The sequence below is a fragment of the Plasticicumulans acidivorans genome (genome assembly GCF_003182095.1).
Classification (GTDB): Bacteria; Pseudomonadota; Gammaproteobacteria; order Competibacterales; family Competibacteraceae; genus Plasticicumulans; species Plasticicumulans acidivorans.
In genome coordinates this window covers 170,942-284,443 of record NZ_QGTJ01000004.1, presented here as the reverse complement: position 1 = coordinate 284,443, position 113,502 = coordinate 170,942, and the positions used below count along the sequence as shown (strand labels likewise).

General features: G+C 66.5%; 109 protein-coding genes, 1 tRNA gene and 1 CRISPR repeat array (2 of these 111 only partly in view). Of the genes, 48 read left to right on the top strand and 62 right to left on the bottom strand.

Annotated elements, in window-relative coordinates; genetic code table 11:
- The 5 genes from C7443_RS09120 to icd all read right to left on the bottom strand — a co-directional run.
- Window positions 1-476 carry the start of an MFS transporter gene (locus tag C7443_RS09120; RefSeq protein ID WP_246004604.1) on the bottom strand. Its footprint begins 760 nt before the window's first position, so the window shows 476 of its 1,236 coding nt (coding positions 1-476); it begins with the start codon at window positions 474-476; its stop codon lies off the left edge, out of view.
- Between the two features lie 129 nt (window positions 477-605).
- Window positions 606-1,280: a LutC/YkgG family protein gene (locus C7443_RS09115; RefSeq protein ID WP_110018282.1), complete on the bottom strand. Its 675-nt coding sequence runs from the start codon at window positions 1,278-1,280 to the stop codon at window positions 606-608.
- Entirely contained in the window at window positions 1,277-2,716 is a 1,440-nt protein-coding gene (locus C7443_RS09110; protein WP_110018281.1) for a LutB/LldF family L-lactate oxidation iron-sulfur protein, read from the bottom strand. Before C7443_RS09110 ends, C7443_RS09115 begins: the two co-directional genes overlap by 4 nt.
- Window positions 2,717-2,725: 9 nt before the next feature.
- Window positions 2,726-3,505, bottom strand: coding sequence for a (Fe-S)-binding protein (locus tag C7443_RS09105; RefSeq protein ID WP_110018280.1), 780 nt, complete (start codon window positions 3,503-3,505; stop codon window positions 2,726-2,728).
- Window positions 3,506-3,792: 287 nt separating this feature from the next.
- Window positions 3,793-5,556, bottom strand: coding sequence for an isocitrate dehydrogenase (NADP(+)) (gene icd / locus C7443_RS09100; protein ID WP_110018279.1), 1,764 nt, complete (start codon window positions 5,554-5,556; stop codon window positions 3,793-3,795).
- 525 nt (window positions 5,557-6,081) lie between these two features.
- On the opposite strand from icd, the gene C7443_RS09095 reads away from it, so the two are divergent.
- Window positions 6,082-6,411: a hypothetical protein gene (locus tag C7443_RS09095; RefSeq protein ID WP_146213275.1), complete on the top strand. Its 330-nt coding sequence runs from the start codon at window positions 6,082-6,084 to the stop codon at window positions 6,409-6,411.
- A gap of 3 nt (window positions 6,412-6,414) precedes the next feature.
- A complete protein-coding gene (locus C7443_RS09090) occupies window positions 6,415-7,365 on the top strand; it encodes a hydrogen peroxide-inducible genes activator (RefSeq protein ID WP_110018277.1) in 951 nt (316 codons plus the stop codon).
- A gap of 4 nt (window positions 7,366-7,369) precedes the next feature.
- On the opposite strand, the gene C7443_RS09085 is transcribed toward C7443_RS09090, so the two are convergent.
- The 4 genes from C7443_RS09085 to C7443_RS09070 form a co-directional block, all read right to left on the bottom strand.
- Window positions 7,370-8,461: a 5-(carboxyamino)imidazole ribonucleotide synthase gene (locus C7443_RS09085; protein WP_110018276.1), complete on the bottom strand. Its 1,092-nt coding sequence runs from the start codon at window positions 8,459-8,461 to the stop codon at window positions 7,370-7,372.
- Window positions 8,458-8,958, bottom strand: a complete 501-nt coding sequence (gene purE / locus C7443_RS09080; protein ID WP_110018275.1) for a 5-(carboxyamino)imidazole ribonucleotide mutase — start codon at window positions 8,956-8,958, stop codon at window positions 8,458-8,460. Before purE ends, C7443_RS09085 begins: the two co-directional genes overlap by 4 nt.
- Before the next feature lie 197 nt (window positions 8,959-9,155).
- The gene (gene exaC, locus C7443_RS09075) at window positions 9,156-10,676 is read right to left on the bottom strand and encodes an acetaldehyde dehydrogenase ExaC (RefSeq protein WP_110018274.1); all 1,521 of its coding nucleotides are present in this window, start codon (window positions 10,674-10,676) and stop codon (window positions 9,156-9,158) included.
- A gap of 541 nt (window positions 10,677-11,217) precedes the next feature.
- Window positions 11,218-12,174 carry a complex I NDUFA9 subunit family protein gene (locus C7443_RS09070; protein ID WP_110018273.1) on the bottom strand — a complete coding sequence of 319 codons (957 nt, stop codon included), beginning with the start codon at window positions 12,172-12,174 and terminating at the stop codon, window positions 11,218-11,220.
- Between the two features lie 225 nt (window positions 12,175-12,399).
- Here C7443_RS09070 and C7443_RS09065 point away from each other — a divergent pair, with 225 nt between their 5' ends.
- From C7443_RS09065 to C7443_RS09055, 3 genes are all read left to right on the top strand, one after another.
- Window positions 12,400-13,200, top strand: coding sequence for a sulfite exporter TauE/SafE family protein (locus C7443_RS09065; RefSeq protein ID WP_342774223.1), 801 nt, complete (start codon window positions 12,400-12,402; stop codon window positions 13,198-13,200).
- Window positions 13,201-13,222: 22 nt separating this feature from the next.
- The gene (locus C7443_RS09060) at window positions 13,223-13,672 is read left to right on the top strand and encodes a hypothetical protein (protein WP_110018272.1); all 450 of its coding nucleotides are present in this window, start codon (window positions 13,223-13,225) and stop codon (window positions 13,670-13,672) included.
- Between the two features lie 98 nt (window positions 13,673-13,770).
- The gene (locus C7443_RS09055) at window positions 13,771-14,469 is read left to right on the top strand and encodes a YoaK family protein (RefSeq protein ID WP_110018271.1); all 699 of its coding nucleotides are present in this window, start codon (window positions 13,771-13,773) and stop codon (window positions 14,467-14,469) included.
- Window positions 14,470-14,481: 12 nt separating this feature from the next.
- Here the strand turns inward: C7443_RS09055 and C7443_RS09050 are convergent, their stop codons facing one another.
- The 7 genes from C7443_RS09050 to C7443_RS09020 form a co-directional block, all read right to left on the bottom strand.
- Window positions 14,482-15,351 (bottom strand): HpcH/HpaI aldolase/citrate lyase family protein, encoded by an 870-nt coding sequence (locus C7443_RS09050; protein WP_110018270.1) that lies wholly within the window; start codon window positions 15,349-15,351, stop codon window positions 14,482-14,484.
- A complete protein-coding gene (locus tag C7443_RS09045) occupies window positions 15,348-16,238 on the bottom strand; it encodes a DMT family transporter (protein WP_110018269.1) in 891 nt (296 codons plus the stop codon). Before C7443_RS09045 ends, C7443_RS09050 begins: the two co-directional genes overlap by 4 nt.
- Window positions 16,239-16,337: 99 nt before the next feature.
- A complete protein-coding gene (locus C7443_RS09040; RefSeq protein WP_110018268.1) occupies window positions 16,338-17,312 on the bottom strand; it encodes an HpcH/HpaI aldolase/citrate lyase family protein in 975 nt (324 codons plus the stop codon).
- Window positions 17,313-17,652: 340 nt separating this feature from the next.
- On the bottom strand, window positions 17,653-18,414 hold the full coding sequence (locus tag C7443_RS09035; RefSeq protein ID WP_110018267.1) for an META domain-containing protein: 762 nt from the start codon (window positions 18,412-18,414) through the stop codon (window positions 17,653-17,655).
- A 50-nt stretch (window positions 18,415-18,464) separates the two neighbouring features.
- Window positions 18,465-19,679 (bottom strand): glycolate oxidase subunit GlcF, encoded by a 1,215-nt coding sequence (glcF, locus tag C7443_RS09030; RefSeq protein WP_110018266.1) that lies wholly within the window; start codon window positions 19,677-19,679, stop codon window positions 18,465-18,467.
- A 15-nt stretch (window positions 19,680-19,694) separates the two neighbouring features.
- Window positions 19,695-20,783, bottom strand: a complete 1,089-nt coding sequence (glcE, locus tag C7443_RS09025) for a glycolate oxidase subunit GlcE (protein WP_110018265.1) — start codon at window positions 20,781-20,783, stop codon at window positions 19,695-19,697.
- On the bottom strand, window positions 20,783-22,243 hold the full coding sequence (locus C7443_RS09020; protein ID WP_246004603.1) for an FAD-linked oxidase C-terminal domain-containing protein: 1,461 nt from the start codon (window positions 22,241-22,243) through the stop codon (window positions 20,783-20,785). The genes glcE and C7443_RS09020 overlap by 1 nt, the downstream gene beginning before the upstream one ends.
- A 309-nt stretch (window positions 22,244-22,552) precedes the next feature.
- Between C7443_RS09020 and C7443_RS09015 the strand changes: the two genes are divergently transcribed.
- On the top strand, window positions 22,553-23,332 hold the full coding sequence (locus tag C7443_RS09015) for an IclR family transcriptional regulator (RefSeq protein ID WP_110018263.1): 780 nt from the start codon (window positions 22,553-22,555) through the stop codon (window positions 23,330-23,332).
- A gap of 116 nt (window positions 23,333-23,448) precedes the next feature.
- Here C7443_RS09015 and C7443_RS09010 read toward each other — a convergent pair whose 3' ends face one another.
- Window positions 23,449-24,189: a TerC family protein gene (locus C7443_RS09010; protein ID WP_110018262.1), complete on the bottom strand. Its 741-nt coding sequence runs from the start codon at window positions 24,187-24,189 to the stop codon at window positions 23,449-23,451.
- Window positions 24,190-24,402: 213 nt separating this feature from the next.
- Here C7443_RS09010 and C7443_RS09005 point away from each other — a divergent pair, with 213 nt between their 5' ends.
- Both C7443_RS09005 and trxB read left to right on the top strand, forming a co-directional pair.
- Window positions 24,403-25,005: a peroxiredoxin gene (locus tag C7443_RS09005; protein WP_110018261.1), complete on the top strand. Its 603-nt coding sequence runs from the start codon at window positions 24,403-24,405 to the stop codon at window positions 25,003-25,005.
- A gap of 115 nt (window positions 25,006-25,120) precedes the next feature.
- Window positions 25,121-26,077: a thioredoxin-disulfide reductase gene (gene trxB, locus C7443_RS09000; protein WP_110018260.1), complete on the top strand. Its 957-nt coding sequence runs from the start codon at window positions 25,121-25,123 to the stop codon at window positions 26,075-26,077.
- 154 nt (window positions 26,078-26,231) lie between these two features.
- Here trxB and purU read toward each other — a convergent pair whose 3' ends face one another.
- On the bottom strand, window positions 26,232-27,092 hold the full coding sequence (purU, locus tag C7443_RS08995) for a formyltetrahydrofolate deformylase (protein WP_110018363.1): 861 nt from the start codon (window positions 27,090-27,092) through the stop codon (window positions 26,232-26,234).
- A gap of 147 nt (window positions 27,093-27,239) precedes the next feature.
- On the opposite strand from purU, the gene folD reads away from it, so the two are divergent.
- Entirely contained in the window at window positions 27,240-28,118 is an 879-nt protein-coding gene (gene folD / locus C7443_RS08990; RefSeq protein WP_110018259.1) for a bifunctional methylenetetrahydrofolate dehydrogenase/methenyltetrahydrofolate cyclohydrolase FolD, read from the top strand.
- Window positions 28,119-28,124: 6 nt separating this feature from the next.
- Here the strand turns inward: folD and C7443_RS08985 are convergent, their stop codons facing one another.
- The 7 genes from C7443_RS08985 to C7443_RS08955 form a co-directional block, all read right to left on the bottom strand.
- Complete coding sequence (locus tag C7443_RS08985; RefSeq protein ID WP_110018258.1) at window positions 28,125-28,808, bottom strand: hypothetical protein; 684 nt, start codon at window positions 28,806-28,808, stop codon at window positions 28,125-28,127.
- 2 nt (window positions 28,809-28,810) lie between these two features.
- Entirely contained in the window at window positions 28,811-29,323 is a 513-nt protein-coding gene (locus tag C7443_RS08980) for a hypothetical protein (RefSeq protein WP_110018257.1), read from the bottom strand.
- A 27-nt stretch (window positions 29,324-29,350) separates the two neighbouring features.
- A complete protein-coding gene (locus C7443_RS08975) occupies window positions 29,351-29,965 on the bottom strand; it encodes a hypothetical protein (protein ID WP_110018256.1) in 615 nt (204 codons plus the stop codon).
- A 4-nt stretch (window positions 29,966-29,969) separates the two neighbouring features.
- Window positions 29,970-30,701: a MotA/TolQ/ExbB proton channel family protein gene (locus tag C7443_RS08970; protein WP_110018255.1), complete on the bottom strand. Its 732-nt coding sequence runs from the start codon at window positions 30,699-30,701 to the stop codon at window positions 29,970-29,972.
- A 7-nt stretch (window positions 30,702-30,708) separates the two neighbouring features.
- Complete coding sequence (locus C7443_RS08965; RefSeq protein ID WP_110018362.1) at window positions 30,709-31,467, bottom strand: SIR2 family NAD-dependent protein deacylase; 759 nt, start codon at window positions 31,465-31,467, stop codon at window positions 30,709-30,711.
- Window positions 31,468-31,597: 130 nt separating this feature from the next.
- Window positions 31,598-32,599 (bottom strand): aminopeptidase, encoded by a 1,002-nt coding sequence (locus tag C7443_RS08960; RefSeq protein WP_170123556.1) that lies wholly within the window; start codon window positions 32,597-32,599, stop codon window positions 31,598-31,600.
- Window positions 32,596-34,146, bottom strand: a complete 1,551-nt coding sequence (locus C7443_RS08955; protein ID WP_170123555.1) for a GGDEF domain-containing protein — start codon at window positions 34,144-34,146, stop codon at window positions 32,596-32,598. Before C7443_RS08955 ends, C7443_RS08960 begins: the two co-directional genes overlap by 4 nt.
- Before the next feature lie 129 nt (window positions 34,147-34,275).
- Between C7443_RS08955 and C7443_RS20110 the strand changes: the two genes are divergently transcribed.
- The 3 genes from C7443_RS20110 to C7443_RS08945 are packed head-to-tail and all read left to right on the top strand — an operon-like array spanning window position 34,276 to window position 36,786.
- Complete coding sequence (locus tag C7443_RS20110) at window positions 34,276-35,244, top strand: glycosyltransferase family 2 protein (RefSeq protein WP_170123554.1); 969 nt, start codon at window positions 34,276-34,278, stop codon at window positions 35,242-35,244.
- A gap of 27 nt (window positions 35,245-35,271) precedes the next feature.
- A complete protein-coding gene (locus tag C7443_RS08950) occupies window positions 35,272-36,510 on the top strand; it encodes a multifunctional CCA addition/repair protein (protein ID WP_110018252.1) in 1,239 nt (412 codons plus the stop codon).
- A 60-nt stretch (window positions 36,511-36,570) separates the two neighbouring features.
- Window positions 36,571-36,786, top strand: coding sequence for a YjfB family protein (locus C7443_RS08945; protein WP_110018251.1), 216 nt, complete (start codon window positions 36,571-36,573; stop codon window positions 36,784-36,786).
- A 51-nt stretch (window positions 36,787-36,837) separates the two neighbouring features.
- Here C7443_RS08945 and C7443_RS08940 read toward each other — a convergent pair whose 3' ends face one another.
- On the bottom strand, window positions 36,838-38,028 hold the full coding sequence (locus tag C7443_RS08940) for a class I SAM-dependent methyltransferase (protein WP_110018250.1): 1,191 nt from the start codon (window positions 38,026-38,028) through the stop codon (window positions 36,838-36,840).
- 61 nt (window positions 38,029-38,089) lie between these two features.
- Between C7443_RS08940 and C7443_RS08935 the strand changes: the two genes are divergently transcribed.
- Both C7443_RS08935 and C7443_RS08930 read left to right on the top strand, forming a co-directional pair.
- Complete coding sequence (locus C7443_RS08935) at window positions 38,090-38,839, top strand: pteridine reductase (protein WP_211346186.1); 750 nt, start codon at window positions 38,090-38,092, stop codon at window positions 38,837-38,839.
- Window positions 38,840-38,905: 66 nt separating this feature from the next.
- Window positions 38,906-39,580, top strand: a complete 675-nt coding sequence (locus tag C7443_RS08930; protein ID WP_170123553.1) for a TIGR04211 family SH3 domain-containing protein — start codon at window positions 38,906-38,908, stop codon at window positions 39,578-39,580.
- Between the two features lie 3 nt (window positions 39,581-39,583).
- Here C7443_RS08930 and folB read toward each other — a convergent pair whose 3' ends face one another.
- Window positions 39,584-39,940: a dihydroneopterin aldolase gene (gene folB, locus C7443_RS08925; RefSeq protein ID WP_110018360.1), complete on the bottom strand. Its 357-nt coding sequence runs from the start codon at window positions 39,938-39,940 to the stop codon at window positions 39,584-39,586.
- Window positions 39,941-40,052: 112 nt separating this feature from the next.
- Between folB and plsY the strand changes: the two genes are divergently transcribed.
- A complete protein-coding gene (plsY, locus tag C7443_RS08920) occupies window positions 40,053-40,655 on the top strand; it encodes a glycerol-3-phosphate 1-O-acyltransferase PlsY (RefSeq protein ID WP_110018248.1) in 603 nt (200 codons plus the stop codon).
- 7 nt (window positions 40,656-40,662) lie between these two features.
- Here plsY and tsaD read toward each other — a convergent pair whose 3' ends face one another.
- Complete coding sequence (gene tsaD, locus C7443_RS08915; protein ID WP_110018247.1) at window positions 40,663-41,682, bottom strand: tRNA (adenosine(37)-N6)-threonylcarbamoyltransferase complex transferase subunit TsaD; 1,020 nt, start codon at window positions 41,680-41,682, stop codon at window positions 40,663-40,665.
- Between the two features lie 122 nt (window positions 41,683-41,804).
- Between tsaD and rpsU the strand changes: the two genes are divergently transcribed.
- The 15 genes from rpsU to C7443_RS08845 all read left to right on the top strand — a co-directional run bounded on the left by rpsU (window position 41,805) and on the right by C7443_RS08845 (window position 57,925).
- Entirely contained in the window at window positions 41,805-42,020 is a 216-nt protein-coding gene (gene rpsU, locus C7443_RS08910) for a 30S ribosomal protein S21 (protein ID WP_110018246.1), read from the top strand.
- Window positions 42,021-42,037: 17 nt separating this feature from the next.
- A complete protein-coding gene (locus C7443_RS08905; protein ID WP_110018245.1) occupies window positions 42,038-42,484 on the top strand; it encodes a GatB/YqeY domain-containing protein in 447 nt (148 codons plus the stop codon).
- 83 nt (window positions 42,485-42,567) lie between these two features.
- The gene (gene dnaG, locus C7443_RS08900) at window positions 42,568-44,340 is read left to right on the top strand and encodes a DNA primase (RefSeq protein ID WP_110018244.1); all 1,773 of its coding nucleotides are present in this window, start codon (window positions 42,568-42,570) and stop codon (window positions 44,338-44,340) included.
- Between the two features lie 64 nt (window positions 44,341-44,404).
- On the top strand, window positions 44,405-46,264 hold the full coding sequence (rpoD, locus tag C7443_RS08895) for an RNA polymerase sigma factor RpoD (protein WP_281279394.1): 1,860 nt from the start codon (window positions 44,405-44,407) through the stop codon (window positions 46,262-46,264).
- A gap of 47 nt (window positions 46,265-46,311) precedes the next feature.
- Window positions 46,312-46,388: transfer RNA gene (locus C7443_RS08890), tRNA-Ile, on the top strand.
- Window positions 46,389-46,610: 222 nt separating this feature from the next.
- The gene (locus C7443_RS08885) at window positions 46,611-48,875 is read left to right on the top strand and encodes a CRISPR-associated endonuclease Cas3'' (RefSeq protein WP_110018242.1); all 2,265 of its coding nucleotides are present in this window, start codon (window positions 46,611-46,613) and stop codon (window positions 48,873-48,875) included.
- Window positions 48,876-48,936: 61 nt separating this feature from the next.
- Window positions 48,937-49,590: a type I-C CRISPR-associated protein Cas5c gene (gene cas5c / locus C7443_RS08880; protein WP_110018241.1), complete on the top strand. Its 654-nt coding sequence runs from the start codon at window positions 48,937-48,939 to the stop codon at window positions 49,588-49,590.
- Window positions 49,587-51,338, top strand: coding sequence for a type I-C CRISPR-associated protein Cas8c/Csd1 (gene cas8c, locus C7443_RS08875; protein WP_110018240.1), 1,752 nt, complete (start codon window positions 49,587-49,589; stop codon window positions 51,336-51,338). The genes cas5c and cas8c overlap by 4 nt, the downstream gene beginning before the upstream one ends.
- Window positions 51,335-52,219 (top strand): type I-C CRISPR-associated protein Cas7/Csd2, encoded by an 885-nt coding sequence (cas7c, locus tag C7443_RS08870; protein ID WP_110018239.1) that lies wholly within the window; start codon window positions 51,335-51,337, stop codon window positions 52,217-52,219. Before cas8c ends, cas7c begins: the two co-directional genes overlap by 4 nt.
- A gap of 2 nt (window positions 52,220-52,221) precedes the next feature.
- A complete protein-coding gene (gene cas4 / locus C7443_RS08865; protein ID WP_110018238.1) occupies window positions 52,222-52,863 on the top strand; it encodes a CRISPR-associated protein Cas4 in 642 nt (213 codons plus the stop codon).
- Between the two features lie 184 nt (window positions 52,864-53,047).
- A complete protein-coding gene (gene cas1c / locus C7443_RS08860) occupies window positions 53,048-54,082 on the top strand; it encodes a type I-C CRISPR-associated endonuclease Cas1c (protein ID WP_110018237.1) in 1,035 nt (344 codons plus the stop codon).
- A gap of 14 nt (window positions 54,083-54,096) precedes the next feature.
- A complete protein-coding gene (gene cas2 / locus C7443_RS08855; protein ID WP_110018236.1) occupies window positions 54,097-54,387 on the top strand; it encodes a CRISPR-associated endonuclease Cas2 in 291 nt (96 codons plus the stop codon).
- 187 nt (window positions 54,388-54,574) lie between these two features.
- Window positions 54,575-55,626: a CRISPR direct-repeat array (repeat unit 37 nt; unit sequence ATTACTCCCGCCTGAAATGGCGGGAGCGGATTGAAAC).
- Window positions 55,627-55,881: 255 nt separating this feature from the next.
- Window positions 55,882-56,292, top strand: coding sequence for a hypothetical protein (locus tag C7443_RS19870; RefSeq protein ID WP_146213273.1), 411 nt, complete (start codon window positions 55,882-55,884; stop codon window positions 56,290-56,292).
- 125 nt (window positions 56,293-56,417) lie between these two features.
- A complete protein-coding gene (locus C7443_RS08850) occupies window positions 56,418-56,735 on the top strand; it encodes a hypothetical protein (protein ID WP_110018235.1) in 318 nt (105 codons plus the stop codon).
- A 230-nt stretch (window positions 56,736-56,965) separates the two neighbouring features.
- Entirely contained in the window at window positions 56,966-57,925 is a 960-nt protein-coding gene (locus tag C7443_RS08845; protein ID WP_246004602.1) for a LysR family transcriptional regulator, read from the top strand.
- A gap of 12 nt (window positions 57,926-57,937) precedes the next feature.
- Here C7443_RS08845 and uraD read toward each other — a convergent pair whose 3' ends face one another.
- Window positions 57,938-58,450 carry a 2-oxo-4-hydroxy-4-carboxy-5-ureidoimidazoline decarboxylase gene (gene uraD / locus C7443_RS08840; protein WP_110018233.1) on the bottom strand — a complete coding sequence of 171 codons (513 nt, stop codon included), beginning with the start codon at window positions 58,448-58,450 and terminating at the stop codon, window positions 57,938-57,940.
- 287 nt (window positions 58,451-58,737) lie between these two features.
- On the opposite strand from uraD, the gene C7443_RS08835 reads away from it, so the two are divergent.
- From C7443_RS08835 to C7443_RS08825, 3 genes are all read left to right on the top strand, one after another.
- Window positions 58,738-60,096 (top strand): nucleobase:cation symporter-2 family protein, encoded by a 1,359-nt coding sequence (locus tag C7443_RS08835; RefSeq protein WP_246004601.1) that lies wholly within the window; start codon window positions 58,738-58,740, stop codon window positions 60,094-60,096.
- A 204-nt stretch (window positions 60,097-60,300) separates the two neighbouring features.
- Entirely contained in the window at window positions 60,301-61,146 is an 846-nt protein-coding gene (locus C7443_RS08830; protein WP_110018231.1) for a hypothetical protein, read from the top strand.
- A 185-nt stretch (window positions 61,147-61,331) separates the two neighbouring features.
- On the top strand, window positions 61,332-61,868 hold the full coding sequence (locus C7443_RS08825; RefSeq protein WP_110018230.1) for a hypothetical protein: 537 nt from the start codon (window positions 61,332-61,334) through the stop codon (window positions 61,866-61,868).
- 8 nt (window positions 61,869-61,876) lie between these two features.
- On the opposite strand, the gene C7443_RS08820 is transcribed toward C7443_RS08825, so the two are convergent.
- Window positions 61,877-62,323, bottom strand: coding sequence for a DUF411 domain-containing protein (locus C7443_RS08820; protein WP_110018229.1), 447 nt, complete (start codon window positions 62,321-62,323; stop codon window positions 61,877-61,879).
- A 270-nt stretch (window positions 62,324-62,593) separates the two neighbouring features.
- Between C7443_RS08820 and C7443_RS08815 the strand changes: the two genes are divergently transcribed.
- Window positions 62,594-63,214: a glutathione S-transferase family protein gene (locus tag C7443_RS08815; protein ID WP_110018228.1), complete on the top strand. Its 621-nt coding sequence runs from the start codon at window positions 62,594-62,596 to the stop codon at window positions 63,212-63,214.
- A gap of 63 nt (window positions 63,215-63,277) precedes the next feature.
- Here the strand turns inward: C7443_RS08815 and C7443_RS08810 are convergent, their stop codons facing one another.
- Window positions 63,278-63,844 (bottom strand): tetratricopeptide repeat protein, encoded by a 567-nt coding sequence (locus tag C7443_RS08810; protein ID WP_170123552.1) that lies wholly within the window; start codon window positions 63,842-63,844, stop codon window positions 63,278-63,280.
- A 152-nt stretch (window positions 63,845-63,996) separates the two neighbouring features.
- On the opposite strand from C7443_RS08810, the gene C7443_RS08805 reads away from it, so the two are divergent.
- The 6 genes from C7443_RS08805 to tagQ are packed head-to-tail and all read left to right on the top strand — an operon-like array spanning window position 63,997 to window position 72,249.
- Complete coding sequence (locus C7443_RS08805; RefSeq protein WP_110018226.1) at window positions 63,997-67,257, top strand: serine/threonine-protein kinase; 3,261 nt, start codon at window positions 63,997-63,999, stop codon at window positions 67,255-67,257.
- Window positions 67,257-67,982 (top strand): ABC transporter ATP-binding protein, encoded by a 726-nt coding sequence (locus tag C7443_RS08800; RefSeq protein ID WP_110018225.1) that lies wholly within the window; start codon window positions 67,257-67,259, stop codon window positions 67,980-67,982. The genes C7443_RS08805 and C7443_RS08800 overlap by 1 nt, the downstream gene beginning before the upstream one ends.
- Window positions 67,979-69,172: an ABC transporter permease family protein gene (locus C7443_RS08795; protein WP_110018224.1), complete on the top strand. Its 1,194-nt coding sequence runs from the start codon at window positions 67,979-67,981 to the stop codon at window positions 69,170-69,172. Before C7443_RS08800 ends, C7443_RS08795 begins: the two co-directional genes overlap by 4 nt.
- Complete coding sequence (locus C7443_RS08790; protein WP_110018223.1) at window positions 69,165-70,889, top strand: formylglycine-generating enzyme family protein; 1,725 nt, start codon at window positions 69,165-69,167, stop codon at window positions 70,887-70,889. The genes C7443_RS08795 and C7443_RS08790 overlap by 8 nt, the downstream gene beginning before the upstream one ends.
- Window positions 70,890-70,893: 4 nt before the next feature.
- A complete protein-coding gene (locus C7443_RS08785) occupies window positions 70,894-71,313 on the top strand; it encodes a hypothetical protein (RefSeq protein ID WP_110018222.1) in 420 nt (139 codons plus the stop codon).
- A gap of 51 nt (window positions 71,314-71,364) precedes the next feature.
- Entirely contained in the window at window positions 71,365-72,249 is an 885-nt protein-coding gene (tagQ, locus tag C7443_RS08780) for a type VI secretion system-associated lipoprotein TagQ (RefSeq protein ID WP_110018221.1), read from the top strand.
- A gap of 202 nt (window positions 72,250-72,451) precedes the next feature.
- Here the strand turns inward: tagQ and C7443_RS08775 are convergent, their stop codons facing one another.
- Together C7443_RS08775 and C7443_RS19865 are read right to left on the bottom strand one after the other, a co-directional pair.
- A complete protein-coding gene (locus tag C7443_RS08775) occupies window positions 72,452-73,573 on the bottom strand; it encodes a hypothetical protein (RefSeq protein ID WP_146213272.1) in 1,122 nt (373 codons plus the stop codon).
- 168 nt (window positions 73,574-73,741) lie between these two features.
- Complete coding sequence (locus C7443_RS19865; RefSeq protein WP_146213271.1) at window positions 73,742-73,972, bottom strand: hypothetical protein; 231 nt, start codon at window positions 73,970-73,972, stop codon at window positions 73,742-73,744.
- A gap of 278 nt (window positions 73,973-74,250) precedes the next feature.
- Between C7443_RS19865 and C7443_RS08770 the strand changes: the two genes are divergently transcribed.
- From C7443_RS08770 to C7443_RS08750, 5 genes are all read left to right on the top strand, one after another.
- Window positions 74,251-75,207, top strand: coding sequence for a TAXI family TRAP transporter solute-binding subunit (locus C7443_RS08770; protein ID WP_110018219.1), 957 nt, complete (start codon window positions 74,251-74,253; stop codon window positions 75,205-75,207).
- Window positions 75,208-75,276: 69 nt separating this feature from the next.
- Window positions 75,277-77,301, top strand: a complete 2,025-nt coding sequence (locus tag C7443_RS08765) for a TRAP transporter permease (RefSeq protein WP_110018218.1) — start codon at window positions 75,277-75,279, stop codon at window positions 77,299-77,301.
- A gap of 3 nt (window positions 77,302-77,304) precedes the next feature.
- Window positions 77,305-77,670: a DUF1850 domain-containing protein gene (locus C7443_RS08760; protein ID WP_110018217.1), complete on the top strand. Its 366-nt coding sequence runs from the start codon at window positions 77,305-77,307 to the stop codon at window positions 77,668-77,670.
- 202 nt (window positions 77,671-77,872) lie between these two features.
- Window positions 77,873-78,790, top strand: coding sequence for an ABC transporter ATP-binding protein (locus tag C7443_RS08755; protein ID WP_110018216.1), 918 nt, complete (start codon window positions 77,873-77,875; stop codon window positions 78,788-78,790).
- A gap of 47 nt (window positions 78,791-78,837) precedes the next feature.
- A complete protein-coding gene (locus tag C7443_RS08750) occupies window positions 78,838-79,611 on the top strand; it encodes an ABC transporter permease (protein WP_110018359.1) in 774 nt (257 codons plus the stop codon).
- 110 nt (window positions 79,612-79,721) lie between these two features.
- Here the strand turns inward: C7443_RS08750 and glnK (C7443_RS08745) are convergent, their stop codons facing one another.
- From glnK (C7443_RS08745) to glnK (C7443_RS08735), 3 genes are all read right to left on the bottom strand, one after another.
- A complete protein-coding gene (gene glnK, locus C7443_RS08745; protein ID WP_110018215.1) occupies window positions 79,722-80,060 on the bottom strand; it encodes a P-II family nitrogen regulator in 339 nt (112 codons plus the stop codon).
- 156 nt (window positions 80,061-80,216) lie between these two features.
- Complete coding sequence (locus C7443_RS08740) at window positions 80,217-81,554, bottom strand: ammonium transporter (protein WP_211346185.1); 1,338 nt, start codon at window positions 81,552-81,554, stop codon at window positions 80,217-80,219.
- 33 nt (window positions 81,555-81,587) lie between these two features.
- Window positions 81,588-81,926: a P-II family nitrogen regulator gene (glnK, locus tag C7443_RS08735; RefSeq protein ID WP_110018214.1), complete on the bottom strand. Its 339-nt coding sequence runs from the start codon at window positions 81,924-81,926 to the stop codon at window positions 81,588-81,590.
- A gap of 308 nt (window positions 81,927-82,234) precedes the next feature.
- Between glnK (C7443_RS08735) and ubiK the strand changes: the two genes are divergently transcribed.
- Entirely contained in the window at window positions 82,235-82,525 is a 291-nt protein-coding gene (gene ubiK / locus C7443_RS08730) for a ubiquinone biosynthesis accessory factor UbiK (RefSeq protein WP_110018213.1), read from the top strand.
- An 86-nt stretch (window positions 82,526-82,611) separates the two neighbouring features.
- Here the strand turns inward: ubiK and C7443_RS08725 are convergent, their stop codons facing one another.
- The 21 genes from C7443_RS08725 to rsmG form a co-directional block, all read right to left on the bottom strand.
- Window positions 82,612-83,031 (bottom strand): HIT family protein, encoded by a 420-nt coding sequence (locus C7443_RS08725; protein ID WP_110018212.1) that lies wholly within the window; start codon window positions 83,029-83,031, stop codon window positions 82,612-82,614.
- A gap of 43 nt (window positions 83,032-83,074) precedes the next feature.
- Window positions 83,075-84,583 (bottom strand): YifB family Mg chelatase-like AAA ATPase, encoded by a 1,509-nt coding sequence (locus tag C7443_RS08720; RefSeq protein ID WP_110018211.1) that lies wholly within the window; start codon window positions 84,581-84,583, stop codon window positions 83,075-83,077.
- 166 nt (window positions 84,584-84,749) lie between these two features.
- Complete coding sequence (locus C7443_RS08715; RefSeq protein WP_110018210.1) at window positions 84,750-86,084, bottom strand: serine/threonine-protein kinase; 1,335 nt, start codon at window positions 86,082-86,084, stop codon at window positions 84,750-84,752.
- A 19-nt stretch (window positions 86,085-86,103) separates the two neighbouring features.
- On the bottom strand, window positions 86,104-86,976 hold the full coding sequence (locus C7443_RS08710; RefSeq protein ID WP_110018209.1) for a c-type heme family protein: 873 nt from the start codon (window positions 86,974-86,976) through the stop codon (window positions 86,104-86,106).
- Between the two features lie 12 nt (window positions 86,977-86,988).
- Window positions 86,989-87,504: a hypothetical protein gene (locus C7443_RS08705; protein ID WP_146213270.1), complete on the bottom strand. Its 516-nt coding sequence runs from the start codon at window positions 87,502-87,504 to the stop codon at window positions 86,989-86,991.
- Window positions 87,505-87,551: 47 nt separating this feature from the next.
- Complete coding sequence (yddG, locus tag C7443_RS08700; protein WP_110018207.1) at window positions 87,552-88,433, bottom strand: aromatic amino acid exporter YddG; 882 nt, start codon at window positions 88,431-88,433, stop codon at window positions 87,552-87,554.
- 95 nt (window positions 88,434-88,528) lie between these two features.
- Complete coding sequence (locus C7443_RS08695) at window positions 88,529-89,245, bottom strand: helix-turn-helix domain-containing protein (protein WP_170123551.1); 717 nt, start codon at window positions 89,243-89,245, stop codon at window positions 88,529-88,531.
- 11 nt (window positions 89,246-89,256) lie between these two features.
- Window positions 89,257-91,422: a DNA helicase II gene (gene uvrD / locus C7443_RS08690; RefSeq protein WP_110018205.1), complete on the bottom strand. Its 2,166-nt coding sequence runs from the start codon at window positions 91,420-91,422 to the stop codon at window positions 89,257-89,259.
- Between the two features lie 72 nt (window positions 91,423-91,494).
- On the bottom strand, window positions 91,495-92,862 hold the full coding sequence (glmU, locus tag C7443_RS08685; protein ID WP_110018204.1) for a bifunctional UDP-N-acetylglucosamine diphosphorylase/glucosamine-1-phosphate N-acetyltransferase GlmU: 1,368 nt from the start codon (window positions 92,860-92,862) through the stop codon (window positions 91,495-91,497).
- 157 nt (window positions 92,863-93,019) lie between these two features.
- Window positions 93,020-93,445, bottom strand: a complete 426-nt coding sequence (locus C7443_RS08680) for a F0F1 ATP synthase subunit epsilon (RefSeq protein WP_110018203.1) — start codon at window positions 93,443-93,445, stop codon at window positions 93,020-93,022.
- 70 nt (window positions 93,446-93,515) lie between these two features.
- Window positions 93,516-94,892 carry a F0F1 ATP synthase subunit beta gene (atpD, locus tag C7443_RS08675; protein ID WP_110018202.1) on the bottom strand — a complete coding sequence of 459 codons (1,377 nt, stop codon included), beginning with the start codon at window positions 94,890-94,892 and terminating at the stop codon, window positions 93,516-93,518.
- A 34-nt stretch (window positions 94,893-94,926) separates the two neighbouring features.
- Window positions 94,927-95,793, bottom strand: a complete 867-nt coding sequence (gene atpG / locus C7443_RS08670; RefSeq protein WP_110018201.1) for a F0F1 ATP synthase subunit gamma — start codon at window positions 95,791-95,793, stop codon at window positions 94,927-94,929.
- A 12-nt stretch (window positions 95,794-95,805) separates the two neighbouring features.
- Window positions 95,806-97,347, bottom strand: a complete 1,542-nt coding sequence (atpA, locus tag C7443_RS08665) for a F0F1 ATP synthase subunit alpha (protein WP_110018200.1) — start codon at window positions 97,345-97,347, stop codon at window positions 95,806-95,808.
- A 16-nt stretch (window positions 97,348-97,363) separates the two neighbouring features.
- Window positions 97,364-97,918, bottom strand: a complete 555-nt coding sequence (locus C7443_RS08660; RefSeq protein WP_110018199.1) for a F0F1 ATP synthase subunit delta — start codon at window positions 97,916-97,918, stop codon at window positions 97,364-97,366.
- Window positions 97,919-97,936: 18 nt separating this feature from the next.
- Window positions 97,937-98,407, bottom strand: coding sequence for a F0F1 ATP synthase subunit B (locus tag C7443_RS08655; protein ID WP_110018198.1), 471 nt, complete (start codon window positions 98,405-98,407; stop codon window positions 97,937-97,939).
- 50 nt (window positions 98,408-98,457) lie between these two features.
- A complete protein-coding gene (gene atpE / locus C7443_RS08650; RefSeq protein WP_110018197.1) occupies window positions 98,458-98,742 on the bottom strand; it encodes a F0F1 ATP synthase subunit C in 285 nt (94 codons plus the stop codon).
- 82 nt (window positions 98,743-98,824) lie between these two features.
- On the bottom strand, window positions 98,825-99,598 hold the full coding sequence (atpB, locus tag C7443_RS08645; RefSeq protein WP_110018196.1) for a F0F1 ATP synthase subunit A: 774 nt from the start codon (window positions 99,596-99,598) through the stop codon (window positions 98,825-98,827).
- 26 nt (window positions 99,599-99,624) lie between these two features.
- The gene (locus tag C7443_RS08640; protein WP_246004599.1) at window positions 99,625-100,002 is read right to left on the bottom strand and encodes an ATP synthase subunit I; all 378 of its coding nucleotides are present in this window, start codon (window positions 100,000-100,002) and stop codon (window positions 99,625-99,627) included.
- Between the two features lie 155 nt (window positions 100,003-100,157).
- Window positions 100,158-101,042, bottom strand: a complete 885-nt coding sequence (locus C7443_RS08635; protein WP_110018356.1) for a ParB/RepB/Spo0J family partition protein — start codon at window positions 101,040-101,042, stop codon at window positions 100,158-100,160.
- 10 nt (window positions 101,043-101,052) lie between these two features.
- Window positions 101,053-101,841 (bottom strand): ParA family protein, encoded by a 789-nt coding sequence (locus C7443_RS08630; RefSeq protein WP_110018195.1) that lies wholly within the window; start codon window positions 101,839-101,841, stop codon window positions 101,053-101,055.
- A gap of 19 nt (window positions 101,842-101,860) precedes the next feature.
- Window positions 101,861-102,502 carry a 16S rRNA (guanine(527)-N(7))-methyltransferase RsmG gene (rsmG, locus tag C7443_RS08625; RefSeq protein WP_110018194.1) on the bottom strand — a complete coding sequence of 214 codons (642 nt, stop codon included), beginning with the start codon at window positions 102,500-102,502 and terminating at the stop codon, window positions 101,861-101,863.
- A 170-nt stretch (window positions 102,503-102,672) separates the two neighbouring features.
- Here rsmG and C7443_RS08620 point away from each other — a divergent pair, with 170 nt between their 5' ends.
- Together C7443_RS08620 and C7443_RS08615 are read left to right on the top strand one after the other, a co-directional pair.
- Window positions 102,673-103,677 carry an ABC transporter substrate-binding protein gene (locus C7443_RS08620; RefSeq protein WP_170123550.1) on the top strand — a complete coding sequence of 335 codons (1,005 nt, stop codon included), beginning with the start codon at window positions 102,673-102,675 and terminating at the stop codon, window positions 103,675-103,677.
- Entirely contained in the window at window positions 103,674-106,673 is a 3,000-nt protein-coding gene (locus tag C7443_RS08615) for a putative bifunctional diguanylate cyclase/phosphodiesterase (protein WP_110018192.1), read from the top strand. The genes C7443_RS08620 and C7443_RS08615 overlap by 4 nt, the downstream gene beginning before the upstream one ends.
- Before the next feature lie 69 nt (window positions 106,674-106,742).
- Here the strand turns inward: C7443_RS08615 and prpF are convergent, their stop codons facing one another.
- The 5 genes from prpF to C7443_RS08590 all read right to left on the bottom strand — a co-directional run.
- Window positions 106,743-107,936: a 2-methylaconitate cis-trans isomerase PrpF gene (gene prpF, locus C7443_RS08610; protein WP_110018191.1), complete on the bottom strand. Its 1,194-nt coding sequence runs from the start codon at window positions 107,934-107,936 to the stop codon at window positions 106,743-106,745.
- 81 nt (window positions 107,937-108,017) lie between these two features.
- Window positions 108,018-110,630, bottom strand: coding sequence for a Fe/S-dependent 2-methylisocitrate dehydratase AcnD (gene acnD / locus C7443_RS08605; RefSeq protein ID WP_110018190.1), 2,613 nt, complete (start codon window positions 110,628-110,630; stop codon window positions 108,018-108,020).
- Window positions 110,631-110,641: 11 nt separating this feature from the next.
- Window positions 110,642-111,793: a bifunctional 2-methylcitrate synthase/citrate synthase gene (gene prpC / locus C7443_RS08600; RefSeq protein WP_110018189.1), complete on the bottom strand. Its 1,152-nt coding sequence runs from the start codon at window positions 111,791-111,793 to the stop codon at window positions 110,642-110,644.
- A gap of 2 nt (window positions 111,794-111,795) precedes the next feature.
- Entirely contained in the window at window positions 111,796-112,683 is an 888-nt protein-coding gene (gene prpB / locus C7443_RS08595) for a methylisocitrate lyase (protein ID WP_110018188.1), read from the bottom strand.
- Between the two features lie 289 nt (window positions 112,684-112,972).
- On the bottom strand, window positions 112,973-113,502 hold the 3' portion of the coding sequence (locus C7443_RS08590; RefSeq protein WP_110018187.1) for a propionate--CoA ligase. Its footprint extends 1,363 nt past the window's final position; the window shows 530 of its 1,893 coding nt (coding positions 1,364-1,893); its start codon lies beyond the right edge, outside the window; the stop codon is at window positions 112,973-112,975.

Sequence of the window (113,502 nt, the reverse complement as noted above, 5' to 3'; positions counted from 1 at the left end):
AGGATGATCGCGGTCTGCATCGCCGCCGCCGAGGCAGCGATCGCCTGACCGAGCCAGGCCGCAGGCACCAGCGCCGGCAGCAGCGACGCCATCGCCGGGTATTCGAAGGCGCGCGCGGCGCCGATGACGACGATCAGCGCATAGATCCCGGCGACCGGCAGCCAGCCGCCGAGACTGCCCAGCGCCAGCAGCACGGCGGCGATGCCCTCGATCCACTGGCAGTTGCGCGCCACACGACGGCGATCGAAGCGATCGGCGACCTGACCGGTCACCAGCACCAGCAGCAGCGCCGGCAGGAACTGCACCAGGCCGATCAAGCCGAGCGCCAGCGCGCTGCCGGTGCGCGCATAGACCTGCCAGCCGACAGCGACGCCGCACATCTGGTAGGCCATCGCCGTCGCCACGCGAGCCAGCCAGAAACGGCGGAAGACAGGGTGCGTACGCAGCACGGCATGGGTCGCGGCGGGAACGGTCATCGGGCAGCGCATCCATCGGCGGACGAGAAAGCGTGCCAGTCTAGCCAGCGTGCGGCGATGACAGTGCAGCGATCAGGCGATGCCTGCCATGCGCTAAGCGCTGCACCGCCCGGGCAGCGCCCCGCCGCCTCACGCCCCGAGCAGGACGATATGCAGCTGAATCGGCCCGTGTGCGCCCATCTGCAGCTTCTGTTCGATGTCGGCCGAGCGTGACGGGCCGGTGATCAGATTGATGGTACGCGGCACTTCCCCGGCGGACTCACGCCGCCACAGCGCGAAGGCCTCCTCGTAACTGGCGAGGACACGCGTCGCGCTGAGCACGACGATGTGCAGGTCAGGCAGGAAATTCAGCGAGGTCGGGCTGTGCGCGCCGGACAGCAGCATCAGCGTGCCGGTCTCGGCGATGCCGGCGAACGCCGGCGTGACGCTGACCCGGTCGCCCTGCCGTGCGGCCCGTGCCTGCGCCTGCAGACCGGCGCCCTGCCAGTCGAGCCCGGCGATCGCAGCGGCCGGAGCACAGACCAGCTGGCGCGGCAGCGCTGCCGCATCGACGATGCCGGCAACCAGCGCCGGCACCTCCGCGGCGGCCTCGACGCGGTGCACGAGCGCGGCGGCTTCGCTCGCCATCTGCACGAACAGCGCGAGCTGCCCTGCATGATCGAGCGCCGCCGCCCGCGCCGGGATCAGATTCGGCCGCGGTGCCGCCAGGCGCTCGGCGCAGTCCGCCAGCGCATCACCGCTGAGCGCGCCGCGGCGCAAGCCCTTGCGGATATTGCCGAGGATCAGCTCGCGACTGCCGCTCATCGCTTGCCCTCCATGCCCGCCGCGCGCTGGCGCTCGGCCCACAGCGCCTGGAACGTCCGCCCCTGCGGCGCCGGCATGTCGCGCCAGGCGCTCCAGCCGCCAGCCAGCGGCAGCGAGCGGATGCGCCGGCTGCGCCCGCCCAGCCAGCGCAACAGGCGTGCGCCGAGACGGGTCAGACCGCAATACAGCGCCGGCCGCCGCGTCAGCCAGGCCCAGGCCCTGAGGCCGAAGCGATACCCCTGCGGCGTCAGGTGGCGCTCAAATTCACGCGCACGCCAGTTGCGCAGCAGCCGCGGCAGCGGAATCCGCACCGGACAGACGCTCTCGCAGCGACCGCAGAAGGTCGAGGCGTTCGGCAAATGGGCGGCGTGCTCGATGCCGACCAGTTGCGGCGTCAGCACCGACCCCATCGGCCCCGGGTAGACCCAGCCATAGGCGTGGCCACCGATCGCGCCGTAGACCGGGCAATGGTTCATGCAGGCCGAGCAGCGGATGCAGCGCAGCATGTCCTGCTGCTCACCGCCGACCATCTGCGAGCGGCCGTTGTCGAGCAGCACGACATGAAATTCCTCTGGCCCGTCGAGGTCCTCGGCGCGCCGGCCGCCCGCCGAGAAGGTCGTATAGACGCTGATCTCCTGCCCGGTCGCCGAGCGTGCCAGCAGGCGGATGAAGGTCGCCGCGTCTTCGAGCGTCGGCACGACTTTTTCGATGCTGGTGATGGCGATGTGCACGCGCGGCAGCAACTGCGTCAGATCGCCGTTGCCCTCGTTGGTGACGATCACTGTCTGCCCGGTCTCGGCGATGCAGAAATTGGCGCCGGTGATGCCGACGTCGGCGCGCAGGAACTTGTCGCGCAGGATCTCGCGGGCCTCGTTCATCAGAGCGCGCGGCTCGGTCTGCCGTTCGTGCTTGCCGTATTGCTGATGGTGCTGGTGGAAAGCGTCGGACACCTGATCGAGGTTGACGTGGATCGCCGGCGCGATGATGTGACTCGGATGCTCGCCGCGCAGCTGAATGATGTACTCACCGAGATCGGTCTCGATCGGCTCGATGCCGTGCGCAGCCAGATGCTCATTGAGGCCGATCTCCTCGGAGACCATCGACTTGCCCTTGGTGACGGTCTTCGCCCCGGCCCGCTGACAGATGCCGAGGATGATCGCCCGCGCCTCCTCGGCATCCCGCGCCCAGTGCACCTGCCCACCCTGGCGCTGCACGCTGGCTTCGAACTGCTCCAGGTAGTAGTCGAGGTGCTCGATGATGTGGTTTTTCAGGTCGCGGCCGAGGTCACGCAACGCTTCGAACTCGGGCAGGCGCGCCACCGCGGCAGCGCGCTTGCCGGGAAAGCCGGCCTTGAGGTTGCCGAGGGCACGCTGTAGCGCAGCATCGTGCAGCGCATGTGCAGCATTACGCGGAAAATCGGGGCTGGTCAGTTGCATCGCGATCCCCTACTCGCCATCGCCGATCGCCGGTTCGTCAGCAACGCCGGCCAGCACCTCGGCGACGTGGCGCACACGGATGGTCGAGCCCTCACGCTTGAGCTTGCCGGCGATGTTGAGCAGACAACCGAGGTCGCCGGCGAGCAGCGTGTCGGCACCGCTCGCCACAATGCTGGCGCACTTGTCGCTGACCATGCGGTTGGAGATTTCCGGGTACTTGATGCAGAAGGTGCCGCCGAAGCCGCAGCAGATCTCGGCTTCCTCCATTTCCTTGAGCTGCAGGCCGCTGACACTCGCCAGCAGCTTGCGCGGCTGAGCCTTGACTCCCAGCTCGCGCAGCCCCGAACAGGAATCGTGATAGGTCACACAACCGGCGTAGTGCGCGTCGACCTGTTCGACACCGCAGACATCGACGAGAAAGGCCAGCAGCTCGTAGCTCTTATCGGCCAGCGCCGCCGCCCGCACCTGCCAGGCCGAGCCGGCCTCGAACAGCTCGGGGTAATGACGCAGCATGCCGATGCACGAACCGCTCGGCCCGACGACGTAGTCACAGCCCTCGAAGGCCGCGATCAGCTGTTCCGCCAGCGCCCGCGCATCCGCGCGATCCCCAGAATTGAAGGCGGGCTGACCGCAGCAGGTCTGTACCGGCACTTCGACATGGCAACCAGCATCTTCCAGCAATTTGACCGCCGCAAAAGCCACCGTTGGCCGGAACAGATCGACGAGGCAGGTCGCCAACAACGCAACCCGGCGGCCAGCGGCTGGCGCACGCTTCGTGGATTCCGTCATGCGGGCTCCTTTTGGTTTGACCAATTTACCAATCTTCAAATCAGTCTAACACGAGCCTGAGAAAATTCCGTTCGTTATGCACCTGAGCCGTCCAACTCGTGGTCAAGCCGTCGCACCCGAGACAGCCAGCCCATGCTGGTACTGCGGCAACGTATAGCCCGGAACGCCGCGAAAAGCTGCGAAGCCCGCAACGATGTTTCGACAACGGCAAAAAAACAGCGCCGGCACCACCCCTGCGGGTGATGCCGGCGCTGTATCGACTACAGGCCGATCAGGAGCCGGTCAGCTCACTCGGTGCCCCAGCCAAACTCTTCGACGGTGCGGAACAGGTCCATGTCGGAGACCACGCCCACCGGCGTGCCGGTGGCACCGACGACGACGCGACGGATATTCGCTTCGACCATCGTCGTCGAGGCCTCGGCCAGCGAGGTATCGCGCGCGACCATGATCAGCGGACGGTTGGCGATCTCATTGACCGCGACGCGCGCCGGCGAGCGGTTGGCATTGATGATTTTCCGCATGACGTCGCGCTGCGTCATGATGCCCCACTGGCCGCTGCTGTCGGGCTCGACGACGACCGAGCTGATGCGCGCTTCGCGCATCATGTGCATGACTTCGGCAACGCTCTCGTCACCCTTGACGGTGACCACCTTGTGCATGATGTCGGAGACCGCGTGCGGCTGGCGGCCGGCGTCCTTCATCGCTTCGGCCGGATTGGCCGCGCGCTGCTCTTCGAGCTTGGACTTCTCCGCCTCGACCTGGGCGCGATGCGCTTCGGCGACGGCAACCAGCTCGTCGGTCTTGCCGCGGATCTTGGCGATCAGCAGGTCGCCGAATTCGCTGGTCTTGACCTCACGGGCACCCGGCATCTGGCGAGCAAAGTCGTAGGTCACGGTCTTGTCGGCGATGACCTTGGTCAGCGCGGCGTTGATCAGATCAGCCGCTTCCTGCCAGCCCATGTACTCCAGCATCATCACGCCGGAGAGCAGCAGCGAGCCCGGATTGACCTTGTCGAGGTTGGCGTACTTCGGCGCGGTGCCGTGGGTGGCCTCGAACACGGCGACGAAGTCGGCGATGTTCGCACCGGGGGCGATGCCGACGCCGCCGACGTGCGCCGCGGCGGCGTCGGAGAGGTAGTCACCGTTGAGGTTCAGCGTGGCGAGCACGGAGAACTCGGCCGGACGCAGCTGCAGCAGCTGGAAGATGATGTCGGCGATGCGGTCCTTGATGACGATCTTGCCTTCCGGCTGCACGCCACCGTAGACGCTGTAGAGCTCGTCTTCGGTGATGGTGACATCGCCGAACTCGTCACGGGCGACTTCGTAGCCCCAGTTGCGGAACGCACCTTCGGTGAACTTCATGATGTTGCCCTTGTGGACAAGCGTCACGGAGTCTTTCTTGTGGTCGATCGCGTAGCGGATGGCCTTGCGCACCAGGCGCTTGGAGCCGAAGGCGGACACCGGCTTGATGCCGATACCGGCGCCCTCGAAGAACTCGGCGCCCATTTCCTCACGCAGGAACTTGGCGACCTTCTCGTTCTCCGGCGTGCCGGACTTGTATTCGATACCCGAGTAAACGTCCTCGGTGTTCTCGCGGAAGATGACGATGTCGACCATCTCCGGATGCACCATCGGCGACGGCACGCCGGCGTAGTAGCGCACCGGGCGCACGCAGGCGTAGAGGTCGAGCTCCTGGCGCAGCGCCACGTTCAGCGAGCGGAAACCGCCGCCGACCGGCGTGGTCAGCGGGCCCTTGATCGAAACGATCAGGTCTTTCAGCGCTTCGAGGGTCTCTTCCGGGAAGTAGTTGCCGTCATAGATCTCGGCGGCCTTCTCGCCCATGAACAGCTCGCACCACTGAATCTTGCGCTTGCCGCCATAGGCCTGCTCCACCGCGGCATCCCATACGCGCAGGCACGCGCGGGTGATGTCCGGGCCGATGCCATCACCTTCGACGTAGCCGACGATCGGCTCATCCGGTACGTGCAGCTTGCCGTCGACGACGGTGATCTTTTCACCGGTGGTGGGCATCTTGATGTGCTGGTAAGCCATGAGACCTCCTTCCTCGTCCGCTCGTTGGGCGGACTGCATGAACACGCGGCGCGCCAGGCTGGAGTCATTGATGATTCGTGTCGCGACCCCCATAAAGTGGCCGGAAGCGATAGGCGCTGCATGTGTCTGCGGTCTGCACTCAGGCGCGGGGTTGCATGTAGCCAACCTCGACCGTGCGACGCGCGCGGAAGACAGGGCGACCGGATGACGATGTGCCCCATGCAAACAAGTACGCCGAAACGCTCCCAACCTGTCGCCCGGCTTGATGATCTTTGCTTGTACGCCGGGTGCTCCAGCCGCCGGCAAAACTACACGCAAACACCGGGGGTGTCCATGCTGCAACATGCACTGCGCAAGCGTGCGGGAACCACCATGCGAACGCGTTTCGGCAGGCATCGGCGGTGCTTGCACGCGCTGCCGCAACACTTCGCCATTCGCAACACGGCGGCCGCGCGCGCGCCTTTCGGCCGCAACCTTGTTGGTGCCACAAGCCACCGCTAACATCCTTTGCAGCCGCCACGCATCGTGGTCTACGCCAACGCATGGGCACGTGACGACTCCATCATGAAAAGGCTTGCGATCATCATCTGTCTGACGAGCCTGCTCGGTGCGGGCAGCGCGGCGGCGGCGGACGGCGAATGGGTACGCCGCGGCAAACCGCTGCGCCAGTTCCCATCCTGCTACCAGATGTGGGTCTGCACCGCCGCCGACAAACCGGCAGGACAGTTCAAGGGCATGCCACGTGGCACCTGGGGCACTTGCGACACTGCTTATGTCGCCGGAGGCGCGCAGAATACCGCGGAGAATTGCGAGCGCTGCCTGGCGCCGCCGCCCGATGAACCCTGCCGGCCCTGATCGATGACCCTGACTGAACTCCGCTATATCGCCGCCGTCGCCCGCGAACGCCATTTCGGGCGTGCCGCAGAGGCCTGCTTCGTCAGCCAGCCGACCCTGTCGGTCGCCGTGCGCAAGCTGGAGGACGAACTCGGCATCGTGCTGTTCGAGCGCGGAGCCGGCGAAGTCTCAGTGACGCCGGTCGGGCGGCGCATCGTCAATCAGGCGCAGCGCGTGCTGGAGGAAGCCGACGCCCTCAAGGCCATCGCCGTGCAGGGACAGGACGAGCTCGCCGGCATGCTGCGCCTCGGCGTCATCTACACCATCGGTCCCTATCTGCTGCCGCAGCTGATCCCGCGGATCAAGACCACCGCGCCGCACATGCCGTTGCAGATCGAGGAGAACTACACCGCCGTGCTCGCCGAGCGGCTCAAGCAGGGCAAGGTCGATGCGCTGATCCTGTCACTGCCGTTCGAGGAATCCGGCGTGCTGACGCTGCCGCTCTATGAAGAGCCCTTCGTCGTCGTCATGCCCTGCGGCCACCCGCTGGAACAGGAAGAGGAAATCACTCCGCACCAGCTCGCCGCCGAGGATCTGCTGCTGCTCGGCCCCGGTCACTGCTTTCGCGATCAGGTGCTGCAGGCCTGCCCCGAATGCAACCGCGATTCCGTCTCCGCCGAGGCCGATTCCATGCAGCGCACGCTGGAGGGCAGTTCGCTCGAAACCATCCGTCTGATGGTTGCCACCGGCATGGGCGTCACGGTGCTGCCGCAGACCTCGGTCAACGCCTACGCCCAGCCGCATGAGCTGCTCAGCGTGCGCCCCTTCGCCGATCCTGCGCCGCAGCGCATCGTCGCGCTGGCCTGGCGCAAGAGCTATCCGCGACCGGCAGCGATCCGCGCACTCGCCGATGCGGTGCGCGCCTGCCCGCTCGGCGCCGGCGTGACCCTGTTGACCCAGGCGGCGGCTGCCTGAAGGCTCAGTCCGCCACCACCAGCGGCTGCAGACGGCTCAGTGCCGCCGCCAGCGTCTGCGGCTCATCGGCACGCAAAGTGGCGTGTCCGACCTTGCGCCCGCCACGGGCCTCCTTGCCGTAGTCATGCCAGTGCAGGCCGGGTTCGGCGAGGAATGCCGCCGGCGCCGGCAGGCGGCCGATGAAGTTGAGCATCGCGCTGCAGCCGCGCGCCTGCGTCGCGCCGAGCGACATGCCGCAGACCGCACGCAGATGGTTTTCGAACTGCGAGGTCTCGGCACCTTCGATGGTCCAGTGACCGGAGTTGTGCACGCGCGGCGCCATCTCGTTGGCGATCAGCGTGCCGCCGACATCGAAGAATTCGATCGCCAGCACACCAACGTAGTCCAGATGTTCGAGCAAGGCGCGGGCGTGGCGCTGGGCTTGTGCGTCGAGCGCCGCCGCATCGGTACAGGGGGCTCGCGACAGGCGCAGGATGCCGCCTTCGTGGCGGTTCTCGGTCAGCGGATAGAAAGCGATCGCGCCATCGCGACCACGCACGGCGATGATCGACACCTCGCGCGTGAAGTCGACGAAGCCTTCCAGAATCAGCGGATATTTGCCGAGTTCATCCCACGCGGCCGCCAGTTCGGCGCGCTCGCGCAGCACGCGCTGGCCCTTGCCGTCGTAGCCGAAGCGGCGGGTCTTGAGCACTGCCGGCAGCCCGATCGCCTCCACCGCGGCTTCGAGCTGCTGCAGTGAATCGACCGCGGCAAAAGCCGGTGTGCCGATGCCCAGCTCGCGGAACAGCGTTTTTTCGCTGAGCCGGTCCTGCGCGCTGGCCAGCGCCTGCGGATTCGGCGCCACGGGGACTTCCGCGGACAAACGCTCCAGCGCCACGGCGGGGACGTTTTCGAAATCGAAAGTGATGACGTCACAGCGGCGGGCCAGTTCGGCGAGCGCCTCGACATCGTCGTATTCACCGAGGATCTGTGCCGCCACCTGACCAGCGCAGGCATCGCGCGCCGGATCGAGCACGACGAAGCGCAGCCCCAGCGGATAGCCGGCCAGGGCCATCATGCGCGCGAGCTGACCTCCCCCAACAATGCCGACGATCATGGCGTCACCCGCGGGTCGGGATCAGCCAGCACCGAATCGGTCTGCCGTTCGCGGAAGGCCCGCAGCGCGGCACGAATTTCCGGGTATTTGCCGCCGAGGATCGCCGCTGCCAGCAGGGCGGCGTTGATCGCCCCGGCCTTGCCGATCGCCAGCGTGCCGACCGGAATGCCACCCGGCATCTGCACGATCGACAGCAGCGAGTCCATGCCGTTGAGTGCCGCCGACTGCACCGGCACGCCGAGCACCGGCAGCACCGTCTTGCTGGAAACCATGCCCGGCAGATGCGCCGCGCCGCCGGCACCGGCGATGATCACTTCGAGCCCGCGCGCCTCGGCGCTGCCGGCATATTCGAAGAGCAGATCGGGCGTGCGATGGGCCGAGACGACGCGCACCTCGTGAGCGATACCGAGGGCGTCGAGCGTCGTGGCGGCGTGTTCGAGCGTGCTCCAGTCCGACCTGGAGCCCATGATGAGACCGACGAGAGGCTGTGCGTTCATCGCCGCATTCTATCGTCGACGCCGGCGCCGGCCAACGCACGGGCCTGCTGCACGGGCACGCCGTGGCAACACCCGCGTGCAGAAAATCCCCGCACCGCTCAAAAAAAACGGGGGCAACGATCACCGTTGCCACCCGGGCGGGGTGCAGCGGCCGCAAGCGACCGCTGCGTAGGCTCCTGAGCCTAACGAGTCCGTACTTAGAAGAAGCCCAGCGGGTTCTGACTGTAGGACACCAGCAGGTTCTTGGTCTGCTGATAATGGTCGAGCATCATCTTGTGCGTCTCGCGACCGATACCGGACTGCTTGTAGCCACCGAAGGCGGCATGCGCCGGGTAGTGGTGGTAGCAGTTGGTCCAGACGCGGCCGGCCTGGATGCCGCGGCCCATGCGGTAGGCGCGCACGCCGTCGCGGGTCCAGACACCGGCACCGAGGCCGAAGATGGTGTCGTTGGCGATCTCCAGCGCTTCGGCTTCATCCTTGAAGGTGGTCACCGACAGCACCGGGCCGAAGATTTCCTCCTGGAAGATGCGCATCTTGTTGTTGCCCTTGAACACCGTCGGCTTGATGTAGTAGCCGCGGCCAAGGTTGTCGCCGAGCTGGCTGCGCTCGCCGCCCACCAGGCACTGCGCGCCTTCCTGACGACCGATGTCGATGTACGACATGATCTTTTCCATCTGATCGGTGGAAGCCTGGGCGCCGACCATGGTGTCGGTATCGAGCGGGTTGCCCTGCTTGATGCGGCTGACGCGCTCGATGGCGAGCTTCAGGAAGTCATCGGCGATCGACTCATGGATCAGCGCGCGCGACGGGCAGGTGCAGACCTCGCCCTGGTTGAGCGCGAACATCGAGAAGCCTTCGAGCGCCTTGTCCAGGAAGGAGTCGTCCTTGGCCATGACGTCGTCGAAGAAGATGTTCGGCGACTTGCCGCCCAGCTCCAGCGTCACCGGGATGATGTTCTGCGTGGCAGCCTGCATGATCATGCGGCCGGTCTGGGTCGAACCGGTGAAGGCGATCTTGGCGATGCGGCTGCTGGTCGACAGCGCCGCACCGGCCTCGCGACCGAAACCGTTGACGATGTTGAGCACGCCTGCCGGGATCAGATCCTGGATCAGTTCGGCGAACACCAGGATCGAGACCGGGGTCTGCTCGGCCGGCTTGAGCACGACGCAGTTGCCGGCACCCAGCGCCGGAGCAAGCTTCCACGCCGCCATCAGCAGCGGGAAGTTCCACGGAATGATCTGACCGACGACGCCCAGCGGCTCGTGGAAGTGATAGGCGACGGTGTCGTGATCGATTTCGCCGATCGAACCTTCCTGCGCACGCACGCAACCGGCGAAGTAACGGAAGTGATCGATGGCCAGCGCAACGTCGGCGGCCAGTGCTTCACGGATCGGCTTGCCGTTGTCCCAGGTCTCGGCGACCGCCAGCATCTCGTGGTTCGCTTCCATGCGATCGGCGATCTTCAACAGGATATTGGAGCGCTCGGTCGGCGAAGCCTTGGCCCAGGCGTCCTTGGCAGCGTGAGCGGCGTCGAGCGCCAGCTCGACATCGGCAGCGGACGAACGCGGGATCTCGCAGAAAACCTGGCCATCGACCGGCGATACGTTCTCGAAATAACGACCTTCGACCGGCGCAACCCACTCGCCGCCGATGAAGTTGGCATAGCGCGACTTGAAGCTGATTTTGGAACCAGGCTCACCAGGCTTCGCGTAGATCATGGATGTGTCTCCGTTGTCCTCAGGGAATTTTGTTCGGCGGTCGCTCGCGGGCGACCTTGGCCAAAGGCTGGCCTGATCCCTATCGCAACGTTGATGCCAGCCCTGGCAGGTGACACACAAAAAAACATAAAACAAATTAAAATCAATATGATAAAAACGAGCACATGACAGATGCACAAGTTGTGCGCAACACGCCCTGCGCCAGCCGCGCAGCAGATTGTCACGGCGGGTTTCACTGCCTCTGAGACACGCTGCATCAGCGGCCCGGCAGATGACCCGATGCATGAATCAGCCGCCCCATCCACCCGGCGACGCACGGCCTGCCCTGGAGCACGGCTGATGGCGCAATGCCCTATCGCCACGGCAGCGCACAACACGACACCGTGGTCCGCATGGATTCAGTGGGACGTGCGGACAGGCTCATCCGCGAATCGTGGTGGTTCGGACCCGGTGCCCTAAACCACCACTGTGCCGATACCCGCCTGAAGGCGGGCACCGCGGCCGCACCCGGCGGATGCCGGCTGCGGCATGTGCGCCAGGCTCAGCGACCGGCCAGGTAGCGGAAACCGTCGTAGTCGCGACGGGCGGTGCGGCCTTTCATCGCCCGCGGCACGATGGCCTCGACCGAATACGGTGTGATGCCGAACAGCGCAAAGCCATCGCTGCCGCTGACCACACTGTCGACCTGCAATGAACGGTAGTTGTCCATCGTGAACGGCTTGCCCGGCAGCTTCTCGAACAGTGTCGCCTGCAGGCGGGACAGACCGTCGGGAAGGCCGATCACCAGGCGCTTCAGACCCATGACGCCGGCGATGTACTCGACCAGCTCCTTGAGCGTGTAGGTGCGCGGCCCGCCGAGATCGAGACGCTGGCCAAAGCTGCGCGGGTCGTCCAGCGCGGCAACGAAGGCCGCTGCGACATCCTCGACGTAGACCGGCTGAAAGCGCGCGTTGGGGCAGGCCAGCGGCAATACCGGAGCGAGCTTGAGCAGTGTGGCGAAACGTCCGAAGAAGGAGTCACCAACACCGAAGATCACCGACGGCCGGAAGCTGGTCACCGCCACGCCGTGCTCGGCGGCGGCATGCGCGGCATCCTCGCCCTGCCCCTTGCTGCGCAGGTAATCAGACGCGCCGCTGGCGGCATCGGCGTTGAGCGCGCTCATCTGCAGCAGGCGCGGCACCTCCGCCTCGACACAGGCCGCCGCCACGGTGGCCGGCAGCTGGGCGTGCAGTGCCGTGAAGCGCTGGCTGCCGTCCTCATTGAGGATTCCGACCAGATTGATGACAGCGTCGCAGCCGCGGAAGCTCGCGGTGAGGGTCGGCTTATCGAAGCTGTCGAGCTGACACAGTTCGACATCCGACTGTACTCCCAGCTCACGGCAGCGCTCGCGATAGCGCGTCAGCACCCGCACTTTGCGCCCGCTGTTGGCGAGCTGTGCGACCAGTGCATGGCCGACAAAGCCACTGCCACCCAAAACGCAGACTGTCTGAACCTTCATGCGTAATTCCCTGCTTGTCGTTGATCTTGGCTGAGCGGGTGCACCGGGACACCCGCCGAAGGGACCGTTAGACTCTCGCTCCTGTTCCGCAGCCCGCCCACATGGAGAAGTGCGAAAAACCGCGCGAAATGTAGCACCAAAGCTGCGACCGCGCCGGTCCGTCGACGGCGTGCGATCCCCTGCCCTTTTCCTGCCGCCTGACCCCGCCCGGGGCGGAGCCGTGACGTGCCTGACATCCTGCAATCGATCCTGTTCTTCCTCGCCGGCGGTACCGTTGCCGGCGTCCTCGCCGGCCTGCTCGGTGTCGGTGGCGGCATCGTCATCGTGCCGATCGTCGCCTTCTTCCTGCGCAGTCACGGCGCCGATCCGAGCGCGGTCATGCATGTGGCGATCGGCACCTCGCTGGCGACGATCGTCGTCACTTCGATTTCCTCGATCCGCGCGCATCACCGCCGCGGCGCCGTCAACTGGAATACGGTCCGCCGCCTGGCGCCCGGCATCGTCGTCGGCACCTGGATCGGCGCGGCGGTCGTCGATGTGCTGCCGAGCGCGACGCTGCGCATGATCTTCGCGCTGTTCCTGCTGAGTGTGTCGGTGCAGATGGCGCTCGGCCTGCAGCCGGCCGGCCAGCGCCAGCTGCCGGGGACGCTCGGCTGCAGCGGTGCCGGCGCGCTGATCGGCGCCGTCTCGGGCATCGTCGGCATCGGCGGCGGTTCGCTGACCGTGCCGTTCCTCAGTTGGTGCAACACGCCGATCCGCAATGCGGTGGCCACCAGCGCCGCCTGCGGCCTGCCGATCGCGCTCGCCGGTACACTGGGCTTCATCATCACCGGCTGGAATGCCCCCCTGCGGCCGGACGGGTGCCTGGGTTACATCAGCCTGCCGGCGTGGCTCGGCATCGCCTCGGCGAGCATGCTGAGCGCGCCGCTCGGTGCCAAGCTCGCGCACACCCTGCCGACTGCCGTCATCAAGCGCATCTTCGCTGCTCTGCTATGCCTGATCGGCATGAAGATGCTGCTGTCGTAGGCATCGTTCACGGAGCAACACCATGCACCCGTTCGCCACACCCTTCGCCCCGCTCTCGCTGCTGGCTGCCGCAGCCCTGCTCGCCGCCTGCGTGCCGGTCGCCGGCCCGCCGGGCTACCCGCCCGGCAACTACGTCGAGGAATGGAAGATCGTCGGCCTCGGCACCTCGACCTGCGAGCAGTTCAGCGCCACCGAGCGCGGCAGCCCCGAGCGCGAAGCCTATCGCCAGTGGCTGCTCGGCTATCTCTCGGCGATCAACACCGGCGCCCACTCGACCGCCGATGTCATCGACCGTCGGCACCTCGACTGGACCGACGGCGCCAAGCCGTGGAATTACATGGAGTGGCTGGAGGGCTACTGCAAGCCGAATCCCGGCGTGCGCTTCCACATCGCCGCGCGTGAAGTCGTCACCCGCGAATACAACGAGATGTACAAGCAGGAGCTGCGCGAGAACATGCGTGACGTGCGCTGAGCGGCGCCGGCTCGCCGCCCGCCCGCGGCCGCAACAGGCGACGCAGCGGCCGGGCTGGGGTTAACCTTGCTTTTTGCCAAGGATTTGAAGAGAACCCCATGCCCGCAGCCAACACCCCGGCGCCGCAGGCGACGGCCAAGGAACTGAGTCCGCCGGAGGTCATCGCCGGCGGTGTACTGCTCGCCGGTTCGGCCGGTTTCGTCAACGCGATCATGCTGACCTTCTTCCACCTGCCGGTCACGCACCTGACCGGCAATCTGTCGAAGATCAGCATCGATCTGGTCAATGGCAACCGCGACGACCTGTTCGCCGTGGCCGGCATCTTCACCGGCTTTCTGTTCGGCGCCTTCCTCTCCGGCCTGATCATCGGCAACCGCAACCTGCAGCCCGGCCGCCGCTATGGCCATTCGATGCTGATCCAGGGCGCCCTGCTGATGGCGGCGACCTTTCTGGCGCAGTACGGCTACATGCTCGCCGTGCCGCTGGCCGCCATCGCCTGCGGCATGCAGAACGCGATGGCGAGCAGCTACCGCGGACTGACGCTGCGCACCACCCACGTCAGCGGCATCGTCACCGACATCGGCATCCACCTCGGCCACCTCGCCCGCGAACGCCGCGTGCGCGACCCGTGGAAGCTCGCGCTGCTGAGCAGCCTGCTGGTGGCGTTCTTCATCGGCGGCACACTGGGCACGCTCGGCGCGCACGAAAGCGGACTCGGCATGCTCTACCTCGCCGCCTTCGGCAACCTGTTCGCCGGTGCGCTGTACCTGATCGTCTACCCGCACGCGCCACTGTGAGGCGACGCGACCTCAGACGCCGTGCGCGGCGATGGCATCGGCAAGCGCCACCAGGCGCTGCGCTTCGACCACGTGCAGGTGCTCGATCAGCCGGCCGTTGACCACGCACACGCCGCTGTCGGCGGCCTGCGCCGTGGCCCAGGCGGCGAGCACCGCCTGCGCCTGCTCCAGCGCCTCGGCATCGGGCGTAAACACCACGTTGGCCGCCGCGATCTGCTTGGGATGGATCAGTGTCTTGCCATCGAAGCCCATGTCGCAGCCCTGCTCGCAGGCCGCGATCAGCCCCGGCTCGTCGTCGATGTTCAGATAGACGCCATCGAGGATATCGAGGCCGTGGGCGCGGGCGGCGAGCACGCACAGACCGAGCGAGGTGATGAAGGCGGTGCGGTCCGGCGTATGCCGCGCACGCAGATCCTTGGCCAGATCCGAGGTGCCCATGACGATGGTGCTGAGGCGCTTCGAGGCGCCGGCGATGGCATCGATGTTGAGGATGCCGCGCGGCGTCTCGGCCATGATCCACACCGGCAGATCGGCCGGCGCACCGGCCGCCTCCAGCGCGGTGACGGCGGCGATGACCTGCTCCGGGGTGTCGACCTTGGGGAACAGGATCGCATCGGCGCCGAGCTTGGCGACGGCGTGGATATCCTCGTAGCCCCACGGCGTCGACAGCGCATTGACACGCACGATCACCTCGCGGTGGCCGTAGCCACCCTGCGTCAGCGCGGCGACGATCTGCTGGCGGGCCAGCCCCTTCGACGACGGACTGACCGCGTCTTCGAGGTCGAGGATCACGCCGTCGACCGGCAGGCCACGGGCCTTGTCCAGCGCGCGGGCATTGGCGCCCGGCATGTAGAGGACGGATCGGCGGGGACGCAAATTCATGCGACAACTCCTTGCGTTGACTGCACGGGGGTTCTGGCGAGCAGGATAACCGCCCAGAGTATGAAGAATCCGCCACAGACGCGGGCGACGGTCAGCGGTTCACCCAAAAAAACCGCGGCGCCGAGCACCGCGACCACCGGCTCGACGGTCGAGGCCATCGCGGTCGAGGTCGAACCGATGCGCCGCAGCCCGGCGAGAAAGGCGACGATCGCCAGCACCGTCGACACCAGCGCCAGCGCCAGCACCGCGCTCCAGCCGTGCAGCGACTGCGGCATGCGCCAGCCATCGGCCAGCGCCAGCAGCGTGCAGCTCAGGGCGCTGGCAGCGATGACGACGAAGCTGCCGGCCAGCGGCTGGCAGTCGCCCGCCGCCCGATCGCCGACCAGGATGTAGACCGCGTAGCCAAACGCCGAACCGAGCGCCAGACCGATGCCGCCCCAGGCGCCGCTGAGATCGCTGCCGACGGTGATCGCCAGGCCGAGCATCGCCAGCCCGGCAACCGCGCACTTGCGCCAGGTCGGCGGCTCGCCGAACAGCAGCACGTTGGCCCCCATCACCAGCACCGGATAGGTGTAGAGCACCAGCGCGACCAGCGCCGCCGAGGCCTGCGTCAGTGCCGAGAAGTAGCACTGTGCGATCAGCGTATACAGCCCGCCGCCCATCAGCAGCAGCGCCGCCAGCGTGCGCCCGCGCGGCAGCGATTCACCGCGCAGGCGCACCAGCACACCGAGGCAGACGCTCGCGGCGAGGAAGCGCAGCGCCATCAGCGCCGACGGACTGAGCCCGTCGGCATAGGCCACGCGGGCAAACAGCGGCATCAGGCCAAAGCCCGCGGCCGAGCCGAGCACGAGCAGAAATCCGATCAGGCGATCACGCGAAGCACTCACGATGCGACAGCACCCAGCAGCCAGGGAAACGGGCGATTGTGCCGCCCGCCCCGGCTGACTGCGAGCGTGTTTACGGCCGCGACGATCGCAGCAGCGGCATCAGTGCGAGGCGATCTGCGCCGCCTTCGACAGCAGGTTCTCGGCCATCTTGATCGAGGCGATGTCGATCAGCCGGCCATCGAGCGACACCGCGCCCTTGCCTTCGCGCTTGGCCTGCTCCATCGCTTCGAGGATGCGCCGCGCCTTGGTGACCTCCGCCTCCGACGGCGAGAACACCTGATTGGCCAGCTCGACCTGCGAGGGATGGATCGCCCACTTGCCCTCGCAGCCGAGGATCGCGGCACGCTTGGCGGCAGCGACATAGGCATCCGGGTCGGAGAAATCACCGAACGGACCGTCGATCGGGCGCAGGCCGTAGGCGCGGCAGGCGACGATCATCCGCGACAGCGCGTAATGCCACATGTCGCCCCAGTGGAACTGGCGCTCGGCATCGCCGGCGCCGCCGGTGAGGATGCCGTATTCCGGGTTGGCGCCACCGATCACCGTGGTGCGCGCGCGGGTCGAGGCGGCGTAGTCGGCGACGCCGAAGCTCATCGCCTCGATGCGCTTGCTGGCCTGCGCGATCGCCTCGACGTTGGCCATGCCGAGCGCGGTCTCGATGAGGATGTCGAAGCCGAGCTTCTTCTCGCGCTTCTTCGCCATCTCGATCTGGTTGACCAGCATGTCGACGGCGTAGACGTCGGCCGCGGTACCGACCTTCGGAATCAGCAGCATGTCGAGGCGCGGGCAGTTTTCGACGATGTCGACGACGTCACGATACATGTAATGCGTATCGAGGCCGTTGATGCGCACCTGCATCGTCTTCGTGCCCCAGTCGATGTCATTGAGCGCCTGGACGATGTTCGCGCGCGCTTTTTCTTTTTCGTCCGGAGCGACCGCATCTTCGCAGTCGAGAAAAATCACATCGGCCGTCGACGCCGCCGCCTTCTCGATGAAGGTGTAGTTCGAGCCCGGCACGGCGAGCTGGGAACGGTGCAGACGCGGGCGGGCGGGTTCGATGATGGTGTGGCTCACGGCAGCTTCTCCACAATTTTGGAAACAATTTCCAAATAAAGTGCGGTGCACTAAAACACAAAGCCTTTACCTCAAGCAAGCTTTCAGAGCAGCAGCTCACCGCACCTGCACATGAGCTATTTGGAAACACATTCCGTTTTTAAAATACGACTGGCCGGGCCCGGGACCTGGTGTGGCAGGGCACATGAGGCATGCACGCCGACCAGCCTCGTCGGGAGCGACGACGGGCACGCCGACAGACGACAGATCGCCCGCGACGCGCTCTGACGAGGCACCAGACCACAGGCGCCCCGGCATCGTTGATGGCGAAAGCCACACGCGGATTGCGTTGAGCGCGCCCTCAGCGCGCCGGCGCGAACACCAGCGCGGCGTGATGTTCGCCGTCGAAGAGAATCAGGCCGTAGGTGCTGGCGGCGTAGCTGGTCACGCGCTGCATGCTGTCGAGGAAGGCGGCTTCCTGCTTGCCGAGCTCATCGTCGGCACAGGCCATCCGCGTCACCGCCAGCGGCGACAGGGTCAGCGTGCCGTTGTCGTTGAGCTGGGCGGAACCGTGGAAGCGGTTGCAGCCGGCAAGCCCGCTGGCGTTACCGTCGGCGGAGAGCGTCAAAGTGCTCTCGGCGGTGGCGACGTGGTCATCGAAGGCCACCAGCCGCCAGCTGCCGAACAGCGCATTGCCGCTCTCCACCGACGCTTTGGGTGCCGGCGGTGCGGCCGGCGCCGAGCCCTCTGCGAGAAATTGCGCCAGCACCCAGCCGCTGGCATCCGGCGTTTCGACGCGGCACCAGCGCTGCGCCTGCACGGCACGCTGCTCGGCATCGGCGAACGCCGGACCGCCGCTGCAGCCGAGATTGCGCAGACCGTCGGCCGTGGCGGCCAGCTGTGCGCTGACCGGCGCACTAGCGTCGGGTTCGGTGTGCACGGCAAGCATCTGGCCCGCCGCGACACCACGCACGCGGAAGTAATCCGGCCCGTCGGCTTCCGCCTGGGCGCTGGCCGCCAGCAGCCAGCAGCCGGCGGCGAGCAGCCCCGCCCGCCATACCTGCCGGCGCCTCGGGGCTGGTCGGCTCGATGCACTGGAACCCTGCGGTGTGTGTCCGATCACGCTCGGCGTCCTCCGATAGCAGCGGGCGACGTGCCCGCCGCAATAGTGGCTCAGACCAGCGCCGAGTCCACCACCTCGATCCAGTGACGCACCCGGCGCTGTGTCCCGCCCTGCAGGTGTGCGAGGCAACCGATGTTGGCGGTGGCGATCTCATCGGGCGCGCCGGCTTCGAGCGCCGCCAGCTTGTTGGTGCGCAACTGCAGCGACAGCTGCGGCTGTGTCACCGAATAGGTGCCGGCCGAACCGCAGCACAGGTGTGCATCGGCCACCACCGTCAGCTCGAAGCCGAGCCGCGTCAGCAGTGCCTCGACCTGACCGCCGAGCCGCAGCGCGTGCTGCAGCGTGCACGGGCAGTGAAATGCCAGCCGCCCCGCCGGGCGCACCGCCAGCGCCGACAGATCCTCGGCGGCCAGCACCTCGACCAGGTCTTTCGCCAATGCCGAGACGCGCGCGGCTTTCTGTGCGTAGAGCGGATCGTCGCGCAGCAGGTGACCGTACTCGCGCACGAAGGCGCCACAGCCGGAGGCGGTGACGATGATTGCCTCGACGCCGGCCTCGATCTGCGGCCACCAGGCGTCGATCAGACGGCGGGCGAAATCCAGCCCCTCGGGCTGGGCGTCGAGGTGGAAACTCACCGCCCCGCAGCAACCGTCCCGAGCCGCCACCTCAAGGCGGATGCCGAGGCGGTCGAGCACCCGCGCGCTGGCGGCGTTGATGTCCGGGTCGATGCCCGGCTGCGTGCAGCCGTCGAGCACCAGCATGCGCCGGCGATGCGGCCCGGCCGGCCAGTCACCGGCCGGACGCCGAACCGGCAGCTTGGCGCTCAGCGCCGCCGGCAGCACGCCCCGCAGCGCCTGACCGATGCGTAGCAGCGGTGTGAAACGCGAGCGGAACGGCAGCACCTGGCGCAGGGCCCAGCGCAGCGCCCGCTCGCGCAGTGGACGACCGACCTGCGTCTCGACCACCTCGCGGCCGATGTCGAGCAGGCGGTGGTAATCGACGCCGGACGGACAGGTGGTTTCGCAGGAGCGACAGGTCAGGCAGCGATCGAGATGACTGAGCGTGCGCGCGCTCGCCGTCTGGCCTTCGAGCACCTGCTTGATCAGGTAGATGCGCCCGCGCGGCCCGTCGAGCTCGTCACCGAGCAGCTGGTAGGTCGGGCAGGTCGCGGTACAGAAACCGCAGTGCACGCACTTGCGCAGGATCGCTTCGGCCTCATCGCCGCGCGCACTGCCGCGAATGAAATCGGCGAGATTCGTCTGCATGGCTGGAAGTCTCGCTCACAGCCCGGCGTAGAGCCGGCCGGGGTTGAACAGGGCGTGGGGATCGAAGCTCGCCTTGATGCGAGCGTGCAGCGCCGCTAGCGCCGGCGCCAGCGGCTGAAACACCTCGCGGCGGTCACCGCCACGGAACAGCGTGGCATGGCCGCCAGCCGCCGCGGCCAGCGCATGCAGCCTGGCGGCCTCACCGCCGCCGCGCCACCAGCGCTGCCCGCCGCCCCACTCGATCAGCATCGGCCCGGGCAGGTCGAGCGGCGGCGTGCTCGGTGCGACCGACAGGCGCCACAGCGGTGCCGCGCCGGCGAAAAAGGCATGCGTCTGCTCGCGCAGGGACATCCAGTAGGCCGCGGCCGACGCCGCATCGAGACACTCGCCGCCGAGTTTGTCGCAGGCCGCAGCCACCGCCGCCGTCGCCCCCGACAGGCGCAGGTACAGGCGGCCGCCGTCCCAGGCGCTCGCCGACAGCGGCAGCGGCTGACCGGCCCAGCGGTTCATCTGCTCGATCGCCAGCGCCGCCAGTGGTACATCCTGCACCAGCGTGCGCTCGGCCGCCGGCCGCGGCAGCGTCTTCAGCGAGATCTCCAGCAGCACGCCGAGCGTGCCGAGCGCGCCGGTCTGCAGCCGCGAGACGTCGTAGCCGGCGACGTTCTTCATCACCTGGCCGCCGAAGTGCAGCAGCTCGCCGGCGCCGTTGAGCAGGCGCATGCCGAGCACGAAGTCACGCAGCGCGCCGACATACGGCCGTCGCGGCCCGGAGAAACCGCAGGCCACGGTGCCGCCGAGCGTCGCCGCCGGGCCGAAGGCCGGCGACTCGCAGCCGAGCATCTGGCCGGCGGCGGCCAGCGCGGCTTCGATCTCGGCGAGCGGCGTGCCGGCGCGTGCCGTCAGGTACAGCTCGGTCGGCTCGAAGGCCACGATGCCGCGATGCACGGCCATCTCCAGCGGCTCACCGACCGCCTCGCGGCCGTAGAACGCCTTGCTGCCGCCACCGCGGATCGCCAGCGGCGTGCGTGCACGCGCGGCGGCCAGCACGCGCTCGCGCAGTTCGCCGCTGCAGTCGCGATCAGGGCTTTCATGCGTCGGCTCCATCAGAAACGCTCCAGTTCGGGGAACGGCAGCTCACCGCGGCTGACGCGCATCGCGCCGTATTCGGCACAGCGCGCCAGCGTCGGGATCGCCTTGCCGGGATTGAGCAGGCCCTGCGGATCGAAGGCGTGCTTGAGGGCGTGGAACTGTTCGAGTTCGAGTGCGGCGAACTGCACGCACATCTGGTTGATCTTCTCGAAGCCGACGCCGTGCTCGCCGGTGATCGCCCCGCCGACGGCGACGCAGAGTTCGAGGATTTCGGCGCCGAGGTGCTCGGCGCGCTCCAGCTCGCCGGCGGCATTGCCGTCGAACAGGATCAGCGGATGCAGGTTGCCGTCGCCGGCATGAAACACGTTGACCACGCGCAGCCGGTATTTTTCACCGAGCGCGGCGATGCCGTTGAGCACGCGCGGCAGCTCGCGGCGCGGAATGGTGCCGTCCATGCAGTAGTAATCCGGCGAGATACGCCCGACCGCCGGAAACGCCGCCTTGCGCCCGGCCCAGAAGCGCAGGCGCTCCTCCTCGCTGCGCGAGACCTGCAGCGCCGTCGCCCCGGCCTCGCGCAACAGCGTCTCGACCCGGGCGAGGTCCTCGGCGACTTCCTCGGCGGTGCCGTCGAGCTCGCACAGCAGGATCGCCGCCGCCTCGACCGGATAGCCGGCATGCAGGTAATCCTCGGCGGCGCGAATGCAGCCGTTGTCCATCATCTCCAGACCGCCGGGGGTGATGCCGGCGGCGATGATGCGGGCGACCGCGGCGCCGGCGACGTCGACGTGATCGAAGCTCGCCATCACCACCTGCGCGAGCTGCGGCTTCGGCAGCAGCTTGACGGTGACCTCGACGACCACGCCGAGCAGCCCCTCGGAGCCGGTCAGCAGCGCCAGCAGATCGTAGCCGGCGGCATCGAGCGCCTCGCCGCCGAGGCGCAGGCGCTCACCGTCGATCGTCACCACTTCGAGCGCGCGGATGTTGTGCACCGTCAGTCCGTACTTCAGGCAGTGCACGCCGCCGGCGTTTTCAGCAACGTTGCCGCCAATGGTGCAGGCGATCTGCGAGGACGGATCGGGCGCGTAGTACAGACCGTAAGCGGCGGCAGCCTGCGAGATCGCCAGATTGCGCACGCCGGGCTGCACCCGCGCCGTGCGCGCCAGCGGATCGATCGCCAGCACGCGATTGAACTTGGCGAGACTCAAGACGACGCCGTCGGCATGCGGCAATGCGCCGCCGGACAACCCGGTCCCGGCCCCGCGCGCGACCACCGGCACACCGAGCGCGCAGCAGCTGCGCAACACGTGCTGCACCTGTTCGATGGTCTCCGGTAATACCACCAGGCGAGGCAATTGCCGGTACACGGCAAGGCCATCGCACTCATAGGGACGCAAATCCTCCATTTCGGCAAGAATCAGCCGCTCGGGCATCCCCTGGGTGATGCGGGCATGCAGGGCCTGTGTCGCCTCATCCATCATTGGTCTGACCTCGATTCAACTATCGCGGTGTTCGCCTTGTGTGGAAAAAACCAATGAAAACGCTGCTGTTTCAGCCACGACATAGGTTCATGGACAATTCTTCTACTGTAAAAATCACGAGCGCGCCAGCCAGATGAAAAAGGTCTTACCAAAGCTGAAGGCTTCGACCATTTTTTCATAATGTGGCATTCAAGAAATCCTCAAGCTTTGACGATGGAAATTATTGTTGCAGCGCAATATGATGCGGTTTCGCCATACAGAATTTAGTTTCCAAACCAGCCACGTGCAGGAGCCGCCCGGACGACCATGGTTAATCAAGCGACCTCATCCATTCAGGTCATCGATCGCCTTGCCCGACTGCTGGACGCCATCGCTGCGAACAACAGCCCGGTCAGTCTGAAAATCCTCTCGGCGGAAACCGGCCTGCATCCGTCCACCGCCTTCCGCATCCTCGCCTCACTTGCCGAACACGGCTTCGTCGAGCGCAGCTCGGCCGGTCATTACCGGCTCGGCGTCAAGCTGCTGCAGCTCGGCTCGCGCGTGCAGGGCCGACTCGACATCCGCCGCGAGGCACGGCCGATCATGGAATGGCTGCGCAACGAAACCGGAGAGACGGTCAATCTGATCGTGCGCGAAGGCGACGAGGTGGTGTACGTCGAGCGCGTCACACCGAACCGCATGATGCGTGTCGAGCAGGTCATCGGCGCCCGCGCCCCGCTGCACGTCACCGCGGTCGGCAAGCTGTTCCTCGCTGAAGGCGGCGCCGAAGCCTGCCTGGAGTACGCCGCCCGCACCGGCCTGCCGGTGTGCACGCCGCACTCGATCACCGACCCGACCGCGCTGTGGCGCTCGGTGAAGAACGCGCTGCAGCAGGGCTACGCGCTCGACGATCAGGAAGCCGAGCTCGGCGTCGGCTGCATCGGCGTACCGATCCGCGACTCCACCAACCACATCGTCGCCGGCATCTCGGTCTCCGCCCCGATCGAACGCCGCCGCGAAGTCTGGGTCTCGCTGATCCGTCAGGCCGGCGAAAAATTGTCGCTGCGTCTGGGCTTCCACCCGGAGAACCGCCCCGTCGGCGCCTGAAGCCGAACCGCTTCAAAGCACTCCGAAAACACCAACGCCCGCTGGCACCTTGCGCGCCAGCGGGCGTTGGTCGTTATGGCGGCAGAGCGTGTCTGCCGCACAACGGTCGATCGCGATCAGTCAGCCTTGGCCGGCAGCGGCTCCCGGGCTGCCTGGCGCTTGTTCTTCGCCAGAATGTTCAGGGCTTCGACGCCGACCGAGAAGGCGATGGCGAAGTACAGGTAGCCCTTGGGAATGTGGAAGCCCATGCCGTCGGCGATCAGCGCGACGCCGACCAGGATCAGGAAGGACAGGGCGAGGATCTTCACCGAGACGTGCTGCTCGATGAAGCGCGCCAGCGGATCGGCGGCGACCAGCATGATGATGACAGCGATGACGACGGCGGCGGCCATCACCGGCAGGTGATTGGCCATGCCGACGGCGGTGATCACCGAATCCAGCGAGAAGACGATGTCGAGCACCGCGATCTGCACGATCGTCATCGTGAATCCGACCGACCTGGACTCGCGTATCTCCTCCTCGACGCCTTCGACGGTGGCATGGATCTCGGTCGTACCCTTGGCCAGCAGAAACAGGCCGCCGCCGAGCAGGATCAGATCGCGCAGCGAGACCGGGTTGTCGCCGACATGGAACAGCGGTGCGGTCACGCCGGCCAGCCAGGCCAGTGAGAACAGCAGACCGAGACGGGTGATGACGGCCAGACCGAGGCCGGCCTTGCGTGCCAGCGACTGCTGCGCTGCCGGCAGCTTCGCCGACAGAATCGAAATGAAGACGAGGTTATCGATGCCGAGGACGATTTCGAGCGCGGTCAGCGTCAGCAGGCTGATCCAGGCTTGCGGGTCGAAGAGGATTTCCATGATCGGGAACTCGTGCGAGGGGCGGCAGGCGGCGCGAGTATACAGAGCGCTTACAGGTAAGAATGATGCGTCACAAAATAAACAGCCCGTTAGTTAGGCAATGACTATCAGGCCAGATAGAAAACTTCTATTTCATCGATCGCTCACACTCTGCCTAGAGTGCGTGCCCGTGATGGTTTCCGCTGTCGCATACTTCCCCAAGGAGCAAGGTCAATGAGCGTTCTGGTTACCAGGCAGGCACCGGACTTTACCGCTGCCGCTGTTCTCGCCGACGGTTCCATCGTGGAGAACTTCACGCTGTCGAGCCTGCGCGGCAAGTACGTCGTGCTGTTCTTCTATCCGCTCGACTTCACCTTCGTCTGCCCGTCCGAGATCATCGCGCACGACCACCGCGTGGCGAAGTTCAAGGAACTCGGCGTCGAAGTCGTCGGCGTGTCGATCGACTCGCAGTTCACGCACTTCGCCTGGCGCGAGACGCCGGTCGAAAAGGGCGGCATCGGCCGCGTCGGCTTCACGCTGGTCGCCGACGTCAAGCACGAGATCAGCCAGGCCTTCGGCATCGAGCACCCGGCCGCCGGCGTGGCGCTGCGCGCTTCGTTCCTGATCGACAAGGACGGCGTCGTGCAGTCGCAGATCGTCAACAACCTGCCGCTCGGCCGCAACGTCGACGAGATGGTGCGTCTGGTCGAAGCCCTGCAGTTCACCGAGGAGCACGGTGAAGTCTGCCCGGCCGGCTGGAACAAGGGCGACAAGGGCATGAAGCCCACCACCGAGGGCGTGGCCGCCTACCTCGCCGAGAACAGCACCGCGCTGTAAGTCGCACGGCACACCCGCGCGGGGCACAGCCTGCCCCGCCGCGGTGCCGAGCCCCAAACCTCCCGTTTTGGGAGTCGGCATCGAATCCATCTTTCGCCCAGCCCGGAGATCCCCCATGAGCGAAACCAGACACGCCCGCCTGCTGATCCTCGGCTCCGGCCCGGCCGGCTACACCGCCGCCGTCTATGCCGCGCGCGCCAACCTCAAGCCGGTGCTGATCACCGGCCTGCAGATGGGCGGACAGCTGACCACCACCACCGAGGTCGACAACTGGCCCGGCGACGTCGAGGGGCTGATGGGGCCGGACCTGATGGAGCGCATGCGCAAGCACGCCGAGCGCTTCAACACCGAGATCATCTTCGACCACATCCACACCGTGCAGCTCGGCCAGCGGCCGTTCACGCTGGTCGGCGACTCCGGCACCTACACCTGCGACGCGCTGATCATCGCCACCGGCGCCAGCGCCCAGTATCTCGGCCTGCCCTCGGAAGAAACCTTCATGGGCAAGGGCGTGTCGGCCTGCGCCACCTGCGACGGCTTCTTCTACCGCAACAAGCCGGTCGCCGTGGTCGGCGGCGGCAACACCGCGGTCGAGGAGGCGCTGTATCTGGCCAACATCGCCTCGCAGGTCACGCTGATCCACCGCCGTGACAAGTTCCGCGCCGAGGCGATCCTCATCGACCATCTCAACGAGAAGGTCGCTGCCGGCAAGATCGTGCTGGCGACCAACGCCACGCTCGACGAGGTGCTCGGCGACGCCAGCGGTGTCACCGGCGCCCGCCTGAAGAGCACGCTCGATGGCAGCACGCGCGACATTGGCGTCGACGGCGTGTTCATCGCCATCGGCCACAAGCCGAACACGGCGATCTTCGCAGGCCAGCTGGAGATGAAGAGCGGCTACCTGACGGTGCAGTCCGGCACCAGTGGCAATGCCACGATGACCAGCGTCCCCGGCGTGTTCGCCGCCGGCGACGTCGCCGACCACGTCTATCGCCAGGCCATCACCTCTGCCGGCACCGGCTGCATGGCGGCGCTCGATGCCGAGCGCTGGCTTGAGGCACAGCAAGGTTAAAGCAGGCTTTCAGCAGCTACGCTTACCCATAATCACGGTTCGCAGCCAAAGCGGAACCGGACGGGCCAACGGAGTGGTCCCGTCCGGTTTTTTTTGTCGACCGGTGTCGTCGAGCTAGCCGGCAGCGTCCGCCGGACCGCGCCGGACGCCCGCCTCAGGGAAACACCACCGTACGCCGGCCGTTGAGCAGCACGCGGTGCTCGACGTGAGCCTTGACCGCACGGGCCAGCACGACGTTTTCCAGGTCGCGGCCGACGGCCACCAGATCCTCCGGCCCCATCGCGTGGTTCACCGGGGCGACTTCCTGCTCGATGATCGGCCCCTCGTCGAGATCGGCGGTGACGTAGTGCGCCGTCGCGCCGATGCGCTTGACGCCGCGTTCGTAGGCCTGGTGATAGGGCTTGGCACCCTTGAAACTCGGCAGGAAGGAGTGATGGATGTTGATCGCCCGCCCGGCGAGGCGGCGGCAGAGGTCATCGGAGAGGATCTGCATGTAGCGCGCGAGCACCACCAGATCGGCCTGCTCGTGCTCGATGATCTCCAGCACGCGTGATTCCTGCACCGCCTTATCGCCGCCGATCATCGGCAGGTAGTGGAACGGCACGTTGTAGCTCGCCGCCAGCTGGTAGAAATCGCGGTGGTTGGAGATCACCGCCGGGATCTCGACGTTGAGCGCGCCGACGCGGTAGCGGTAGAGCAGATCGTTCAGACAGTGGCCGAACTTCGACACCATGATCACCAGCCGCGGCTTCACCGCGGTGTCGAAGATGTGCCAGTCCATCGCGAAGCGCTCGCCGATCGGCGCGAACGCCGCCCGCAGCGCCGGCGCATCCGGCAGCTGCGGACTGCCGCAGAAGCTCACACGCATGAAGTAGCGGCCGGTGTACTCGTCGCCGTACTGGTCGCTCTGCAGAATGTTGCACGCATACTCGGCGAGAAACCCGGAGACGGTGGCAACGATGCCGGTGGTATCGGGGCAGGACAGCGTCAGAACGAAATGCGGGGCGTGCGGCATGGCGGTGGCTGATACGGCGTGCGGCTGCGGAAACTGGCCACGATAACCAGCGGCCACGGTGCCCACAAGCGTGCGGTCGCCCCGGCCACGTCGCGGGCGTATCATTTCGCGTCGCTTTCGAGCGTTGTTTCCCCGTTGAGGAATTTCATGGCCAGCATCATCGATGGCAAGGCATTCGCAGCCACGCTGCGCACGCACCTCGCCCGCCGTATCGCCGCGCTGCGACACGACGAAAACATCACCCCGGCCCTCGCCGTCGTGCTGGTCGGCGAGGACCCGGCCAGCCAGGTCTACGTGCGCAACAAGGCGGCGCAGACCGTCGAAGTCGGCATGCGCTCGATCGAGCACAAACTGCCCGCCAGCACCACGCAGGAGGCGCTGCTCGAACTGGTCGCCGCGCTCAATGCCGACGCCGAGGTCGACGGCATCCTGGTGCAGCTGCCGCTGCCGGACCACATCGACGCCGACCGCGTGCTCGAAGCGATCGACCCAGCCAAGGACGTCGACGGTTTCCACCCGCTCAACGCCGGACGCCTGGCCACCGGCGGCACCGGCCTGGTGCCGTGCACGCCGCTCGGCGCGCTGATGCTGCTCAAGGACCGCCTCGGCTCGCTCAGCGGCCTGCACGCGGTGGTGGTCGGCCGCTCCAACATCGTCGGCAAGCCGATGGCGCAGCTGCTGCTGCGCGAGGACTGCACGGTCACCATCGTGCATTCACGCAGCCGCGATGCCGCCGCGCTGTGTCGCCAGGCCGACATTCTGGTCGCCGCCGTCGGCCGCCCGCGGATGATCGGCGCCGACTGGATCAAGCCCGGCGCGACGGTGATCGATGTCGGCATCAACCGCATCGCTCTCGACGCCGGCCGCACCAAGCTGGTCGGTGACGTCGACTTCGACGTCGTTGCGCCGCTGGCCGCGCACATCACGCCAGTGCCGGGCGGCGTCGGGCCGATGACCATCGCCTGCCTGCTGCACAACACGCTGACCGCCGCCTGCCGCCGGCGCGGCGTCGAACTGCCGAACTGAACGCCCCTACTCCAGCGCCTGCAGCTCCAGGCGCTGCCAGCCGCCGGTGACCATCTCCGAATCGAGCTCCTCGCGCCGTTCGAGCTTCACCAGACCGACACCGCGGCAATACCACTCGGTCTGCAGAATCGGCACATCGACCGGCCCGATCTTGGGATCGGCGAGCAGGTAGACGCTGCCCTCGCCGTGCGCGCGCAGGCAGTGCTGGAAACGGCCGGCCGGCACTTCGACGCTGTCGTCGTCGGCCTCGATGGCGAACTGCAGGCGCACCGGCATCTCCTGGCCGAGATCCTCGACGAAGGGCTGCAGGCGCTTGAGCAGATAGGGCCGCGTCGGCACCACCCAGCGCGTGCCGACGGTCCACGGCCGCGGCAGCACGGCAATTTCCGGCTGGTCGAACTCGGGCTGCGCCTGCAGCACGTTGCGCTGCGCCAGCCGGCGGATGCCCTGTGCGTCGGCCTCCAGGTAGTACTCGCTGCCGTCCGAGGTGTGGCGCACCCAGACCTCGCGGCCGTCCAGAACCTGCCGGCCGCGGCTTTCGATGCGCAGGGTTTCGCTGCGGTAGCCTTCGCGGGTGGCGGTGGCGACCTGATAGCGCCAGGCCAGCCCGGCAGTGAGCGGGAACGGATCGTCCGGCTCGGCGTGCGGCGAGCAGGCGGTGAGCAGCAGCAGCAGACCGGCGCGCTTCATCGTCACTTCTCCGGCAGCCGCGCCTGCGGCAGGTCACCCAGCTGCAGGCGATCGCGGCCGTCGGCGAAGCGTGAACGGTCGAGCGGCACGCCGACGCGCACGTCGTCGGTGCGCGAACCGAGCTGCGGAACGCCCTGACGGATGCGCTTCATCGCATCGGCAAACAGCGCATGCAGCGGCTTGTCGTAGTCGAGCCGGTAGGCGCGCGGCGCGGCGGCCGGACGGTCGCCGGCCAGGTCGACGACCCAGACGTGGATCACGCCGGCAAAGCCGCGCTGCGGTTCGGGTTCCTGGATTTCGCTCGCCAGCAGCTGAAAGCGCGCCGGCAGCGGCTCGCTGCTCGGCCAGCCCATGAAGCCCGGCAGCGTGCGCCAGGTGACGAAGTAGAACGCCGTCACCAGCGCCACGGCGGTGAACTTCACCCACAGCGGCAGACGGGCGTGCAGCCACAGGCTCGCCAGCAGCAGCGCGAGCAGGGCGTAGGCGGCGCTCAGGCCGATCCAGGCGGCGGTCATCGGGGCTTGATTCCTGCGGGTTGCGGGCTAGTCGATCACCGAGCGGCTCAGTGCCAGCGGCTTCGGCAGGGTGTTGACGCGGACGACCTGACCACCGGCGGTCACGCTGAAGCGCACGGCGGTCGCCTCCTGATTCAGCCGCTGCAGTTCGACATGACCGTAGTAGACGACGCTCAGCTGCGGGTTGACCTTGACCACGCGGACTTCCACCGGCACCGGCTGCTGCGTCTGCGAGGCGTAATAGTGGACGTTGACGACGTACTCGCCAGGAATGATGCCGCGGATCGTCACCACTTCCTCGTTGAGCGGATTGATCAGCTCGCGACCGTCGACCAGCAGCTGATCGTTGGCCTGGCCGCGGTCGTCGCGGTCGAGGTGCATCAGGCCGGCGTCCGGGTGCTTGAACCACACCGTCTCGCCATCCGGCGCCTGCACCCACAGGTCGATGTCGTCGGGGCTGCCGTCCGGCCAGTTCATCGTGATGATGAATTCCGCCTTGGCCTCGATCACGCCGCTCTTGGCCTTCGGGTTCATCGCCATGAACGCGATCATGAACATGAAGGTGAAGCCGAGCAGCGCATTGAACAGCAGGTCGGTGAACGGGTCGATGTCGTGCGCCCGGCGGGCGCGGCGCAGCGCCATGCCCTCAGCGCCGGCGGCCGAGTTCAACCTCGGCGAAGTGCACGATGCCGCCGACCAGGCGATCGGCGGCACGGTCGAGCAGCAGGTATTGCGCGCCGAGCAGCATCGAGGCGATCAGGCCGACCAGCGTCGTGTACAGCGCGACCTTCATGCCGCCGCCCATCGCCAGCAGCATGCGCTGCATCGTCGCCAGATCCAGTGATTCGACCTGTGCCACTGAGCCGAGCATCAGGATGAAGCCGATGACGGTGCCGAGCAGCCCGAGCTTGAGCAGCAGGCCGGTGAGGAACCAGCCGGTCTCGTGGCTGCCGCTGGCGCGATCGGCGAGCACGTCGGTGAGCAGCGCGTGTTCGAGACCTTCCGGCGCCGCCCGCCCGGCGTGCTTGCCGAGCACCGCGCTGAAGTAATCACCGGCCAGCGAAGGCGCATGCAGTTCGGCGCCGAGCAGCAGGCCGTCGGCGGTCGGCCAGAAACGCGCGGCGCTGTCGGCGCGCGCCTGACGCTCGATCGCGGCGAGGCATTCGAGCTCACGCGCCAGCCACCAGGCGCGCAGACCGCCGTGAGCGCAGGCGAGCAGGAACAGCAGCAGAATGCTCTGCGAAATCCAGGTCGGATCGCCGAAGACGTACGTCGCCACCAGCCCCTGCTGCCAGGCCAGGGTCAGCGCAAAAGCCAGCAGCCCCGCCAGCAGCAGCCATTGCAGAAACAGGCGGTATGGCGGCTCCTGGCGCAGCATCGCAGCGCTAGCAGGGCACGCCGGCTTCGAGCGAGCGCTGCAGCGTCGGCAGCACCTCGCCGGCCGGGCCGCTGAGGCGGAAGTCGGCGACCGAGGACAGCGGCGTGTTGTGCGGATTGACCTCGACAACGCAGGCGCCGTGGCGGTGCGCGAAAAACGGCAGCTCCGCCGCCGGATACACCAGCGTCGAGGTGCCGATGCACAGAAACACCTCGCACTCCTCCGCCGCGCGGAAAGCCGCGTCGATGGTGTCGTGCGGCAGGCTCTCGCCGAACCAGACCACGTCGGGGCGCAGCAGCGCGCTGCATACCGGGCAGCGTGGCGGCTCGCTGCCGTCTTCGGTCCATTGCTCGACCTCGTGGCGCTGACGCCCACTGCACACCGTGCGCTGGATGCTGCCGTGCAGCTCGATCAGCGCCTGGCTGCCGGCACGCCGGTGCAGGCCGTCGACGTTCTGGGTGATCAGCGTGAACTCGGGAATCAGCGTGGCGAGTGCGGCCAGCGCGAAATGGGCCGGATTCGGCGCCGCGGCGGCAACGTTTTGCCGCCGCCAGGCATACCAGTTCCAGACCAGCGCCGGATCACGGGCGAAGGCCTCGGGCGAGGCCAGATCCTCGGGCCGATAACGCGCCCACAGACCACTGTGCACGTCACGAAAGGTCGGCACGCCGCTTTCCGCGGAAACACCGGCGCCGGTCAGGGCTGCAACACGGCGCGCACGGCGCAAACGCTCCAGCAAGGCAGCGGGAAAAGCTACGGTGGTCATGATGATGGCTACCACGCGGCACGACATTTGGCGGACATTCAGGTTAACGCTGTCATCCGCTTGACTCCAGCCCTTATGCACCGCGCCAGTGCAGGCTGCACACGATTTGTCACACAGCAACCGCCACAGATCAATGACCGCGCATCCAGGCCGCCCGCCGGGCCGCCGGCCAGGCGGCGATGCGGGCGGCGGCGCGGTGGAAGGCGGCGAAATCATCACCGCACGCGTGCAGCAACCGCTCGAAAGCGGGCACCGCGTCTTCGTAGGTGGCAAGCAAAGCGAGCTGGGCGTTGCCGAGCGCAAAGCCGCGGCGATCGCCGAGCAGTGCCAGCAGACCGGCGCTGCGCATCAGCAGCGCATCCTTGCGCGCGCGCATCTCGGCCGGCGGCAGCGCACTCGCATACAGTTCCTGCAGTGCCGCGCGCAGTTCGCCGAGCAGTTCGCGCCACAGCCGCTGGCGTTCGAGCTCGGTGCGATAGTCGGCCAGCGCCTGATCCTGGCCGCTGGCCGCCAGCCAGCGCTCGGCGCCGAGGCGGCCGACGGTGGTGGCATAGGCTTCGTTGAAGGCGCTGTCGCCGGCGACGTAGAGCTTTTGATGCGCCAGCTCGTGGAAGATCAGCTCGGCGACACGCCCCGGCGGCCAGCCGACGAAGGTGTCGAGCAGCGGATCGTCGAACCAGCCGAGCGAGGAATAGGCCGGCACCGGCGAGACCGCGACATCAAAACCCTGACGGTGCCAGCGCACCGCCTCGGCCCGCGCCGCGGCCGGCTCGAAATAACCGCGGTACGGCACGCAGCCGGCCACGACGAAACACCAGCGCTGCGCTTCGAGCGAAAACTCCGGCGCCGCCGTCACCGTCCACACCACCGCCGGGCGACCGAGTGCGGCATAGCGCCGGTAGCTGCCGTTGTCCGGCAGGTCGAGCGTATGCACGGCGAATTCGCGCGCCGCGCCGATGCGCGCCAGCTGCCGGCGCAGCGCCGGCGAACTGGCCGGATCGGCCTCCACCTCGGCGACGGGCCGGCGGGCATTGAGCAGCGCGGCCTGCCCCTGCAGCGCCTGCAGGTAGTACGCCGGCTCCGCACAGGCCGCGAGCAGCAGCGCGAGAGCCGCCAGCGCCGCGCGGCTCACTGGGCGAAGCAGCGATTGCGCCCGCCGTGCTTGGCCGCATACAGCGCATCGTCGGCGCGCTTGAACACCGCGGCCGGATCGTCGCCCTGACGAAACTCACTGAGACCGCAGGACACCGTCACGCCGACCTCGCCCCCGGACACCGCGATGCTGTGCGTGGCGACAGCGGCACGCAGCCGCTCGGCGATGGCCAGCGCCTCCTCGACACCGAGCCCCGGCAGCAGCAGCGCGAATTCCTCACCGCCATAGCGCGCCAGGCAGTCGCCGGCGCGCACGCCGGCCGCCAGCGCCCGGGCGACGCCGACCAGCACCTGATCGCCGATGGCATGGCCGAGCTGATCGTTGACCCGCTTGAACCAGTCGATGTCCCACAGCGCCAGGGTCAGCGGCTTGCCGTGGGCCACCCAGCGGCCGAATTCCCGCTCCAGCGCCTCGTCCCAGGCCCGGCGGTTGCCGAGCTCGGTCAGCGGATCGCTGCGCAGACGCTGGTCGCGCTCGGCCAGCTCGCGGCGCAGCGTGCCGGCCTCGCGGCTGAGATCGCCGAGCTGCGTCGCCAGCCCTTCGATGCGCACACCAAAGGCATCGAGGCGCGCCTCCTCGGCCGACTTGAACGCCTGCAGCGCGGCGTCGATGCGTTCGACGTGACCGAGCACGCTGCGCTTGAGCGACTCCAGATCGCGCGCGTTGCCGATGCTGTCGCGCATGCCGCGCATTTCCGCGGCCATCGCCCCCTGCAGCTGATCGCCGCTGCCGCGGGCGTCGGCGAGGGTGCTGCGATTGCCGTCGACGTAGTGTTCGAGCGCCGCCAGCCGCTCGGTGACCTGTTCGAGAAAGCCGCGCAGCTCGTCGCGCTCGCCGCCGATGGTGCCGAGCGCGCGGTTGACCAGTTCGGCGCAGGTGGCAAGCGCCGCCTGCCAGTCCTCGGCGCTCATCGCCTGTTCCAGATGCACGCGCAGTGTCTCGCGCAGGGCTTCGAGCTCGGGTGTCCACGGCAGGCGCAGGCGTTCGAGCAGTGTCGACAGCGTGCGGCCGCCGTGCGTCGCCGGCTCGCCCGGCGGCGGCGTGACGGCGGCCTGCGGCGCGGCCAGTTGCGGCACCGGCAGTTCGCGCGTCGCCGGCAGCAGCACCTGGTTGAGCTCCATGGCGATGGCTTCGAGCAGCTGGCCGCGCGGCGGCTGTGTCTGCCGCAGGCGCACCAGCAGAGTATCGAGCGCCGGCTGCCGCGCCGGCGGCAGGCGCATCATCGACAGCAGGTGGACCAGTTCGTCGTCGAGGCCGGATTTGCCGAGATGGCGCAGCTCATCGAGCAGCTCAGCGATGCAGCTGAGTTCGGCGCGCAGCCGCTCGGTGGTCTGATTGCGGCGCAGCCCCAGGCGCAGCGACTCCAGGTGCGGATCGAGGCGGGTATCGAGCCCCTGGCCGAGCAGGCTCAGGCGGTTGACGGCGAACACGAGGACTTCCTCGCGCGCCTTCCAGTCCTTTTCGAGCTGCTCCAGTTCGCCGAGGGCATCGAAATATTTACCCTTCCAGTCCTGATCGCCTGCCATCGCCACTCCGCCGACCGCTGTGCCCGTGCCAGCATGCGAGCGCGCCGGGTGGCGCGCAAGCGCCGCCTTGCGCACCCTGTCCGCCCCCGCCAGCGAGCCGTGACAGCCATGCAGCAACCGAGCGTTTCCGTGATCCTGCCCGTGCGCGACGGCGGCGACTGGCTGCTGGCGGCGGTCGCCAGCGTGCTGGCACAGGACTTCACCGACTTCGAGCTGATCGTCGTCGACGACGGCTCGCAAGACGGCGCCACGCAGCGCCTGCCTGCCGATGCGCGGCTGCGCCTGCTGCAGCAGCCGCCGCGCGGCATCGTCGCCGCGCTCAACCACGGCATGGCACAGGCGCGCGGCGCCTATCTGGCCCGCATGGACGCCGACGATCTGTGCCGGCGCGAACGCCTCGGCGCGCAGCTGGCGCTGCTCGCCGCCGAACCCGGAGTAATGATCTGCGGCACCCGCGTCGAGCTGCTCGGCGCCGAGCCGAGCGCCGGCGGCCGCGCCTACCGCGACTGGCTGAACGCGCTGACCCGTCCGGCCGACATCGCCCGCGAGATCTACATCGACAGCCCGCTGCCGCACCCGGGCTGGCTGCTGCGCCGCGCCGCCTGGGAGCGCGTCGGCGAGTATCACGCCGGCGCCTGGCCGGAGGACTACGACTGGCTGCTGCGCGCCCACGCCGCCGGCCTGGCGATGGCCAAACCGGCCGGCATCCTGCTCGACTGGCGCGAACATCCAGGCCGGCTGACCCGGCGCGACCCGCGCTGCGCGCGTCCGGCGCTGATCGCGCTGAAGGCACGGATGCTGGCGCAGGCGCTGCACGGGCGCGAGATCATCCTCTGGGGCGCCACCAAAACCGGGGCGGCGCTGTGCGACGGCCTGCGCGCACACGGGGCGGCGCTGCGCGGCTTCGTCGATCTCGACGCCCGCAAATACCGCAACCCCAAACGCGGCCTGCCGGTGCATGCACCGGGCTGGGCCGCCACGCAGCGCGATGCGATCATCCTGGTCACGGTGTCGCAGGGCTCGCAGAAGCCGCTGATCCGCCAGCAGCTCGCCGCGCTCGGCCGCGTCGAGGGAGCGGACTGGTGGTTCGCGACCTGAGCGCACGAGGCAGGCTGGGAGACACACATGCAGATTTATCTGGTCGGCGGCGCGGTACGCGACGCCCTGCTCGGGCGCGAAGTCCACGAGCGCGACTGGGTGGTGGTCGGCGCCACCCCGGCGGACATGCTCGCCGCCGGCTACCGTCAGGTCGGCAAGGACTTCCCGGTGTTCCTGCACCCGCAGAGCAGCGAGGAGTACGCGCTGGCGCGCACCGAGCGCAAGACCGCGCCCGGCTACCACGGCTTCGCGGTGCACGCCGATCCGGCGGTGACGCTGGAAGAAGACCTGCTGCGCCGCGACCTGACCATCAATGCCATCGCCCAGGCCGCCGACGGCCGGCTGATCGACCCCTATGGCGGTCAGCGAGATCTCGAAGCGCGCGTGCTGCGCCATGTTTCCGCGGCTTTCGCCGAAGATCCGGTGCGCATCCTGCGTCTGGCTCGCTTTGCCGCCCGCTACGCCGGGCTCGGCTTCAGCGTCGCCGAGGACACCATGACGCTGATGCGCACGATGGTCGCCGCCGGCGAAGTCGACGCGCTGACACCGGAACGGGTCTGGCAGGAATGGGCGCGGGCGCTGGGCGAAGCGCAGCCCGGTGTCTTCATCGAGGTGCTGCGCGCGTGTGGCGCGCTGGCGCGCCTGCTGCCGGAGCTCGACCGCCTGTGGGGTGTGCCGCAGCCGTCAAAGCATCACCCGGAAATCGACACCGGCGTGCACACGCTGATGGTGCTGGCGCAGGCGGTGCGCCTGGGTGGCGATGCGCCGACGCGCTTCGCTGCGCTGCTGCACGATCTCGGCAAGGGCACCACGCCGGCAGCGGAATGGCCGCGCCACGTCGGCCATGAAGCCCGCGGCGTCGAGCTGATCCGCAGCCTGTGTGCGCGCCTGCGTGTGCCGGCCGAATTCCGCGACCTCGCGCTGCTGGTGGCGCAGTACCACACCCACGTGCACCGCGCCTTCGAGCTGCGCGCCGACACGCTGCTGACGACGCTGGAGCGACTCGATGCGCTGCGCCGGCCGCAGCGCTTTGCACAGGTGCTGCTCGCCTGCGAAGCCGATGCACGCGGCCGCCTCGGCTTCGAAGACAGCGCCTATCCGCAGGCCCGCCTTTTCGCCGCCGCACGCGAGTGCGCCGCCGCCGTCGCCGTGCAGCCGCTGCTCGAACACGGCCTGAAAGGCGAGGCACTGGCTGCGGCACTGCGCAGTGCACGCATCCAGGCCATCGCGGCTTTGGAAAAGACGGTGTCACCGGCCGCCGATTAAGGAAAAATTCCTTGTCTTGGCGTATGGTTGGAACAGGTCATCGGCAGGAGGACAGGTGCCATGAACGTCGGCAATGTCGGTCAGAGCAACATCGACATGCTGCTCAGCAATCAACGCCCGGCGACCGAGGCCGGCACCAGCGCGCTGAAAAAGGCGATGGAATCGGAGCAGCAATCGGCGGCCGCACTGGTGCAGGAACTCACGCCACCGCCGACCAACACCGCCAATCTGGACCCGGAGCGACGGGTCGGCGTCAAGCTCGACGTCACCGCCTGAGTCCGCGGCAGCCCCCGAACCCCCGCCTGGCGGGGGTTTTTCATGCCCGCCTCACAGGCGGCCACGCTCGTCGAACATCGCAAAGCCGCACAGCCGCACGTCCAGGTTGCGACCAAGGCCGATGACGCGGAAGCGCTCGCCCATCTCCCCCGGCAGGGTCAGCAGCTTGATCTGACGCACGCGCTCGGTGTGCGCGAGGATCTCGGTCGGATCGATCTCGGCGAGCATCTGCTCCAGGCCGCAGCCGAACAAGAAATATGCCTGGCCGCAGTAGCCTTCGATGTCGAAGCCGGCGGCGAGCGCGGCATCGGCGACGGCAGTGAAATCGACGTTGGCGGTGATGTCCTGCAGGCCCGGCCAGCGCAGCGCGTCCTCGTGGGCGCGGTGGCGGTAGTGGCAGAGCAGCGTGCCGCGATTGCGCTGCGGGTGGTAGTACTCGGCGCGCGAGTAGCCGTAGTCGATCAGCAGCACGGCGCCGGCTTCGAGGGTTTCACCGAGCGCGGCGATCCAGCCATCGAGATACGGGTTGAACTCGCTGCTGTAATCGGGCGGCAGCGCACCGACCTGCGCCTCGATACCAGCGATCGCCGCGCTAAGCCCGGCATCGGCGGCCACCGTCCCCAGCGCCAGCCGCCCCGCCTCATCGACACGGACGACGAGCTCGCGCGGGCCGTCGGCCTCGATGCAGAAACGGCGTACCGGCATCGCATCGAGCACCTCATTGCCGAGCACCACGCCGCGCAGCCGTTCGGGCAGGGCATCGAGCCAGTGCACACGCCCGAGCAGCGCCGGCACGCGCGCGGCGAGCGTCTGCTGCTGGCGTGCGCGCAGCTCGGCACTGGCTTCGAGGATCAGGTAACGCGCCGGCAGTGCGTCGAGCGCCGCCAGCTCGGCGAGGATATCGGCCGCCATCACGCCGGAGCCGGCACCGAATTCGAGGATGTCGCCGCCGCCGAGCGCTGCCAGCACCTGCGTGCACTGGCGAGCCAGGCAGCGCGAGAACAGCGGCGAGAGTTCCGGTGCGGTGACGAAGTCACCGGCGGCACCGAATTTGGTGCTGCCGGCGCTGTAATAGCCGAGGCCCGGGGCATACAGCGCCAGCGCCATGTAGCGCTCGAAACCGAGCGCGCCACCGGCGGCGGCGATCGCCTCGCGGATCGATTGTTCGAGACGCGCGCTCAGTTCGAGCGCGGCCTGAGGCGGCACGGGCAGGTCGGCCAGGGAGGATTCGGGACGGCGCATGAACTTTCCAAAGCGGGCGGAACCCGGCATCGTGCGCCGCAGGTCCCGTGGAGAGAGGACGATGGAGCATAACATCGAGGACGTACCCACCGCGCTGATCACCGGCGGCGCACGCCGCATCGGCGCCTGCATTGCCCGTGAACTCCATGCCGCCGGAATGCGGCTCATCATTCATTACCGCCAGTCACGCGCCGAGGCCCGGCGGCTGCAGGAGGAACTCGAAGCCGTGCGACCGGCCTCGGTGGCACTGGTCCAGGCGGATCTGCTCGACACCGCACAGCTGCCGCGGCTGCTCGAACAGTCGCTCGCCGTCTTCGGCCGCATCGATGCGCTGGTCAACAACGCATCGAGCTTCTACCCGACACCGCTCGGCACGGCCACGCTCGCACAATGGGACGACCTGCTCGGCTCGAACCTGCGCGCCCCGTTCTTCCTGATGCAGGCAGCGGCACCGGCGCTGCGTACCACCCACGGCTGCATCGTCAACCTGATCGACCTGCACGCGCAGCGGCCGATGGATCAGTACGCCATTTACTGCGCGGCCAAAGCCGGGCTGGCCTCGCTGACGCGCTCCTTCGCCCGCGAGCTGGCGCCTGAGGTGCGCGTCAACGGCATTGCGCCGGGAGCGATCCTGTGGCCGGAGCATGCCATCGACGACGCCGAGCGCGAGCAGATCCTCGAACGCGTGCCGCTGCGCCGCCCCGGCAGCCCCGAGGACATCGCCCGCACCGTGCGCTTTCTGGTCTGCGAGGCTCCGTACATCACCGGCCAGATCATCGCCGTCGACGGCGGACGCACGACAGGCGTGTGAACAGGCAGCACCGGCGATGCTGTTAGAATCCGCCGGCTCCGACCGCTGCTGCGAAGCCTGATGCCCATGCGCCGATTGCTGTCTGCCCTCTGCCTTGCCCTCGCTACCGGCGTGATCGCCGAAGCCAAGACCATCCGCTACGTCAGTGACAGCATCGAGATTCCGCTGCGCTCCGGCGCCAGCCTGCGTCACAAGATCGTGCGCATGCTGCCGAGCGGCATGGCCGTCGAGGTGCTCGACACCGATAACGACAAGGGCTTCTCGCTGGTCAAGGCGGTCGACGGCACGACGCAGGGCTGGATGCCGAGCCAGTACCTGATGGAAGCGCCGGCGGCGCGCGACGTGCTCTCCAACACACAGGCGGAGTTCGAGCGCATCCGCTCGGAAAACGCCAGCCTCAAGCAGCGCCTCGACACACTGGCCACGCAGAAAGGCGACGTCGAGTCGAGCTTCTCGCAGCTCTCGGCCGACAACCACCGCCTCGGTCAGGAGCTGGCGCAGATCCGCAAGACCGCAGCTAATGCCATCGTCATCGATCAGCAGAACAAGGAGCTGCAGGAGCGCGTGGTCACGCTGGAGCGCGAGCTGCAGATCGTGCAGCAGGAGAATCAGTCGCTGTCCGATCGCAGCGCCCGCGACTGGTTCCTGCTCGGTTCCGGCGTGCTTCTGGCCGGCGTCGTCGTCGGCCTGATCCTGCCGCGCCTGCGTGTGCAGCGGCGCAGCCGCTGGGGCGAGCTGTAAGGCTCAGCCGCGCACGCCGCGTTCGATCAGCACGCCGACGGCGCGCGCACCGGGTACCGCGCCGGGCTTGCTGACGCGCAGGCGCAGCCAGCCGATGGAGAACTCCGTGCGCAGCAGCTCGGCGATGCGCTCGGCGAGCGTCTCGACCAGTTCGCAGCTCTGCCCGCCGACGAATTCGCGCAGGCGCGTCGACACCGCCATGTAATCGACGCCGTAGCGCAGCTCGCCGGTCTCGTAGACCTTGCGCGCATCAGCGCCGAGTTCGAGATCGAGGATGACGTGCTGGCGAATCTGGCGTTCCCAGGCGTAGACACCGATGGTGGTTTCGATGTTGAGCGCCTCAATGAAGATGATGTCCATTCCGCGGCCCATGTGGGTTTTGCGACACTATAAAGGATGACGTTCACGACAGGCTCAGGGCGCCGCTGCCCTCGGCCATGCTCTTCCGATCGTTCTCCGCCTCCGGTGAACCATGTTTCCAGCCCTGCTCTGCTTTGCGCTCGCTTATCTCTGCGGTTCGGTGTCGGCCGCCATCATCACCTGCCGCCTGCTCGGCCTGCCCGACCCGCGCAGCGAAGGCTCCGGCAATCCCGGCGCCACCAACGTGCTGCGCATCGGTGGCAAGAAGGCCGCCGTCATCACACTGCTCGGTGATCTGCTCAAGGGCTTGCTGCCGGTGCTGCTGGCGCGCGCCGCCGGCATGGATGCCGATGTGCTGGCGCTGACGGCCTTCGGCGCCTTCATCGGTCATCTGTATCCGCTGTTCTTCGGTTTTCAGGGCGGCAAGGGCGTGGCCACCGCACTCGGCGTCATCATCGGCCTGTCCTGGCAGCTGGCGCTGTGCGCCCTCGCCACCTGGCTGGTGATGGCGTTCACGCTGCGGATTTCCTCGCTGGCGGCACTGACCGCCGCGGCACTGGCCCCGCTCTACGCCTGGCTGATCGGTCTGCCACCGGTTTACGTCATCGCGCTGCTGCCGATGGTCGCGCTGCTGGTCTGGCGCCACCGCGGCAATATCGCCAAAATCCGCGCCGGCACCGAAAGCCGCATCGGCGAGCGCAAGAAAAGCCCCTGATCGCGGATCAGCCGGCCGGCGCCGTCAGCGCATCGAGCGGCCAGCGCGGCGTGGCGGCGATCGCCAGGTCGGCATGTTCGCCGGCGCTCAGGCGGCAATGACCGGCGTAAGCGATCATCGCGCCGTTATCGGTGCAGAACTGCGGCCGCGGGTAATACACCTGCCCGCCGCGCGCGCGCATCAACTCGGCGAGCTGCGCGCGCAGGCGACGGTTGGCGCCGACACCGCCGGCGATCACCAGCCGCTGCAGGCCACTCTGCTGCAGCGCACGCCGGCACTTGATCGCCAGCGTGTTGACCACGGCATCTTCGAAGGCGCGGGCAACGTCGGCCCTGTCCTGCTCGCTGCCGGCAAGGCCGGCGAGCGTATTGAGCGCGTGGGTCTTCAGGCCGCTGAAGCTGAAATCGAGCCCCGGCCGGTCGGTCATCGGCCGCGGAAAACTGAAGCGCTGCGGATCGCCCTGCTCGGCCAGCGCCGCCAGCCGCGGCCCACCGGGGTACGGCAGACCGAGCAGCTTCGCAGTCTTGTCGAAGGCTTCGCCGGCGGCATCGTCGATCGACTCACCGAGAATGCGGTAGCGACCGACACCGGCGACGGCGACCAGCAGGGTATGGCCGCCGGAAACCAGCAGGGCGAGGAAGGGAAACGCCGGCGGTTCGGGTTCCAGCATCGGTGCCAGCAGATGGCCTTCCATATGGTGCACGCCGACCGCCGGCACGCCCCAGGCCCAGGCCAGCGTGCGGCCGCAGGCCGCGCCAACCATCAGCGCACCGACCAGCCCGGGGCCGCAGGTGTAGGCCACGCCACCGACCTGCGTGCGCTCGATGCCGGCGTCCGCGAACACCTCGCGCAGCAGCGGCAGCAGCTTGCGCACGTGGTCGCGCGAGGCCAGCTCCGGCACCACGCCACCGTATTCGGCATGCAGCGCCACCTGGCTGTAGAGGGCATGGGCCAGCAGTCCGCGCTCGCCGTCATAGAGGGCGACGCCGGTTTCATCACAGGAAGATTCGATGCCGAGAACGATCATGATGCGGATTGTCCCGGCCGTCCCGCATCCGCCGCAAGCACTTTGCATTGCCTCGTTCAAGGGTTTAGACTCGCGCGCTCGCCGCTTCCCGGCCCCAACCTGAGTTGTGAGGTGAAGACTTAATGCCCATCGTTAAAGTGAAGGAAAACGAACCGTTCGACATCGCCCTGCGCCGCTTCAAGCGCGCCTGTGAAAAGGCCGGTGTCCTCGCCGAGATTCGCGCCCGCGAGTTCTACGAAAAGCCGACGCAGGAGCGCAAGCGCAAGCAGGCGGCCGCCGTCAAGCGCCACCAGAAGAAGCTTGCCCGCGAAGTCGCCCGTCGTACCCGTCTGTACTGATCCAGTCTGGCCCGAGCATGTCACTGAAAGCCCGCATCACCGATGACATGAAGGACGCGATGCGCGCGAAGGACAAGGATCGCTTGACCGCCATCCGCCTGATCCTCGCCGCCGTCAAGCAGCGCGAAGTCGACGAGCGCATCGAGCTCGATGACACGCAGGTCATCGCTGTGATGGACAAGATGGTCAAGCAGCGCCGCGAGTCCATCACCCAGTACGAGGCGGCTGGCCGCAGCGACCTGGCCGGGAAGGAAGCCGCGGAACTGTCCATCATCCAGAGCTACATGCCCAGCGCACTCAGTACTGAAGAACTCGACACCGTCATCACCGCGGCCATTGCTGCGAGTGGCGCCACCTCGGTCCGCGACATGGGCAAGGTGATGGCGGCAGTGAAGGGGCAAGCGCAGGGCCGGGCCGACATGGCCCAGGTCAGCGCCCTCATCAAGTCACGTCTCGGCGGCTGAGGCCGTCAACCCACGGTGACACGAAGACCCGGCCACAAGCCGGGTTTTCGCGTTTCCGCAGTGCCGCACTAGGCTCTACGTTCATGGCCGGTCTCATCCCGCAGAGCTTTCTCGACCAGCTGCTGGCACGCATCGACCTCGTCGAGGTCATCGATGCGCGTCTGCCGCTGAAAAAGCAGGGGCGTGAATACGCAGCGTGCTGCCCCTTCCACAACGAGAAAAGCCCTTCGTTCTTCGTCAGCCCGCACAAGCAGTTCTATCACTGCTTCGGTTGCGGCGCGCACGGCAATGCCATCGGCTTCCTGATGGAGTACGAGCACCTCGGCTTTCCCGAGGCGGTCGAAGAACTGGCCCGCCTGGCCGGCATGGAAGTACCGCGCGAAGCCCGCAGCGGCGAAGATGCCGGCCACGCCGAACTGCTGCGCTGGATCGAACGGGCTGACCAATGGTTTCGCCAGCAGTTGCGCACACATGCGCAGCGCCAGAGCGTAATCGACTACCTGCGCACCCGCGAACTCAGCGGGCAGACGGCGGCCGAGTTCGGCATCGGCTACGCGCCGGCGGAACGTGATGCGCTGCTGCGCGCACTGCTGACTGAAGGCGCCGAGCGCACGACGCTGCTGGCGGCCGGCCTGGTCGTGCGCCGCGATGAAGATGGCGCCTGGATCGACCGCTTCCGCAACCGCATCACCTTCCCGATCCGCGACCGCCGCGGCCGCACCATCGCCTTCGGCGGACGCGTGCTCGGCGACGGTCAGCCGAAGTACCTGAATTCACCGGAAACCCCGGTCTTTCATAAGGGCCGCGAACTCTACGGCCTCTACGAAGCACGCATGGCCTTGCGCCACCTGCCGCGCCTGCTCGTGGTCGAGGGCTACATGGACGTGGTGATGCTGGCCCAGCACGGCATCCGCTACGCCGTGGCGACGCTCGGCACCTCGACCACCGCCGAACACGCCGAGCGCCTGTTCCGCGTCACGCCCGACGTGGTGTTCTGCTTCGACGGCGACCGTGCCGGCCGCGACGCCGCCTGGCGGGCGCTGGAAAACGTGCTCGGTCAGGTACGCGACGGCCGTCAGATCGGTTTTCTGTTCCTGCCCGACGGCGAGGACCCGGACTCACTGGTGCGCCGAGAAGGCCAGGCCGCCTTCGAGCAACGCCTGACACAGGCGCAACCGCTGTCGGAGTACTTGTTCGCGCATCTGGCCGCAGACATCGATCTGCGCAATGTCGACGGTCGCGCCCGCCTGGCCGAACGCGCCCGGCCGCTGCTGGAAAAACTGCCGGACAGCGTTTACCGCGACCTGATGGTCACTCGCCTCAGCGAACTCTCGAAGCTCGGTGTCGAAGCGCTGAACCGCCGCCTCGGCCTCGCTGCAAACGCACAGCCGGCGCTCGCCCCGACCCAGCAGATCGCGCGCAACAGCCGCCTGGTCAGCACCCCGGTGCGCCACGCCATCGCCTTGCTGCTGAGCCGTCCGCAGCTGGCTGCACAAACCGGCGACCTCGCCAGAATCCGCGCACTGGACCTGCCGGGCATACCGCTACTGATTGAGCTTCTTGAAATTTTTCGTTCGTCCCCAAACCTCAGCGGGGGCGCGGTAGTCGAACGTTTCCGCGGCAGGACAGCACAGTCAAGCCTCGAACGCCTGCTCACCTGGCAGCCGGAAATCGCCGAGGAGCGCTTCGATTACGAACAGGATTTCCGCGACACGCTGGCCCGCCTCGCCGATCGTGGCGACCGGCGCAAGTTGTTGCTGGAGCGGGCAGCCCGCGGCGACACATTGAGTCGCGAAGAGCTTGAAGAATTACGTGCGCCGCCAACGGGCAGCGCAGGATCGGATAGCGCCGGCTGAGACTGGCGCAGGGAATGTGTGTTATAGTGCGTGATTCACTTCACCGGCTCACGCCAGCATTCGGGTGCAAGAGAAGGTCATGAGCGAGCAGCAGCAGTCGCAGTTGAAGAAGTTGATCGCCCGCGGCAAGGAGCAGGGGTTCCTCACCTACGCCGAGATCAACGATCACCTGCCAGAGGACATCGTCGATCCCGAGCAGATCGAAGACATCATTGCGATGATCAACGACATGGGGATCGAAGTCCACGAATTTGCACCGGATGCCGATACCCTACTGCTCAATGAGGCGCCCGCCAACACCGATGACGACGACGTCACCGAAGAAGCGGCCGCCGCACTCGCCGCTGTCGACAGTGAATTCGGCCGCACCACCGATCCGGTGCGCATGTACATGCGCGAGATGGGCACCGTCGAGCTGCTGACCCGCGAAGGCGAAATCCAGATCGCCAAGCGCATCGAAGAAGGCATGAACCAGGTGCTCGCCGCGCTCGCGCACTATCCCGCGACCACGGCTGAACTGCTCGCCGAGTATGCGCTGGTCGAAACCGGCGAAGCCCGCCTGTCCGACCTGATCAGCGGCTTCAATGGCTTCGATGAGCCGATTCCTGAAGCCGCGCTCGAAAGCGAAGACGGCGACGACGCCGTGGTGGCCGAAGCCGACGACAGCGACGACGAAGAAGACGGCGAGACCACCGAGGCCGCCGACACCGGCCCCGATCCGGAAGAAGCCGCGCGCCGCTTCAACGAATTGCGCGAACTGCACCAGCAGATCACCGCGGCCATCGGTTCGCTCGGCTCCCAGCACGTCGACACCTTGTCGCTGCGCCAGCAGATGACTGACCGCTTCATGGAGCTGAAGCTGGTGCCGAAGATACTCGACATGCTGGTCGAGAACCTGCGCGCGCTGGTCGACCGTATCCGCGCCGAGGAAAAGGTCGTCATGGACTGCTGCGTCACCCACGCCAAGATGGACCGCAAGCTGTTCATCACCAGTTTCCCCGAGCACGAAACCAACATCGACTGGATCGACACGCACATCGCCAGCGGCAAGAAGTTCGCCGAAGGGCTGAAGCACCACCGCGACACCGTGCGCGCCGCGCAGGAGCGATTGCTGCAGATCGAGCAGGAAACCGGCCTGTCGGTCGGTGAGGTCAAGGACATCAACCGCACGATGTCGATCGGTGAGGCCAAGGCCCGCCGCGCGAAAAAGGAAATGGTCGAAGCCAACCTGCGCCTCGTCATCTCCATCGCCAAGAAGTACACCAACCGCGGCCTGCAGTTCCTCGACCTGATCCAGGAAGGCAACATCGGCCTGATGAAGGCGGTGGACAAGTTCGAATACCGCCGCGGCTACAAGTTCTCGACCTATGCGACGTGGTGGATCCGCCAGGCGATCACCCGCTCGATCGCCGACCAGGCACGCACCATCCGCATTCCGGTGCACATGATCGAGACGATCAACAAGCTCAACCGCATCAGCCGGCAGATGCTGCAGGAGATGGGCCGCGAGGCCACCCCGGAAGAGCTTGCCGAGCGCATGGAAATGCCCGAGGACAAGGTCCGCAAGGTGCTGAAGATCGCCAAGGAACCGATCTCGATGGAAACCCCGATCGGCGACGACGAGGATTCCCACCTCGGCGACTTCATCGAGGACACCAGCGCGATGTCACCGATCGAGGCCGCCACCAGCGAGGGGCTGAAGGAAGCCACCTACGAGGTGCTCGCCAGCCTGACGCCGCGTGAGGCCAAAGTGCTGCGCATGCGCTTCGGCATCGACATGCCCTCCGACCACACCCTCGAAGAGGTCGGCAAGCAGTTCGACGTCACCCGCGAGCGCATCCGCCAGATCGAAGCCAAGGCGCTGCGCAAGCTGCGCCACCCGAACCGCTCCGAGGTGCTGCGCAGCTTCCTCGACATCGAGTAGGCGGTTCCGGTCGCGATCTCACGCCGCTATACTGCGCCTCCCTTTCCGGGCCCTTAGCTCAGTTGGTCAGAGCTGGCGACTCATAATCGCTAGGTCGCAGGTTCAAGTCCTGCAGGGCCCACCATACATATAAAACAAAGGCTTAGGCTGCGATGCCTAAGCCTTTTTTTATTCGGCCTCAGCCTGCCGCAAGCACTGACGTGCTCTGAAAACGGCTTACGGACACCTCGCCGAGATATCCCTGCCCTGATCATTGCAACCCGTCTGCGTGTGCGCCCCATCACTATGATGCAGTCGCCATGCTGTCACGCTGAGTGTCCGTCTTCAGCACGCTCGCAGGGACACCATGACGCAGACGTCCGCTCATACGGCACTGGCGCACATCCGCTTCGATGCCAGCGAGCAAGTCGATCATCCGCTGGCTGAACATCTGCAGGCGGTCGCGGCGCTGGCCGCGGAGTTTGCCGAACACTGCGGCGCCGATTGGGCACGACTGGCCGGCCTGTGGCACGACCTGGGTAAATATCAGCCACGCTTCCAGCGCTACATCCGCACCGTCAACGGCGTTGAAGCGCACATCGAAACCGCTCTCGACGGCGGCGGCTCCGGCCGGATCGACCATTCGAGCGCCGGCGCACTGCACGCGCTCGACCGCTTCGGTACGCGCGGGCGCATCCTCGCCTACCTGATCGCCGGCCATCATTGCGGACTCGACAACTGGCATGACGGCCTCGGCCCTCGTCTGGATCGTCCCGCCAAGCGAACCCTGCTCGATGCCACCAAGAGCGCACTGACGGATACCTCGCTGCTGGACGCTGAGCAGCCGCGCAGCCCCGTGCCGGGAGGGCGCGAAGCAGGCGGCTTCGCGCTGTGGCTGCGGCTGCTGTTTTCCTGCCTGGTCGATGCCGACTTCCTTGACACCGAAGCCTTCATGCAGCCGCAACGGCCGGCGGCACGCGACGGGTTTCCTGCGCTGACGGCGCTGCTGCCGGCCTTCGATGCGTATATGCAGCACAAGCAGCGCACGGCCGCAGCGGGGCCGGTCAACACGGTGCGCGCCGAAGTGCTGGCCTGGTGCCGGGCGGCGGCGAGCCAGCCGCCAGGCGTGTTCACGCTCAACGTACCGACCGGCGGCGGCAAAACATTGGCCTCGATGGCCTTCGCCCTGGAGCACGCCCGTCACCACGGCCGGCACCGGCGCGTCATCCACGTCATCCCCTACACCAGCATCATTGAACAGACCGCCGATGTATTCCGCGCCATCTTCCCGGAGGCGGTGGTCGAGCATCACGCCAGCGTCGAAGTCAGCGCAGAGCAGGAAGACGCCCGCTCGCGGCTGGCCTGCGAGAACTGGGACGCGCCGGTGATCGTCACCACCACGGTGCAGCTGTTCGAGTCGCTGTTCGCCGTCCGCACCAGCCGCTGCCGCAAGCTGCACAACCTGATCGACAGCATCATCGTGCTCGACGAGGCGCAACTGCTGCCGGTAGCGCTGCTGCAGCCGATCCTCGACGTGCTCAGGCTGCTGACCCGCCATTACGGCGTCACGCTGCTGATCGCCACCGCCACGCAGCCGGCACTCGCGTCACAGTCCTGGTTCGGTGGCGAGCTGCGCGGGCTGGACGCCGTGCACGACATCGTGGCCGATCCCGCCGCGCTGCAGCAGCGCCTCGATCGTGTGCGCTACCGCTGGCCGGCGGATTTCAACCAGCGCTGCGACTGGCCGACGCTGGCCGCCACGCTCGCCGGGCACGACGCCGTGCTGACCGTCGTCAACCGCCGTGCCGACGCCGCCGCGCTGTATCACCTGCTGCCAAGCGAAGGGCGCGTGCACCTCTCGGCGCTGATGTGCGGCGCGCACCGTGCCCGTGTCATCGACGACATCCGTGCCCGACTGCAGGCGCAGCGCGGCGCCCGCGCGCCCGCGCCGCTGCGCGTAGTCAGCACGCAATTGGTCGAGGCCGGCGTCGATTTCGACTTTCCACGGGTCTACCGCGCGCTGGCTGGGCTCGATTCGATCGCCCAGGCCGCCGGGCGCTGCAACCGCGAAGGCCAGATGCCGCACGGCGAAGTGGTGGTATTCGTGCCGCCGCAGCCGGCGCCACGCGGCCTGCTGCGCAACGCCGAACAGATCACCATCAGCCAGATCGGCGAACAGGCCCCGTCGACGCTGCTGCCGGAGGCGTTTCGCCAGTTCTTCGCCCGCCTCTACCGCGAGCGACCGCTGGATGCCCGTGACATCGCCACCATGCTGGAGCCGGACAACCAGCTCGGCGTGCGCCTGCGCGACGCCGCCGAGGCTTTTCGCCTGATCGACAATGAGGACAGCGGCTACCGCACGATCTACGTCCGCTACCGCCCGGACGGCGACGAGAGCATCGACATCTGGCTCGCACAACTGCGGCGCGACGGCCCGCAACGCTGGCTGATGCGCAGCCTGCAGCGCTACGCGGTCAGCCTGCCGCCGTGGCATTTCCGCCAGCTGCTCGAACGCGGCGACCTCGAAGAACTGCGCCCCGATATCTACGCCCTGCGCGACGGCCTCTACGACGCCGAACTCGGCGTGCCGCTGGAGGAGCGACCGAACGATCCGCAGAGTCTGGTGATGTGACCCCCTCAGCACTGCAGCAACCCGCGCGTCCGCACCCGGACGCATCCACCACGGAGGTGGCATGAGCACGTTCTGTCTCGAAGTCCGTGGCGACTTCGCCTGTTTCACCCGGCCGGAAATGAAAGTCGAGCGGGTCAGCTACGACGTGATCACGCCTTCGGCGGCGCGGGCGGTGTTCGAGGCGATCCTGTGGAAACCGGCCTTGCGCTGGTACGTCGAGCGCATCGAGGTGCTGCGGCCGATCCGCTGGATCGCCCTGCGCCGCAATGAAGTCGGTGCCGTGGCTTCGACACGCCTGGCGCAGACGGCGATGCGCAGCGGCCACGGTCAGCTCGGGCTGTATGTCGAAGACGAGCGCCAGCAGCGCGCCGGCCTGTTCCTGCGGGATGTCGCCTACCGCCTGCATGCCCGGCTCGATGTGCTCAGCGACGAATCGCCGCTGAAATACCGCGAGATGTTTCGCCGCCGCGCCAGCCGCGGGCAGTGCTTCCACCAGCCGTATCTCGGCTGCCGCGAATTCGCCTGCGCCTTCCGCCTGCTCGACGATCCGGGCAGCGAGCCGGCCCCCGAGCCGATCGATGCCGAGCTGGGCTGGACGCTGTTCGACCTCGATTTCAGCGACCCGAGCGCACCGCAGCCGCGCTTTTTCCGCGCGCAACTGCGCGGCGGCGTACTCGACGTACCGGCGCCCGACAGCCCGGAGGTGCGCGGATGATCCTGCAAGCGCTGCACGACTACTACGAACGCCGCGCCAGCGGCCGCCAACCACTGGCGCCGATCGGCTTCGAGCTCAAGGAAATCCCCTTCGTGCTCGAACTGGCCGCCGACGGCCGACTGCTGCAGCTGCGCGATCTGCGCGAGAAACAGGACAAGAAACTGGCCGCACCACCGCGGCAGGTGCCACGCGGCGTCAAGCGCACGGTCGGCATCGCCGCCAATTTCCTCTGGGACAAAGCCGACTATGTACTCGGGCTGGTGCCGGGGAAGGGCAATCCGGAGCGGGTTGCCGAGCAGCATGCCGCCTTCCGCGCCCGCATCGAGGCCCTGCCCGCTGCGCTGCAGGCCGACGCCGGCATCGCCGCCGTGCGCCGCTTTTACGCCGGGCATCTGCCTGAAGTACAGGCACGCTACCCGGCCGAGTGGCAAGAGTGGACACAGAGCAACCCGCTGCTCACCTTCCAGCTGCAGGGCGATGCCGACTGGGTCTGCCAGCGCCCGGCGGTGCGCGCGGCCTGGGCCACGCTCGATGCCGACACCGCCGCCGACGGCCTGTGTCTGATCACCGGCGAACCGGCGCACATCGCCGAAACCCACCCGGCGATCAAAGGCGTCTGGGGCGCGCAGACCTCCGGCGCCAACATCGTCTCCTTCAACCTTGATGCCTTCCGTTCCTACGGCAAGAAACAGGGGCACAACGCACCGATCGGCGAGGTCGCCGCCGAGCGCTACGTCACCGCATTGAATGAGGGCCTGCTGGCACGCGGCTCACGCCGGCGGCTGCAGATCGGCGATGCCTCGGCGGTGTTCTGGGCCAGCCGCGACGGTGAAGTGCTGGAGGACAATTTCGCCGACCTGCTCGGCGAACCCAGCGGCGACGGCGACGATCCGCACCGCGACACCGAACAGCTGCGCGCGCTCTACGAATCACTGAAAACCGGCGCCTATCAGCCGGCGCACGCCGGCACCCGCTTCCACGTGCTTGGCCTGGCGCCGAACGCGGCGCGCATCAGCATCCGCTTCTGGCTGAGCGCGACGCTCGATGTCCTCGGCGCCCGCCTCGGCCAGCACTTCTGCGATCTCGACATCGTCCACGGCGAGCGCCAGCCCGCCCGGCTGAGCCTGTTCCGGTTGCTGCTGTGCACCGCTGCGCAGGGCAAGGCCGAGAACATCCCGCCAAACCTCGGCGGTGAACTGACCCGCGCCGTACTCGAAGGCCGGCCCTACCCGGCGACGCTGCTGCAGGCGGCGCTGCGCCGCATCCGCGCCGAGCGGCTGGTCGACTACCCGCGCGCCGCACTGATCAAGGCGGTCCTGGTACGCGCCGCCCGCGCGCAACACTCGCAACGACAGGAGGTGAGCGTGTCACTCGATCCCGCCAATACCAACGTCGGCTACCGGCTCGGCCGGCTGTTCGCGGTGCTGGAACGCATCCAGGAGGAAGCCAGCCCCGGCCTCAACGCCACTATTCGCGACCGTTACTTCGGCGCGGCATCAAGCACGCCGCTGACGGTGTTCCCCCTGCTCAACCGGCTGAAAAACCACCATCTCGGCAAACTCGACAACCCCGGCCGAGCCAGGAACCTCGAAGCGCTGGTCGGTGAAATCGTTGACGGCCTCGATGCCGCGCAGCCGTTTCCGCCACACCTGAGCCTCGCCGACCAGGGCCGCTTTGCGGTCGGCTATTACCACCAGCGCCAGCATGCCTCGACCTACCGGAGCGCACGCCAGGGAGAATCCGCATGAACGCCCCGATCCAGAAACGCTACGACTTCGTCCTGCTGTTCGACGTTCAGGACGGCAATCCCAACGGCGACCCGGATGCCGGCAACCTGCCGCGCCTCGACCCGGAAACCGGCGAAGGGCTGGTCACCGATGTCTGCCTCAAGCGCAAAGTGCGCAACTACGTCGGCCTGACGCACGGCGAGCAGCCGCCGTTCGAGATTTACGTCAAGGAAAAAGCCGTGCTCAACGCCCAGCACGAACGCGCCTACACCGCGCTCGGCATCGATCTGTCGGCCGACGACAAAAAGCGCAAGGGCGGCGACAAATCGGACGAGGCCAAACGCTGGATGTGCGCCAATTTCTACGATGTGCGCACCTTCGGCGCGGTGATGAGCACCGGCGTCAACTGCGGTCAGGTGCGCGGGCCGGTGCAGCTCACCTTCGCGCGCTCGGTCGGCCCGATCATCGCCACTGAGCACTCGATCACACGCATGGCAGTCACCAGGGTCGAGGAAGCGCAGAAGCAAGCCGGCGACAACCGCACGATGGGCCGCAAGTTCACCGTGCCCTACGGCCTGTACCGCGCCCACGGCTTCATCTCGGCGCATCTGGCGCAGCAGACCGGGTTTTCTGAGGATGACCTCGTGCTGCTGTGGCAGGCGCTCGAAAACCTGTTCGAACACGATCGCTCGGCAGCACACGGGCAGATGGCGACGCGCGGGCTGTATGTGTTCGAGCATGACTCGGCACTCGGCAATGCACCGGCACATCAATTGTTCGAACGCATCCGCGTACTGCCGCCGGCCGCGGACGTGCCGGCCCGTCACTTCAGTGACTTCCGCATCGATATCGACACCGGGGAACTGCCTGCCGGCGTCATATTGCAGCGGCGGGTGGGCTGACGATGAACCTCGCGGCCGAGGACGGTGAGGTCGAGTGGATCGCGATTTCGGCGCTGCAGCACTGGAGCTACTGCCCGCGCCAGTGTGCGCTGATCCACCTCGAACAAGCCTGGGACGACAATGTGCACACGCTGCGCGGCGACGCCGTGCACGCCACGGTCGACGTACCCGGCAGCACCGTCGACGGCAGTACGCGCTGCGAACGCGCCCTGCCGCTGTGGTCACGTCGGCTCGGCCTCAGCGGCCGGGCCGACATCGTCGAATTTCGCGCCGACGGCATGCCCTACCCGATCGAGTACAAGCACGGCCACCGCCGCCCGGCCGAACACGATGAGCTGCAACTCGCCGCCCAGGCACTGTGCCTGGAAGAAATGACTGGGCTGGCGGTACCGCTCGGCGCGATCTATCACCACGGCTCGCGCCGCCGCCGCGAAGTCGCCATCGACGCGGCACTGCGGGCTCGCACCGAGGCCGCTGTTGCTGCGGTGCGCGAGCTGCTCATGAGCGGCCACCTGCCGCCACCGTCGTTCGATGCCCGTTGTGAAGCCTGCTCACTGCGCGACCTCTGCCAGCCCGAGGCCGTGAGCGCCTGCGAGCAACAGGCCCGCACCCGCGCCGAGCTGTTCGACCCCGATGCAGACTGAACGCGTTGCGCCACACCGCCCCGCCCGCTGCTCAAACGTTTTGCGCAGCCGCCACCTCCCGGAGAAAGAGGCGGCCGCAACGGGCAACACCGCGGCAGGCCATGAACGACAAAAACGCCTCTCCCGCAGGAGGAAAAATCCGCCAGTGGCAGACGGCTGATACCTCGGCACGGGGGCAACACCGATGCGCCAGTTACTGAACACCCTGTACGTGACCACGCCGAATGCCTGGTTGCGGCTCGAAGGCGACACGCTGGTGGCCGAAATCGAGCGCGAGAAGAAACTGCAGGTGCCGCTGCATCATCTCGGCGGCATCGTCACCTTCGGCGATGTGATGCTCACGCCAGCGCTGCTGCACCGCTGCGCCGATGACGGCCGCTCGGTCGCGCTGCTCGATCGCAACGGCCGCTTCAAGGCGCGCCTGGAAGGCCCGGTCAACGGCAACATCCTGCTGCGTCAGGCTCAGCATGCCGCGGCTGCAGATGTGCCCCAGACACTGGCGCTCGCCCGGACCTGCGTCGCCGGCAAACTGCGCAACAGCCGGCAACTGCTGCTGCGCGGCGCGCGCGAAACCGACGACGATGCCGAGCGCACGCAACTGCGCCAGGCTGCAGCACTGATCGCCGCCCACCTGCGCCGGCTGCCGCACAGCCCCGATCTCGATACCGTGCGCGGCCTCGAAGGCGACGCGGCACGCCTGTACTTCGAAGCGCTGGAATATGTGATCCGACCGGCGCAGCGCACCGCGTTCGGCTTCAGCCGCCGCAGCCGGCGACCGCCGCTCGATTGCTTCAATGCACTGATCTCATTCCTCTACACGCTGCTGACCCACGACTGCCGCTCGGCGCTCGAAGGCGTCGGACTCGATCCGCAACTCGGCTTTCTCCACGTCGTGCGCCCCGGCCGCCCGGCCCTGGCGCTCGATCTGGTCGAAGAATTCCGCGCGCCACTCGCCGACCGCCTGGCGCTGACCCTGATCAACCGCGGCCAGCTCGACACTCGTGACTTCGAGCAGCGCCCCGGCGGCGCGGTATACCTCAACGATGATGGCCGCCGCAGCGTGATCACCGCTTATCAGCAGCGCAAGCAGGAAGAAGTGCGCCATCCGCTGCTGAAGGCGCCGGTACCGATCGGCCTGCTTGCACACCTGCAGGCTCGCCTGCTCGCCCGCCGCCTGCGCGGTGACCTCGTGGACTATCTGCCGTATCTGCAGCGCTAAGCGCGGGAGGCTCCATGCTGATCCTCGTGTCCTATGACGTTTCCACCGAAACCCGAGAAGGCCGACGCCGACTGCGGCGCGTCGCCAAGGTCTGCCTGAATTACGGCCAACGGGTGCAGAAATCCGTTTTCGAATGCAGCGTCGACCTCGCCGGCTATGAATCGCTGCAACGAGCATTGCTGGCAGAAATCGATCTCGACGCCGACAATCTGCGTTTCTACCGCTTGCGCGAGCCGCTGGCCCAAAGCGTCAAGCAATTCGGCACCTTCCGCAGCGTCGACTTCGACGCCCCATTAATGATCTGACCATGCCCTGCGCGAACCCCAAGCTCCCGCCCTTTCGCCGACCGGTTCGCGCAAGCACCAACTCTTTGAAAACATGGATATTCATCAGGCCACTCCCAATGGCCGCCCAATCGATACACCGCCTCATCCGCCGATCCGCGCAAACCGCCCGAAATCGGCCGGCCAATCAGCACATTGGCGCAATGCCATTACTCCCGCCTGAAATGGCGGGAGCGGATTGAAACGCCGCCATCGCCAGCGACATCAGGCCGACCATCAGGGCATTACTCCCGCCTGAAATGGCGGGAGCGGATTGAAACGCCTCGGCACACGGCCAAAATCTCATCGACGCTCATTACTCCCGCCTGAAATGGCGGGAGCGGATTGAAACGGATACGTCAGCGTCGATGTCGCCGCCTGATTATTATTACTCCCGCCTGAAATGGCGGGAGCGGATTGAAACCACATCGGCGCTGCGCCGCTGCTGCTGCAGTACGTGCATTACTCCCGCCTGAAATGGCGGGAGCGGATTGAAACGACAAACATACTGGATTAATTGATGGCGGCGGTATATTACTCCCGCCTGAAATGGCGGGAGCGGATTGAAACTCCGCATTCGGCAGTTTGTCAAAATCTGGAATTATTATTACTCCCGCCTGAAATGGCGGGAGCGGATTGAAACCAGTGTCATCACTCACATCCTCATTTTTAATTAAATTACTCCCGCCTGAAATGGCGGGAGCGGATTGAAACTTTGATCCACATCGTCAACCCGCTCCGTACTACAAATTACTCCCGCCTGAAATGGCGGGAGCGGATTGAAACAAAGGCGACTTTCAGGCCGTCAACAAGGCGACCGGGGATTACTCCCGCCTGAAATGGCGGGAGCGGATTGAAACCTGATCACGATCCAGCCGGGCGGCGGCGCGACTTCATTACTCCCGCCTGAAATGGCGGGAGCGGATTGAAACAAGGCGCTGGTGCTCTGGTGCCGATCATGAACCCGGAATTACTCCCGCCTGAAATGGCGGGAGCGGATTGAAACACTACAACGAGCACGTATCCATCCTCTACACCGGCATTACTCCCGCCTGAAATGGCGGGAGCGGATTGAAACAGCTCAAGGCCGAGCGTGAAGTTTGGACGTGGCAAATTACTCCCGCCTGAAATGGCGGGAGTGGATTGAAACACGTCCCTCTGGGATATGCCGACGTCGATTACCAATTACTCCAGCCCGAAATGGCGGGGGCGGATTGAGCTCGACTCCGTTGAGGGCCGTCGCATTTGCTGCCAAGAAAGAGGACGACGGCTCACACGGGGTAGGCAAACCGGGGCGAGGAACAGGCAGGCTCGCAAGAGCCGCCCCGCGCGAACCGCCATAGACGTACAGTGCAGGCACAAAAAAACGCCCGTAATGGAGAAAAATAGCGCTATCGCGCCTCGACAAACCCGGTCGCCGATGGGCAGCGACGGGGCTACAGTAGGCATGGTTGATTGTGCGTCAAGGGGGCTCAGATGTGGCGCCTTTTTGTTTTAATCCTGCTTTTCGGCTGTGCAACTACGACTTTCACGTCGTATGTTGGAGATAAAAATATTTATCAAGGTTCTGGGGGCGCACTGGAAAGCGTTGAAGGAGTCGATGTTTGGTCCCGCGGCTTGCCTAATAGGAAATTTTTCATTGTAGGATTTATTGATGATTCAAGACCGAAAGGCATGACAGCCGTAAATCGCAAAAAAGATCTGGCCTTGCTAGCAAAACAGCACGGGGCTCATGGCGTTATCCTTACTGATCAGAATAGTGTTCTTGTTGGATATTTTAAAAATGGCGAAATCAATTTGACTTCCAACACAGCAAGCTATTCTGGATTAGATACCGCTATTTATCGTATAGAAACCCGCGCGCTGGCAATAAATTATGAAGATTGATCCCTTGCCATCGATTCTTTATCCATAATCGTTTAAACATTCCCACTATGAGTAATTCTCTGCATTGCAGTTTTAACTGTGTTTTATTGTCTGCCGATTACTCCACCTGAACAGGCGAGAGTGGATTGAAACTCGACGACACGCTTACGCAGAGCGGCACGGTTGCCAAGCTGCGTGGTGATATTGGTTATCAGAGCATTCAGGCTATTGCCCTGACGGTGCTGACCGGCAAACAGTATTCTGCCCGCCTCGTCCTGTTGCCTGACACGCTCGCCAAGCTGAGGAATCACTATGCAACCCTCGAACCCTGGTGGAACACCGTTTTCGGGCATGGTTTCGCCGATCTCTCCGGATCGGAAGTCCGCTCTCTCCTCGGCAGTCAACAGGAAGCTGATGCCATCCGAGATCGAATCCTTGCGGCTCGACAAGCAGCGGGCTTCTGAGGAAATTCGGCGCATCCTGGACGGCGACGCATAATCGACTTCATCCGCATCACCATCGACGACCGCACCGTGCGGACGGATTACTCCCGCCTGAGTAGCTCGAATCCCCACCAGCCGTAGCGCAGAGGACTTGCGGCGAGTGGGTATGCGCCAAGCGTCGGATTGCCTGGAGGCGTGCCGGCGCGGATATTGCTTTGCAGCATGCGGTTTCCGGCATGAGGGCTGCAGCGGTGAGCGGCAAGGCTAATCCTTCCTGGGAAGATCTCGACGTCCACCTGCTGCGGGTGCTGTGCACGTTGCTGACTGAGAGCAGTGTTTCGCGCACGGCGCGCAAGCTGTCGATGTCGCAGCCGGCGGTGAGCACGGCGCTGCGCCGCCTGCGCGACATTACCGGAGATCAATTATTGATCCGCAGCCGGCTGGGCATGACGCCGACCGAGCGCGGTGGCGAGCTGCTGGAGCACGTGCGCACGGCGCTGGCGCAGATCGAGCGCATTGCAACGGCCCCGGAAAGCTTCGTGCCGGCGAACTCGCGGCGAGCCTTCCAGCTGGCCACGGCCGACTACCTGCACGCCGGGGTGCTGGGCGATCTGTGCACGCGGCTGCACCGTTTGGCGCCAAATGCTTCGGTGATGGTGCATTCCTACGGGCCGGACTCCGATGCGGCGGAAGCGCTGGAAAGCGGCCGGCTCGATGCGGTGATCGGCAACTGGCCGCAGCCACCGCAGCATCTGCGCATGACGATGCTCTATGAGGACGAGATGGTCTGCCTGGTACGTCGCGGCCATCCGCTGGAGCAGCGGCGTATATGCGCGCAGGACTACCTCGATGCTGCCCATGTGGCGCCGACGCCGTATTCGGTCGGTCAGCGCGGTGTGATCGACGTGACCCTGGCCAAAGAGCGGCTCAAGCGCCGGGTCACCGCCTACGTGCCGTACTTCCAGATGGCGCCATACGCTCTGCCCAGCACCGACCTGCTGTTCACTGCGCCGCGCCGCTTCGCCGAGCACTATGCCCGCGAACTGCCGCTGGCAGTGCTGCCGCTGCCGATCGACTGCCCGCCGATGCCCTGCTACCTGCTGTGGCACGATCGCACGCACTACTCCGACGAGTGCCGCTGGTTTCGCGAGCAGATCAGCGCGGCCGTCTGCAGCGAGGACATGCTGAGCAGCCACCGCCTCAGCCACTGAGCGGCAGCGCGCTCAGGCCGGTGCGAACAGGGCCTGCAGACGCAGGCTGGCGATGCGCCCGACCTGCTCCAGCGCGGTGCGCAGCTCGGTGGCGCGATCGTGTTCGACGCGCGCCTCCAGGGCCGCGAGGATGTCGGCGCGGCCGAGGCCGCGCACGGCGATGATGAACGGGAAGCCGAAGCGCTCGCGGTAACGCGCATTGAGCGTCTGCAGGCGGGCGAATTCCTCCGGCGTGCAGCGATCGAGGCCGGCGCCGCGCTGCTCCTCGCGCGATTCGGCGGTCAGCTCGCCGGCCACCGCGGCCTTGCCCGCCAGCTCCGGATGCGCGCACAGCAGTGCGAGCTGCTCCTGCGGTTCAGCCGCCCACATGGCATCGAGCAGCGCCGTCTGCAGCGCCGGCAGATCGGCGAACGGGCCGTGCGCATGCGCCCGCCGCGCAACCCACGGCGAATGCTCGAAGATGCCGTCGAGCGCCGAAACGAAGGCATCCGCATCGAGGCGGGAAAGTTCGGCGGGACTCGGCATGGCGTCACTCCTTTGGCGAAGGGGGCGCTGCAGTATCGCCGCACAGCGCGGCGCACAGAATCCGCCGGCGCCGATAACCCACTTCAGCCGATGCAGATGAGCCCCGCGGATTCATCCGCCGCGGCCAATAAGGGTTATCCGGATCAGCACTTAGGCCGCTCCATATACTCGGCTCACCCCCTACCCCTTTTGGAGTAATGCCCCAGCCGCCCGCAGCGCCCTGCGCCGGCTGGCAGCGCACGCCACCGCTTACACCGCTAACTCGCTGTTGTCCGGAGGTCCACGCCGTGAATGCCGTCCACCCCGTCGATGAACGTCTGCCCTGGCTGCGCCTGCTGCCGCTCGGGCTGCAGCATGTGCTGGTGATGTACGCCGGCGCCGTCGCCGTGCCGCTGATCGTCGGCGGCGCGCTGAAGCTGCCGAAGGAACAGATCGCGCTGCTGATCAACGCCGACCTGATCTGCTGCGGCATCGCCACGCTGATCCAGGCGCTCGGCCTCGGCCGCCACCTCGGCATCCGCCTGCCGGTGATGATGGGCGTCTCGTTCGCGGCCGTCTCGCCGATGATCTCGATCGGCCAGAGCGCCGGCATCCAGGCGATGTACGGCGCGGTGATCAGCGCCGGCCTGATCGCGTTTCTCTGCGCCTCGCTGGTCAGCCGCATGATCCGCTTTTTCCCGCCGGTGGTGACCGGCACGATCATCACGGTGATCGGCGTGACGCTGATGCGGGTCGGCATCAACTGGGCGGCCGGCGGCCCACCGATGATCGCCGGCAAGCCCAATCCGGCCTACGGTGACCTGACGCACCTGCTGGTGGCCTTTCTGGTGCTGATCGCCACGCTGCTGATCGCCCGCTACGGTCGCGGCTTCATCGCCAACATCGCCGTGCTGCTCGGGCTGGTGTTCGGTTACCTGGTGGCGGCGGTGATCGGCAAGGTGGACCTGTCCGGCGGCGAGAACCTGCCGTTCATCGATTTCATCTATCCGCTGCAGTTCGGCATGCCGGTATTCGATCCGGTGGCGATCGTGACGATGACGCTGGTGATGTTCGTCATCATGGTCGAGTCGACCGGCATGTTCCTCGCGCTCGGTGAGCTGTGCGGGCGGCCGGTGACGCGTGAGGACCTCAGCCGCGGGCTGCGCGTCGACGGCATCGGCACGTTGATCGGCGGCGTGTTCAACACCTTCGCCTACACCTCGTTTTCGCAGAACGTCGGCTTGGTCGGCGTCACCGGCGTGCGCAGCCGCTGGGTGTGCGTGGCTGGCGGCATCATCATCTTCTGCCTCGGCCTGTTCCCGCAGCTGGCGCACGTCGTCGCCTCGGTGCCGCAATTCGTGCTCGGCGGCGCCGGCATCGTCATGTTCGGCATGGTCGCGGCGACCGGCATCCGCATCCTCGCCCGCGTGGACTTCGACAACCGCGCCAATCTGCTGGTGGTCGCCGTCAGCATCGGCATGGGCATGATCCCGCTGGTTGCCGACCACTTCTTCCAGTACATGCCCAAGGAGCTCGGCCCGCTGCTGCACAGCGGCATCCTGCTCGCCGCGATCTCGGCGCTGCTGCTCAACGCCTTCTTCAACGGTGTCGCCGACGAAGCCACCGCCCGGCGCGAGGCCGCCGCCGCCAGTCACGGCGCCGAATAACACAGCCTGCTTCCGCCCCCCAGCCCGGCCCCGTGCCGGGCTTTTTTTGTGCCTGCAGCGGGTCGGGAACGGCGACTCATGCGAATTCGGCAATGAGGGTTATCCAGATCGCGGCGGGCGATGGCTGTTAGTTTCAACCTCAGAAAATCAATGAGAAACACCCTTTACCAACAACTACTTGCTGACATTCCAGGAGACTGTGCCATGCCTTGCGCCCGCCCGCCCGCCGTCCTCGCCGCCCTCGCCTTCGGCCTCAGCGCCCCGCTGAGCAGCCACGCCGCAGGCTTCAGCGATACCTTCATCGGCTATCGCTACGGCAACCAGTTCAGCGAGCCGAGCAAGCCGGACGACATCAGCAAGAACATCGTGCAGTTCACGCACGCCAGCAGCTACAAGCTCGGCAGCAATTTCTTCAACCTCGACATGCTGATGTCGGACGACAACGATCCGGCGCACAACTCCGATGACGGCGCCACCGAGTTCTACGCCACCTTCCGCAGCCAGCTGCACGCCAGCAAGGTGTTCGACCGCGACTTCAAGTACGGCATCATCCGCGACCTCGGGCTGACCTTCGGCTTCGACGCCAACACCAAGGACACCACCTTCGCGCCACGCAAGCGCCTGATCGCGATCGGCCCGACGCTGAAGTTCGACGTGCCCGGCTTCTTCGATCTCAGCTTCATGTACACGAAGGAATGGAACCACAAGGGTATTCCCGGCACGCCGGACCCGGACCACGAATTCGACGGCACCTACATGATCAGCGCCGCCTGGGCCATCCCCTTCAGCGTCCACGACACACCGATGAAGTTCCAGGGCTTCGCCAATTACATCGGGCCGAAGGGCGAGGACTACAACTACCGCGACACCGAGGCGGAATTCCTGCTGCGCACCTCGCTGATGGTCGACGTCGGCAAGCTGGTTGCCGACAGCAAGGGCACGCTGTTCGCCGGCGTCGGCTACGAGTACTGGCACAACAAGTTCGGCAACCCGCCGGGCGTGGGCACCTTTACCCGCACGCCGACGCTCAACCTTGAGTGGCATTTCTGATGCCGCGGCGGGCGGTGCGCCGTGCACCGCCCGCGTGCTTACCTGAGCAGACCCTTGCTTACAAACCCTTACCCGACATTACCTGCTGCGGCATCAAGCTCTTGCCGCGGCCGCCGATAGCCCTGCTGCATGCGCACCGCGCACGTGCCGGCGACCGCCGGTGCCACCGTTGCAGGAGCACGACCATGTCGATCAGCGCCATCGCCTCCGGCTCAACGAATTACCTGGCCGCGCTGCAGAGCAGCGCCCGGGTCAGCAGCTCGGGCAGCTCATCGGACAGCAACCCGATGGATGATCTGAGCCAGGCTCTGGAATCCGGCGATCTCGAAGCCGCCAAGAGCGCGTTCTCGAAACTCAAGGATCAGATGGAAAAAGGCGGCGGCCCCGGAGGCCCGGGAGGCCCTGGCGGCATGCCGCCCCCGCCGCCGCCGACCTCGGCCAGCAGCAGCTCGGACGACGACAGCGATGAGGACGACAGCAGCATCAGCAGCCTGTCGAGCACATCGAGCAGCTCGACGTCGAGCAGCAGCAGCGATCCGGCATCCCTGTTCAATCAGTTGCAGGCGGCGCTCGAAAGCGACGATCTCGAAACCGCGCAGTCGGTGTTCGCCACGCTGCAGGCCAATGCACCGAAGCCGCCGAGCGGCACCGGCAGCAGTACCGGCGTCAGCTCGACCGGGCCGATCGGCAATCTCGGCAACAACGTCGACGTCAGTGTCTGAGCAGCGTTTCAGTCGCGCATGAACTCGCGCGCCTGCCCCGGCGCGCCGAGTTCCATCACCACCAGCGGCCCTGATCGCTGGCCGGGATGTCCCGGCGCACCGGCCGGCATGCCCGGCAGACTGATGCCGCGGATCGCCGGGCGCTCACGCAGCAGGCGCTCGATCGCCGCCACCGGCACGTGGCCTTCGATGGCATAGCCGTCGATCAGCGTGGTGTGGCAGCTCGCCAGATCGGGATCAACGCCGGCCTGCTGTTTCAGCCGGGCCAGCTCGGCGGGCTGCAGCACCTGAACCTGCACCGTGTAGCCGTGCTCGCGCAGATAGGCGATGTGTCCCTCGCAGCAGTCGCAGTACGGCTGCTTGTAGACCACGGCCTCGTGCGCTGCGCTGGCGGCGCTTACGGCTGCACTCAAGCTGAGAGCGGCAGCGGCCAGGAGGATGGGTAAAGGCTTCATCGGCAGGGCTCCGTGAAAGTGGACTCTGAACTCACGCATAGGCGACCGGGCTTCAGACCTGCGCGCGGATGTGGTGTTCACCGCTCCGGCGTGGCGGCGTGTCGTATCACGCACAGCACCGACACGCCACCGCATCCGCAGCGACGTCTGCAAGCTGCTGAATCATAACGCACGCCTGAAATCCGGCCGATCACGACCGGGCCTGCCCGAGTCTTGCATCGACGCGCGGTGGCGCTCCGTCGGGGAGCGCGTGTGCGGAGTATCGGCCGAATGAAGTTCTACATGACCCCCGGTTCCTGCTCGACCGGCATCCATATCCTGCTCGAAGAACTGGAACAGGTGTTCGAGGCCTACATCGTCAGTCTGCCGGCCGGCGACCACCGGCGCCCGGAGTTCGTGGCGATGAATCCAAAATCGACGATTCCGGTACTGGTGCGCGATGACGGCAGCGTGCTCACCGAGTTCAACGCCATCGCTTGGTGGCTGGGCCGCCAGTTCGGTCGCGGGCGGCTGATGCCAGCCGAGCTGGAAGGCGAAGTGCGCGCGCTGGAGCTGATGGACTACGTCGTCGGCACGCTGCACGGCCAGGGCTTCGCCCGCCTGTTCGTCGCCGAAAGCTTCACCAGTGATGTGGAGCAGTTCGAGGCGGTGCGCGCGCGCGGCCGTGAAATCGTCGAGCAGGGGTTTGCCATCCTCGACGCCCGGCTGGCCGGGCGCGAATACGCCGTCGGCGCGTTCTCGATTGCCGATGCGGCGCTGTTCTACGTCGAATTCTGGGCCACGCGCAGCGACATCGCGCTGCCCGCGCACTGCGCGGCGCATTACGCCCGCATGCTCAAACGCCCGGCGGTGCGCCAGGTGCTGGCCGAAGAAGGTTACCGCCTGGCCTGACGGCGGCGGCACCAACGAAAACGCGCCCCGCAGGGCGCGTCGTTGCGGCGACAGCCGTCGCGCTCAGGGCTTCTTGGCCGGGGCGCCGCCCTTCTTCATCTGCTCGATCTCGGAGAGCAGACGCTTGGCGTTCTCGTCCCCCTTGGCCGAAGCCTGCTTCAGCCATTTCTCGGCATCCGGCCAGCTCTGCTTGACGCCGGCGCCCTTGCCGTACATGAAGCCGAGCTGCGTCATCGCCGGCGGCCAGCCCTGCTCGGCGGCCAGCTTGGTCAGACGGGCGGCCTCGGTCGGGTCCTGCGGCACGCCGCCCTGGCCGGTCAGGTAGGCGACCGCCAGATTGGTCTGCGCCGGGGCAAAGCCCTGGTCGGAGGCCTTGCGGAACCACTTGGCGGCTTCGGAGATGTCGGTCGCGACGCCGGCCTCACCGCGCGCGTACACCATGCCCAGCCGGGTCTGCGCCGCCGGATCGCCAGCCTCGGCGGCAGTGCGCAGCTTCTTCAGCGCATCGGCGACCTCCGGCTTGACTTCAGCGGCGGCGGTCGTATCCGCCGGCTTGGAGCCGGCGCCCTGCAGGGAACTGCAGCCGGCAAGCGCGGCGGTCAAAGCTGCGATCAGGAGAATCTTCTTCAAGGGTGACTCCTCGGCTGGACGGTAGCGGTGACATGACACCGGAAACCGCCGCATTATCCGCAGAACCCGGCAGCGGCGAAACCTCGTCGTAGTGTGGCGTGCACCGGCGCGGCCATCGATAATCGGGCTTCCTCACGGCAGACGACCCTGACATGGACATCCTGATCCCGGGCTACGACATCGAAGGCGTACTCGGCAGCGGTGCGATGGCCTCGGTGTACCTGGCGCTCCAGCGCTCACTGGAGCGCCGCGTCGCACTGAAGGTCATGGCTTCGTCGCTGGCCGCCGATCCGCAGTTCTGCGAACGCTTCCTGCGCGAAGGCAAGATGCTGGCGAAGCTCGCCCATCCGCACGTGGTGCAGATCTACGACATCGGCAACGTCGACACGCTGTACTACATGGCGATGGAGTACATCAGCGGCGGCACGCTGCGCGATCGCATCGGCGCCGGCATGAGCCCCGGACAGGCCATCACCGTCCTGCGCCAGATCGCCGGCGCGCTCGGCTACGCCCACAGTCGCGGTCTGGTCCACCGTGACGTCAAGCCGGCCAACATCCTGTTCCGCGATGACGACTCGGCGGTGCTGTCGGATTTCGGCATCGCCAAGAATCTGCAGAGCGAAAACACCCAGCTCACGGCGACCAACTCGGCGATCGGCACGCCGAACTACATGAGCCCGGAGCAGGCCCAGGGCCTGACGCTCGACGGCCGCACCGACCTCTACTCGCTCGGCGTCGTGCTCTACGAGATGCTCACCGGCCGCCTGCCGTATGTGAACCGCGACAGCGATGTCGCCGTGGCGCTGATGCACATCCGTGCGCCGATCCCGCGCCTGCCCGAAGAACTCATCCGCTACCAGCCGCTGCTCGACCGGCTGCTGGCCAAAGCCCCGGAAGACCGTTTCGCCGACGCTGCGCAGCTGCTGGCCTTCGATATCGACGCCGCCGCGGCCAGCCGCGACAACACGAACGCGACCGTCGTGCTCGACACCACCGTGCCGGCGGACGAGGCCGGCACGGACACCGCGGCCACGACCATCAGCGCCCCCACGAACACCACCAGTGACGCCACGGTCGTCGCCGGCGCCGCAGCGGGAGCGGACGCGACCGTCGCTGCCGCAGCAACGCCACCGGACGACGCCACGCGGGTCGCCACCGGCAGCAATATCAGCCCCGATGGCACCCTCGTCACCCCGCCCCGCCCCAACGGCCGCGGCCCCGTGCTTGCCGGCGTTGCCGCCGCCGTGCTGCTGGCGATCGGCGGCGGCGCCTGGTGGTGGCTGCAGACACCAGCGCCGCAGCCTGGACCAGTGGTGACCACGCCGCCGGGCGGCACCAGCACCACCCCAGTCACCCCGCCGAGCCCGAGCGGCCAGCCGGCGCAAGACACCGGCAAACCACCGCTTTCACCGACCCGGCCGGTCGAGCCGCCACGGCCGAGCGAGCCGCCGCCAGCAGTCAACAACGCGCCACAGCCGCCGTCGGTCCCCGCGGTGCCGGCCAATCAGACCAGCCCGCCGCAGCCGGCCCGGCTCGACGAGCGCCCGCTGCTGATGCCGGGCAAGAAGACGCTGTTCCAGCGCGTCGTCGTCGGCCCGGATGCCAGCCTGTATGCCGACCCGGCCCGCGAGGTCCTGCAGGAGCGGCTGCCGGCCTTCGCCGTCTATTACGTCTACGAACGCCGCAGCGAAGGCAACCGCCAGTGGCTGCGCGTCGGCGCCGCCAGCGACGGCCATGCCGACGGCTGGATCGACGCCGCCCGCGCCTACGACTGGAAGCAGACGCTGACGCTGAAGTTCATGCCGCGCTCGGGCCGCGATCCGGTGATGTTCTTCTCGCAGCGCGGCACCCTTGAAGGGCTGTTCCTCAAGCCTGATGCGCCGACCATCGCCCACGAATGGCTGACGCAGGTGCGCGCCGCGCACGGCAAACCGGTACCCGGCCTGTCGGTGGTGGCGCTGGAGCCGTCCGACACCGCGGTCGCCGACGACCACTTCTACCTGCTGCCGATCTTCGACTACGCCGAGACCTACGCCGGCGCGCAGCAGGACCAGCTGGTGCAGCTGCTGCAGGTGGCCTCGGTCGATCCCGGCGACGCGGCACCCAGCGGCGCGACGGCGCCGGCGAAGGAGTTCCGCACCGGCATCGTCTTCGTCCTCGACACCACCAAGTCGATGGACCCGTACATCGACCGCGCCCGCAACGTCATCCGCGGCCTCTACCAGCGCATCGCCACCGAAAACCTGCTCGACAAGGTCGGCTTCGGTCTGGTCGGCTTTCGCAGCAGCACCGAGCGCACGCCGGGGCTGGAATACGTCTCGCGCATCTACGCGCCGCTGCGTGCCGACGCCCGCCCCGACGAGATCCTCGCCGAAGCGCAGCAGATGCAGGCAACGACGGTCTCCAGCCATTCCTTCGACGAGGACGCCTTCGCCGGCGTGATGACCGCCGTCGAGCGCATGGACTGGACGCCGTGGGCCGGACGCATCGTCGTGCTGGTCACCGACGCCGGGGCGCTGCGCAAGAACGACCCGCTCGGCCAGACGCAGATGAACGAGGCCGAGGTCCGCGCCGCCGCGCTGGCCAAGGGCGTGCACCTGTTCGTGCTGCACCTGAAGACGCCGGCCGGACGCCGGGATCACGACTTCGCCGAGCGCCAGTACCGCACGCTCACCGCCAACGACAACCCGCGCCTCGGCGACCTCTACGTGCCGGTCGAGGGCGGTGATGTCGATGCCTACGGCCGCGCGGTCGACACCATCGCATCGAGCTTCATCGACCTGGTGCGCAGCGTCGCCGGCAATCAGGAGCTGGCGCAGCCGAACCTCGACCAGCCGCCGAGCTCGATCGCCGCGCGCACCGCCGCACTCGGCTACGCGCTGCGCATGGACTGGCTCGGTGCGCAGCGCAGTGCGCGGCCGCCGAGCGTGGTCACCGCCTGGGTCGCCGATCGCGATCTGGCGCGGCCCGACGTGCCGGCCTTCCAGGTCTGCGTGCTGCTGACCAAGCTGCAGCTCAACGATCTGCAACAGGCGCTCAAGCTGATCGTCGACGCCGCCAACCGCACGCAGAAGAGCCCGCAGGACTTCTTCCGCGAGGTGGCTTCGGCCTCGGCGCAGCTGAGCCGCGACCCGACCCGCATCGCCGCCGCCACCGGCGCCAAGAACCTGGTGCAGACCGGGCTGCTCGGTGAGTTCCTCGAAGGGCTGCCGTACCGCAGCAAGGTGCTCAATCTCAGTGAGGAGCTGTGGCTGTCATGGAGTGTCGGCGAGCAGCAGGACTTCATCCAGGAGCTGGAATCGAAGATCCGGCTCTACGAGACCTTCCACAACGACACCGCCAACTGGGTGCGTTTCGGCAACGCCGCGGCAGGCGACGCGCTCTACCGCGTGCCGCTGTCGACGCTGCCGTAATGGCTGTGACGACGGTCTACCGCCTGCGCGACGTGCGCCGCAGCCGTGGCACGCTCGGCGACACCCGCTTCGTGCTGCAGGTGCCGGCGCTCGACATCGCCCGCGGCGAGCGGCTGGCGCTGGTCGGGCCGAGCGGCTGCGGTAAGTCGACGCTGCTCGACATGCTGGCGCTGGTGCTGGCGCCCGATGCCGGTGGCGAGCTGCATCTGCTGAACAACGACATCGGTGCGCTGTGGCAGCTCAAGCGCGCCGATGCACTGGCAGCATTGCGCGCCCGCCATCTCGGCTACGTGCTGCAGACCGGCGGCCTGCTCGGCTTTCTCGACGTGCGCGGCAACATCGCGCTGCCCGGCCAGCTCAGCGGCCGCGCCGACGCCGCCTGGGTCACGCGGCTGGCCGAGCGCCTCGGCATCTCCCGCCACCTCGACAAACACCCGGCGGCGCTGTCGGTCGGCGAACGCCAGCGCGTGGCGATCGCCCGCGCGCTGGCGCACCGCCCGGCGGTGGTGCTCGCCGACGAGCCGACCGCTTCGCTTGATCCGCTGAGCGCGCAGACGGTGATGCAGCTGTTCATCGACCTGGCTGCGGAATCCGCCACCACGCTGATCCTCGCCAGCCACGACCGCGCACTGGTCGAGCGCTACGGCCTCGAAGTGCTCGCCGCCCAGCTCGCGCCCGCCAGTGACGGCGGCATCGTCAGCCGCTTCGAGCGGACGCGGCGATGAGCACGGCGCGGGTGTTCGGGCTGGCCTGGGCCGACTACCGCGCTGAGGCGCGGCTGTCGCTGTGTGCGGTGCTCGGCCTGGCGGCGGTGCTGGCACCGCTGCTGGTGCTGTTCGGCCTGAAGTTCGGCCTGGTGACGACGCTGACCGAGCGCCTGCTCAACGACCCGCGCACCCGCGAGCTGATCCCGATCGGCAGCGGCCGCTACACCCCGGCCTGGTTCGACGAGCTGCGCACCTGGCCGGGCGTGGCCTTCGTGGTGCCGCGCACGCGCCAGATCGCCGCCACCGCCGAGCTGCGCAGCGCCGACGGCCGCGCCGTGATCGTCGAGCTGATCCCGACTGCCGCCGGCGATCCGCTGCTGGCGCGCTACGGCGTGGCGGAACCGGGCGGCGGCCAGCTGGTGCTGTCGCAGCCGGCCGCCGAAAAGCTCGGTGCGGCGACAACGCTCGACGCCAGCATCGGCCGCAGCCGAGCCGGGCGCGAGGAATATGCCCATGCGGTCCTGAACGTCATCGGCACCGCCCCGCTCGCCGCCTTCGATCGCGACGCCGCCTTCGTGCCGCTGCCGCTGCTGGAAGCCGCCGAGGACTACCGCGACGGCTACGCGGTGCCGGCGCTCGGCTGGCCGGGCCTCGACAAACCGGCCGGCGCGCGGCAGTACCCGGGCTTTCGGCTGTACGCGGGCACGCTCGACGATGTCGCGCCGCTGCGCGCGCAGCTGGTGGCGCGCGGGCTCGAAGTGCTGACCCAGGCCGATGCGATCGACAATGTGAAACGCCTGGCACGCAATCTCGACATTCTGTTCGCGGCGATCGCCGGGCTCGGCGGCATCGGCTACCTGGCGGCCGCCGGTGCCGCCAGCCTCGCCGCGGTCGAGCGCAAACGCCGCGAGCTGTCGCTGCTGCGCCTGCTCGGGCTGCCGACGCGCGGCCTGCTGCTGTTCCCGCTGGCGCAGGCGCTGTATACGGCCTTCGCCGGCTGTCTGCTGGCACTGGCGCTGTACTTCGGCGCCAGCGCCGGCCTGAACCTGCTGTTCGCGACGGCACCCGGCGAGCAGCTCTGCCGCCTGCTGCCGCTGCATGCGCTGGCCGCCGTCGCGCTGACGCTCGGCACGGTCGCGCTGGCGGCGCTGGCCGGCGGCCTGCGTGCCACCCGCATCGAACCGTCAGAGGGCTGGAGGGATGTCTGAATCTGCACGCCGCGCGGCATGGCCGCTTGCGCTCCTGCTCACCCTGGCCGGCACCGCCCGCGCCGCGGACGAGGCGCCGGCCGCGCCCGACCCGCTCTACGACCCGCAGCCGCTGGCCGACGACGTCACGCTGCCGCTGCCCTGCGACGGCAAGCTGGTGCTGCGCTACATCTACGTGCTGGCGCGCAGCGCGCTCGATGACCGCGAGGTCAATCTCGGCTACGCCTTCAGCGAGAACGATCCGGGCTACCGGCAGGGCTTTCTCGCCGGCTTCCGCCGCGCCCACATCAACGGTCAGTTCGAACTCGCCGACCTGCCGCCAGCCTGGCGCGAGCGCCTGGCCGGTCATCTGCCGAGCGGCGGCGACGGCCTGCGGCCGATGCTGTATTTCATCGGCAAGTATGAGGTCACCCAGTACCAGTACGCGGCGGTGATGGCGCAGGAGCCCTGGCTGCGCGGCACGCAGGCCGAGCCGCCGGCCTGCCCGAAAGCCGATGCCCGCAGCCGCCTGCCGATGGTCGAAGTCTCCTGGTACGACGCGCTGCGCTTTACCGCGCTGTACACGCAATGGCTCGGCCGCACCCACGCGGACGCGCTGCCGGCACTGGCCGGCGGCCCGAATTCGGCGGCCGGCGGTGCGCCGTCGTTCGTGCGCCTGCCGACCGAGACCGAGTGGGAGTTCGCCGCCCGCGGCGGCCACGCCGTCGACCGCCAGGCGCTCGAAGCCCGCCTGTTCCCGCGCCGTTCCGCCGAGGCCACCGAGGACGGGCCGCTGCGCGAATGGGCGGTCTACAACCAGGTCGTCGGCGGCAGCGGGCAGGCGGCGCGGCTGGCGCCGATCGGCACGCGCAAGCCGAATCCGGCCGGCCTGTTCGACGTCATCGGCAACGCGGCGGAAATGGTGCTCGATCCATTCCTGATGGTGCGTGGCGGCGGCCGCTTCGGCGGCGGCACCGGCGGCTTCATCGTCAAGGGCGGCAATTACCTGGAAGGTGAGCAGGCGCTGTTCACCGGCATGCGCCGCGAGTACCCGCTGTTCGGCGCCGACGGCAGTCCGAGCCACAACGCCACCACCGGGTTCCGCGTCGCCCTCGGCACGCTGGCGGCACCGCGCGCGCGCTATGACGAGCTGCTCGAACGCTGGCAGGCCGAAGGCCGCCTCGCCAGCCTGACCGACGACATCACCAGCGAGGCCGACGCCGGCGCCCGCCTCGACGCGATCATCGCCAACACCGATGAACCCCGCATGGCCCGGGCGCTGACCGAACTCAGCGAGGAGCTCAAACGCAACGTCGCGCTGATCGCCGACCAGCGCAAGGAAGCCGCCGGCAACCTGATCCAGTCGGCGGCGCTGGTCGCCGAGACCATCGGCAACTACAACATCCGCCTGATCCAGCTGCGCGAGCGCCTCGACAAGGCCAAGCGCGACCGCAACCAAGCCGCCATCGAGGTCCTCTCGACCGGCGTCAACAACGGCACCAGCGCGCTGCAGGGGGCGCTGTCGATCTACCTCGACAACGCCGCAACCGGGGCGCGTTATGCCGACGACATGTTCCGTCAGCAGTTCCAGCGCGTGCAGGATGAACTCGCCCGCAAACCGGTCATCGGTCAGAGCCTGCTGGCGCGCGCGACGCTGTTCATGAAGCACGTCGAGCAGTATCGCCAGGCCCGCCGCCTTGAGCCCGAACCGGTGCTCAACGAATTGCTCGGCCGCTGAGCCCATGCGCGCCACCCTGCTGCCCGCACTGGCCCTGCTCGCGGCCTGCGCCGATGCACCGGCACCGGTGCCGGCGCAGCGTCCACCGCTGCCGCGCTGCCGGCAGTCGCTGATCGAGACACTGCGCCTCGAATATCAGCTGCCGAGCGGCGACCCGCTGCTCTGGCAGGAATATCTCGACGAGCTGCCGCGTACACGCGAGTGCATCTGGGACGTGCGCGATGCACTGGTCGACCGTGCGGCGGCAACCGTGGATACGGCACGATCCATCCGCGTCTCCCTGCCCGACACGAGGCACCATCCGCCCGAAATATCACGCCCTTCAGCCGCGCATCACCGATTCATCGGCGGTGCGCGGCAGGCGCTGCTGCGCATCCACGGCAGGCTGCACGTGCGGGCTGTCGCCGACGCGCGGCTGCACTAGAGTGGGGACCAACCCCCCTCGTTTCCGAATTTCATCACTGGAGACTCATCCATGGACACCCTCGCTGCGCCCGGCGCCCGCAAACTCGCCGCCGCCCTGTCGCTCAGTCTGGCCGTCAGCGGTTGCGTGACGCTGGGCAACCCCACCAGTTCGGTGGCGCAGACCACGACCGTCAGCTACTACCCGCGCTGCTATGAACCGGTGAACTACCTGCGCCAGTCCGATGACCGCCTGTCGCAGTCGGTGGTCACCGGTGCGGCAGCCGGTGCGGTCGCCGGCGGTCTGCTGGGTGCACTGGCCGGCGGTGACGACCATACCGGACGCAATGCGCTGATCGGCGCGGCGGTCGGTGCCGTCGCCGGCGGTGTCGGCAGCTATTACATGGAGAAGCAGCGCCAGATCGCCGAGGACAATGCCCGCTTCGCCTCCTACGGCAGCGACTTCACCAATGCCTCCGGCGAACTCGACCGCAACATCGCGTCGGCCAAGCAGGCGCAGAGCTGCTATCAGCAGGAATACAAAACGCTGCTGCAGGCCAAGCGCGGCGGGCGCATGTCCGACAGCGAAGGCCGCGCCCGGCTGAGCGAAATCGTCTCCGGGCTCGACGAAACCAACCGCCTGATGACGGCGGTCGACGGCCGCATCGGCGAAAACCTCGACACCTACACCCGTGCCTACGAAGAAGACCTGCGCAGCAAGGGCACGACGCGCACTGAAGTGGCCGCCTCGGTGCGCAAGCCCAAGGCGCGCCCGGTGGCGTTGAAGACCGCGCCCAGCGCGGTGCAGACCGAGCAGCAGGCGCAGCAGGCCTCCGCCAAACGTGAGGAAGGCAAGCTGGTGGTCAGCCGCGGCAATGCCGCACTGCGCGATATCTGCAACGACCCGAACCTCGGCGACTGGGGCAGCAGCAGCTGCGGCAGCGTCAAGGGAGTCTGAGTCCGGCCACCGCCGGACGCTGCGCCTTGCGTCCCCCGCCCCGAGCAGGCGGACGCTGGCGCGCTGATGCAGCCCTCGCGGCAGCGCACCTGACCGGGCGCTGTCGCGGCGCGGATGCCGGCGCCGCATCACGGCGGCATGCCAGCAATCTCACCGCGGCAGCCGACACGCCCACCGGCCGGCTGCCTGCGACCCGGCAGGCTCAGAAACGGTAGCCAACGTTCAGCTTGACGCCGCTGACATCGTTCTCGCCGTGGGTGTAGCTCAGGCCGAGCTGGAGATTGTCATAGACCAGCTGACCGGCCTGCACGCGCGTCCCCACGGCGACGCCGTATTCCTGCCAGCTGTTGGCATACAGTTCATCGCCGTAAAAGCGGGTATCGATGATCCAGGCCTGCCAGTGGGCGCCCTTGCCGAGAAAGGTGTCGCCGAGTTCGCCGTTGAGATCGAAGCCGTTCTTCAGCGAGCGATTGGACAAATCGTAGTCGGCGTCGTAATCGCCGATGTTGACGCTGCGCGACTGATACATGCCGACCTGGTTGGTCATGCCCAGATCCATGCCACCCAGCGACCAGACGTAGCGACTGGTCAGCGAGCCGGAGAACATGCCCGCCGCTGCGCCCTGATCGGCAGAGCCGACGGCGCCGAAACGCAGCGCGGGGGTCAGTACCCAGGCGCTCGACAGCGGCACGCGCAGGGCGGCGCCGATGCTGCCGCCGTAGCTGACGGTGTCCTGCGTATCCACCCGATAGATCGGTGTGCTGAGCTGCAGGCGGTAACCGTTGCCGATGTCGAAGGAATAACCGAGCGGCAGCGTGGTGACGTTGGTGTCGAAGCCACCGAGCGAATAGCGCTGGAAGGCCAGACCGATCGTGCCGAGCCCGCCCGGACCGTTGCCGCCGGCATCACTCATCGCCACCGAGAAATCCTGAGCGCCCATCTGTGCCATCAGGCTGCTCGGGTTACCGGCCACCGGATCGACCGGTGAAACGCGCGCCAGCTCGTGCAGCATGCGGGTGAGGATGTCGTTGCCGTTATGTTTGACGTAGTCCTCGAACAGCTTCTTGCTGTCGTCACGGCTGGTGCCGGTGAAGCTCTCATCGATGCCGAGCGAAGGCACGCGAAAACGCAGCGTCGTCGAGCCGGCGGCATAACTGGCCTCAGCCGGCAGGCCGCGCACATACAGCGCCGCCGAGGCGGCCGACATATCGGTGTAGGCCGGCACGACCTTCTGCATGCCCTCATTGGTCAGGGCATCGAACATATCGTCGACGTTGTCATAGGGCGTGCGCACCTCGGCCGCTGAATCGACACTCAGGCCCACGACGAACAGATCTTTCGCTTGCAGCACAGATGTGATGCAACTGAGCAATACACCCGCTATCAGCCATCGCTTCATCCGCCTTTCCCCTGAATTGGCACAAAAAAAGCCGACCGCCCGACGGCAGCCGGCCCGTTAACGATAGCAGCCGGTCGTGGCCGTTCAGCAGAATCAGGGGGATAACAGTGCCCGATCGGGCTCATTGACGGCCCGCGGCCTCTGCTCACCAGTACAGATGGCGCAGAGCACGAAGCCCTCGTCACGGCGCTGTGCTTCGAGCACGGCGCCGCAACGCTCGCAACGGCAGGCTCCCGGCTCACCACTGCCAACACCGGCGTCACGGCTCAACGCAAGCCGACGCTCAAGATCCTGCCAGGCGAAGGAGTCGGTTGGGCGGTTCATGGGGGCCTCCGAAACATATTTGGTTCTCCGACGATCCCGTGACGGTCTACCGGGAGACAGACAGGGGGCGTCGAGGGGCAGGCCATACCGGCCGCCACGGCGATCGCCGGAGATGATTCGAAGCTAGTTCGCTTTTTCAGCACACGCGTAACGCATTGTGTCCGCCCTCGCCTTGCATGGACCGGTCACCCGGCAATACTCAAGCGATGTCCCGGCCGCGGACAGAGCACGCAGTGCCGACCGGCCGCGATGTCTTGCCACCACCAAGGAGATGCCCCATGACACGCACGCGTGCCCCGCTCTGCGGCCTCGCGCTCGTCGCCGGCCTGCTGTTCGCGGCCGTTGCCCCGGCAGCGCAGTTCATCAACATCCTCACCGGCGGCACCAGCGGCGTGTACTACCCGCTCGGCGTGGCGCTCGGCAAAGTGTTCGAAACCGCAGTGCCGGACGCCCGCCCCTCGGTGCAGGCGACCAAGGCCTCGGTCGAGAACCTCAATCTGCTGCAGGCCGGACGCGGTGAACTCGGCTTTTCACTCGGCGATGCGGTCAGTCAGGCCTGGGCCGGCAATGCCGAGGCCGGCTTCAAGGCCCCGCTGAAAAAGCTGCGCGCGCTGGCGGCGATCTATCCGAACTACATCCAGATCATTGCCGCGAAGGACTCGGGCATCCGCACGCTGGCCGACCTGAAGGGCAAGCGCATTTCTGTCGGCGCCCCGAAATCGGGAACCGAGCTCAACGCCCGTACGGTGCTCGCCGCCGCCGGCCTGAGCTACGCCGACTTCGCCAAGGTCGAATACCTGCCGTTCGGCGAATCGGTCGAGCTGATGAAAAACCGCCAGATCGACGTGACGCTGCAGTCGGCCGGGCTCGGCGTCGCCTCGATCCGCGATCTGGCGACCGCCGTGCCGATCGTCGTCGTGCCGGTCCCGGCCGACGTGGTGGCGAAGATCGGCGACAGCGCCTACCAGCCCGCCGAGATCCCCGTCGCCACCTACGAAGGACAGGATGCCACCGTGCCGACCGTGGCGATCACCAACATCCTCGTCACGCACAGCGGTGTACCGGATGAGGTCGCCTATGCGATGGCCAAGGGCCTGTTCGAGCACCTCGACCAGCTGGCGGCGGCCCATGCCGCGGGCCGGGCGATCAAGCTCGAAAACGCCGTCAAGGGTCTGCCGATTCCGCTGCACCCGGGCGCGGAGAAGTATTACCGCGAGGTGGGGTTACTCAAGTAGGTCCGCCGCACACACGCTTCACGCCCTGACGACGCGCCGCCGGCGCGTCCCGCCTGCGGTCCTGCCGACATGTCCGATCTGCTCGTTCCGCCCGCCGATGCCGCCCCGCGCAGCGACCGGCTGATCTACGCCATCTGCGTGGCGTTTTCCTCCTTTCAGCTGTGGACGGCGGCGTGGTCGCCATTACCCAGCCAGGTGGTGCGCTCGCTGCATGTCGGCTTTCTGCTGCTGCTGGTGTATGCGCTGTGCGCCCGCCGCGCCCATGCCTCGCCGCGGCGGGCGGCACTGCCATGGGGGCTCGGTGCCCTGGCTTTTGCGCTGGCCTTCTACCATTGGATCTTCCTCGCCGAGCTGATCCAGCGGGCTGGCGATCCGTCGCTGACCGACCTGATCGTCGGCTGCGCGGTGACGCTGCTGGTATTCGATGCCGCGCGACGGCTGATGGGCTGGGCACTGCCGCTGATCTGTGCGGTGTTTCTGGCTTATGCGCTGTTCGGCCAGTACCTGCCGGAGCCTCTCGCCCACCGCGGTTATGCCTTCGAGCAGGTCGTCGAGCAGCTCTACCTGGGGACCGAGGGGCTGTACGGCATCCCGACCTATGTCTCCTCTTCCTACATCTTTCTGTTCATCGTCTTCGGCGCCTTCCTTGAACGCGCCGGCATGGTGCAGCTGTTCACCGACGTGGCGATGGGCAGCGTCGGCCATCTGCGCGGCGGGCCGGCCAAGGTTTCGGTGGTGTCATCCGGCCTGATGGGCACGATCAACGGCTCGGGGGTCGCCAACGTCGTCACCACCGGGCAGTTCACGATTCCGCTGATGAAGCGCTTCGGCTACCGCGCCGAATTCGCCGGCGCCGTCGAAGCCACCGCGAGCATGGGCGGCCAGATCATGCCGCCGGTGATGGGGGCCGTGGCCTTCATCATGGCCGAGACGCTGGGCGTGCCTTACGTCGACATCTGCACGGCGGCGGTAATCCCGGCCCTGCTGTACTTCTTCACGACCTTCTGGATGGTGCATCTGGAGGCTGGTCGCGCCGGCCTGCACGGGCTGCCCAAGGCACAGTGCCCGGATGCGCTGGCGGCCCTGCGGGCCCGCTGGTACCTGATCCTGCCGCTGGCGGTGCTGGTCTGGCTGCTGTTCGCCGGTTACACGCCGCTGTTCGCCGGCAGCGTCGGCCTGGCGCTGACCGCATTGCTGATCCTCGGCTCACCGCTGGCCACGCGCCTGGGCATGTTGCCGCGCGTGCTGTTCTGGATCGCGCTGGGCCTGGCCGCCTCGGCGTTCCTGCGCTTTGGCATCAATGTGCTGCTGGGCCTGATCGCCCTGCTGGTCGCGATCCTCTGCTGCCTGCGCGGCGGCCGCGCCACGCTGTGCCTGGCCCGCGATAGCCTGGCCGACGGTGCCCGCCACGCCGTGCCGGTCGGCGTCGCCTGTGCGCTGGTCGGCACGATCATGGCCGTGACCACGCTGACCGGCGTGGCCTCGCAATTCGCCAGCCTGGTCATCGATCTGGGGGCGAACAGCCTGCTGCTGTCGCTGATGCTGACGATGCTGGCCTGCCTGCTGCTCGGCATGGGCATTCCGACGATTCCGAACTACATCATCACTTCGGCGCTGGCGGCGCCGGCCCTGCTGCACCTCGGCGTGCCGCTGATCGTCTCGCACATGTTCGTGTTCTATTTCGGCATCATGGCCGACCTGACGCCGCCAGTGGCGCTCGCCGCCTTTGCCGCGGCGCCGATCGCGCATGCCTCGGGGCTGAAGATCGGCATGAATTGCCTGCGCATCGCGATCGCCGGCTTCGTCGTCCCTTACATGGCCGTCTATGAGCCGGCGCTGATGCTGCAGGGCGATCCCGGACCGCTGGTGGTGATCTACGCCGTGGGCAAGGCCCTGCTGGCGATCCTGCTGTGGGGAGCGGCTTCGATCGGCTACTGCCTGGCGCCGCTGAACTGGGCGCAGCGCCTGCTGGCAGCCAGCGCGGCCGGTACGCTGGTCGCGGCTCTGCCGCTGACCGATGAACTGGGGTTTGCGCTGGCGGCGGCCTTCTTCGCCTGGCATCTCGGCCGCCGCCGCCTCCACCCGGCCCACTGAGCCATGCTCTGCCTCGGTCCGGTGCCGCTGGCGGTGACACTGTTCACGCTGGCGTGGACCCATTCGGTGGAAAAAATCCGCTGGGAGGAGGACTGGCGCATCGAGGGCGGCCTGCTGCAGCTCGTCGAGGCACGCATCGCCGGCTCAGGCGCCGGCATGGAGCCGCCGGCGGATGCGCAGTGGCGCGGCGGCGTCTGGCACTACCGACCGGCGTTGCCACCCCAGCCGGCACTGCAACTGAGCCGCTCCCGTTACGCCGGCGACTACACCCTGTGCTACGACGGCCACTGCCAGCCGTTCGCGCACTGGCTGGGAGCGCCGCCGGCCACGGCGCACAGCGTGCGTCTGGCGCCCTGCGCGGCGCGATGAGCCGCCGCCGCCAATGATCACACCACCATGTGCACGCCAGCTCACCGGCCTGGGTGCTCCGCGCGTGAGTTGCGCACGGCGCCTGCCGTAAATCCGGGCTATACGCTATGCACCAGCCTTCCGCAGCCAATCGGCGCAGCCCTTGCCGCTCCATGGAGGCGCTGCAATAGTTGCGACCCCGCCGACTCCACGTACCCGCGACATGGTCCAAGCCCTTCGCATCAGAAATCTGGTCAAGACCTACGCCAATGGCGTCACCGCCCTGCGCGGCATCGATCTCGATGTCGAGGCCGGCGATTTCTTCGCGCTGCTCGGCCCGAACGGTGCCGGCAAATCGACGACCATCGGCATCATCAGCTCGCTGGTCAACAAGACCTCGGGCACGGTGGAGATCTTCGGCCACGACCTCGAACGCCAGGCCTACGCCGCCAAGCGGATGCTCGGCCTGGTGCCGCAGGAGTTCAACTTCAATCAGTTCGAACCGGTGATGGAGATCGTCGTCAATCAGGGCGGTTTCTATGGCATCGCCGCTGCCGAGGCGCGCGAGCGGGCCGAAGCCGTGCTGCAGCAGCTCGGCCTGTGGGACAAGCGCCACGAGCAGGCACGGGATCTGTCGGGCGGTATGAAGCGCCGGCTGATGATCGCCCGCGCGCTGATCCACGAGCCGCGACTGCTGATCCTCGATGAACCGACGGCCGGCGTCGACATCGAACTGCGCCGTTCGATGTGGACCTTCCTGAGCGAACTCAACGCCGCCGGCACGACGATCATCCTGACCACGCATTACCTCGAAGAAGCCGAGAGCCTCTGCCGCAACATCGCGATCATCGACCGTGGCCAGCTGGTCGAGAACACCGACATGAAGTCGCTGCTCAGTCGCCTGCATACCGAGACCTTCGTGCTCAATCTGGCCGCGCCGCTGGCGATGCCGCCACTGATCCCGGGTTACGTGCTGACGCGGCTCGACGACACCACGTTGAGCGCCGAGGTCAGCAAGGATCTCGGCCTCAACGCCCTGTTTGCCGGTCTCAGCGCGCACGGCATCGAAGTGCTCAGCCTGCGCAATAAAGCCAACCGCCTGGAGGAGCTGTTCATCCGCCTGGTCGAGCACCAGTCGTAATGGACACCCCCGCCATCTCCACGCCTGCCGGAACGCTCTCCCCGATGATGCATACCCGAGCCCACTGGATCGCGTTCAAGACGATCCTGATCCGCGAGGTGCTGCGTTTTTCGCGCATCTGGATCCAGACGATCCTGCCGCCGGCGATCACCACCGCATTGTACTTCCTGATCTTCGGCAAGCTGCTCGGCAGCCAGATGCCGGTGATGGACGGCTACGACTACACGCAGTACATCGCCCCCGGCCTGATCATGCTGGCGATCATCACCAACAGCTACGCCAACGTCGTATCGAGCTTCTATGGCTCGAAGTTCCAGCACAACATCGAGGAACTGCTCGTCGCGCCGGTGCCGAACTGGCTGATCCTCGCCGGTTTCGTCGGCGGCGGGGTGGCGCGCGGGGTGGCCGTGGGCGTCGTCGTCACCGCCATCGCGCTGTTCTTCACCGATCTGCACGTCACTCACTGGGGCGTGACCATCGGCGTCGTGCTGCTGACCTCGGTGCTGTTCTCGCTGGCTGGCCTGATCAACGGCATCTATGCCAACAGCTTCGATGACATCTCCATCGTGCCGACCTTCGTGCTGACACCGCTGACCTATCTGGGCGGCATTTTCTACTCGATCAATCTGCTGCCGGACGTCTGGCGCGCCGCTTCGCTGGCCAACCCGATCCTGTACATGGTCAACGCTTTTCGTTTCGGCATTCTCGGCGTTGCCGATATCGGCATGCTCACGGCCTTCGGCATCACGCTGGGCTTCATCGCACTGCTGGGGTCGGTGTCGCTGTACCTGCTGCGCCGCGGCACGGGTACCCGCAGCTGAACCCGGCGCCAGCGCACCCCCATCTCTATCCGATCAGACAAAAAAGAGGGCGCCTTCCGGCGCCCTTAACGATCATGATCGGGGGGTAAAGCCGTGGGCTACCCCGGCGCTCAGAGCGCCTCGCTGCCCGTTTCACCCGTGCGGATGCGAATGGCCTGTTCGAGCGGGAAGATGAAGATCTTGCCGTCGCCGATCTTGCCGGTATTGGCAGCCTTGGAAATCGCCTCGATGACGCGCTCAGCGTTGTCATCGGCACAGGCGATCTCGATCTTCACCTTCGGCAGGAAATCGACGACGTATTCGGCGCCCCGGTACAGTTCCGTGTGACCTTTCTGCCGCCCGAAGCCTTTCACCTCGGTCACGGTGATGCCCTGGATGCCGATTTCGGACAGCGCCTCGCGCACATCGTCCAGCTTAAACGGCTTGATGATCGCGGAAACGAGCTTCATGGTGCGTCCCCCGTAAAAATGGGCGTGTTATGGAAAGTCGCCGGACTATAAACCAATTCCGGACGGATTCGCGTCAGTACGCCGATCCCCTCGGAAAATAAGAAAAGAAAGGCGGCGGTGGCCAAGCCACCGCCGCCTCGTACTACCGGCGCGTAATTACAGGATGTAGCCGCGCTCTTCGTGCAGGGAGATATCGAGACCCTGGGTCTCTTCTTCTTCGCTGACACGCAGGCCGATGATCGCGTCGACAACCTTGAGCAGGATGAAGGTCACGATCGCCGAGTAGACGATGGTGAACAGCGCACCCTCGGTCTGGATGATCAGCTGGTCGACGATGCTGGTGCCTTCGGCCAGACCCTTGCCGCCGAAGGACGCATCGACAAACAGGCCGGTGAGGATGGCACCGACGATACCGCCGACGGCATGCACGCCGAACACGTCGAGCGAGTCGTCATAACCCATCGCACGCTTGAGCTTGGTCGCGCACAGGAAGCAGATGACGCCGGAGATCAGGCCCAGCAGCACCGCGCCCATCGGGCCGATGGTGCCGGAGGCCGGCGTCACCGCGACCAGACCCGCCACCGCACCGGAAGCGATACCGAGCACCGACGGCTTACCGTGCGACAGCCACTCGGCGAACATCCAGGCCAGCGCTGCGGAAGCGGTCGCCACCTGCGTGGTCAGCATCGCCATGCCGGCGGAATCATCGGCCGCAACCGCGGAGCCGGCGTTGAAACCGAACCAGCCCACCCACAGCATCGAGGCGCCGACCAGCGTGTAGCCCAGGTTGTGCGGCGGCATCGCGGTGACCGGATAGCCCTTGCGACGGCCCAGCACCAGGCAGCAGACCAGACCGGCAATACCGGCATTGATGTGGACGACGGTGCCGCCGGCGAAGTCGAGGACACCCATATCCCACATCAGCGCGCCGTCACCGCCCCAGACCATGTGGGCGACCGGCAGGTAGCTGAAGGTGAACCACAAGGCCATGAACAGCAGCATCGCCGAGAACTTCATGCGCTCGGCGAAGGCACCGACGATCAGCGCCGGGGTGATGATCGCGAAGGTCATCTGGAAGGTGGCGAAGACCGACTCCGGAATCGTCCCGGTCAGGCTGTCACGGGTGACGCCCGCCATGAAGGCCTTGCCCAGACCGCCGATGAAGGAGTTCAGGTTGGTGACACCCTTCTCCATACCCGTGGTGTCGAAGGCCATCGAATAGCCGTACAGCACCCACAGCACCGACACCAGCGCGGTGATCGCAAAGCACTGCATCAGCACGGACAGCACGTTCTTCGCACGCACCATGCCGCCGTAGAACAGCGCCAGACCGGGGATGGTCATGAACAGCACGAGGGCCGTCGACGTCAGCATCCAGGCGGTGTTGCCGGCGTCAAGCGTCGGCTTGGCCGCCTCCTGGGCCAGGCCTACCGCCGGCAAGGCCAGCAGACCGAGCAGGGCACCTAGGCCCAGGGTCAGATTCTTCTTCGTCATGACAGGGGACTCCTGGAGAACGATTTCGATGGATCAGAGGGCAGCCGAACCGGCTTCCCCCGTGCGGATACGAATGGCCTGTTCGAGGTCGTAAACGAAAATCTTGCCGTCACCGATCTTGCCGGTGTTGGCAGCCTTCGAGACGGCCTCCACGACGCGCTCGACGAGCGAGTCATCGATGGCAATCTCCAACTTCACCTTGGGCAGGAAATCGACGACGTACTCCGCGCCGCGATACAGTTCGGTGTGCCCCTTCTGGCGCCCGAAGCCCTTGACCTCAGTGACGGTGATGCCTTGCACGCCAATCTCGGAAAGCGCCTCGCGCACGTCGTCGAGCTTGAAAGGCTTGATGATGGCTGTGACCAGTTTCATGGGTGTGCTCCTGATACCGCGGTTCGTTTCGTACGGTAGGTACATGGCCGATGGGCAGCGACCTCGCGGTGGCGCGGCGGCCGGCGGAATGCTGCTCTGCGACATAAAGCACAGCACGTGCCATCTGGTCTTACACTTTTTTTATCAGCCATTTGCCAAGCGGACGCACCAAAGCCGCGCGCAAAGACGCACCAAAACAGACTCAACGCTCGTCACAAAGCCCCAGCGCGGTGCAAAGCGCTTGTCTTCCCCGCTTTCGCGCATTGGTTACACTGCAGCGCATCGCTATTCACTCAGGAGTTGTCACCGTGATCGATCCCAAAGCCCTGGATGACCTCGCCCGCAAGGTTGCCGAAGCCGTTCCCCCGGGTCTTCGCGTCCTGCAGCAGGATCTGGAGAAGAATTTCCGTGCTGCGATGCAGGGCGCGTTCGCACGTATGGAACTGGTCACACGGGAGGAATTCGACGTGCAGGCCCAGGTTCTGGCCCGCACGCGCAGCCGGCTGGAAGCCCTGGAGGCACGCGTCGCCGAACTCGAAAGTCGCGTGCTGGGCGCGGCACCCGCAGCTCAGAGCGACACCCCGACCCAGCCTGACTGAACCGGAACACGCGGCATTGCCTGGCCGCGCGCACCGTTGCAGTGCGCACGGTTGGCACACGGGCGGAGCAGCCGCGCTGCACCAGTTCAGATCAATGCGGCCCTGATCTGCACCGCCAGCGCTTCGAGTTCGGCAGTATCGGCGGCAGCGCCGCCGTGCATGCCGATGCGCTCGCCCGCCCGCATCGGCACGATGTGCACGTGGTAGTGGAATACCGTCTGGCCGGCAGCCGTGCCGTTGAACTGGCGAATCTGAAAGCCTTCACCACCGACGATCTCCGTCACCACCCCGGCCAGACGCCGCGTGGTGCGCTGCACCGCGAGCAGCGACTCGTCCGGCATCGCCAGCAGGTTTTCGTGGTGGTCTTTCGGGATCACCAGCGAGTGGCCGCGCGTATTCGGAAAAATATCGAGGAATGCCAGCGTGGCGGCATCCTCGAAGATTTTCACGGCCGGCAGCTCCCCGCGGATGATTTTGCAGAAGATGCAGTTCGGATCGTGCGCCATCTGATGTATCGCCTCGTGCTCGGAAAAGTCGGCTTAGACTAACTCAGCTGTTGCGGTCGAGGCGGCGATAGGTGATCGCCTCACTCAGCTGCGGCACGCGGATGGCCTCTTCTCCGGCGAGATCGGCAATCGTGCGGGCGACGCGCAGCACGCGATGGTAAGCCCGCGGTGACAGGCCCAGCCGCTCCATCGCCGCATCGAGCAGTGCCTGAGCGGCTTTGTCGAGCACGCAGTGGCGGCCGAGTTCAGCCGGATCGAGCTGGCTGTTGGGCTTGCCGGCGCGGGCAAGCTGACGCTCACGGGCCGCAATCGTGCGTGCGCGGACCGCCGCACTGCTCTCGGCCGCAGCATTGAGGCGCAGCTCGCCCCGGGCGAGCCGGGGCACCTCAAGGTGCAGGTCGATACGATCCAGCAGCGGCCCGGAAACACGGGCTCGGTAGCGTTTGATCTGCTCGGGTGTGCAGCTGCAGGCGCGCTCGGCGTCACCGAGATAACCGCAGGGACAGGGATTCATCGCCGCCACCAGCTGAAAGCGCGCCGGGTAGTCGGCCTGGCGTGCCGCGCGCGAAATCGAGATATGTCCCGACTCCAGCGGCTCGCGCAGCACCTCCAGCACGCGCGCGCTGAATTCCGGCAGCTCGTCGAGAAACAGCACACCGTGGTGCGCCAGCGAGATCTCGCCGGGCCGCGGATTGCCGCCACCACCGACCAGCGCGACACCCGAGGCGGTGTGATGCGGTGCGCGGAACGGTCTGCGCTTCCAGTCGCTGAGCCGGAAGCCCTGCAGGCTGACCGAGGCGATGGCCGCTGCCTCGATCGCTTCGGTTTCGCTCATCGGCGGCAGGATGCCCGGCAGACGCGCCGCGAGCATGGTCTTGCCCGTACCGGGCGGCCCGACGAACAGCAGATTGTGTCCGCCCGCCGCGGCAATTTCGAGCGCCCGCCGGGCATGCGCCTGGCCGCAGACATCCGCGAGATCGGGACCACCAACGCACTCCCCCCGCCCGGGCGAGTGCTCCGAGACATGCGCCGCAAGCGCCGTGCGACCGCTCAGATGGGCACACACTTCGAGCAGATGGCGGGCGGGCAGCACCGTCAGCCCCGAGACCAGTGCCGCTTCGTCGGCATTGCCGACCGGCACCAGCAGGGCGCGTCCCGCCTCGCGGGCGGCCAGCGCCGCAGGCAGCACACCGCGCACGCCGCGCAGCTCACCACCGAGTGCAAGTTCACCGAGGCATTCGACCCCGGCCAGTGCCGCCGCCGGTATCTGGCCGCTGGCGGCGAGAATGCCCAGGGCGATCGGCAGATCGAAGCGACCGCCTTCCTTCGGCAGGTCCGCCGGTGCCATGTTCACGGTGATGCGCCGCTGCGGGTACTCGAAATGCCCGGTCAGCAGCGCACCGCGTACGCGGTCCTTGCTTTCCTTCACCGCGGCTTCCGGCAGGCCGACGATGGAAAACCCCGGCAGACCGTTCGACAGATGCACTTCGACGGTGACTGCCGGTGCCTCGACACCGACACTGGCTCGACAATGGGCAAGGGCGAGTGACATCCGTTTCACACTCCAGGTCGCAACAAACACCTAAAAACAGCATCGCATCCGCTGCGATCTGATGACAGCACGGCGCTATCCGCGACTCATGCTCCGTGCCCGCGCGGCTGGCGCCCCCGTTCAGGCGAGCGTGACAGCGCCTCGGAACCCGCCCGCCAGAAGGAACTCACAGGCTGCGCTGCGCCAGAAAGCGGGCGCGCGCCAGCGGATCGTCGATATGTCCGGCGAGCTGGTGCCAGAAAGCATCCACCGACAGCGCTGCAGCGGCCGCCCGCTTGACCAGCACACGCGCAATCGGCCCCAGCTCCACGGCCAGCGCCCGCTGCGCCGTCTCCAGCGTCGCCGCATCGAGTATGACATGTCCGCTCGCCGCCACCCCGGTCGTCGAATGGTAGGAAACGCCCTGACTGGAGACGCTGCCCGTCACTGTCGTGCCACGCCGCAGGCGGCGCAGGAACTGGCGCCGTGCCTCGCCATCCGGAACCTTGCTCGCCAGAGCATCGAGCCATTCTTCACGGTTGCCCGCCGACTGCGCCGTGCGCCGGGTGACGAGCTTTGCCATCGGTCCGATGTATGACACCAGACTCGCTTCCGCCTCCTGCAGATCGGCCTCGCTGACCGGCACCGCCGGCGGCGCGACGAAGACCGTCTGCGGCAGCACCGTCGTGGCCTGATCATCCGGTGACACCAGCGCCACCTCCAGCGCCTGCAAAAATTCCGCAGCGCTCTGGAACCGCGTCTCCGGCTCACGGCCGAGCGCCCGGCGCAGCAGGAGATCGAAGGACTGTGGCAGCTGGGGATCGATACTGCGCAGCAGCGGTGGCGGATCATTGCAGATCTGGTGCATCAGCTCGGTCGGCGTCGGTCCCGGAAACGGCCTTCGCCCCGCCAGCAGCTCGAACAGGATCACACCACAGGCATAAAGATCGGCGCGCGCATCAAGGGCGCCGCCGCGGAACTGCTCCGGCGCCATGTAGTTGGGCGTGCCGACCATCGCCCCGGCCTGGGTCAGAGCGCCACCATTGATGCGGGCGATGCCGAAATCCGTCACCTTCACACTGCCGTCGGCGAGCAAAATGATGTTCGCCGGCTTGATGTCGCGGTGGACGATACCGAGCACATGCGCCACCTCCAGCGCCTTGAGCACCTGGCGCAGCACGACCGCCGCCGCCGCCAGCTCGAAACGCCGCCCTTCACCGAGATGCTGGCGCAGTTCGCGGCCCTCGACGTATTCCATGACGATATACGGCGTGCCGTCGTCCTCGCCGTAGTCGAACACCGTGACGATATTGGCGTGCACACAGCGTGCGGCTGCGCGCGCCTCGCGCCGGAAACGCTCGCGCCAGTGCTCGTCCTCTCCCAGCAGGTCGGTGCGGATGGTCTTCAGCGCCACGGTGCGATCGAGCACCGGATCATGCGCGCGGTAGACCACCCCCATCGCCCCGTGACCGAGCACAGCCTCGATGCGGTATTTGCCAAGTGATTCGGGATGGGTGGCCACGCTGCGGACTCCGGAGCTCTCAGGTATCCAGCATCTTCATCGCATCGTCCAGGCTGCGGCGCATGCGTGTGAACGAGGTCGCCAGACGCGAGATCTCGTCGCGACCGCTGGCATCGAGTTCGGGCACGCCCTCTTCACCGAGACTGACGCGATCGGCCATGTTGGCGATGCGCCCGATACGCCGGATGACTGTCACGTGCAGCAGAATGTTCAACAGCACCAGCAGCAGGGCGAAGATGGCAACCAGACCGCCGATGAACACCTGAAAGATCTGGTTCGCCCGCGCCAGCGGTACCGCCATCGGCACTGAAACCACCTGTGCACCGATGGTTTCATCGAGCTTCCAGCCGAAGCCGTTGTTGTCGCCGTACAGTGCCCGCATCGTCGCCGGCGCCGCGTCCGGCGTGCTGTGACAGACCAGGCAGCCGGCGTCGGTGATACGGATCGGCCGCGCCAGTGTCAGCACGCGTCCGGTCGGCGTGTCGCGCTCGACGATCAGCTCGCTGCGTTCAGCGTTGTTGCGAAACTCATTGATGATGTCGGCTTCCCAGTCGGTCGCCCGGTCATTGAGATTGGTCGGATTGAGCGCCGCTTCCTTGTAGGTGTATTCAGGGAAACGCTCGTGCAGCGCCCGGAAATTCTGCTGCGCGGCGTACGAAGACACCGACTGCGGCAGGAACTGGCGCTTGAGCTGCAGCGTCAGCAGCGGCCGGATCTCCTTGACCGTGTAACCACGGATGGCCAGTGCACTTTCGACCATGATGCGCGCGTTCTGCAGCACTTCCTCGCGCGCGTTTTCATTGACGATGCGGTGCGATAGGAAGGCCGCAAGACCAATGCCCAGCGCGAAGGCCAGGGTCAGCACCAGATTGAACTTCGCTCGCAGCCCCATGCATATCTCCCGTCAGCGGCTGCCGGCCGCGGGGACCGGCTGTGAGTTGCAACGCTCGAAATCCTCGGCGGCCCGCGTGAAGCCACGCAGGCTGAATACCGCCTGGACGATGCCGGTCGCCGGCCAGCCGGGCCAGAAGCGCAGCGCGACACTGAGCTGCGCGCCGGCACGGAAATCATCGAGCAGCGGGCCGATCGGTTCGAACACGACTTTGCTATGCCCCTCGATCCGCGACGGCGCCAGCGGCGGCGGTTGCGGCGGGCGACGGTCGACGGTCAGTGCGAGATCGCCGAAGCTCGCATCGATTTCCGAGTCGGTCACCAGCACCAGCGCGTTACCGCTGATCACCGGCTCGATGTGCACGTCGGTATAGCCATCCGGCATCAGCACGGCGTCACCCCGCAGCAGACAGCGCTGCGCACCGCTCAGCGGATCACGCCCGACCTCGGCACGCCAGCCGGCACTTGCCGGCAAACTCAGGCAGCCCGCCAGCAGGCCCACCATCACGCTAGCGTGTGTTGCCCTCATGCTCGTCCCCCTCGATGGCGTTGCAGGGCGAGTATAAGCACGATGGATCAGAGCTTCGTACGCTTGTCATTGCGAAAACGCAGTGCGGCCAACATTGCTCCGCCGACGATCAGCGTGCACGCAGCGGCAATCTGCCAGCGCGCCGGCGTCAGACCCAGCCCGAGCAGCAAGAGCGTCGACAGCACCGGGGCAGCGTACGAGGCCACACCGAGCAGCTGCAGATCCCCCCGCTTGGTGCCGTAATCCCAGACGAAAAACGCCAGTCCGACCGGCCCCAGACCGAGCAGGGTGATCGCCCCCCACTGCGTCGGGCTCGGCCACACCGTGACCTCGGCGATGAGATGGCAGCCCGCGCCGAGCAGCGCGACGGCGAGACATTGCAGCGCGACGATGTCGGTCGGCACCGCACCGAAACGCCGGTTCAGCACCGAGTAGCCGGACCAGGTCAAGGCACAGGCCCCCGCCGCCAGATAGCCCGGCAGATAGGCAGTGTCGAACGCGCCGGTCCCGACCAGCAGCCAGACGCCGGCCAGCCCGCAGCAGGCGCCGGCGATATGCTGCGGCCGCAACCGCTCGCCGGGCAGCAGGCCGGAGAACAGCACGATCAGCAAAGGCCAGAGATAGGCGATGAGACTCGCGTCAGCAGCCGGTGCTCTGGCCAACGCCACAAAGTAGAAGAAGTGGTAGCCGAACAGACCGCCAACGCCGAGCGCCCAGACCGCCGGCGGCTGGCGCAGCATCGCCCAGACCGCGGCCCTGCGCCTGGCCAGCCACACGGTGCCGGCCAGGCCGCCGATGGCAAAGGTCAGTGCCAGCATCTCGAACGGCGGGATGCCTTTGACGCTCGCGGTCAACGGCGCCAGTGCCGCCCACAGCAGGATGGCCAGACAGCCGGCCAGCGTGGCGCGGCGGTGATCGGGGAAAGACATGACATGACTCCGCTGCCGTCAGGGCCGCCAGTGTGCGCGACGATGGCAGCCGCGAACGGCCGGGAGCACTGCCGCTGCGGCCACGACTGCTGTCGTCATGCCTCGCGGGCAGCCGCGCGGCGCAAAGCCCGGCGCAGGCTGTCGGCATCGGCGTATCCGCAGGCCGCCGCCGCCTGCGTGAGCGAACAGCGGCCGCCGGCCAGCAGGCGCTGTGCCTCGGCCAGACGCAACGCCGTCACCCGGGCCAGCGGTGTGGTGCCCAGTGCCTGGCGAAACAGCGCGTGCAGACGGCTTTCACTCAGGCAGGCCGCCGCCGCGATATCGGCAACCTGCAGCGCTTCACGGAAATGCTCGGCGATGTAGTCCAATGCCCGCTGCAGGCGTTTCGGCCACTGCTGCGCCGGGCGGGCCGTCTCGACCAGACTCAGCAGCAGCAGGCCCGCCGCCTGGCGGGCCCAGGCGACCGAGCGTCCCTGCGCCAATCCCAGCGCACATTCGTGCGCCAGACCACCGAGCAGCGGATCAGTGCACAGAAAAACGCTGCGCACCGCCAGGGCGCTCCCGAAGTCCTGCAGTGCGGCATACGGGGCATCGAGTACCAGGCAGCGGCTGTCACCGATCGCGGCGAAGCCATGCATCTCACCGGCCGCGATCCAGGCACTGCGCCCGGCGGCGAGCGCGGCGCTCTGCGCGCCGAGCTCCAGTTCCAGCGCACCGCGCAAAGGCAGGACCAGCTGGTGGAAGTCATGGGCATGCGCCCTGTGCTCAGCGCCGTAACAGCGCAGGGCGATGCGCGGCTGCTCCACGTCCACGGCCCGCGGCCTCAGAGTGGTTCGAGCTTGGCATAGGCTGCCACCAGCCATTTGGCGCCGGCCGCATCGAAATTCACCTGCACGCGGGCGTGCCCTCCCTGCCCTTCGAAGGCAAGGACGACACCTTCGCCGAAGCTGCCATGCCGCACCCGCTGGCCCAGCTTGAGTCCGGTATCGGAGGCCAGCTGCGCCAGGTTGCCCGGGTTGTAGAGCGGTTTCGAAACCGTCGCCCGCGCCCGCACGTCACGCGTCAGCTCCGCCGGGATCTCGCGCAGGAAACGCGACGGGCGCGGATAGACTTCATTGCCGTGCAGCCGGCGCCGCTCGGCAAAGGTCAGTGTCAGATGCTCGCGTGCACGCGTGAGGCCGACATAAGCCAGCCGGCGCTCCTCTTCGAGCTTGTCCGGGTCATTGGCCGACAGGGCGTGCGGGAACAGATCCTCCTCGACGCCGACGATGAACACCTGCGCAAACTCCAAGCCCTTGGCGCTGTGCAGGCTCATCAGCTGCACACAGTCCTCCCACTCGCTGCCCTGCCCTTCGCCGGCTTCGAGCGCGGCATGGGCGAGGAAAGCATCGAGCGGTGTCATGCCCTCAGCTTCGACGGCAATGGTCTCGAAAGCGCGAGCGGCATTGATCAGCTCGTCGAGGTTCTCCTCGCGATCTTCGGCCTTGCCATCACGATCCTTGCGCACATGCTCACGCAGGCCGCTGCCCGCAATCACCGCCTCGACCCGGGCCCCCAGCAGCAACGTCGCAGTCTCCTGCGCGAGGCGCTCGACCAGCGCCAGAAAGCCCTTCAGTGCGGTCGCCGCGCGGCCCGGCAGGCCCTTGGCGGCGATCAGCTGCTGCGCGGCAAGCCACAGCGAACGGCCCTCCTCGCGGGCGCAGGCGCGCACGGCGTCCAGCGTGCGCTCGCCGATGCCGCGGGTCGGCAGGTTGACGACGCGTTCGAACGAAGCGTCATCGCCGCGATTGCCGAGCAGGCGCAGATAGGCGAGCGCATCCTTGATCTCGGCGCGCTCGAAAAAGCGCAGGCCGCCGTAGACACGATACGGCACGCCCTGCGCCATCAGGCTTTCTTCGAGCAGCCGCGATTGCGCGTTGGAGCGGTAGAGCACGGCATTGTCGGCGCGCCGGCCGCCCCGCTCGACCCAGCGCTGGATGCGCTCGACGACGAAGCGTGCCTCGTCATAATCGTTGTACGCGGCGTAGACCTCGATCGGCTCGCCATCGCCGCCGTCGGTCCACAGCGTCTTGCCGAGACGACCGGCGTTATGGCCGATCAGCGCGTTGGCGGCCTTGAGGATCGTGCCGGTCGAGCGATAGTTCTGCTCCAGACGCACGGTCAGCGTACCGGGGAAATCCTCGCTGAAACGCTGGATGTTCTCGATCTTCGCGCCGCGCCAGCCGTAGATCGACTGGTCGTCATCACCGACGACGAAGACATCACCCTGCTGCCCGGTCAGCAGGCGCAGCCAGGCGTACTGCAGCGTATTGGTGTCCTGAAACTCATCGACCAGCACGTGGCGGAAACGCTCGCGGTAATGCCGGCACAGCTCGGGCGTATCGCGCAGCAGCTCGTGTGCGCGCAGCAGCAGCTCGCCAAAATCGACCAGGCCGGCACGCTCGCAGGCTTCCTGATAGGCCGCGTAGATTGCGATCAACTGGCTGCGCGTCGGGTCGGCCGCATCGGCAACGAGGTGCTGCGGTCGGCGCCCCTCGTCTTTCTGCGCGTTGATAAACCATGCCGACTGCCGCGGCGGCCATTTCTTCTCGTCGAGTTCGAGGGTGCGCAACAGGCGGCGGATCAGCCGCAGCTGGTCTTCCGCATCGAGAATCTGGAAGGACTGCGGCAGCCCGGCTTCCTGCCAATGCTGGCGCAGCAGGCGGTGGGCGATGCCGTGGAAGGTACCGATCCACAGCCCTGACGCGCCGAATTCGAGCATCTGCTCGACGCGTGCACGCATCTCCGCAGCAGCCTTGTTGGTGAAGGTCACCGCGAGGATGCTCCACGGGCTTGCCCCTTCCATCGCCATCAGCCAGGCAATGCGCCGCGTCAGCACGCGGGTCTTGCCGGAGCCGGCACCGGCCAGTACGCGTAACGGCCCGAGCGGCGCCGTCACCGCCGCACGCTGGGCTTCATTAAGATCATCAAGAATCGGGGAAACGTCCATCCGCCGATTGTACCGGCGCGCCAGGGCAACGGCGGTGGCAGCCGCGCGTCACGCCGGTGCCGCCGTAAGCGTTCAGGAACGCTTCTTCGGTCGCTGCCAGCCGGGGATGGCTTTCTGCGGGGCGCGGGTCAGGGCCAGCGTGTCGTCCGGCACGTCCTTGCCGATCGCCGAACCGGCGCCGGTCGTTGCCCCCCGGCCGACCGTGACCGGCGCGACCAGAGCGGTGTTCGAACCGATAAAGGCGCCATCACCGATGACCGTGCGATGCTTGTTCACACCGTCGTAATTGCAGGTGATCGTGCCGGCCCCGACGTTGACGCCGGCGCCGATGTCGGCGTCACCGATGTAACTGAGGTGGTTGACCTTGGAGCCGAGACCGATGCTGGCCTTCTTGATCTCGACGAAATTGCCGACATGCGTGTCGGCGGCCAGCTCCGCCCCCGGGCGCAGGCGGGCATACGGGCCGATATGTGCCCCCGCGCCGACCGTCGCCTGATCGAGATGCGAAAAAGGCAGGATGTCGACATCGTCAGCGATGACGACGTCACGCAGCACGCAGTGGGCGCCGATGCGCACACGGTCACCGAGCACAACGGTGCCTTCGAAAATCACGTTGACGTCGATGCTGACATCACGGCCAGTCTGCACGCTGCCGCGCACGTCGACACGCGCCGGGTCGAGCAGGGTGGCACCGGCCAGCATCAGGGCCTCGGCCTGCCGGCGCTGATGGAAACGCTCCAGCTCCGCAAGCTGCACGCGATTGTTGACGCCCTGGACCTCCTCAGCGCTCGCCACGCTGCAAGGCTCCACCGCCAGACCGGCCGCAACTGCCATCTCGATGATATCGGTCAGGTAGTACTCGCCCTGGGCATTGTCATTGCTCAGGCGGTCGAGCCAGGCGTGCAGGTAGGCCGCATCGACCGCCAGGATGCCGGTATTGCCTTCACGAATGGCACGGATCGTGGCGTCCGCGTCCTTTTCCTCGACGATGCGCAACACCCGCCCCTGCTCATCGCGCACGATGCGGCCGTAACCGGTCGGGTCGGCCAGCTGCACGGTCAGCAGACCCAGGCCGCCCACCGCGGCCGTTGCCAGCAGGGGACGCAGCGAATCCGCCTGCACCAGCGGCACGTCACCGTACAGCACCAGTACCGGCCCTTGCGCCGGCAGCTGGGGCAGCGCCTGCGCCACCGCGTGCCCGGTACCGAGCTGCTCGGCCTGCTCGGCCCAGTACAAACCCGGCTCAGCACCAAAGCGGGCAAGCACACACTCGCTGCCATGACCATGGACGACGACGATGCGCTCGGCACTCAGCCTGCGGGCGCAAGCGATGACGTGCGCAAGCATCGGCTGCCCTCCGACCGGGTGCATCACCTTCGGCAGATCGGAAACCATCCGCTTGCCCTTCCCGGCCGCGAGGATCACTACGGACAAACTCATCGCTTCAGCACCCTTGCTTGATCTCGCCCAAACGTATCGACCCCGCTATCCCCAGCGGTTGCACATCGGCAACGACTGGGGATAGCGGGGTCGAGAGAAATAGCATGGCCGGTCAACGCCGGAAACAACAAGGCCGCGGAAATCCGCGGCCCGAATGTCAAACCTTGCGAACCTTGCGCAGCTTCTCGATCGCCTGCAGCTGTGCGATCGCTTCGAGCAGCTCCGCCTGGGCACGGGCAAGGCTGATTTCGTCAGTGCGGCTGGCCAGAGCTTCTTCGGCGCGGCGCTTGCTTTCGAGCGCCATTGCCTCATCCAGATCGGCGGCACGTTCCGCGGTGTCGGCAAGCACCGTCACCACATGCGGCTGGACTTCCAGCATGCCACCGGAGACGTAGAACACCTGCTCTTCGCCATACTGCAGCTTGACGCGGACCTGGCCGGGCTTCAGACGAGCGAGCATCTGGTTGTGGCGCGGCAGAATACCCAGCTCACCTTCCTCAGCCGTCGCAATCACCATTTCCGCAGTACCGGAGAAGATCTGCTTCTCGGCACTCACGATGTCTACATGCAGCGTCATCGCCATGACGTCGTTACCTCTCCAGAGAGCGTTGAGCTGGCCCCGACCCTCAGCGAGGGCCGGGACCCAGGCGCCATTACAGCTTGGCGGCCTTCTCGACGGCCTCGTCGATGGAACCGACCATGTAGAAGGCCTGCTCCGGCAGGTGGTCATACTCACCGGCGATGATGGCCTTGAAGCCGCCGATCGTGTCCTTCAGCGACACGTACTTGCCCGGCGAGCCGGTGAACACTTCCGCGACGAAGAACGGCTGCGACAGGAAGCGCTGGATCTTGCGGGCACGGGCCACGACCAGCTTGTCTTCCTCAGACAGCTCGTCCATACCGAGGATCGCGATGATGTCCTTCAGCTCCTTGTAGCGCTGCAGCACACCCTGCACGGCGCGCGCCGTGCTGTAGTGATCCTCACCGATGACCAGCGGATCGAGCTGACGCGAGGTCGAGTCGAGCGGGTCCACCGCCGGATAGATGCCGAGCTCGGCGATCTGGCGGGAGAGCACGACGGTCGCGTCAAGGTGCGCGAAGGTGGTCGCCGGAGACGGGTCGGTCAAGTCGTCCGCAGGCACGTACACGGCCTGGATCGAGGTGATCGAACCGGTCTTGGTCGAGGTGATGCGCTCCTGCAGAACGCCCATTTCCTCGGCCAGCGTCGGCTGGTAACCCACCGCGGAAGGCATACGGCCGAGCAGCGCCGAGACCTCGGTACCGGCCAGCGTGTAGCGGTAGATGTTGTCGATGAACAGCAGCACGTCGCGGCCTTCATCACGGAAGAACTCGGCCATCGTCAGGCCGGTCAGCGCAACGCGCAGACGGTTGCCCGGCGGCTCGTTCATCTGACCGTAAACGAGCGCGACCTTGTCGAGCACGTTCGAGTCCTTCATTTCATGGTAGAAGTCGTTGCCCTCACGGGTACGCTCGCCCACGCCCGCGAACACGGAGTAACCGGAGTGCTCGATCGCGATGTTGCGGATCAGCTCCATCATGTTCACGGTCTTGCCGACGCCGGCGCCACCGAACAGGCCGACCTTACCGCCCTTCGCGAACGGGCAGAGCAGATCGATAACCTTGATGCCGGTTTCGAGCAGCTCGGTCGAGCCGGACAGATCCTCGTAGGCCGGCGCTTTGCGGTGAATCGGCCAGGCAGCTTCGGCCCCGACCGGACCCTGATGGTCCACCGGCGTGCCGAGCACGTTCATGATGCGACCCAGCGTGGCCTTGCCCACCGGCACCGAAATCGGTGCGCCGGTGTTGTCGACCACCAGTCCGCGGCGCAGACCGTCGGAAGAACCGAGCGCGATGGCACGCACCACGCCGTCACCCAGCTGCTGCTGAACTTCGAGCGTCAGATCAGCGCCTTCGACGGTGAGGGCGTCGTAGATCTTCGGCACGGCGCCGCGCGGAAACTCGACGTCCACGACAGCGCCGATGATTTGTACGACCTTTCCAGAACTCATTGAGGGTTCCCCTTAAACTCTCGAAATCAGTGACTCAGACCGCCGCGGCGCCCGCCACGATCTCGGTAAGCTCCTGTGTAATCGCCGCCTGACGCGCCTTGTTGTAGACGAGCTGCATTTCATTGATCAGCTCGCCGGCATTGTCGGTCGCAGACTTCATCGCAATCATGCGTGCCGCCATCTCGCAGGCCACGTTCTCGACCAGGCCCTGGTAGACCAGCGACTCGACGTAGCGCACCAGCAGCGAATCCAGCAGGGCAGGAGCATCAGGCTCGTACAGATAGTCCCAGCGATGCGGCGCGTTGACCTTCTCGACGCGTGCAGTCACTGGCGCGAGCACTTCGATGCGCGGCTCTTGCGTCATCGTGTTGACGAAGACGTTGTGCACCAAGTACACGCGATCGATTTCGCCCTCACTGAAACGGTCGAACATCACCTTGACCGAACCCACCAGATCTTCGACGCGCGGGTTGTCGCCGAGCTGAACGCTCGAACCCAAGATCTTCAAGCCGAGCCGCCGGAAGAACACGGTCGCCTTGGTGCCGACCGTGCACAGCTCGCTCTCCACACCCTGCGCCTGCCACTCACGCATCGACTGCACGGCGGCCTTGAACAGATTGCTGTTCAGGCCACCGCAAAGCCCACGGTCCGTGGAGATGACGATGTAACCGACCTTCTTGACGACCGGCCGATCCATCAGCGCCGGCGGGCGATACTCGGTGTGCGCATGAGCCAGATGAGAGATTACGGTGCGAATCTTCTCCGCATACGGCCGTGCAGACAGCATCCGCTGCTGCGACTTGCGCATCTTGCTCGCCGCGACCATCTGCATGGCCCGAGTAATCTTCTGAGTATTCTTGATACTCTTGATCTGCGTTCGAATCTCTTTTCCACCGGCCATGCTGACACCCGCTTACCAGACGTGGTTGGCTTTGAAATCTTCGACCGCCTTCGCGAAGGCAGACTCGATTTCGCCGCTGTAGTCACCCGACTCGTTGATCTGCTGCATCAGCGCACCGTGCTGGGCATTCATGAAGGCCAGCAAAGCCGCCTCGAAGTCGCCGATCTTGTTCAGCGGAACATCGTCCAGATAGCCCTTGTCGGCAGCGAACAGCGACACGCCCATCTCGGCAATCGAGAGCGGGGAGTACTGCTTCTGCTTCATCAGCTCGGTCACGCGCTGACCGCGCTCCAGCTGCTTGCGGGTGGCATCGTCCAGATCGGAGGCGAACTGCGCGAAGGCCGCCAGCTCGCGGTACTGGGCCAGAGCCAGACGCACACCGCCACCGAGCTTCTTGATGATCTTGGTCTGGGCCGCACCGCCGACGCGGGACACCGACAGACCGGCGTTGATGGCCGGGCGGATACCTGCGTTGAACAGATCGGTTTCGAGGAAGATCTGGCCGTCGGTGATCGAGATGACGTTGGTCGGCACGAACGCGGAAACGTCGCCGGCCTGCGTCTCGATGATCGGCAGCGCCGTCAGCGAACCGGTCTTGCCCTTGACTTCACCGTTGGTCAGACGCTCGACCTCGTCGGCATTGATGCGCGCGGCGCGCTCAAGCAGACGGGAGTGGAGGTAGAACACATCGCCCGGAAACGCTTCACGACCCGGCGGACGGCGCAGCAGCAGCGAAACCTGGCGATAAGCCACGGCCTGCTTGGACAGATCGTCATAAACGATCAGGGCATCTTCACCGCGGTCACGGAAGTACTCGCCCATGGCGCAACCGGAGTACGCAGCGATGTACTGCATCGCGGCGGGATCGGAGGCACCGGCAGCGACGACGATCGTATGAGCCATCGCACCGTGCTCTTCGAGCTTGCGCACCACGGTCGAGATCGACGAATTCTTCTGGCCGATCGCGACGTAGATGCACTTAACGCCGGTGCCCTTCTGGTTGATGATCGCGTCGATGGCGACAGCGGTCTTACCAGTCTGGCGGTCACCGATGATCAGCTCGCGCTGACCGCGGCCGACCGGCACCATCGCGTCGATGGCCTTCAGACCGGTCTGCACCGGCTGGCTGACCGACTGACGCTCGATGACGCCCGGCGCGACCTTCTCGATCGGCGAGCTCAGCGAAGAAGTGATCGGGCCCTTGCCATCGATCGGCATGCCGAGGGCGTTGACCACACGGCCGAGCAGCTCCGGACCGACCGGCACCTCAAGGATGCGACCGGTGCAGAAGCACTTGTCACCTTCCGTCAGGTTGTCAGCCGAGCCAAGAACCACCGCACCGACGGAGTCACGCTCCAGGTTCAACGCGAGCCCATAGACGCTGCCAGGAAACTCGATCATTTCGCCCTGCATCACGTTCTCGAGACCGTGAATGCGGACGATGCCGTCCATCAGGCTGACGATCGTGCCTTCCGTGCGCGCCTCGGCCACCGCCTCGAATTTCTCGATGCGCTGGCGAATGAGATCGCTGATTTCGGTTGGATTCAGTTGCATAAGCGTTCAATTCCCCTTACTGGCGCAGGGCGGTGGCGAACTTGGCCAACTGGCCCCGAGCTGAACCGTCAATGACCACATCCCCGGCCCGGATGATCGCGCCACCCAAGAGCGACTCGTCGACGACGACATCGACATCGACATCGCGCTGCAGACGCTGCTTGAGTGCCTCGGCGATCTTGGCTTTCTGGGCGTCATCCAGCTCGAAAGCAGAGCGCACTTCAGCCTTGATCGACTTTTCAGCCTCGGCCTTGAGCATCTCGTACAGCGCGGCGATCTCGGTCACGGTCTCCAGACGCCGATTCTCCGCGAGCAGGCGGACGAAATTGACGAAGTCCTCGGACACCGCCTTGTCACCGACCGTGGCACGGCAGACATCCAGCACCAGCCCGGCCTTGTCCTCGAACGACAGGGCAGGACTTGAAATTGCGGCCTGCATCGCGGTGTCGTGCACGACGGTGGCAAGCACCGTCAGCAGTTCCGACCACTTCTTCAGACCACTCTTTTTGCCCTTGGCGTGCTCAAAGGCGGCGCGGGCATAGGGGCGTGCGACAGTTGTCGTTTCAGCCATGGGTAGTCCCGTCCGTGATTAGAGCTGCGACACAAGGTCATCCAGCAGCTTGGCATGAGCCTGAGCGTCGATTTCACGCTTCAGGACCTTGCCGGCACCGGCGACGGCAATGTTGACGACCTGGCCGCGCAGTTGTTCGCGAGCGCGATTGAACTCGAGTTCAATCTCCGCTTGCGCTGCATGCAGCTGGCGAGTGCCTTCGGCCTGTGCTTCGAGCTTGGACTGCTCGACGATTTCCGCGGCCCGCTTTTGGGCCTGGGTGATGATCTCAGCTGCTTGCTGCTTGGATTCCTTCAGCATCTCGGCAGCCTTGGCCTTGGCCAGTTCCTGCTCGTGGACGCCGCGTTCCGCGGAAGCCAAGCCTTCAGCGATGCGCTTCTGGCGGTCGTGCATGGCCTGCATAATCGGAGGCCATACGTACTTCATCGTGAAGACCACCAGAAGGGCGAACGTGATCATCTGCCCGATGAGCGTGGCATTGATATTCACGTCATTACCCCCTTCTTGTACGGGACTGTCCCGTCAGCGGCCTTGATTGATTAGTGGGCAAGCGCCTGGACCGGGCCGAGGAAGGGGTTGGCGAACGTGAAGAACAGCGCGATACCGACACCGATCATGGTCACCGCGTCGAGCAGGCCGGCGACGATGAACATTTTCACCTGCAGGGTCGGGATCATTTCCGGCTGGCGGGCAGCACCTTCGAGGAACTTGCCACCGAGCAACGCGAAGCCGATAGCGGTACCGAGCGCACCCAGGCCGAGGATGAGAGCAACGGCGATAACGGTCATGCCCTGGACGTCAGCAACGAGCTTGGCGATTTCCATTTTTCCTCCAGATGAAGCGATAGGTTTGAGGTTGAACTGAACAGGATTAAGCGACTTATCGACTTACGACTTCCGCCCTGGATCAATGATCCTCGTGCGCCATGGACAGGTACACGATGGTCAGGGTCATGAAGATGAAGGCTTGCAGGGTGATGACCAGGATGTGGAACACCGCCCACGGCCAGCCCAGCAGCGGCTGCACCCACCACGGCAGCAACGCAATGAGGATGAAGATCAGCTCGCCGGCATAGAGGTTGCCAAACAAACGAAGTGCGAGAGAGATCGGCTTGGCCAGGTCTTCGACGATGCGCAACAGCAAATTAGCCGGCGCAGCTTTGATACCGAACGGGTGGCCGAGCACTTCATGGGCGAAGCCGCCGCCGCCCTTGACCTTAATGCTGTAGTAATAGATCAGGCAGAGCACACTGATCGAAAGACCGAAAGTCGAATTGAGGTCTGTCGAAGGAACGACGCGCAGATAAGGAATGCCAATCAACTGGCCGATTGCCGGTAAAAGATCGACGGGCAGCAGGTCCATCGTATTCCACAAAAACACCCACACGAAAATCGTCAGGGCCAATGGCGCAATGACAGGGTTGTGGCCGTGGAACGAATCTTTGACCTGCCCATCGACGAATTCGACCAGAATTTCACAGAAATTCTGCAATGGCCCAGGCACTCCTGAAGTCGCGTTGATCGCGGCCTTGCGAAACAGCCAGAGAAACAACACGCCGAGCGCAAGAGAGAAAAACATCGTATCGAGGTGAAGAGTCCAGAACCCTTCACCGACCGCCAACGGATGGAGGTGATGGATGATGTATTCCGAAGCGGAATGCGGACCTGCACCTGCACTCATAGCATCTTCACCGAAGCGTCCAAGTTTTAGAGTAGGGCCAGCCAGTAGGCTGCCAACGTGGCCGCGTAAGTGAGGATCAGAGGCAAAAACTCCAAGTCAAACAGCACCAGCGCCACTGCGAACAGCAGGACGGTCAGCACCAGCTTGACTGCTTCGCCGATATACAGTGCCTGCGCCATCTTGGCAGCTGTCCGTCCGGGACGGACAGAAAACACCTGAAGCGCAAAATACACTGTGACGACGATGCCTATCCCCCCACCCACACCAGCCGATACCGCTTTCTCAGAACCCCCGAGAAACGCGGCGATTAAAACGGCCAGCGATGTGACAACCAACTGAACGACAAGAATTCTCTGCGTTGCTTTTCTCGCGCCTGCCGACGCTTTCATGTTTTCTTGGATCAAACACCCGGCTCCGAACATTTTTCTCACGACCACCGCATCGCGAAAAAACCGTTTTGTACAACAGCAGAATCCGGACGGAGCATCCTGCAAACGCGGCGCGGATTATAAAAGTCTGTGACCTGAATGGTCAATCAAGAACTTAAATAAAGCCACCTTCAGCGAATATGCCCCAAGATCCCATCAAGCTCATCCAAGTTATTGTAATGAATCACCAATTGACCTTTTCCCGCATCTGACTGACGCAGCTGCACACGTGCACCGAGACGCGCACCGAGCTCATCCTGCAAACGCCGGACATCCGGATTTTCGGTGCTGGCTGGCTTGGCGGGAATTTTTTCCGCGCCTGCCAGTCGCCGAACCAACGCTTCCGTTTCACGAACCGAAAGTCCGCGCAGCGCAACCTGGCGCGCAGCCTCGATCTGCAGTGGCGCCGGCAGCGACAGCAGCGCGCGTGCATGCCCCATTTCCAGCCGCGCACTGCGCAGCATTTCCTGAACCTCATCCGCGAGATCGAGCAGGCGCAGCAGATTGCTGACTGCGACTCGCGAACGTCCGACGGCTTCTGCCGCAGCCTGATGCGTAAGATCGAATTCATCGATCAAACGGCGCAGGGCACTGGCTTCTTCCAGCGGATTGAGCCCTTCACGCTGAATGTTCTCGATCAGTGCGATCGCCACCGCGGCCTGATCCGGCACGTCACGCACGACAGCCGGCAACTGATGCAGACCCGCCAGCTGCGCGGCCCGCCAGCGTCGCTCGCCGGCGATGATTTCGTAACGCCCGCCGGCAATCGCCCGCACGACGATCGGCTGCACGACCCCCTGAGCACGGATCGAATCAGCCAGCTCCTGCAGCGACTCCTGATGCATGTCCTGACGCGGCTGCCAGCGGCCCCGATCGAGCAGGTCGATGGAGATCGAGCGCAACTCTCCATCCGCACGCTCCGCAGCGACACCGGCCGCCACCGCGGATGGCAGGCTGCGCGAGGCTCCCAGCAAGGCATCCAGCCCGCGGCCCAGTCCGCCCTTCTTACTCGCCATCGTGCGCACCTCAAACACTGACTGCGGCACGGCGGCCACGCTTGATCATTTCCTTCGCCAGCTCGCGATAGCTCTCTGCTCCACGCGAGGCGGGATCGTAGACGATGATCGGCTGGCCATAACTTGGCGCCTCGGCCAAGCGCACGTTGCGCGGAATCACCGAGTCATAGACCTGCGTACCGAAATGTTCCAGCACCTGCCCCGACACTTCGTTGGCCAGACGATTGCGGGCATCGAACATCGTGCGCAGCAAACCTTCGATGTGCAGCCCTGGATTGGTGCTCGCCTTGACCTGCTCGATGGTCGACAGCAGGGCACTGAGCCCTTCCAATGCGTAGTACTCGCACTGCACCGGGATCAGGATACTGTCGGCTGCCGTCAGCGCGTTGATCGTCAGCATGTTCAGCGACGGCGGGCAATCGATGAGGATGTAATCGAAATTGCCGCGAATGGCTTCGAGCGCCTCGCGCAGACGGAATGCACCACGCTCGCGCTGCGCCAGGGCCACTTCAGCCGCAGTGAGATCGCCATTGGCCGGCAGCACCTGGATGCCTGCGGATTCCGAGAACACCAGCCCGGTGCCGACTGGCGCCTCATCGAGCAGTACCTCATTCATCGTCACGCTGGCGGCATGCTTGTCGATGCCGCAGCCCATCGTCGCGTTACCCTGCGGGTCGAGGTCGACCAGAATGACCTTGAGTCGAGCCTTCGCCGCTGCCAGCGATGCAGCCAGATTGACTGTAGTCGTGGTCTTGCCGACCCCGCCCTTTTGATTGGCGATGGCGATGACCTTGCCCATGGATGATCCGCCTGCAAATTCAGCCGCTCGCCGTCGCGACCGGCACCAGTTCGATCAGATGGCGCTCACCATCCACACCCGGCACGTCGAGCCGGTGGCTGGCGAGCACCGCGTAACCGGCCGGAAGCTGCGCCAGCTCCTCGGCAGGAAAAAGCCCCTTCATCGCCAGCAGGCGACCATCCCGCGCACAGAGCGATCCGGCCAGCGACACGAAATGCTCGACAGACGCGAAAGCGCGTGACACCACCGTGTCGAACGGCTGCGGCGGCCGGAATGCCTCGACGCGTGACTGCACCACCGTCACATTGGGCAATTCGAGCTCAAGTACCACCTGCGTCATGAAACGGGTGCGTTTACCGGCACCATCCAGCAACGTGAAGGTACGCTGCGGTGACATGAGTGCCAGCGGAATGCCCGGCAAACCAGCACCGCTGCCGACATCGAGCACGCGCTCTCCATGCAGCCAAGGCAGAATACTCAGACTGTCGAGAATGTGCCGTGGCACCATTTCCCGCACGTCGCGCACCGCTGTCAGGTTATATGCCCGATTCCATTGCTCAAGCAGGCTCAGGTAGGCAGCCAGACGGCTGACAACGGCCCCGGATACGGCAAGCCGCAGCCCGTCGAGGCCCGCGGCGATGGCGTCTTCGAGGTGGTTCACGGGAAGGGTTGACTCCGGAGCTGGATGTTTCTGAAAAGCGCGCCGAGTGTAACACGCCACTGCGGCTGCATCGGCGCAGCGTGCTGCAACGCGGCATCGCCACTGAATGCAAGGAGCCAAGTGTTGTTATCGTTCGATCATCCTTATCTTCGCTAGGTGAGGCGATATCCGTGCAGCCAACGCCAAGCCCACTGCGGACACTGATACGTTGGCTCCTGCATGCCAGCCTGTGTGGTCTGCTCGCCTGCTCCTCGCCCGACGCACAACCCCTGCGCATCGCCACCAGCCGCTGGCCCGGCTACGAACTGCTGTTTCTCGCCGACAGCCTCGGTTTCTTCGCTCAGGCCGGCGTGCGCGTGCAGCTGCTGGAATTTCTCGGCACCGGCGAGTCGCGCCGCGCACTGGAGCGCGGGCGGGTCGACGCCGCCGGCCTGACCTCGGTCGACCTGTTGTTCGCCCAGCGCAGCGGCCCCTCGAAGCCGCGCGCGGTTTATGTGATCGACAGTTCGCGTGGCGGTGATGTCATCCTCGGGCGACCGCCCGCAGACCACCTGCAGGCCCTGCGCGGACGCCGTATCGGTATCGAGCCGGCCTCGATCAATCTGCTCGTGCTCGACCAGGCCCTGCACAGCGTCGGCCTCGATCTCGTCGATGTCACCACCGTGCCGCTGAATCCCTCGGCGATGAAAACCGCTTTCCTCGCCGGCGAAGTCGATGCCGTTACCAGCTATTCCCCCTACGCCGAGGACATCGCCGCACTGCCGGGCGTCGTCACCTTGTTCGACAGCTCGCAGATTCCCGATCTGGTCGTGGATCTGCTCGCCGTCGACAGCCGCAGCCTGAGCACGCGTCAGGCCGACTGGCAGCGCGTGATCGCCGCGCTGGAACAGGCCCGCCAATATCTGCTGGATGAGCCGCAGGCAGCACTGGCGATGATTGCCGATCATCTCGGCATCGATATCGAACAGACGCGCCAAGCTCTGGCAGGGCTGCGTTTCATCGGTCTCGACGAGCAGGCTCAGTGGATGACGCCGCGTACGGGCGCTCTCATGCGTGCCATCGATTTCTCGCGGGCGGCGCTGCAGGATGTGCATCTTTTGCCACCGGATCTGGACATTCAGGCGCTGGTGCTGCCACTCGATGCCAGAGCCAGTCTGCCCCGCACACGACGATGACCCCCCTGCCCTCGCTCCGTCGCCGCCTGCTGCTGCCGCTCGCGCTGATCGGCGTGCTGCTTGCCGGCTCCGCCATCCTGCTCGCGCACGTTGCGTTCTCGGCGCATCTGCACGATCAGCTGCTGGCACGTGCACGCCAGCTCGCCGACAGCCTCGGCGATGCCGCCGAGACGATCACCGACCTCGACACACTGCAACGCCTGGTCGCGGCTCAGGGTGCCGCCGAAGGTGTCGAGCTGCTGGTGGTCATCGCCGACAGCGATCCGCCACGCATCATCGCGGCGACCCGACTGGGCTGGATAGGCCGTTCGCCGATGGCGGTGAGCGAGCTGGGTGAACTGCTCGATCGCCACGACGCTTTCGATTGTCACGGCAGTCATGGCCAGGCGCTGTGCTACTCGGCACCGCAAGCGATGGTCATCGGCAGTGGTGATGGCGATACAGGACTGACACCCGGCACGGTACTGGTACGCATCGACCGCACCGCGCTCGAAAACAACGCCCGTCACACCACGCTGGCGCTGAGTGCCAGCATCGCGCTGGCAACGCTGCTGCTGCTGCTGTGCAGCGCCCGCCTGCACCGGCGCCGAGTCTTCGAACCCCTCAATGCAATTCGCCTCGCGCTCGAACAGCGGGCAGCCGGTGCCCGCAGCACACGGGCACCGGTGCTGTACGACGATGAAATCGGCCATGTCGCCGACTGCCTCAACGGCATGCTCGACCGCCTTGATGCACAGGATGAACATCTGCAGCGGCTGGCCAGGCTGTATGCGGCCCTGTCCGAAACCAACCAGACCATCGTGCGGGCACGCGAACCGGAAAAGCTGTTCAGCGAAATCTGCCGAATCACCACGGATTTCGGCCAGCTGCCGCTGGCCTGGATCGGCCGTGTCGATGCACGCCGCGAATATATCGTCGTCAGCGCCTGCCACGGGCCCGACAGCGATTACATCCTCGCGCAAGCCCCGATCGCACTCGATCCTGACCGCCCGGAAGGCTTCGGGCCGCCGGCGCGTGCCCTGCTCAGCGGCCAGGCGCAGATCAGCAACGACACGCTGACCGATCCGCGCACGGCACCCTGGCATGCGCGCGCGCGCGCCTTCGGCATCGCCTCAACGGCGTCGTTTCCGATCCGCAGCGGCGGCCAGACGATCGCGGTGCTGTCGCTGTATGCACGCAGCGCCCACTTCTTCGATGGTGACGTCGTTCGCCTGCTGACTGAAACCACCGAGGACATCGGCTTTGCCCTCGACAACCTGCTGGCCGAGCAGGCCCGCGCCGAAGCCGAGACCGCACTGCGAGATAGCGAATTGCGCTACCGGCGGCTGTTCGAGGCCAACCCGCTGCCGCTATGGGTCTACGACCGCGACAGCCAGACCCTGCTTGCCGCCAACACCGCGGCGCTCGAAACCTTTGGCTATGGACAGGACGACTGGCGCCAGCTGACCTTGCACCAGCTGTTGCCGGCGGATGAGTCGCAGTCGCTTGCCGAAGCGCTCGAACACGAAAACGCTGACAGCGAAACCGTCTGGCGCCTGCAGCGCCGTGACGGCAGCACGCTGTTCGCCGAAGTGCACTCCTACCCGCTGGGCTTCGAAGGTCGACGGGCGCGCCTGCTGCTGATCCACGACATCAGCGCGCGGCGCGAGGCGGAAGCCAAGCTGGAGTTTCTCGCCAACCACGACGCGCTCACCGGCCTGCCCAATCGTGTGCTGCTGAACGACCGCCTGCGCCAGACCATCAATATCGCCCATCGCCACGGCACCCGCGTCGGCGTGCTGTTCCTCGACCTCGACCGCTTTAAGGTCGTCAACGACTCGCTCGGCCACGCCGTTGGCGACCGTCTGCTGCAGCATGTCGCCCAGCGCCTGCGCAGCTGCCTGCGCGCCGGCGACACCGTCAGCCGCCTCGGTGGTGACGAGTTCGTCGTCATCCTCAACGAGATCGGCGAGCCCGAGCAGGCCGGCCGTGTCGCCGAGAAAATCCTCGCGCAGATCGCTCAGCCCCTGATGCTGGAGGAACGCGAACTGCACATTTCGCTGTCACTCGGCATCGCGTTGTTTCCGGACGACGGCTCCGACGCCGACACCCTGCTGCGCCATGCCGACCTGGCGATGTATCTGGCCAAGGAGGCCGGACGCAGCGACTACCGCTTCTTCACCGCCGATCTCAACGCCCGCGCGCTGGAACGGCTGTCCTTCGAAGGCGGGCTGCGCGCGGCACTGGAGCACGGTGAATTCGTGCTGCACTACCAGCCGCAGGTGGCGATCGCCGACGGCGAACTGATCGGCTTCGAGGCACTGGTGCGCTGGCAGCATCCGCAGCTCGGCCTGGTGCCGCCCAACCGCTTCATCCCGATCGCCGAGGACAGCGGCCTGATCGTCGCACTCGGCGAATGGGTCATCGAGGCCGCCTGCCGGCAGAACCGCGACTGGCAGCGTCAGGGACTGCCGCACGTGCCGATCGCGGTCAATCTTTCCGCGGTGCAGTTCCGCCATCGCGCCCTGCTGGCGACCGTCGCCGGCGCGCTGGCCGAGAGCGGACTCGCTGCCGACTGCCTCGAACTCGAACTGACCGAAAGCATCCTGATGCAGGCCGATCGCGTCACGCTCGACACGGTCAGCTACCTGAAAGAGCTCGGCGTGCAGCTGTCGATCGACGACTTCGGCACCGGCTATTCAAGCCTTGGCTACCTCAAGCGTTTTCCGGTCGACAAACTCAAGATCGACCAGAGCTTCGTGCGCGGGCTGGATGCGGCCGACGATGTCATCGTCACCACGATCATCGGTCTGGCGCACAATCTCGGCCTCGGCGTCATCGCCGAAGGCGTCGAAACCGCCGAGCAGGCGCGCCTGCTGCTGGAGCTCGGCTGCGGTGAAGCCCAGGGCTATCACTTTGGTCGCCCGCTGCCGGCCACTGAAGCCCGCGGCGTCCTGCTGCACGAAAATGAACGCCGCCAGCTCAGCGCCCCCCGCCTGCCGCTGACCCGCCACTGAGTCGGCCGAGCAAAGAAAAGGCCCCGGCGCGAGCGGCGGGGCCTCGGACTCAGCGGCGGACGATGGCGATCAGAAGGTATCGCCCGGCACGCGCACCCAGCCTTCCATCAGCACGCGCGCCGAGCGCGACATGATGGCCTTGGTCACCGTCCATTCGCCGCTGGCCTGCTGAGCTTCGGCGCCGACGCGCAGCGTGCCCGAAGGATGCCCGAAGCGCACGGCGTTGCGCTCGCCACCGCCGGCGGCGAGGTTGACCAGCGTGCCCGGGATCGCCGCGGCCGTGCCGATGGCGACCGCGGCGGTCCCCATCATCGCGTGGTGCAGCTTGCCCATCGACAGCGCTCGCACGCACAGGTCGATGTCGGCAGCCTCGACCGTCTTGCCGCTCGACGCGGTGTAGGTCTGCGCCGGGGCGACGAAGGCGACCTTCGGCGTGTGCTGACGCTTGGCGGCCTCGTCGACGTTCTTGATCAGGCCCATGCGCAGCGCACCGTAGGCACGGATCGTCTCGAACATCGTCAGCGCCTTGGAGTCGCCATTGATGGCTTCCTGCAGCTCGGTGCCGGTGTAGCCGATGGCCTCGGCGTTGACGAAGATCGTCGGGATGCCGGCGTTGATCATCGTCGCCTTCAGCGTGCCGACACCCGGCACTTCGAGGTCGTCGACCAGATTGCCGGTCGGGAACATCGAACCACCGCCCTCACCTTCGCCCTCGTCGGCCGGATCGATGAACTCCAGCTGCACTTCGGCCGCCGGGAAGGTCACGCCGTCGAGCTCGAAATCGCCGGTTTCCTGCACCGCGCCGGCAGTCATCGGCACATGGGCGATGATCGTCTTGCCGATGTTGGCCTGCCAGATGCGCACGGTGCAGATGCCATCGCTCGGCACCCGCGCCGGATCGATCAGGCCGTTGCTGATCGCGAACGGGCCGACGGCCGCCGACAGGTTGCCGCAGTTGCCGCTCCAGTCGACGAAAGCCTTGTCGATCGCCACCTGGCCGAACAGGTAATCGACGTCGTGGTCCGGGCGAGTGCTCTTGGCGAGGATCACCGTCTTGCTGGTGCTCGACGTTGCGCCGCCCATGCCATCGATCTGCTTGGCATACGGATCGGGGCTGCCGATGACACGCATCAACAGCTTGTCGCGGGCCTCGCCCGGCACCTGGCAGCTCGCCGGCAGCTCGGCCAGGTTGAAGAACACGCCTTTGCTGGTACCGCCGCGCATATAAGTCGCAGGGACTTTGATCTGGGGAACCTGGGACATGATTGCTCCTGAAATGAAACCGGGGCGGCACGTCGCCGCGCCGCCCCGGGATGGACGTCGGAATCAATCTACGCTTGCCGCTTACGCGGCCTGCGTGGATTCGAGGAAGTCCTGCGCGAAGCGCTGCAGCACGCCGCCGGCTTCGTAGATCAGGACCTCTTCCGCCGTGTCGAGCCGGCAGGTAACAGGCACTTCGACCGTCTCGCCGTTCTTGCGGTGGATGACCAGCGTCAGGTCGGCACGCGGCTTGCGCTCGCCGACCACGTCGTAGGTCTCGGTGCCGTCGATGCCGAGCGTCTTGCGATTGGTGCCCGGTTTGAACTCCAGCGGCAGCACGCCCATACCGATCAGGTTGGTGCGGTGGATGCGCTCGAAGCCCTCGGCGGCGATCGCCTCGACACCGGCCAGACGCACGCCCTTGGCCGCCCAGTCACGCGAGGAGCCCTGACCGTAGTCGGCACCGGCGATGATGATCAGCGGCTGCTTGCGCTCCATGTAGGTCTCGATCGCTTCCCACATGCGCATGACCTTGCCATCCGGCTCGACCCGCGCCAGCGAACCCTGCTTGACCTGACCGTCGACCACCGCCATTTCGTTGATGAGCTTGGGGTTGGCGAACGTCGCCCGCTGTGCCGTCAGATGATCACCGCGGTGGGTCGCGTAGGAGTTGAAGTCCTCCTCCGGCAGACCCATCTTCGCCAGGTACTCACCGGCTGCCGAGTTCAGCAGAATCGCGTTCGACGGCGACAGGTGATCGGTGGTGATGTTGTCCGGCAGCACCGCCAGCGGCCGCATGCCCTTGAGCGTACGCTCGCCGGCCAGCGCGCCTTCCCAGTACGGCGGACGGCGGATGTAGGTCGACATCGGCCGCCAGTCGTAGAGCGGGCTCTTCGCCTCCTGCACCGCCCCCAGATCGAACATCGGGATGTAGATCTGGCGGAACTGCTCGGGCTTGACGCTCGCAGCAACGATGGCGTCGATTTCCTCGTCGCTCGGCCACAGATCCTTCAGCGTGACCGGATTGCCGTTCTGGTCGGTGCCGAGCACATCGTTTTCGATGTCGAAGCGCACGGTACCGGCGATCGCGTAGGCGACGACCAGCGGCGGCGAGGCGAGGAAGGCCTGCTTCGCGTACGGGTGGATGCGACCGTCGAAGTTGCGGTTGCCCGAGAGCACCGCGGTCGAGTACAGATCGCGGTCGATGATCTCCTGCTGAATCTTCGGATCGAGTGCGCCCGACATACCGTTACAGGTGGTGCAGGCGTAGGCGACGATGCCGAAGCCGAGCTTTTCCAGCTCCGGCAGCAGCCCGGCCTCTTCCAGATACAGCTTGGCGACCTTCGAACCCGGCGCGAACGAGGTCTTGACCCAGGGCTTGCGCACCAGGCCGAGCTTGTTGGCGTTGCGCGCGAGCAGCGCGGCGGCGACCACGTTGCGCGGGTTGCTGGTGTTGGTGCAGCTGGTGATCGCGGCGATGATGACCGCGCCATCCGGCAGCAGACCCTTGGCTTCCTCGTCCTTGGCCTCGGCGAGCTTGCCCTCATCGGCGATACCGCGCTCGCTCAGTGCCGAGGTCGGCAACCGCCGGTGCGGGTTCGACGGGCCGGCCATGTTGCGCACGACCGTGCTCAGATCGAACTCAAGCACGCGCTCGTACTCGGCGCTCACCAGCGCATCGGCCCACAGACCGGTGGTCTTGGCGTAGTTCTCGACCAGCGCGACCTGCTCCGGCTCGCGGCCGGTGAGCTTGAGATAATCGATGGTCTGCTGGTCGATGTAGAACATCGCCGCCGTCGCGCCGTACTCCGGGCACATATTGGAGATGGTCGCGCGATCACCGATCGACAGGCTGGCGGCACCGTCGCCGAAGAACTCGACGTAGGCACCGACGACGCGCTCCTTGCGCAGGAACTCGGTCAGCGCGAGCACGATGTCGGTCGCGGTGATGCCGGGCTGGCGCTTGCCGGTGAGCTTGACGCCGACGATGTCGGGCAGGCGCATCATCGAGGCGCGGCCGAGCATCACGGTTTCGGCTTCGAGGCCGCCGACGCCGACGGCGATGACGCCGAGCGCATCGACGTGCGGCGTGTGGCTGTCGGTACCGACACAGGTGTCAGGGAAGGCGACACCCTCGCGCACCTGCACCACCGGTGACATCTTCTCCAGATTGATCTGGTGCATGATGCCGTTGCCGGCCGGGATCACGTCCACGTTCTTGAACGCGGTGCGCGTCCAGTTGATGAAGTGGAAGCGGTCCTCGTTGCGGCGATCCTCGACGGCGCGGTTCTTGTCGAAGGCTTCGGGATCGAAGCCGCCGTATTCGACCGCCAGTGAGTGGTCGACGATCAGCTGCGTCGGCACCACCGGGTTGACCAGCGCCGGCTCACCGCCCTTGTCGGCGATCGCATCGCGCAGGCCGGCGAGATCGACCAGCGCGGTCTGGCCGAGGATGTCGTGGCAAACCACGCGCGCCGGGAACCACGGGAAGTCCAGATCGCGCTTGCGCTCGATCAACTGCTTGAGAGAGTCGGTCAGCGTCGCCGGCTCGCAGCGGCGCACCAGATTCTCGGCTAGCACGCGCGAGGTGTACGGCAGAGTGTCGTAGGCACCGGGCGCGATCGCTTCGACCGCGGCCCGCGCATCGAAATAATCGAGCGCGGTGCCGGGCAGCGGCTTGCGGTAAGCAGTGTTCATGAACACCTCTCTCAGCGCTGGTCGATCGGCAGGAAGCGCTGGTCTTCCGGACCGACGTAATTCGCGCTCGGGCGAATGATCTTGCCGTCCTGGCGCTGCTCGATGACGTGCGCGCTCCAGCCGGCAGTACGGGCGATGACGAACAGCGGCGTGAACATCGCAGTCGGCACGCCCATCAGGTGATAGGACACCGCCGAGAACCAGTCGAGGTTCGGGAACATCTTCTTGACTTCCCACATCACCGCCTCGAGGCGATCGGCGATGCGGTACATCTTCATGTTGCCCTGCGCCTCACCGAGCTTGTGCGCGACGTTCTTGATGACCTTGTTGCGCGGATCGGAGACGGTATAAACCGGGTGACCGAAGCCGATGACGACTTCCTTGCGCTCGACGCGGGCACGGATGTCGGCCTCGGCCTCGTCCGGGCTGTCGTAGCGCTGCTGAATCTCGAAGGCCACCTCGTTGGCACCGCCGTGCTTCGGACCGCGCAGGGCGCCGATCGCACCGGTGATCGCCGAGTAGATGTCGGAGCCGGTACCGGCGATGACGCGCGAGGTGAAGGTCGAGGCGTTGAACTCGTGCTCGGCGTAGAGGATCAGCGAGGTGTGCATCGCGTGCACCCACAGCTCGCTCGGCTTCTTGCCGTGCAGCAGGTGCAGGAAGTGACCGCCGATCGAGTCATCGTCCGTCTCGACTTCGATACGCTTGCCGTTGTGGCTGAAGTGGTACCAGTACAGCAGCATCGAACCGAACGAAGCCATCAGCCGGTCGGCGATGTCCTTGGCGCCGGCGTAGTTGTGGTCGTCCTTCTCCGGCATCGTGCAGCCGAGCACCGAAGCGCCGGTGCGCAGCACGTCCATCGGGTGCGCCGAAGCCGGCAGCGCTTCGAGTGCGGCCTTGACGGTGTTCGGGATGCCGCGCAGCGAATGCAGCTTGGCCTTGTAAACCGCCAGCTCGGCGTAGGTCGGCAGCTTACCGTGGATCAGCAGGTAGGCGACTTCCTCGAATTCGCACTTCTCGGCCAGATCGAGGATGTCGTAACCGCGATAGTGCAGATCGTTGCCAGTCCGGCCGACGGTGCAGACTGCGGTGTTACCGGCTGCCGTGCCGGACAGCGCAACGGATTTCTTGGCCTTCGGCAGGACCTGAGTGGCTTCGCTCATCGTTACTTTCCCTCTTTCGCGAACAGGGCATCCAGCTTCTGCTCGTAAGCGTGATAGCCCAGATAGTCATAGAGTTCGGCACGTGTCTGCATGGTGTCGACGACACCCTTCTGCGTACCTTCCTGACGCAGCTGCTGATAGACGTTCAGTGCCGCCTTGGAAGCTGCACGGAAGGTCGACAGCGGGTAGAGCACCAGCGACACGCCGTTGTCGCCCAGTTCACGCGTGGTGAACAGCGGCGTCGAACCGAATTCGGTGATGTTGGCGAGCACCGGCACGCCGACAGCCTCGGAAAACTGGCGATACATCGTCAGCTCGGTCATCGCCTCAGGGAAGATCATGTCGGCACCGGCCTCGACGCAGGCGCAGGCACGGTCGATCGCCGACTGCAGCCCCTCGACGGCGAGCGCGTCGGTACGCGCCATGATCACGAAATTGCTGTCGGTCTTGGCGTCGACGGCGGCCTTGATGCGATCGACCATCTCCGCCTGGGAGACGATCGCCTTGTTCGGACGATGACCGCAGCGCTTCTGCTGCACCTGATCTTCGATGTGCACGGCGGCAACGCCGGCGCGGGTCATCTCGCGCACGGCGCGCGCAATGTTGAAGGCGCCGCCCCAGCCGGTGTCGATGTCGACCAGCAGCGGCAGATCGGTGACGTCGGTGATGCGCCGGGCATCGATCAGCACGTCTTCCATCGTCGTGATGCCGAGATCGGGAATACCGCAGGAGCAGGCTGCGACGCCGCCACCGGACAGATACAACGCCCGGTAGCCGGTGCGATCGGCAAGACGGGCAAAGTAGGCATTGACCGCGCCCACCACCTGCAGGGGGCGCTCCTCCTGAACGGCAGCGCGGAAACGGGCACCCGCGGATTTCAGCTCACTCATGTGATTCACCTTCGTGCTCGGCGGCGCGCCCAGCGCGCCGCGTGGTCTCGTTAAAAACGGACCCCACCCCCCCGGTGAGGTCCGCAAAGGCGCTGCTGCGCCCCGGCGGGCGGCGCACATCCCGTGTCGCCGCCCTGCCTTCCCCGCTGCCGCCTCTGACGAACCCCCGACGGCGCTGCGGGCCCTGCGGAACAACCGGCACGCAGCTCGTTGGCATACGCTTGCTCGGTCTTACCGCCTGCGCCGCGCGTTTGTTCCGGGCGCGGCTCCCCCCCCTTGCGAAGACGTTTCAGCCCTGATGCACGGCGCGCCGCACCTCGTCGAGCGAGTTCGGATCGTCGAGCGTCGACAGATCGCCCGGATCACGACCTTCCGCCAGCGCCTGAATCGAGCGGCGCAGCAGCTTGCCGGAACGGGTCTTCGGCAGGGCATTAACAAAGTAGACGTGCTTTGGCCGGGCAACAGGGCCGAGCTGCTCGACGACCTTGGCCAGCACTTCCTTTTCGAGCTGCGCCCGACCGTCGGTCGTCTCGACCCGGCTCGGGTCCTTCAGCGTGGCGAAGACGATGGCCTCCTGCCCCTTGAGCTGATCGGCGATACCGACGACGGCGACCTCGGCGACCGCACTGTGCGCCTGCACCGCTTCTTCGATCTCGCGGGTGCCAAGGCGGTGACCGGCGACGTTGATGACGTCGTCCGTGCGGCCAAGGATGAAGAAGTAGCCATCGTCGTCACGCACCGCCCAGTCCGAGGAGGTGTAGAGCAGCTCTTTGAACTGACTGAAATAGCTCTTCACGAAGCGCTCGTCGTTACCCCACA

Bases quoted from the DNA above. Each gene is read 5' to 3' on its own strand.
- C7443_RS09115 (WP_110018282.1), bottom strand. From the start codon at position 1,280: ATGAGCGGCAGTCGCGAGCTGATCCTCGGCAATATCCGCAAGGGCTTG.
- C7443_RS09110 (WP_110018281.1), bottom strand. From the start codon at position 2,716: ATGCAACTGACCAGCCCCGATTTTCCGCGTAATGCTGCACATGCGCTG.
- C7443_RS09105 (WP_110018280.1), bottom strand. From the start codon at position 3,505: ATGACGGAATCCACGAAGCGTGCGCCAGCCGCTGGCCGCCGGGTTGCG.
- icd (WP_110018279.1), bottom strand. From the start codon at position 5,556: ATGGCTTACCAGCACATCAAGATGCCCACCACCGGTGAAAAGATCACC.
- C7443_RS09090 (WP_110018277.1), top strand. From the start codon at position 6,415: ATGACCCTGACTGAACTCCGCTATATCGCCGCCGTCGCCCGCGAACGC.
- C7443_RS09085 (WP_110018276.1), bottom strand. From the start codon at position 8,461: ATGATCGTCGGCATTGTTGGGGGAGGTCAGCTCGCGCGCATGATGGCC.
- purE (WP_110018275.1), bottom strand. From the start codon at position 8,958: ATGAACGCACAGCCTCTCGTCGGTCTCATCATGGGCTCCAGGTCGGAC.
- exaC (WP_110018274.1), bottom strand. From the start codon at position 10,676: ATGATCTACGCGAAGCCTGGTGAGCCTGGTTCCAAAATCAGCTTCAAG.
- C7443_RS09070 (WP_110018273.1), bottom strand. From the start codon at position 12,174: ATGAAGGTTCAGACAGTCTGCGTTTTGGGTGGCAGTGGCTTTGTCGGC.
- C7443_RS09060 (WP_110018272.1), top strand. From the start codon at position 13,223: ATGCACCCGTTCGCCACACCCTTCGCCCCGCTCTCGCTGCTGGCTGCC.
- C7443_RS09055 (WP_110018271.1), top strand. From the start codon at position 13,771: ATGCCCGCAGCCAACACCCCGGCGCCGCAGGCGACGGCCAAGGAACTG.
- C7443_RS09050 (WP_110018270.1), bottom strand. From the start codon at position 15,351: ATGAATTTGCGTCCCCGCCGATCCGTCCTCTACATGCCGGGCGCCAAT.
- glcF (WP_110018266.1), bottom strand. From the start codon at position 19,679: ATGCAGACGAATCTCGCCGATTTCATTCGCGGCAGTGCGCGCGGCGAT.
- glcE (WP_110018265.1), bottom strand. From the start codon at position 20,783: ATGGAGCCGACGCATGAAAGCCCTGATCGCGACTGCAGCGGCGAACTG.
- C7443_RS09020 (WP_246004603.1), bottom strand. From the start codon at position 22,243: ATGGATGAGGCGACACAGGCCCTGCATGCCCGCATCACCCAGGGGATG.
- C7443_RS09015 (WP_110018263.1), top strand. From the start codon at position 22,553: ATGGTTAATCAAGCGACCTCATCCATTCAGGTCATCGATCGCCTTGCC.
- C7443_RS09010 (WP_110018262.1), bottom strand. From the start codon at position 24,189: ATGGAAATCCTCTTCGACCCGCAAGCCTGGATCAGCCTGCTGACGCTG.
- C7443_RS09005 (WP_110018261.1), top strand. From the start codon at position 24,403: ATGAGCGTTCTGGTTACCAGGCAGGCACCGGACTTTACCGCTGCCGCT.
- trxB (WP_110018260.1), top strand. From the start codon at position 25,121: ATGAGCGAAACCAGACACGCCCGCCTGCTGATCCTCGGCTCCGGCCCG.
- purU (WP_110018363.1), bottom strand. From the start codon at position 27,092: ATGCCGCACGCCCCGCATTTCGTTCTGACGCTGTCCTGCCCCGATACC.
- folD (WP_110018259.1), top strand. From the start codon at position 27,240: ATGGCCAGCATCATCGATGGCAAGGCATTCGCAGCCACGCTGCGCACG.
- C7443_RS08985 (WP_110018258.1), bottom strand. From the start codon at position 28,808: ATGAAGCGCGCCGGTCTGCTGCTGCTGCTCACCGCCTGCTCGCCGCAC.
- C7443_RS08980 (WP_110018257.1), bottom strand. From the start codon at position 29,323: ATGACCGCCGCCTGGATCGGCCTGAGCGCCGCCTACGCCCTGCTCGCG.
- C7443_RS08975 (WP_110018256.1), bottom strand. From the start codon at position 29,965: ATGGCGCTGCGCCGCGCCCGCCGGGCGCACGACATCGACCCGTTCACC.
- C7443_RS08970 (WP_110018255.1), bottom strand. From the start codon at position 30,701: ATGCTGCGCCAGGAGCCGCCATACCGCCTGTTTCTGCAATGGCTGCTG.
- C7443_RS08965 (WP_110018362.1), bottom strand. From the start codon at position 31,467: ATGACCACCGTAGCTTTTCCCGCTGCCTTGCTGGAGCGTTTGCGCCGT.
- C7443_RS08955 (WP_170123555.1), bottom strand. From the start codon at position 34,146: ATGGCAGGCGATCAGGACTGGAAGGGTAAATATTTCGATGCCCTCGGC.
- C7443_RS08950 (WP_110018252.1), top strand. From the start codon at position 35,272: ATGCAGATTTATCTGGTCGGCGGCGCGGTACGCGACGCCCTGCTCGGG.
- C7443_RS08945 (WP_110018251.1), top strand. From the start codon at position 36,571: ATGAACGTCGGCAATGTCGGTCAGAGCAACATCGACATGCTGCTCAGC.
- C7443_RS08940 (WP_110018250.1), bottom strand. From the start codon at position 38,028: ATGCGCCGTCCCGAATCCTCCCTGGCCGACCTGCCCGTGCCGCCTCAG.
- C7443_RS08935 (WP_211346186.1), top strand. From the start codon at position 38,090: ATGGAGCATAACATCGAGGACGTACCCACCGCGCTGATCACCGGCGGC.
- C7443_RS08930 (WP_170123553.1), top strand. From the start codon at position 38,906: ATGCGCCGATTGCTGTCTGCCCTCTGCCTTGCCCTCGCTACCGGCGTG.
- folB (WP_110018360.1), bottom strand. From the start codon at position 39,940: ATGGACATCATCTTCATTGAGGCGCTCAACATCGAAACCACCATCGGT.
- plsY (WP_110018248.1), top strand. From the start codon at position 40,053: ATGTTTCCAGCCCTGCTCTGCTTTGCGCTCGCTTATCTCTGCGGTTCG.
- tsaD (WP_110018247.1), bottom strand. From the start codon at position 41,682: ATGATCGTTCTCGGCATCGAATCTTCCTGTGATGAAACCGGCGTCGCC.
- rpsU (WP_110018246.1), top strand. From the start codon at position 41,805: ATGCCCATCGTTAAAGTGAAGGAAAACGAACCGTTCGACATCGCCCTG.
- C7443_RS08905 (WP_110018245.1), top strand. From the start codon at position 42,038: ATGTCACTGAAAGCCCGCATCACCGATGACATGAAGGACGCGATGCGC.
- dnaG (WP_110018244.1), top strand. From the start codon at position 42,568: ATGGCCGGTCTCATCCCGCAGAGCTTTCTCGACCAGCTGCTGGCACGC.
- C7443_RS08885 (WP_110018242.1), top strand. From the start codon at position 46,611: ATGACGCAGACGTCCGCTCATACGGCACTGGCGCACATCCGCTTCGAT.
- cas5c (WP_110018241.1), top strand. From the start codon at position 48,937: ATGAGCACGTTCTGTCTCGAAGTCCGTGGCGACTTCGCCTGTTTCACC.
- cas8c (WP_110018240.1), top strand. From the start codon at position 49,587: ATGATCCTGCAAGCGCTGCACGACTACTACGAACGCCGCGCCAGCGGC.
- cas7c (WP_110018239.1), top strand. From the start codon at position 51,335: ATGAACGCCCCGATCCAGAAACGCTACGACTTCGTCCTGCTGTTCGAC.
- cas4 (WP_110018238.1), top strand. From the start codon at position 52,222: ATGAACCTCGCGGCCGAGGACGGTGAGGTCGAGTGGATCGCGATTTCG.
- cas1c (WP_110018237.1), top strand. From the start codon at position 53,048: ATGCGCCAGTTACTGAACACCCTGTACGTGACCACGCCGAATGCCTGG.
- cas2 (WP_110018236.1), top strand. From the start codon at position 54,097: ATGCTGATCCTCGTGTCCTATGACGTTTCCACCGAAACCCGAGAAGGC.
- C7443_RS19870 (WP_146213273.1), top strand. From the start codon at position 55,882: ATGTGGCGCCTTTTTGTTTTAATCCTGCTTTTCGGCTGTGCAACTACG.
- uraD (WP_110018233.1), bottom strand. From the start codon at position 58,450: ATGCCGAGTCCCGCCGAACTTTCCCGCCTCGATGCGGATGCCTTCGTT.
- C7443_RS08830 (WP_110018231.1), top strand. From the start codon at position 60,301: ATGCCTTGCGCCCGCCCGCCCGCCGTCCTCGCCGCCCTCGCCTTCGGC.
- C7443_RS08825 (WP_110018230.1), top strand. From the start codon at position 61,332: ATGTCGATCAGCGCCATCGCCTCCGGCTCAACGAATTACCTGGCCGCG.
- C7443_RS08820 (WP_110018229.1), bottom strand. From the start codon at position 62,323: ATGAAGCCTTTACCCATCCTCCTGGCCGCTGCCGCTCTCAGCTTGAGT.
- C7443_RS08815 (WP_110018228.1), top strand. From the start codon at position 62,594: ATGAAGTTCTACATGACCCCCGGTTCCTGCTCGACCGGCATCCATATC.
- C7443_RS08805 (WP_110018226.1), top strand. From the start codon at position 63,997: ATGGACATCCTGATCCCGGGCTACGACATCGAAGGCGTACTCGGCAGC.
- C7443_RS08800 (WP_110018225.1), top strand. From the start codon at position 67,257: ATGGCTGTGACGACGGTCTACCGCCTGCGCGACGTGCGCCGCAGCCGT.
- C7443_RS08795 (WP_110018224.1), top strand. From the start codon at position 67,979: ATGAGCACGGCGCGGGTGTTCGGGCTGGCCTGGGCCGACTACCGCGCT.
- C7443_RS08790 (WP_110018223.1), top strand. From the start codon at position 69,165: ATGTCTGAATCTGCACGCCGCGCGGCATGGCCGCTTGCGCTCCTGCTC.
- C7443_RS08785 (WP_110018222.1), top strand. From the start codon at position 70,894: ATGCGCGCCACCCTGCTGCCCGCACTGGCCCTGCTCGCGGCCTGCGCC.
- tagQ (WP_110018221.1), top strand. From the start codon at position 71,365: ATGGACACCCTCGCTGCGCCCGGCGCCCGCAAACTCGCCGCCGCCCTG.
- C7443_RS19865 (WP_146213271.1), bottom strand. From the start codon at position 73,972: ATGAACCGCCCAACCGACTCCTTCGCCTGGCAGGATCTTGAGCGTCGG.
- C7443_RS08770 (WP_110018219.1), top strand. From the start codon at position 74,251: ATGACACGCACGCGTGCCCCGCTCTGCGGCCTCGCGCTCGTCGCCGGC.
- C7443_RS08765 (WP_110018218.1), top strand. From the start codon at position 75,277: ATGTCCGATCTGCTCGTTCCGCCCGCCGATGCCGCCCCGCGCAGCGAC.
- C7443_RS08760 (WP_110018217.1), top strand. From the start codon at position 77,305: ATGCTCTGCCTCGGTCCGGTGCCGCTGGCGGTGACACTGTTCACGCTG.
- C7443_RS08755 (WP_110018216.1), top strand. From the start codon at position 77,873: ATGGTCCAAGCCCTTCGCATCAGAAATCTGGTCAAGACCTACGCCAAT.
- C7443_RS08750 (WP_110018359.1), top strand. From the start codon at position 78,838: ATGCATACCCGAGCCCACTGGATCGCGTTCAAGACGATCCTGATCCGC.
- glnK (WP_110018215.1), bottom strand. From the start codon at position 80,060: ATGAAGCTCGTTTCCGCGATCATCAAGCCGTTTAAGCTGGACGATGTG.
- C7443_RS08740 (WP_211346185.1), bottom strand. From the start codon at position 81,554: ATGACGAAGAAGAATCTGACCCTGGGCCTAGGTGCCCTGCTCGGTCTG.
- glnK (WP_110018214.1), bottom strand. From the start codon at position 81,926: ATGAAACTGGTCACAGCCATCATCAAGCCTTTCAAGCTCGACGACGTG.
- C7443_RS08725 (WP_110018212.1), bottom strand. From the start codon at position 83,031: ATGGCGCACGATCCGAACTGCATCTTCTGCAAAATCATCCGCGGGGAG.
- C7443_RS08720 (WP_110018211.1), bottom strand. From the start codon at position 84,583: ATGTCACTCGCCCTTGCCCATTGTCGAGCCAGTGTCGGTGTCGAGGCA.
- C7443_RS08710 (WP_110018209.1), bottom strand. From the start codon at position 86,976: ATGGGGCTGCGAGCGAAGTTCAATCTGGTGCTGACCCTGGCCTTCGCG.
- C7443_RS08705 (WP_146213270.1), bottom strand. From the start codon at position 87,504: ATGAGGGCAACACACGCTAGCGTGATGGTGGGCCTGCTGGCGGGCTGC.
- yddG (WP_110018207.1), bottom strand. From the start codon at position 88,433: ATGTCTTTCCCCGATCACCGCCGCGCCACGCTGGCCGGCTGTCTGGCC.
- uvrD (WP_110018205.1), bottom strand. From the start codon at position 91,422: ATGGACGTTTCCCCGATTCTTGATGATCTTAATGAAGCCCAGCGTGCG.
- glmU (WP_110018204.1), bottom strand. From the start codon at position 92,862: ATGAGTTTGTCCGTAGTGATCCTCGCGGCCGGGAAGGGCAAGCGGATG.
- C7443_RS08680 (WP_110018203.1), bottom strand. From the start codon at position 93,445: ATGGCGATGACGCTGCATGTAGACATCGTGAGTGCCGAGAAGCAGATC.
- atpD (WP_110018202.1), bottom strand. From the start codon at position 94,892: ATGAGTTCTGGAAAGGTCGTACAAATCATCGGCGCTGTCGTGGACGTC.
- atpG (WP_110018201.1), bottom strand. From the start codon at position 95,793: ATGGCCGGTGGAAAAGAGATTCGAACGCAGATCAAGAGTATCAAGAAT.
- atpA (WP_110018200.1), bottom strand. From the start codon at position 97,347: ATGCAACTGAATCCAACCGAAATCAGCGATCTCATTCGCCAGCGCATC.
- C7443_RS08660 (WP_110018199.1), bottom strand. From the start codon at position 97,918: ATGGCTGAAACGACAACTGTCGCACGCCCCTATGCCCGCGCCGCCTTT.
- atpE (WP_110018197.1), bottom strand. From the start codon at position 98,742: ATGGAAATCGCCAAGCTCGTTGCTGACGTCCAGGGCATGACCGTTATC.
- atpB (WP_110018196.1), bottom strand. From the start codon at position 99,598: ATGAGTGCAGGTGCAGGTCCGCATTCCGCTTCGGAATACATCATCCAT.
- C7443_RS08635 (WP_110018356.1), bottom strand. From the start codon at position 101,042: ATGGCGAGTAAGAAGGGCGGACTGGGCCGCGGGCTGGATGCCTTGCTG.
- C7443_RS08630 (WP_110018195.1), bottom strand. From the start codon at position 101,841: ATGGGCAAGGTCATCGCCATCGCCAATCAAAAGGGCGGGGTCGGCAAG.
- C7443_RS08615 (WP_110018192.1), top strand. From the start codon at position 103,674: ATGACCCCCCTGCCCTCGCTCCGTCGCCGCCTGCTGCTGCCGCTCGCG.
- prpF (WP_110018191.1), bottom strand. From the start codon at position 107,936: ATGTCCCAGGTTCCCCAGATCAAAGTCCCTGCGACTTATATGCGCGGC.
- acnD (WP_110018190.1), bottom strand. From the start codon at position 110,630: ATGAACACTGCTTACCGCAAGCCGCTGCCCGGCACCGCGCTCGATTAT.
- prpC (WP_110018189.1), bottom strand. From the start codon at position 111,793: ATGAGCGAAGCCACTCAGGTCCTGCCGAAGGCCAAGAAATCCGTTGCG.
- prpB (WP_110018188.1), bottom strand. From the start codon at position 112,683: ATGAGTGAGCTGAAATCCGCGGGTGCCCGTTTCCGCGCTGCCGTTCAG.